The organism is Streptomyces sp. 35G-GA-8 (genome assembly GCF_023534745.1).
Lineage (GTDB): Bacteria > Actinomycetota > Actinomycetes > Streptomycetales > Streptomycetaceae > Streptomyces.
Window position 1 is genome coordinate 300,836 of record NZ_JAMHJQ010000002.1, and the last position, 110,984, is coordinate 411,819.

A 110,984-nucleotide genomic window follows, 5' to 3' on the forward strand; every position below is an offset into this window, starting at 1 on the left:
CTCCTGGACGATCTGGCCGTCACCTACGGCCTGCACGCCACGGACCAGCTCTCGGTCCGCGTCCAGGTCTTGTCCCTGATCACCGACGCGATGCGCCAACTGCGCGAGAATCCGCCGACGGAGCTGGCGGGCCTGACCGTCGCCTCCGTCGAGGACCTGACGCAGGGTACGGACGCCCTCCCGCCGACGGACGGCCTGCGCTACCACCTGGAGGGCACGTACCGCGCCCGCGTCATCGTCAGGCCGAGCGGCACCGAGCCCAAGCTCAAGTGCTATCTGGAGGTCGTGATCCCGGTGGAGGACGCGACGGCGCTGACCACCGCGCGCGCGGCCGGTACGGACGTACTGGCGGCGCTGAAGCGGGACTTGGCTGTGGCGGCGGGTATCTGAGCCCCCGCCGCGCCCACGCGCGTACCGCAGTAGGGTGTCGGACTCCGCAGGGATCCGACAGCGACGGTGGGCCGCGAGGTGCGGCGGGGGTACGTGGTGGAAGCGTTGAAGGCGTTGCGTCCCGGAGACCCCGATCGGGTGGGGCCCTACCGCATCGTGGGCCGGCTCGGCTCGGGCGGTATGGGCAGCGTGTTTCTGGGGCGCTCGCGCGGCGGGCGGACGGTGGCCGTCAAGGTCGTACGCCCGGATCTGGCCGAGGACCCGCAGTTCCGCCGCAGGTTCGTCCGGGAGGTCACCGCGATCCGGCGCGTGAACGGCGCCTTCACCGCGGGTGTGGTCGACGCCGATCCTGCGGCCGCCTCACCCTGGCTGGCCACGGTCTATGTACCGGGGATGGCGCTGAGCGACGCCGTCGCCGCGCACGGACCGTGGCCGCCGGGACCGGTCCTGACGCTCGCCTCGGGGCTGGCCGAGGCGCTGGGCGCGATCCACGCGGCGGGGGTGGTCCACCGCGATCTGAAGCCCTCGAACATCCTGCTCGCGCATGACGGCCCGCGCGTGATCGACTTCGGCATCTCGGTCGTCGGCGACGCCAGCGCGCTGACCCAGACCGGGATGATGGTGGGCACCCCGGGCTTCATGTCCCCCGAGCAGCTGACGGGCGATCCGATCAGCCCGGCGAGCGATGTGTTCTCCCTCGGCGCGGTCCTCGCGTACGCCGCCACGGGGGCGGGCCCGTTCGGTACGGGGGCGCCGCACGCACTGCACTACCGGACGGTGCACGAGACGCCCCGCCTCGACCGACTGCCCCCCGAATTGGGCCCCTTGGTGGACCACTGCCTCGCCAAGGAACCCGGCCGACGCCCCACCGTGACCGCTCTCCTGCACCACCTGTCCGGGACCGGCGAGTACGCCGCCCCGGCACCGGCCCGCGGCTGGCTGCCGGAACCGCTCGCCCGGACCGTGGAACTCCACGCCGTCCAGGAGCCGCCGCCAACGCCCCTGACCCGCCGCCGGGCGCTGTTCGGCCTCGCGGGGGTCTCCGCCGCGGCGGGCATCGGTTACGGCGCCTGGCGGCTCACCCGCACCGACGGCAGCGATCCCGACGACGCCTCGTCCGCCCCCCAGCAGAGCCCGACGGTCCCCCGGCGGCCCGGCGCCGAGCGCTGGAGGTCCGCGGTCGCCACCGGCGACGGCCGCGACGACGCCGACGGGGCGCTGGCCGTGGCCAACGGCATGGTCTACTTCCCCGGCCGGAAGGGCCTGTACGCGGTATCGGCCGCCAACGGCACGGAACGATGGACCCACACCACCAGCGCCACGGACGGCACGCTGGTGCCCACCCCCGCCGTGACCGCCGACACCGTCTGCGTCGTCGTCGGCGACATCCTGCGCGCGCTGGACGCGGACACCGGCGAGCGGAGGTGGGCGACCTCCGAACTGAACGTCGCCGACGCCGGCCCGTCGGCGGCCGGCGACACGGTCTCCTTCCTCGGCAGCAGCGGCACCTCGACCGTCCTGTACGCGGTGTCCACGGCGACCGAGAAGATCCAGCTGGAGACCTCCGCCGACCTCGAATACGCCGAATCCGCGCGCATGGCCGACGGCACGGTCTACACCAGCAGCGGAGGCGCCCTGTACGCGTACGACCCGGCCACCGGACAACGGAAATGGCGCCATCTGACCCCGGCGGTCCGGCTCTCGGACGTGGCCGTGTCCGGCGACACCGTGTACGTCACCGTATTCGGCGAGAACGGCACCTCCCTCGCGGCGGTATCCACGAACGGGACGGAGAAATGGCTCGCCACCCCGGAGGACGGCGGCTCGTTCCGGGGCCCCCCGGTCGTGGCCGACGACACGGTCTACGTCTGCGGCGGGACCACCCTGTACGCCCTGCACACGAAAACCGGCGCCCCGAAGTGGCGAACCCCCTTCACCACGGCGCTCCACCCGACCCCGAGCGCCGAGAACGGCACGGTCTGCGTGGCGGCCGACACCACCCTGCACGCGCTGCACGCGGACACGGGCAAGAAGAAATGGACCTACCCGGCCGACGAACCCCTCCGCACGGGCCCACTGCTGTCCGGCCCCGCGGCCTACGTGACCGGCGCGTCGGGCACCCTGTACGCGATAACGGCGTAGGGCCCGCGCCCCGGACGGACTCCTGTCGTCGCCCACAGGAGCGCGGGCGCCGGAGCGATCAGGCTGTCCGGTCGCGCCAGGTGTCGAGAACGGCCTGCACAGCGTCGGAGACCTGGCCTTGCTGGTCCCGGTCGGCCCACAAGTGAGCGTCGTGCTCAGTCAGTGTCACCGTCTGGCCGGCCGAGGTAGCTGTGGCGGTGAAGTTGAACTGGCGCGTGACCCGGCCGCTGCCGGAGCGGTAGTCGAAGTGGCCGAGGTAGGCACCGACAGCGGCGACGGTCAGCCCCGTCTCCTCGGCAACCTCTCGATGCAGGGCCTCGATCAACGTCTCACCGTCGTCGACGCCTCCCGAGGGAAGCTCCCACAACCCCCCGAGGTAGTCGTCGGCGGTGCGCCGCAGCAGCAGGACCTGCCCCTCCGGGTTGGCGATGACGGCGCCGACGACGGTCTTCTCGATGCCCTCATGCTGAGCGGCGCGGGTGAGGTCTTCGACGAGCGCGATGTCGACGGGGGGCGGAGACGGACTCATAGAAGGTCCTTCACGTGGGAAGCGACTTTGGTGATGGCCGCGGTGTAGGCGTCGGCGAGAGGCACGTCGTCCTCGCGATGCCACACAGGCAGCTTGAGGCTGGTGGCGTGCACGTGCTCGGCAACCGGGAAATCCCCGGCGGCCGGGCCCTCGTAGTCAGCGTATCCAGGCAGCAGAGCACTGGGGCGCTGGAAGAGGGGATGGATGCCCAGCGGGCAGGTCGCGCCCGGCAGATCCACCTCGATGGCGCCCTCGGCGTGTACGGCTTCGACGAACCGCCGGATCGGCAACCCGCCGAGCGCTGCCGTCTCGTACCGCAGCGGCAGCGTGTACCAGGACGGCCGGGCGGAGGCGGGCACACGCGGCACGCGGATGCCGGGCACTCCGTCCAGGGCCGCACACATCCGGGCCGCCACGGCCCGCCGCCCGGCCAGGGAGGTGTCCAGGCGAGGGAGTTGCGCGTGGGCAAGAGCGGCGGCGAGCGGATGGATGCGGAGTTTCAGGCCCATGCCGGTGACCGCGAAACGCGCCAGCGGGTGAGTGCCTGGGATCTCGCTGCGACACCGCTTGTTGAACTGGCCGTGCAGCAGCACCCGGTAGTACAACTCGCTGTCGTCGGTCGCCACGAACCCGCCCTCGCCGGCGGACAGCGGCTTCGGGCCGTTGAGGCTGAACGCCGCGGCGGTGCCGAACGAACCGGTGCGTCGGCCGTTCCAGGAGGCGCCGTGAGCGTGGGAGCCGTCTTCGAGCAGCATCAGGCCATGCGCATCGGCGAACGCGACCAAGACATCCATGTTCTCGGGCAGGCCCCACAGATGCACGGCCACCACGGCTTTCGTACGGGCCGTGAGCCGCCGGGCGGCGTCATCGACGTCGAGCTGCCCGTGGTCGTCGACGTCGACGAGGACAGGGTGGGCGCCGAGGTGGAAGAGCGGTGTGGCGGTGGCGTGGAAAGTGAGCGCGGGCACCATCACCTCGTCGCCCGGACCGACCCCTGCGGCCGCGTACATCGAGTGCAGCGCGGCGGTACCCGTGCAGGTGGTCACGGTATGCCGGACGCCGAGGTAGGCGGCGAGCGCGTCTTCCAGGTCGGCGACGATGCCGGAGCGGTCCGGGATCGAGACGGCTGCCTCCAACTGGTGGGCTACGGCCTCACGGTCGGACCCGGCGATGGGCGGCCACGCGAAGTGCGGGCCCGGCAGAGTAATGGCCGGTTCGCCGCCCAACAGGGCGAGAGGGGAGTGATTCATGCCAGGAACTCCTTCGGGTCCACAGGCAGGTTGGTAGCCAGCGAGGCGTAGGCGGCGGCCAGAAAGGCGACGTGCGGCAGGTGTACGGACGGGCCCGACGGGTTGGGGCTGGAGCGATCCAGGACGCGGCAGAAGCGGTCGATCTGCGCTGCGGGCACACAGTGCGCGGCGGATTCCCGTCGCAGCGACTCGATCTCCCGGCCTGCCGGGTCCAAGCGCCGCACCGCGTCGCGCTCGATGACCACAGTGCCGTACGGACCGGTGACGGCCAGGCGCTCGCCGGCCGGCCCGGCTGAGCGGGAGACCAGCAGCGAGCCGTACAGGCCGGACTGGTAGGCAAGGTGGACCAGGGCGGTGTCCTCGGCGTCGTAATCCGCGCCGGGTACAGCGGCGGCCGAGGTATCGGCCAGCACGCGATCGGGCAAGCCGAAGTACCAGATCAGCAGGTCAATGAAGTGGTATCCCATGTCGGCCAGGCATCCGCCGCCCGCGAGCGCGGCCCGGCCGCGCCAGCCCGCGGCCGGGTCGGGGCAGCGGAGGGTGTAGCGGCCCTCGACCAGATACGGGGTGCCGATCCGCTCCAGCTGATCGACGGCCGCAACGTAGAGGGGGTGGAAGCGCCGCTGGACGGTGACCATCAGCTCGATCCCCGTCTTCTCACACAGGGCGGCCAGTTCGGCGGCCTCGTGCGGGTCGGTGGCGAACGGCTTCTCCTTCATCAGGTGCACCCCCGCCTTGGCACATGCCTCGATGACGCCCTGCCCGGCGTGATGCGGCACTGCGGCGATGACGAAGTCCGGCCGCGTCTCCTGTAGCAGGTGGGTCAGGTCGGTGAACCCGGGCACCTGCCACTGCTCAGCCTGCGCGGCCGTACGCTGCGGGTCCACATCGCATACGGCGACGAGTTCGGCGCGTCGGCAGGCGGCCAGAGCGGGAAGGTGGTCTTTCCGGGCTTGGCCGCCGAGTCCCACCACTGCGGCCCTCTTGGTCGTGTTCATCACTCACACCTCTTCGAAGACGACGACGGTGCCCCGCCGTCTGCGGGCCACCTGCGCTTGGAGGAGACCGCGCCCGCGGCCGTCGGCGGCAGGGACGTTGGCGGGGCACGCAAAGCCGTTTGCATCTGATGCAAAGCCCCTTCTCGCCCCGGCGGGCACCGCTACGGTGAGGAGCGGCACGCCTCAGGGCTACGAGCGGGGACTGAATGGATACGGTCGGAGCTCGGGCAGTGTCCGCGACGGGCATCGATCCTGGTGAGCTGGTCCGCCGCACCCGCAAGGATCTGCGTCTGACCCTGGCTCAGCTCGGTGAGCTGACCGGATACTCCGCGGCCCAGGTGTCCCGGTACGAGCGGGGCGTCTCGCCCCTGACGGACATGGTGGTGATGCGGCGCTTCGCCGACGCGCTCAACATCGCGCCCCAGGTGCTCGGCCTCACCCCTCAGCCTCGCCTACGACATGGTCACGCGATCGGGCCAACCACCGCCTACCCCCGTCTTCCGGCCCCTAGGGTTGCCGGTACGACTCGGCAGGACGGGGAGGATCCGGTGCGGCGACGGCAGTTGCTGGCGAACCTGGCGGTCACGGCCGCTGCGGCAACCGGCGCTCCCATGGTGTCCGGTGGCAGCACCCCGGTGAACGACGCCACGATCGGAGGACTGCTCGTCGACCGTCTCCGGGACGCCATGCTCGGTCTGCACACCGGCATGGCCGTCCCGCCCTCAGCAGCTCTGCACACCGATCTGTCCCGTGCCCTGACCGACTTCCACACCTGCCGTTACGGCAGTCTCGCCGTACGCCTGCCCCGGCTCATCTGCGCAGGTCACGCACGTACCGCGAGCGGCGACCGCACGGATCACGCCGCGCTGCTGGCACAGAGCTATCTGCTCGCCACCCGCATGCTGATCAAGCTGGACGAGCAGCAACTCGGCTGGATGGCCGCGGACCGCGCACGCCAGATCGCAGAGGCGGCCGGTGACGCGCTCCTGGTCGCCGAATCCGCGAGGAACCTCGCGGTCCTGGCCCGCAAGGCCGGCTGGCACGACCAGGCGATGTCCATCGCCTTGACCGCCTCCGACCACCCGAGCCTGCGCGGCCCGGGGCCAGAACATGCCGCCGAACGCGGCCTGCTGATCCAGTCAGCCGCCTACACTGCCGCCCGCCGCGGCGACACAGTCGGGATGCGCGAGCTGACCGACGAAGCCGCGGCCATCGCCGCCGAACGTGGCGGCGCCACACTGCTGCGCGACCACGGCGGCGGCTTCAGTCCCACCACTGTCCAGCTCCACCGCGTCTCCGCCGAGAACTGGGCCGGGGATCCCTCAGCGGCACTCGCCGCCGCCCAGGCCGTGGCACCGCAGAGCCTGCCGAGCACCGAGCGCCGGGCCCGCTACTACACCGACATCGCCGCCGCGTTCGGCCGCTGGGGCCGCCGCGACGAATGCATCCGCGCTCTCATGGCCGCCGAACACCACGCGCCCGAGGAAACCCACGCCCGACCCGCGGTCAAATCCCTGGTCTCCGGACTGCTGGTCTCAGGACGCACCACCGCCGAACTCCGCGGACTCGCAGCCCGCGTCGGAGTCCTCACCTGAGTGGAGGTGGCCGATCGGGTTGCCCACGGGGTCTCCTGCGGTCCGCCGACGACGGCGCGCAGCGCGGACTCCAGACACAGCGCATCCACCATAAGTGGATTCCTGCGAGTGAGGACTTCCTGCCGCCTCAGCCTCGCCTCGACGAAGGTCTCACGGCGCGACCGTATCCACTCCGCCCACGAGGCGTGGCTCACCGGCCGTACCGCTTATCTCATCTGGGGCGAACGCGTCATCGCACCGCGCTCCTGACCGTCCGCCCGGTCAGGAGCCGGGTCGCGACGTCACAGCCAGGTCGTCGCGAGCCAGGTCGTCAGGGCCGCCGCGAGCATCAGGGGGATGTTGATGCCGACCTGCCGGTCGGTCCTCAGGTGGACCGCGATCGCGCCCGTCTGGAGAACCACGAGGCCGGCGGCGGCGGCCAGGGCCAGTGCGGGTGCGATGCCGGTCAGCGGTGGCAGGATCAGGCCGATCGTGCCGAGTACTTCGGCCGCGCCGATGCCCCTGACGGCCGGCATCGGTACGCGGTCCACCCAGGCCATCATCGGCCGCAGTCGCTCACGGGTCCGGAACACCTTCATCGCGCCCGCGTAGAGGTAGAAGAGGGCGAGCAGGCCCGCGAGGATCCAATAGGCGATGTTCATGGGTCCTCAGGCGAAGTCTGCGAAGTCGGTGGCGGGCTCGGTGGCGTAGCGGCTCATCACCTGGATGTTGGCCCCCGGGGTCAGCTTCCGGCCGTCGGCGGTCATGTCCTGGAGGTCCCGGAAGTACTGCACGTACAGGTCGGGCGTGAAGATGCTGAGCATGACGGCCGGGTGGTCGGTGACGTTGGCGAAGGTGTGCGGGGCTCCGGGCGGGACCATGACGAGCGTGCCCGCGCTCGCGTCGTGGACCCGGTCCCCCACCGTGAACCGCAGCGTGCCGGAGATGATGTAGAAGCCCTCGTCGTGCTGGGCGTGGCGGTGCTGGGGCGGTCCTGGGGTGCCCGGGGCGAGGACGAACTCGGCCAGGCCCAGGCGGTGCCCGGTGGTGGTGCCGTCTTCGAGGATGCGCCCGCGCGTGGTGCCCAGGGTGATCGTCTCGCCGTCGTCCGGGCCCACCACCGATACGGCGGGGTCGGAGGCCCGTTCGCTCTTGGGCGCTTCGTTCGTCGTCGGTTCGTTGATCGTCGGTTCGTCAGCCATGCTCCGATTCCACTCCCGGGCCCGGCGGCTGTCCAAGACCCGTTCGGCGACCCCGATACCGGATCGGTATCGTCGCAGTATGGAGCTACGTACGCTGCGCTATTTCGTGGCGGTGGCCGAGGAGCTGCACTTCGGCCGCGCCGCCGTCCGGCTGCATATGAGCCAGCCGCCGCTGAGCCGGGCCATCAAGCGGCTGGAGAGCGAGATCGGCGCCCCGCTGCTCCACCGTTCCCCGGCCGGCGTCACGCTCACCGCCGTGGGGTCGGCGCTGCTGGTGGAGGCGCGTTCCCTGCTCGATCATGCCGACCGGCTCCGCGTGCGGGTGGCGGTCGCGGCCGGCTCGGCGACTCTCACCGTCGGCCTGCTGGGTGACGGCACCGACCCGGGCGCGCGGCGGTTGGCCGCCGCGTACCGCCGGCGTCACCCGGATGTCGAGGTCCGCGTCCGTGAGACCGATCTGACCGATCCGACCTGCGGCCTGCGCGCCGGACTGGTCGATGTCGCCCTGACCCGCGCCCCGTTCGACGACACCGGCCTGACGGTGCACGAGCTGCGCACCGACCCCGTCGGCGCGGTGCTGCGCGCGGACGACCCACTGGCCGGCCGGGACCGCGTGAGCCTCACCGACCTGGCCGGGCGGCGCTGGTTCCGGTTCCCCGACGGCACGGACCCGCTGTGGCAGTCGTACTGGAGCGGCGGCGAGTCCCGCGAGGGCCCGGTGGTACGCGCGGTCCAGGAGTGCGTGCAGGCCGTGCTCTGGAACGGCACGGTCGGGATGACCCCGCTCGGGCACGATCTGTCCCCGGAGTTGGCCGTGGTTCCCCTGACCGACATGGCACCGAGCCGCGTGGTGGCGGTGTGGAACGAGGGCGACGCGAACCCGCTGGTCCGGTCCTTCGTCCGGATCGCGACAACCGCCTACCGTGAGCGAACCTAGACACTCGCACTGGCTACTGATACCCACCGCGACCACCCGGTTCAGCCGCATGGTGGTGTCACCGCCACCCCCCAACTCACCGCCTGGAGCCAGTGATCGAGGCTCCGGCCCGCACCAGAGTGGTGCCATGCCCACTCGACGCGAAGCACTCGCCGCCTCGGCCGCCCTGACCGGCGGCGCTCTCCTCTCCACCGCCCCGCCCGCCACGGCCGTCCCGCGCGTGGCCCCGGGCCGCGCGACGGCCGTATCCGGTCAGCGCCCCGGCGGCGCCATCGCCCTCACCCACGCCACCGTCCTCGGCGCGGGCCCCGACCACACCGTCCTCATCCGCGACGGCCGTATCACCCGTACCGGCCGCTCGGCCGAGGTCCCGATCCCGCGCGGGACGACGACGTACGACCTGACCGGCAAGTACATCGTCCCGGGCGGCCTCGTCGAGGCCCATGTCCACAACGACGGGCCCGAGAGCGTGCTACCGCCCCTCTTCCCGCTCAACGGTGTGACCACGGTCCGCGAGATGTGGGGCGGCCCCGTCCACCACGCATGGCGCGACAAGGTCCGCGCGGGCACGCTCCTCGGCCCCCGCTGGGTGATCGCCAGCTCGGTCCTCGACGGAGGCCCCTCGATATGGGCCAACGACACCGGTCAGCGCGTCGTCGAGGTCACCGACGCCACATCCGCACGTCGCGCGGTGCGCGAGGCGAAGGCGAGCGGTGCCGACTTCGTCAAGGTGTACTCACGGCTCACACCCGAGGCGTACGAGGCGATCGCCGACGAGTCCGCCCGCCAGGGCCTGCGCCACGCGGGCCACTGCCCCGACACTCTGCCCATCGCCCGCGCGAGCGACGCCGGGCAGCAGTCCATCGAGCACCTGCACGCCCTGCTTCTCGCCACCTCCGCCCGGGAGCCGGAGATCAGGCGGGCCATGGCGAAGGTCCGTATCGACCCCGCCCTCGGCTCCAGCTTCGAGCGCTACGCGAGCTGGTTCCGGCAGGTGCACGCGGTGGAGTGGCAGGCGATGCGGACGTACGACATCGGCCGCACCCGCGCCCTCTTCGACCGGCTCGCCGCCAACGGCACCCGCGTCGTACCGACCCTCACCGTCCACCATTCCCTGGAGCGCACCGACGAACTCCCCACTGAATCACCGGAGTTCACCTACCTACCCTCCTGGATGACCGCATACTGGCCCACCATCTGGGCCGGCCTGACCACCGGCCGCACCGCGCGGGACACCGCCCGCATCCACCGGATCTACGAGCACCGGCTGCGCCTCGTCGCCGAACTGCACCGGGCCGGCGTGCAGTTGCTCGCGGGCACCGACACCGGCACCGGCTACGCGGTCCCCGGCTTCTCCCTCCACCACGAGCTGGAGCTGCTGTCCGAGGCCGGACTGCCCACCCGGGACGTCCTGCGCGCCGCGACCACCGCGCCCGCCCGGATGCTCGGCCTGCCCGCCGACCGCGCCGACCTGCTGGTCCTGGACGCGGACCCGCGCACCGACATCCGCCATACGCGACGGATCGACTCCGTCCTGGTCGCGGGCCGCTATCTGGACCGCGCGGAACGCCTGCGCCTGCTGGCCGACGTGGCCCAGGCCGCCGCCGCGAGCGAACCCCCGGCGACGGGCGCCGCGACCCCCCACGTCTGCGCCCACTGACCACGGCCCGCCGCGGGACCACCGGCGGGAGGGGGCCGGGGTCGGAGGAGGTGCGTGTCCGGACACTAAAGCGTGATTTGTGGCGCGCGAACGCCCGCATCCCAACTGTGGCCCGGTCCGCGCCGTAAATCATGCCGTCCGGACATGTACCTCCGGAGGCCCCGGCCCCCGGCACCACAACGCACGCACCCGCACCCCGCAGCACGCAGCACGCCGGGGGACGCACCGCCGCACAAGCGCACCACTGAATCAGTCCACAAGGATCCGCTAGATCAGCAGCAGAACGATCAGCACGATCAGGCCCGCGACCGCCGGGCCCATCACCTCGTACGCCCACCGCACCGTCGGCTCCCCCTGCGCCGACGGCCGCGACGCCGACCTTTCCGCCAGCTCTCGCAGCTCGGCGACCGTACGGTCCGCCTGGGCCATGGCGAGCTGGTCGGCAGCGCTCGCGTGTACGGCGGATGCGGATGCGGAGGCAGACGCAGAGGCAGAGGCGGAGCGGCGGCCGGGAAGGCCCGCGCCCGACCGCGCCTGGCGGCGGTCCGCGCGCTTGCGCTGGCGCAGCGAGACCGGGACCGCCCACAGCTGGTACTTCGTGCCGTCCTCCGTCAGCGCCTCACAGGAGAACCTGGCCCGTACGGTCGAGACCGAGGACCACGGCAGCGTGATCGTCCGGAAGGGGTTCCTGATCCGCAGCCGGTCGGCGTTCGCGTAGACCGCCGGGCGCAGGGTGAACGCGATCACGAGCGGTACGACGAACAGCAGGGAGGCGAGCGCCAGCCAGGGCGTGCGGCCCGCCCCCCGGAAGAGCGCGTCGCCGCCGAGCCAGAGGGTGATCACGAGCAGCAGGCCGCCGCCGACGATCCCGCCGGCCGACCGGAAGACGCGGTCGGCGTAGGTCGGCTCGGTGGGCTGCTCGGGGGTCGTCATACGTCCGATTCTGCCGTATGGCCCGAACATGCCTCCACACCCCCGGCAGGGACCCCCTCTCCTCTCCGCCCCCGACCCCGCCCCCGACCCCGCCCCCGACCCCGCCCCTGGCCCCACCCCGGCCCCGCCCCCGACCTCGCCACTAGCCCCACCCCCGGCCCCACCCCCAGCCCTGCCCCGGGTCACATCTCGGGAACGGCTCCCCCGCGTACCCCTCACCCCCTGTACAGGCTGCTACGCGCGTAGATATGCTCATCTGGTGACCATGCCCACCATCACCCCCGCATTCGCTGACGTGACCGCGTCCGACAGCTCACTGCGCCGATTCCTCCACGGGCTCCCCGGCGTCGACGCCGTCGGCCTGGAGGCACGCGCGGCGTCGCTCGGTACGCGCTCGATCAAGACCACGGCCAAGGCGTACGCCATCGATCTGGCCATCTCCATGATCGACCTGACCACGCTTGAGGGCGCGGACACCCCGGGCAAGGTCCGGGCGCTCGCCGCCAAGGCCCTCCGGCCCGACCCGACCGACCGTACGACGCCCGCCACCGCCGCCGTCTGCGTCTATCCGGACATGGCGGAGACGGCGGTCGCCGCGCTGGCCGGTTCGGACGTCAAGGTCGCCTCCGTCGCCACCGCCTTCCCGGCCGGCCGCGCCTCGCTGGCCGTCAAGCTCGCGGACACCCGCGACGCCGTGGCCGCGGGCGCCGACGAGATCGACATGGTCATCGATCGCGGCGCGTTCCTCGCGGGTCACTACCTCAAGGTGTACGAGGAGATCCGCGCCGTGAAGGAGGCCGCGGGGGCGGCCCGGCTCAAGGTGATCTTCGAGACCGGTGAGCTGTCCACGTACGACAACATCCGCCGCGCCTCCTGGCTCGGCATGATCGGCGGCGCGGACTTCATCAAGACGTCGACGGGCAAGGTCGGCGTCAACGCCACCCCCGCCAACACCCTGCTTCTCCTGGAGGCCGTACGCGACTTCCGCGCGCAGACCGGGGTGCAGATCGGCGTGAAGCCGGCCGGGGGCATCCGTACCAGCAAGGACGCGGTCAAGTTCCTGGTGCTGGTGAATGAGACCGCGGGCGCGGACTGGCTGGACAACCACTGGTTCCGGTTCGGCGCCTCAAGCCTGCTGAACGATCTGCTGATGCAGCGTCAGAAGCTCAGCACAGGCCGCTACTCCGGCCCCGACTACGTGACGGTGGACTGATCACCATGACATCCGTATCCGCGTCCACATCGGCGTTCGAGTACGCTCCGGCGCCCGAGTCCCGCGCGATCGTCGACATCGCGCCCTCCTACGGGCTCTTCATCGACGGCGAGTTCACCGAGGCGTCCGACGGCAAGGTCTTCAAGACCGTCAGTCCGTCCACCGAGGAAGTCCTCTCCGAGGTCGCGCAGGCCGGCGCCGAGGACATCGACCGTGCGGTCAAGGCCGCCCGCAAGGCGTTCGAGAAGTGGTCCGCGCTGCCCGGCGCCGAGCGGGCCAAGTATCTGTTCCGTATCGCGCGGATCATCCAGGAGCGTTCGCGCGAGCTGGCCGTCCTGGAGACGCTCGACAACGGCAAGCCGATCAGGGAGACCCGCGACGCGGACCTCCCGCTGGTCGCCGCGCACTTCTTCTACTACGCGGGCTGGGCCGACAAGCTCGACCACGCGGGCTATGGTGCGAACCCGCGCCCGCTCGGTGTGGCCGGCCAGGTCATCCCCTGGAACTTCCCGCTGCTGATGCTCGCGTGGAAGATCGCCCCGGCGCTGGCGACCGGCAATACGGTCGTCCTGAAGCCCGCCGAGACGACCCCGCTCTCCGCGCTCTTCTTCGCGGACATCTGCCGTCAGGCGGGGCTGCCCAAGGGCGTCGTCAACATCGTGACCGGTGACGGGAGCACGGGCGCCGCGCTCGTCTCGCACCCGGGCGTCGACAAGGTCGCCTTCACCGGCTCGACCGCCGTCGGCAAGGCCATCGCGCGCGAGATCGCCGGTACGGGAAAGAAGGCCACGCTCGAACTGGGCGGCAAGGGCGCCAATATCGTCTTCGACGACGCCCCCATCGACCAGGCCGTCGAGGGCATCGTCACCGGCATCTTCTTCAACCAGGGCCAGGTCTGCTGCGCGGGCTCGCGACTGCTCGTACAGGAGTCCGTCCAGGACGAGCTGCTGGACTCGCTCAAGCGCCGGCTGGCCACGCTGCGTGTCGGCGATCCGCTGGACAAGAACACCGATCTCGGCGCGATCAACTCCGCCGAGCAGCTGGCCCGTATCACGGCGCTGGCCGACGCGGGCGAGGCGGAGGGCGCCGAGCGCTGGTCGCCCGCGTGCGAACTGCCCTCCTCCGGCTACTGGTTCGCCCCGACGCTCTTCACGAACGTCACCCAGGCGCACACCATCGCCCGCGACGAGATCTTCGGCCCGGTGCTGTCCGTGCTGACGTTCCGTACGCCCGAGGAGGCCGTGGCCAAGGCCAACAACACCCAGTACGGGCTGTCGGCCGGCATCTGGACCGAGAAGGGCTCCCGCATCCTCGCGGTCGCGGGCAAGCTCCGGGCGGGTGTCGTCTGGGCCAATACGTTCAACAAGTTCGACCCGACCTCGCCGTTCGGCGGCTACAAGGAGTCGGGGTACGGCCGCGAGGGCGGTCGCCACGGCCTGGAGGCGTATCTCGATGTCTGAAGCGAACCGTCTGAGCGTCCTCAAGACCTACAAGCTGTACGTCGGGGGCAAGTTCCCCCGCAGCGAGAGCGGCCGGGTGTACGAAGTGACGACAGCGACCTCAGGGGCTGACGGGGCGGGGGCCGACAGGGCGGCCGGGCAGGGCACCTGGCTGGCCAACGCCCCGCTGTCCTCCCGCAAGGACGCCCGTGACGCGGTCGTCGCGGCGCGCAAGGCGTTCGGCGGCTGGTCGGGCGCGACGGCGTACAACCGGGGCCAGGTCCTCTACCGCGTCGCCGAGATGCTGGAGGGCCGCAGGGGCCAGTTCGTACGGGAGGTCGCCGACGCCGAGGGCCTGTCGAAGTCGAAGGCGGCCGTGGCCGTCGACGCGGCGATCGACCGGTGGGTCTGGTACGCGGGCTGGACCGACAAGATCGCCCAAGTGGTGGGCGGCGCGAACCCGGTGGCGGGGCCGTTCTTCAACCTCTCCACCCCCGAGCCGGCCGGGGTCGTGACCGTACTGGCGCCGCAGGAGTCGTCGTTCCTGGGCCTGGTCTCGGTCATCGCGCCGGTGATCGCCACGGGCAACACCGCGGTCGTCGTCGCGAGCGAGAGGTCCCCGCTCCCGGCGCTCTCCCTCGGCGAGGTGCTGGCCACCTCCGACCTCCCGGGCGGCGTGGTCAACATCCTCTCCGGAAGGACCGCCGAGATCGCGGCCCCGCTCGCCGCGCACCAGGACGTCAACGGGATCGACCTGACCGGCGCGGACGATGTTCTCGCCAAGGATCTGGAGATCGCGGCGGCGGACAACCTGAAGCGGGTACTGCGCCCGGAGCGCGAGGGACGCGCGGACTGGACGAAGGACCCCGGCACCCACCGGCTGACGGCCTTCCTGGAGACGAAGACGGTCTGGCACCCCACGGGCAGCCTGGGCGCGTCGGGCTCGGCGTACTGAGTCCGTCACACCGAAGCCCCGTTTTCCCTCGTTCGAGGGGAAACGGGGCTTTTCCAGTGCACTGCACTTAGCAGAACTGTACAGTCCTGTACATGACTGACACCTATGGCATGACCGAGGCCCGCGCCAACTTCGGCACGCTGGTGCGCCGGACAGCCCATTCCCACGAACGGATCGCCATCACGGACCACGGGCATGTGGCGGCCATACTGATCAACCCGCAGGATCTGGCAGATCTGGAGGACGCGCTCGCGCTGGCCGAGTACCAGCTGGAGAAGGAGCGCGGAACGCTGAAGCCGGGTATTCCGCACGCCGAAGTCGGCCGGATGCTGGGGCTGCGGTAAGTGACGTACGAGATCATCTGGGAGCCGCGCGCTACGGACGCGGCCCTTCGTTTCCTCAAGGACGACCCGGTCGGGCTGTCCGCCGTATACGAAGCCGTGGACGCGCTCGCGACGCAGCCTTACCCCGACGATTCGCTCGCGTACGGGTCGGCCGATGTGCGACGCCTGCACATCGGCGACTACCGCGTCTTCCATGTGATCGATGACGACGTCATCCGGATCCTCGTCACCCATCTCGGCCGTACGCCCTGACCTACCTCACCCGAGCAGCAGCTTCACCGCCGGGCCGAGCACCGGCAGGTCGCTGATCGCCGCGCCCTCCGTGAGCGGGGCGGTCACCTGCGCGGTGGAGACCGGCTTGAAGTCGGCGATCTGCGTGCCCACCGCGTTGTCCAGGGGATCCACGCCCGTCTTCGCCAGCGGGTTGAGCTTCAGATCCGTGAGCGGGCCGAGCGCGTATCCGACGGAGCCGACCAGAGCCTGGCCCGCCGCCGAGGAGGACTCGGAGAGCCGCTGGCCCGAGTCCGTCGCGGGCGCGGGGGCTTCGGGCTCCGCCGCCTGGGCCGCCGGGCCGCCGAGACCGAGGGCCACTCCCGCCGCGGTGACGGTCAGACCGGCGCGGAGCAGAGTGCGCCGGGGAGAGGGGGAAGCTGCGTGACGTGCCATGGATTTTCCTGCCTGGCCTGATCGATGAGTAATCGGACTGACACGCAGAGTAGTTGAGGTGGGGGCACCGATACCAATAAACCCGCCAAACCGGCCGAACCGACCCGCCCGTCCCGCCCGATCGGTCCCCGGGATCGGTCCCCGGGGGTTCCCTGGGCAGGTACATGCCTCACACTGGTGTCCCGTGAGTTCACCTACTGTTCCGACCCGGGTCGTTCTGCTCGCGGGCCCCTCCGGCTCGGGGAAGTCGTCCCTCGCCGCGCGCACCGGCCTGCCCGTACTGCGCCTCGACGACTTCTACAAAGAGGGCGACGACCCCACGCTGCCGCGGGTGGTGGGGGGTTCGGACATCGACTGGGACTCGGTGCGGTCCTGGGACGCGGACGCCGCGGTCGCGGCGGTCGAGGAGCTGTGCCGTACGGGACGTACCACCGTGCCCGTCTACTCCATCGCGACCAGCTCGCGCGTGGACGCCGAAGCCCTCGACATCCGGCGGGCGCCGCTGTTCCTCGCGGAGGGCATCTTCGCCGCCGATATCGTCGCGCGCTGCCAGGAGCTGGGGGTGCTCGCGGACGCGCTCTGTCTGCGCGGACGTCCGTCGACCACGTTCCGGCGCCGGCTGGTGCGGGATCTGCGCGAGGGGCGGAAGTCGGTGGCGTTCCTGCTGCGGCGCGGCTGGCGGCTGATGCGGTCCGAGCGCGCGATCGTGGGCCGGCAGACGGCGCTGGGCGCGTATCCGTGCGCGAAGTCGGAGGCGCTGGGCCGGATCGAGGCGGCGGCGGCCGGGCGCCGCGTCACGCCGCGCACCACCCGCACCACCCGCACCACCCGTACCGCGAGCGGCGCGGGCCCCGCGAGTACGGCTCGCGCCGAAGCGTCCCCGGCGGCGACCAGCCACCCATAGAAGCCACCCGTAGACGAGCAAGCCCGAAGTCCCGAGCCGACGGCACGCGCGCGGACGCGCGGAAGCGGGATCGCACAAGCCCCCCAGACCTGTGCGATCCCGCTACCTGCCCCGTATTCCCCCGTGATCCCCCGAGGACCCCCGGTCCCCCGGTCTTTCAGGTGCTCCCGGCGTCTCCCCCGAGACGACGGGTCCCGCTTCCCCCGTATATCCCCCGTGCTTCCCCCAACGCCCTTCAGGCGACAAGCTCGCCGAAGGACTCTTCCTCGTCACGGCCGAAGCTGAGGACCTCGTCCTCGCGCAGCCGGCGGAGCGACCGCCAGATGCTCGACTTCACCGTGCCGACACTGATGTCGAGGATCTCCGCGATCTCCGGGTCGGTGCGGCCCTCGTAGTAGCGCAGCACGAGCATCGTGCGCTGGAGCTCCGGCAGGCGGGAGAGCGCCTGCCAGAGCACCGCGCGCAGTTCCGTACCGCGCATCGCGTCGGTGTCGCCCGCCGTCTCCGGCAGCTCCTCCGTCGGGTACTCATTGAGCTTGCGCCTGCGCCAGGCGCTGATGTGCAGATTGGTCATGGTGCGGCGCAGATAGCCGCCGACCGCGGCCTTGTCGCTGATCCTGTCCCACGCCCGGTAGGTCGAGAAGAGGGCGCTCTGCAGCAGATCCTCCGCCTCGAACCGGTCGCCGGTCAGGTGGTAGGCCGTCGCGTACAGGGAGGCGCGACGCTCCTGGACGTACGCGGTGAACGCCGCTTCGGCGTCCGCCCGCCCCGCCAGGACCGTCCGTTCCCCCGGAACCTCCCCGTACGCGGCCGCCTTGGCGCCCCCGTTCCCCCCGTTGCCCCCGCTGCCGCTGCCCGCCCTGTCCGTGCGGTCCGCGTCGACCACCGTCATGTACGACGGCGGGTGCTGACGCCCGGCGCCGCGAACGCACCCCCGCCCGTTCACGGCGCCGGACTTCTCGCTGCTCCTCGTGACGTCATGAAGACGCGTGACCACTGCGCTTGAGGTCATGCCGTGCAGTGCGTTCATCCCGCGCCCCCCGTCGGTGGAGTCTGGTTTCGTTCCGTGTGCCAATGAGCTTGCCGGGGCAGTTTCATGGCCCTGTCCGCCGTCTGTCACAGCCCTGTCACAGGGGACTTCGGGACTTGCGAAACGCACGGGGAAAAGGTGGGAGCGCTCCAACGGTCGAACTCCGGTCCCCCCATGGGACACAATGACCGACGTGCCTTTCCTGTTGCTGATCGAGGACGACGACGCCATCCGCACGGCCCTCGAACTCTCGCTGTCACGCCAGGGCCACCGAGTGGCCACCGCGGCGACGGGAGAGGACGGCCTGAAACTGCTCCGGGAGCAGCGGCCGGATCTGATCGTGCTGGATGTGATGCTGCCCGGGATCGACGGCTTCGAGGTGTGCCGACGTATCAGACGCACCGACCAGCTGCCGATCATCCTGCTGACGGCGCGCAACGACGACATCGATGTCGTGGTCGGGCTGGAGTCCGGGGCCGACGACTATGTGGTGAAGCCTGTCCAGGGGCGGGTGCTGGACGCGAGGATCCGCGCGGTGCTGCGCCGCGGCGAGCGTGAGTCCACGGACTCCGCCACATTCGGCAGTCTGGTGATCGACCGTTCCGCGATGACCGTCACCAAGAACGGGGAAGACCTCCAGCTCACCCCGACCGAGCTGCGGCTGCTCCTTGAGCTGAGCCGCCGGCCGGGCCAGGCGCTGTCCCGGCAGCAGCTGCTGCGGCTGGTCTGGGAGCACGACTACCTCGGTGACTCACGGCTGGTGGACGCGTGTGTGCAGCGGCTGCGCGCGAAGGTGGAGGACGTGCCGTCCTCGCCGACCCTGATCCGTACGGTGCGCGGTGTGGGCTACCGGCTGGACACGCCTTCGTGAGTGCCGTGCCCGGCGGCGACGGGCCGGACGCCGACCCGTCGCGGAACGACCCGTACGGCGCGCACCCCGCGGACGGCATCGACCCGTACCGGAACCCCCGCAGGAGCCCGCGCCGCGGCGTGGCCGGTGAGGCGAGTGCGGGCGCCGCGAAGAGGGCGGTTCTCGCGGGGCTCCGCTGGACCAGTCTGCGGCTGCGGCTCGTGGTCGTCTTCGCGGCCGTCGCGCTGACCGCCGCCGTCTCCGCCTCGGGCATCGCGTACTGGCTCAACCGCGAGGCCGTGCTGACCCGTACCCAGGACTCGGCGCTGGAGGACTTCCGGCAGGAGATGCAGAACCGCGCCGCGGAGCTGCCGCTGCGGCCGAGCCAGTTCGAGCTGAAGAGCGCGGCCGAGCTGATGGCGGGCGAGAGCCCCGGGTACAGCGTCCTGCTCATAGGCACGCGCGACGGCGGCAAGCCGATCGTGGGCGTCTCCGATCCGGACGCCTTCACCATGGACGACGTACCGAAGTCCCTCCAGGACGCGGTGAACGACAAGCAGAAGGTCACATCCGGGAACAAGTACCCGTACCACGTCTTCTGGCAGCGTGTGGAGCGCGGCGGCACGCCCTATCTCGTGGGCGGTACGCGGATCATCGGCGGCGGGCCGACCGGGTATCTGTTCAAGTCGCTCCAGCAGGAACGTACCGATCTCAACTCGCTGGCCTGGTCGCTGGGGATCGCCACGGCGCTCGCGCTCGTCGGCTCCGCCCTGCTGGCGCACGCCGCGGCGACGACCGTGCTCAAGCCCGTGCAGCGGCTGGGCGAGGCGGCGCGGCAGCTCGGCGAGGGCAGGTTCGGCACCCGGCTGCGGGTGTCGGGCGGGGACGAACTGGCCGATCTCTCCCGTACGTTCAACAAGGCGGCGGAGTCGCTGCAGAAGAAGGTCGCGGACATGAGCGCGCGGGAGGAGTCCAGCCGCCGCTTCGTCGCCGACATGTCCCATGAGCTGCGTACTCCGCTGACCGCCCTGACCGCGGTGACGGAGGTGCTGGAGGAAGAGGCCGACAGTCTCGACCCGATGATCGCGCCCGCCGTGACGCTGGTGGTGAGCGAGACCCGCCGGCTCAATGTGCTGGTCGAGAATCTGATGGAGGTCACCCGCTTCGACGCGGGTACGGCCCGGCTCGTCCTGGACGATGTCGATGTCGCCGACCAGGTCACGGCCTGTATCGACGCACGGGCCTGGCTGGACGCGGTCGATCTGGACGCCGAGCGCGGCATCATGGCGCGGCTCGATCCCCGCCGGCTCGATGTGATCATGGCGAATCTGATCGGCAACGCGCTCAAGCACGGTGGCTCGCCGGTGCGGGTGGCGGTGCGCACGGAGGACGACTGGCTGGTCATCGAGGTGCGGGACCACGGCCCCGGTATCCCCGAGGACGTCCTGCCGCATGTCTTCGACCGCTTCTACAAGGCGAGCGCGTCCCGGCCGCGCTCCGAGGGCAGCGGGCTCGGGCTCTCGATCGCGGTGGAGAACGCGCATATCCACGGCGGTGACATCACCGCGGCCAATGTGCCGGACGGCGGCGCCATGTTCGTCCTGCGGCTGCCCCGGGACGGCGCGGAGGCCGCGGGGCGTGACGGCGATCAGGATTCGGCAGAGGAGGGCGACGCCCGGTGACGCGCTGGAGGGTGACGACGGGGAGCGGCACGAGGCGCCCGCGGCGGCCCGGTGCGGCCGCGTCGGGGCGGCTCGCGGGCGTGCTCGTACTCACCGCGCTCGCCGCGGGGTGCGGCATCAGGACCACGTCGGTACCGGTGGACGCCGGACCCGCGCCTTCCCGCAAACCGTGCGAGGTCTCCGGGAAGGACGTCATCACCCAGGCGCGGCCCGGCGTTCCGGTGCGGATCTATCTGGCCTGCTCCTCCGGGCTCGCGTCGGTGGAGCGCGCGGCACAGATCCAGCAGGGCAAGGGGCCCGACGACCGGGTCCGGATCGCCCAGGGGCTGCTCGACGAGTTGCAGGCACAGCCGTCCGCCGACGAGCGGGAGGCGGGGTTCGCCACGGCCGTACGGGGGCCGCTGGTCATCTCGGCCTCACGGGACGGCGACCCCGTCGGCACTCTGCGGCTCAGCCGCCAGCCGGAGGATCTGCCCGCGACGGCGCTGGCGCAGATCGTCTGTACGTTCGCGGAGAGCGAGGCGACGGACGGACAGGTCGTCCTCGGCGGGCCCGGTGACTATCCGCCGCACGTCTACGGCTGCACCCCGGCGACGAAGGCCAAGCCGGACGGACCGGTGCCGACGCTCGGCCCGGTCCCGGCGTCGTCCGGCTCCGCCTCCCCGTCCGGTTCGTAGTTCCGGGGGCCCGGCGGGCCGGACGGGTGATACCCGTCTCATGAACCCCCTCTTCCACGGCCGGCGGAACCGATCCCGCCGGCCGCCGCGTCTTGGGAAACGTGCGTCAAGGTCCGGGCGGCAGTGCCGTCATCCGCTTCCGTATGGCGGGGTTCGTTCTCCTCCTGCTGCATCTGTTGCTGGTGGGATGGGTAACGCTCCGCCCGTTGGACGTCATGTGGGTGAACGCGGCCAATCTGACGCCCTTCGCGGGTATCAAGGCCGATCTGGCGCTGGGGCCCGTCCAGGCCGCCCGGCGCATCGGCGAGGGGCTTCTGCTGCTGGCCCCGCTCGGTGTGCTGCTCCCGATGGTCGACGGCCGGCTCTTCGTCGCCGGGTGGGCCTCCATGGCCCGTACGGTCACGGCCGGCGCGATGATCTCGCTCGGGATCGAACTGCTCCAGACCGGGGTGCCTGGCCGGGTGGTCGATGTGGACTCGCTGCTGCTCAATACGGCCGGGGTGGCGCTGGCGCATCTGGCGGTGGTTCCGGCCGGCCGGGCCAGGCTGCGCCGCGCGCGCCGTTCCCGTACGGTCCCCCGCCGGGTCCCCCGGAGGTCGCACCCGGGCAGCCCGGAGAATGAGACCGACACCGTCGCGCGGGATGAGGCGCTTCAGGGAACGACCCCGACGATTCCCAGGGTCGGCATCGCTCCGTAGAGCGACGCTGGGCCCCCGGCTCCCGGCGCACCATGGAGACATCGGGGAGCACGACGAGAGAGGCTCCCGGACGGTCTCACGAAGGAGCCCATCATGGCTGGTCTGGTCCGCCCTCGACACGGACGGGTGCTCGGTGGAGTGTGCGCGGCGCTGGCCCGGCGCTTCGGTACCTCCACGAACACGATGCGGGTGTTCTTCGTCGTCTCGTGTCTGCTGCCGGGCCCGCAGTTCCTGCTCTATCTGGCGCTGTGGCTGCTGCTGCCGAGCGAGAAGACCGCCACGGCCGCCTGGTAGCCGAGGGGCCGACGGATACCCCGTACGCGCAGCGGTGGGGCGTACACCCAGGTCCGGGTGTACGCCCCACCGCTGTGTGTGCTAGGGCGTGTTGCGAAAGTAGCGCCGTCCGCCCTCAGGGCGGGGCTCGCGGCGTCCGGTGCGTGCGATCGCAAGGCGGAGGATCGTCCTCGTAGCGGAGCTACTTGGACGACTCCGACAACGCGGCGAGCGTGCGTGCCGGGCGTCGCGAGCCAGGCGGGACTTTCGCAACACGCCCTAGCCGCCGAGCGGGATTCCGTTGACGGGGAGCCCCTTGCTCAGGCCGTTCACCGGCAGCCCGCCGACCAGCTGCCCGACGGGACTGGCCGTCTTCACCGCGTCGGCCGCGTACGGCATGGTCTGCTGGACGGTGCCGAGCGCCAGCCCGGTCGCCGCCAGCGCGCTGGGAAGGGGCTGGGGGAGCTGGCCGACAAGGTCGCCCACCGGCAGCGTCTTGGTGACCAGGTCCGTCGGGGCGGCGGCCCCGGGCACGACGGACGCGGCGGAGGCGCTGCCCGCGGCGGTGGCGGCGAAGGCGGCTCCGAGGGCGACGGTGCCGAGCGTCTTGATGGCGGACTGCTTCATCTGGGATTTCGTCCTTGAGGGTGGGGAGGGGGAAGGGATGGGGAAGGGATTCGGGAAACCGAAAGCGGGGGAATGCGAGCGGTTTTCCAACCTAGCCAGCCGCGCGCATGGCCCGCAAACACCCGAAAGCGGCCGGGATTCCGTGTTCCCGGCCGCTTCCCCATTCCGGCGATCACCCCGCCGCCGTCAAGAACTAGCTGGTCACAGCCGTCTGCCTGAACAGCCATTCGGATTTCAGCTCGGCATATCCCGGCTTGATCACGTCATTGATCATGGCCAGTCGTTCATCGAAAGGAATGAATGCTGATTTCATCGCATTGACCGTGAACCACTGCATGTCATCGAGTGTGTAGTCGAAGGCGTCGACCAGCAGCTCGAATTCCCGGCTCATGCTCGTGCCGCTCATCAGTCTGTTGTCGGTGTTCACCGTGGCCCTGAAGTGCAGCTTGCGGAGCAGCCCGATGGGGTGCTCGGCGATCGAGGCGGCGGCGCCCGTCTGGAGGTTGGAGCTGGGGCACAGCTCCAGCGGAACGCGCTTGTCGCGTACGTACGCCGCGAGCCGGCCCAGCTGCACCGAGCCGTCCTCGGCGACCTCGATGTCGTCGATGATGCGCACGCCGTGGCCGAGCCGGTCGGCGCCGCACCACTGGAGCGCCTGCCAGATCGAGGGCAGCCCGAAGGCCTCGCCCGCGTGGATGGTGAAGTGGTTGTTCTCGCGCTTCAGATACTCGAAGGCGTCGAGGTGGCGGGTGGGCGGGAAGCCCGCCTCCGCGCCCGCGATGTCGAAGCCGACGACGCCCGAGTCGCGGTAGCGGTTGGCGAGTTCGGCGATCTCCAGGGCGCGGGCCGCGTGCCGCATGGCGGTCAGCAGGGCGCCGACGCGGATGCGGTGGCCGGCGGCCTGGGCGCGCCGTTCGCCTTCGCGGAAGCCGTCGTTGACGGCCTCCACGACCTCTTCGAGGGTGAGTCCGCGCTCCAGGTGCTGCTCGGGCGCGTACCGCACCTCGGCGTAGACGACGCCGTCCTGCGCCAGGTCCTCCGCGCACTCCGCGGCGACCCGGAAGAGCGCGTCACGGGTCTGCATGACGGCGCAGGTGTGGGCGAAGGTCTCCAGGTAGCGTTCCAGCGAGCCGGAGTCGGCGGCCTCGCGGAACCAGAGACCGAGTTTGTCCGACTCCTGCTCGGGCAGGTTCTCGTAGCCGGTCTCACGGGCGAGATCGATGATCGTGCCGGGACGGAGTCCGCCGTCCAGGTGGTCATGGAGAAGGGCCTTGGGGGCGCGGCGGATCTGGTCGGCACTGGGCGGACGGTAGGTCTGGCTCGTCATCTCCGCACTCTAACGCCTACGCGCGTAGAGCAAGGGGTGTCGATATGTAACAGTGACCGGGCGGACGGGTGGAGTACACCTCTCCTTCTGAGACTGTTCTGCTATGGGACAGCAAGCGGTTCCCGGGCCGGGGGGACGTACGGCAGGCCGGGACGGTTCGGCACGCGGTCGCGCGGAGCCGCGGGCACGGTTGGGGCGGGCGTTCGGCGCATCCGCCGCGGGGACCGCGGTGGGGGGCGTGATCCTGGTGCTTCCCGAGGGCGAGACCGTCTCCGCGCGCCGCCCCTCCCCCGTCGCGTACGCGCGCATGGTGCCGCTGCTGCGCCACCTCGCCAGGGCGGGGGCCGCCGAGGGGCTGGTCGCGCATGTGGTGCACTACGGCGAACGCGGCTGGAACGGCGCGCGGGCACGGCTGGCGGCGGACGCCGAGTGGGCGGCGGACGAGGTCGTACGGCGCTACGGCGATGTGCCGGTGTGTCTGGCGGGACACGGGATGGGCGGCCGGGCCGCGCTGCACGCGGCGGGTCACCGCGCCGTCAACTCCGTGCTGGCGATGGCCCCTTGGCTGCCGGAGGACGACCGGGCCGCCGAACCGGAGCCGGTACGGCAGCTGACGGGGCGCCATGTCCTGATCATGCACGGCACCACCGACGCGCGCACCGACCCCGAACTCTCCTACCGGCTGGCCGAGCGCGCCAAGAAGGTCAACCGGGACACCTGCCGCTTCGAGATCCACTCCGACGGCCACGCGCTGCGCCAGCACCACGATGAAGTCCTGGCGCTGGCCGCGGACTTCGTCCTGGGCGCGCTGCTGCCGCGTACGTACTCCCGGCCGGTCGCGGACGCGCTGGCGGCGCCGCCGCCGCTGGGGCTGCGGATGCCGCTGGCGGCGGGGTTCGGACGGTCGCTGCGGCAGTGAGCCGCGCCGTTTCCTGTCCGGGCCCGACTCCCGTCAGTCCGGGAGCAGTTGACCGCGGCGGGAGAGCAGGAAGCGCTTGAAGGCCGCCACGGGCGGGGTGTCCGGGTGTCCGTCGAGCCAGGCGACGCCGATCTCACGGGCCGCGCGGGGCGCCGTGACGGTCAGCTCGACCACCCCGGGACGGGCCACGGCGGGCGGCGGCAGCAGGGCGACGCCCAGGCCCGCGGCCACCAGTCCGCGCAGCGTCTCCGCTTCCTCGCCCTCGAACGCGACGCGCGGCCGGAAGCCCGCCTCGGCGCACAGATCGTCGGTGATCCGGCGCAGCCCGTACCCCGGTTCGAGGGTGACGAACGTTTCGTCGGCGGCCTCGGCGAGGCGTACGCGCCGGCGTCCGGCCAGCCGGTGGTCGTCGGGCACGACCAGCCGCAGCCGCTGTTCGTCCAGCCTGCGGGCGACCAGATCGGGGGCGTCCGGCACGGGTGAGGTGAGACAGAGGTCCAGCTCGCCCGCGCGCAGCCGCTCCAGCATCGCCTCGCCGTAGTTCTGGACGAGCTGGAACCGTACCCGCGGATGGTCGGCGCGGAAGGCCCTGATGAGCGCGGGTACGGTCTCCGAGCCCATGGTGTGCAGAAAGCCGAAGGCGACCTTGCCGGACGCCGGGTCGGCGTCGGCGCGTACGGACTCGGCGGCCCGCTCGACCTCCGCGAGGGCCCGTTCGACCGAGGTGAGGAACGTACGGCCCGCGGGCGTGAGGGAGACCGTACGGCCCTTGCGGGCGAACAGGGCGACGCCCAGGTCCCGTTCGAGCCTGACCATCGCCCGGGAGAGCGTGGACTGCGGGACGGCCATGTCCTGGGCCGCGCGGGTCACATGCTCGTGGCGTGCCACTCCCGCGAAGTGCGCGAGCCGGGGCGCGAGAACCGCCGACCAGGAGTCGGGGTCCAGGCCGGCCACGGGTGCCGTGTGATCCACGGGACCGGTGTGATCCATGTCGTGTTCGTAACTGCTCCGTGACAGCCGCCGCCGTGAGCTGGGTTCATGCACCATGGGAACGATTATCGCCTTTCCATGCATTGGACGCATGAAGATGCGGTGCCTACCTTCGAAGCATGCCTTCTGTCAGTACCGAGGCACCCGCCACCCCGGGTGCCTCCGCCGCGCCGTCCGTCGCCACCACCGATTCGCTGCTCTCCCCCGGCCGCCCCGGCTACCGCCGGATGAGCTTCGCGCTCTTCGCCGCCGGAGTCGCGACCTTCGCACTCCTCTACTCCACCCAGGCCCTGCTGCCCGCCATCTCCGCCGGACTCGGTGTGACGGCGAGCCAGGCCAGTTGGACGGTCTCGGCCGCGACGGGCGCGCTCGCGCTGTTCGTACTGCCGCTGAGCGCGCTGTCCGAGCGGTTCGGCCGGCGGGCGCTGATGACGGTCTCGCTGGCGGTCGCGGTGATCGTGGGGCTGCTGGTGCCGTTCGCGCCGAACGTGGAGTGGCTGGTGGCGCTGCGCGCCGTGCAGGGCGCGGCGCTGGCCGGTCTGCCCGCCTCGGCGATGGCGTTCCTGGCGGAGGAGGTACGGCCGAAGGCGCTGGTCGCCGCGATCGGCCTGTTCGTCGCGGGCAACAGCGTCGGCGGGATGAGCGGCCGCATCCTCACCGGCTGGGTCGCCCAGTTGTGGGGCTGGCGGGCGGCGCTCGGCGCGGTCGGGCTGCTCGCGGTGGTGTGCGCGGTGGTGTTCCGCGCCCTGCTCCCGAAGGCGCGGAACTTCACGTCGCGGTCGCTGAGTCCGCGCGCGCTGGCGAAGACCGTGGGCGGGCATCTGGCCGATCCGCTGCTGCGCCGGCTGTACGCGATAGGCGCGCTCTTCATGACGGTGTTCGGCGCGGTCTACACCGTGATCGGCTACCGGCTGGTGGAAGCGCCGTTCCATCTCCCGCAGGGCATCATCGGCTCGATCTTCCTGGTCTATCTGGTCGGTACGGTCTCCTCGGCGGCGGCGGGCCGGCTGGTCGAGCGGCTGGGCCGGCGCGGCGCGCTCTATCTGGCGGTGGGCACGACGGCGGCGGGTCTGCTGCTGTCGCTGGCGGACTCGCTGACCGCCGTCCTGCTCGGACTGGTCCTGATCACGGCGGGCTTCTTCGCGGGGCACGCGGTCGCCTCTTCGTCGGTGAGCCGTACGGCGAAGACGGGCCGCGCGCAGGCCTCGGCGCTCTATCAGTCCGCGTACTACCTGGGCAGCAGCGCGGGCGGCACGCTGGGCGCGATCGCGTTCCACGCGGGCGGCTGGGCGGCGGCGGTGGCGCTGGGTCTGCTGGCGGTGCTCGGTGTCGTCTCGATCACGCTGTACGGATCGCACGCGGCGCGCGTGGAGCGGCGACGGTCGCTCGCGGGGACACGGGCCCGGACACTCGCCACCGACTGAGTCGCGCCATTCTGTCCCCTCCGCGCAACTAAGCCCTCGTTTCACCCGTCTAGCCCACAGAACGCGCCTGCCGAGTGGCGCGGCCGAGGGACAGAGGGGGACGGAACGGGATGAGACGCGCGGACATAACCCGTAACGGGGCCGTGGCGGCGGGGGTCGCCGCACTGGTGGTCCCACTGACCGTCGTGCTGGGCGGGGCCACGCCCGCGCAGGCGGCGTCGTGCACCACCAGCACGGGCCCGTACCAGAAGCAGGTCGAGAAGTTCCTGGGCCGGCCGGTGGACGGAAAGCAGTCGGGCACGGACTGCAAGGCCACCCGCGCCTTCCAGTCGAAGCACGGCATCACGCCGACCATCGGCTACGCCGGGCCCATCACCTGGGGCGTGATGGATCTGATGAACAAGCAGAAGGCCGCGGGCAAGACACCCAACAAGGCGGGCAAGTGCCCGACCAACAAGGGCCGTATCGCCTGCGTCGACCTCACACGCCAGCTGAGCTGGATCCAGGACGGCAAGAAGCTGGTGTACGGACCGGTGCCGGTGCGTACCGGGCGGGACGGCTACGAGACCAGGACCGGGCTCAAGAAGGTCTACTGGCGGAACAAGGACCACGTCTCCACGATCTACGACGTGCCCATGCCCTACGCCCAGTTCTTCGACGGCGGACAGGCCTTCCACCAGGCGAACCTGAGCATGTGGAACCCGCCCGGCTCGCACGGCTGCGTGAACATGACCAAGACGGACGCGGCGAAGTACTGGTCGCTGCTGAAGAACGGCGACGATGTCTACGTTTACGGCCGTAAGCCCGGAACCTGAGCGGATTGTCAGTGCGCTGCGGTAGCTTCCGTGAGACCGGTCTCAGCGACCGGTCTCAAGGGGGCGACTGGGGTGACACGATGAGTGATCTCGCAACTGCACAGGACCTGGATTCCCGGCTGGAGAAGCACCGTACGGAGCTGACCGGCTACTGCTACCGGATGCTGGGATCGGCCTTCGAGGCCGAGGACGCCGTACAGGACACGATGGTGCGCGCGTGGAAGAGCTACGAGAAGTTCGAGGGGCGCTCCTCGCTGCGGTCGTGGCTCTACCGCATCGCGACGAACGTATGCCTGGACATGCTCAACGCGGGCAACCGCCGGGCCCGGCCGATGGATCTGTCGGGCCCGACGCCGGTGGCCCAGGCGCAGCTCACCTCGCTTCCGGAGAACGTCTGGCTGGAGCCGGTGCCGGACGGCCGGGTGCTGCCCTCGGTGGCCGACCCGGCCGAGACGGCGGTGTCGCGGGAGACGATCCGGCTGGCGTTCGTGGCCGCGCTCCAGCATCTGCCGCCGAAGCAGCGGGCCGTGCTGATCCTGCGCGAGGTGCTGGCGTGGAAGGCGAGCGAGGTCGCCGAGCTGCTGGAGACGACGGTCGCCTCCGTCAACAGCGCGCTCCAGCGGGCGCGGGCGACGATCGCCGAGTCGGAGCCGGCCGCGACGGATGCGGCGGATCCGCTCGACGAGGAGCAGAAGGTGCTGCTCGAACGGTATGTGGCGGCCTTCGAGGGCTACGACATGGAGGCGCTGACGGCGCTGCTCCATGACGACGCGAAGTTCACCATGCCGCCGTACGACCTGTGGCTCCAGGGCCACGACGACATCACCGGCTTCATGCTCACGATCGGCGCGGGCTGCCGGGGCTCGCGGCTCCTGCCGACGCTGGCCAACGGCACACCGGCCTTCGCGCACTACAAGCCGGCGGAGTCGGGGGACGGCTTCACCCCGTGGGCGCTCCAGGTCATCGAGATCGAGCACGGCAAGATCGCCACGATGCACTGCTTCCTGGACACGGAGCGGTGGTTCCCGCTGTTCGGTCTGCCGGCGGCGCTGGAGAAGGCGTAGGTCCGGTTCTGCCGGGGTCCTGGCGTCCGCCCTCCGGCGCGAGCGGACCGCGTCGGAGGGCCGGGAAGGACGGCGTCAGCCTCGGGCGCCCTCTTCCCTCTTCTCACGCGGGTCGGCCTTCTCACGTGCGTCGGACCACCAACCGTTCTGGCAGGTCCGGCCCTGGGGGTCGGTGGCTCCCTCGGCGTAGTCCCCGAATCCGGTGGTCTCGCCGTTCGGCCCCTGGCCCCAGTTGGTGTAGAAGTAACGACATTTCTGCGCCGCCGCGTTGGGTGCGGCCTGGGCCGTGGGAACGACGGCGAGGGCGGCACCGACCGCACAGACGGCGACCAGCGCGGCACGCGTGAACGCTCGCATGTCGAGCACCTTTCCATCATGGGGCACGCGACCCGCGCCCCGGAATGATCCCCTTCCCGCCGCCGGGCACCGCTCCACGGACCACACCGCGAACCACCTGATCGCTGGATGCGCCGCGTACCTAGGGCCCGTCCGGGGACGTGTCTCGCGCCATGTCCCCGAGACCGACGAGATCCAGCAGCAGCCGCAACTCCCGCCCGGCGTCCCGCAACCGGACCCGGCAGCCGCGTCTGCGGGCGTCGAGCTGGAGCCTGGCGAGCACTTCGACGGCCGCCAGATTCGGCCGGACGAGACCGCCGACCTCACAGATCACCTCGGTCACGACGAACCCGTCCGGCCGCGCGGCCAGTTCCCCGTGCAGCCGCTCGTACAACTCCTCGGAGAACCGGGGCACCTCGGCCGGTGTGAGGTGGCCGGCGATGACGAGAACGATCGGTTTCGTGACATCCACACTGGGGAGACCGGCCCGGCGGCCGGAACTCATCGCAGCGCGCCGGGCACAGCCCGTAGGGCGTGGGGCGGCCGGTCAGCCGAACGGGACCGGCGGCCGTCCACCGATCCCGTTCACCGTACGAGGCGTGCACATCAGCGGCCTCCGGCCGTCGGCGCAGGTCAGGCGATGCGTTCCCGCACCACCGGCGTCGCCTTGAACGCCGTGTCGGGCGCCTCGATGTCGTACGCGCCCGCCAGCGCGTCCAGCGCGTAGTCGAACTTCTCCGGGGTGTCCGTGTGCAGCGTCAGCAGGGGCCGGCCCGCCGTGACCGGGTCGCCCGGCTTGGCGTGGAGTTCGATGCCCGCGCCCGCCTGGACCGGGTCCTCCTTGCGGGCGCGGCCCGCGCCCAGGCGCCAGGCGGCGACGCCCACTCCGTACGCGTCCAGGCGGGTCAGGACGCCCGTGGCGGGGGCCACCACCGTGTGGGTCTCGCGGGCGACCGGGAGCGCCGCGTCCGGGTCGCCGCCCTGCGCGGCGATCATGCGGCGCCAGACGTCCATCGCCGAGCCGTCGGCCAGTGCCTTCGCCGGGTCCGTGTCCTTCAGGCCCGCCGCGTCGAGCATCTCGCGCGCCAGGGCGAGGGTCAGTTCGACGACATCGGCCGGGCCGCCGCCCGCCAGGACCTCGACGGACTCGCGTACTTCGAGGGCGTTGCCCGCGGTGAGGCCGAGCGGGGTGTCCATGTCGGTGAGCAGCGCGACGGTCCGTACGCCGTGGTCGGTGCCCAGGCCCACCATGGTGGAGGCCAGTTCGCGGGCGTCCTCGATCGTCTTCATGAAGGCGCCGGAGCCGACCTTGACGTCCAGGACCAGCGAACCGGTGCCCTCGGCGATCTTCTTGGACATGATCGAGGAGGCGATCAGCGGGATGGCCTCGACGGTGCCGGTCACATCGCGCAGCGCGTACAGCTTCTTGTCGGCCGGGGCCAGTCCGTCGCCCGCCGCGCAGATGACGGCGCCGGTGGTGTCCAGGACGTCCAGCATCTCGGCGTTGGAGAGCAGCGCCCGCCAGCCGGGGATGGACTCCAGCTTGTCGAGCGTGCCGCCGGTGTGGCCGAGGCCCCGGCCGCTGAGCTGCGGTACGGCGGCGCCGCACGCGGCGACCAGCGGAGCCAGCGGCAGCGTGATCTTGTCGCCCACGCCGCCCGTGGAGTGCTTGTCGGCCGTGGGGCGCGACAGCGCGGAGAAGTCCATGCGCTCGCCCGAGGCGATCATGGCCGCGGTCCAGCGCGCGATCTCCGTACGGTTCATGCCGTTGAGCAGGATCGCCATCGCCAGCGCCGACATCTGTTCGTCGGCGACCTCGCCGCGCGTGTAGGCGTCGATCACCCAGTCGATCTGCTCCGGGCTCAGCTCGCCCCGGTCCCGCTTGGTGCGGATGACGGAGATGACGTCCATGGTGATCCTTTCGATGACTGCCGTACGTGGGCGAGAGTATCCCGGAGGTCTCTACGCGCATAGATCCGAGGGGGCCGGGGAGGTGGTACGGCCCCCTCCACCGCCGGGTCGGTCGCGGCGGCGGAGGGGCCGGTTCAGGAAGGGGCGTACGCCCCGAGGGCCGCGGTCAGTTCAGGTGCCCGGGGCCGAACGCCTGCGGCAGCATCTCGGCCATCGTGCGGAAGCCGTCCGGAGTCTCCAGGACCAGCTCCGGGCCACCGAACTCGTACAGCAGCTGGCGGCAGCGCCCGCACGGCACCAGCACCTCGCCCGCGCCGTCGACGCAGGTGAAGTGGGTGAGCCGGCCGCCGCCGCTCAGCTGGAGCGCCGAGACCAGACCGCACTCGGCGCACAGCCCGATGCCGTACGAGGCGTTCTCGACATTGCAGCCGGTGATCGTGCGGCCGTCGTCCACCAGGGCCGCGACCCCGACCGGATACTTCGAGTACGGGGCGTACGCGTGGGTCATGGCGGCACGCGCGGAGGCCCGCAGCGCCTCCCAGTCCACCGCCGGTCCGGCCGGTGCGGTCATTTTCCTTGCCCCTTCCGGTACGGCATCCCGTCCGCCTTGGGCATCCTGAGCCGTTGCGCCGAGAGCGCGAGGACCAGCAGCGTCGTGACGTACGGAGCGGCGTCCACGAACTGGCTCGGCACCTGGTCGGTCAGCCCGTACCAGGCGAAGAGCAGCGCCGAGACGGCCGCCGAGATCACCGCGGAGACGTACTTCTTCTTGTACAGCTGCCACGCTACGACCAGGACGAGCAGGATCGCGAGAAGCAGCAGCATGGCGTGGACGTTCTCGGCGCCGCCGCGCAGCTTGAGGCTGTCGGTGAAGCCGAAGAGCCCGGCGCCCAAGGCCATGCCGCCCGGCATCCAGTTGCCGAAGATCATCGCGGCGAGACCGATATAGCCGCGGCCACCGGTCTGGCCCTCCTGGTAGATGCCCGTGGCGACGATCGCGAGGAAGGCGCCGGCGAGTCCGGCGAGCCCGCCGGAGACGGTGACGGCGATGTACTTGTACTTGTAGACGTTGACGCCCAGCGACTCGGCGGCGACCGGGTTCTCGCCGCAGGAGCGCAGCCGCAGGCCGAACGCCGTACGCCACAGCACCCACCAGGTGCCGGGGATCAGCAGCAGCGCGACCACGGTGAGCAGCGACAGATTGGTCACCAGACCGCCGACGACGCCCGCGACGTCCGAGATCAGGAACCAGTGTCTGGCCTGGAGGTCCTGCATCCAGTCGGCGAGCCCGGGGATCGTGATCTCGGTGATGGAGTCGATGCGCGGGGACTGCTTGGAGGAGCCGCCGTCGACCCCGTCGAAGGCGAAGTTGGAGAGATAGCGGGTGGCGCCGACGGCGAGGATGTTGATGGCCACACCGGAGACGATGTGGTTCACGCCGAAGGTGACGGTGACGACGGCGTGCAGCAGACCGCCGAGGCAGCCGCCGAGTATGCCGAACAGGACGCCGACCCACGGCCCCCACTGGAAACCGGCCCAGGCGCCGAACCAGGTGCCGAGGATCATCATGCCTTCGAGGCCGATGTTGACGACGCCCGCGCGCTCGGCCCACAGTCCGCCGAGTCCGGCGAGCCCGATGGGGATGGCGAGTTCGAGGGCGCCGGCGACCTGGCCGACGGAGGTGATGTCCTCGGCGCCGCTGATCAGCCGTACGAGCGAGACGAGGGCCAGCGCCCCCGCGACGATCAGCAGGATGACGGGCAGCGAGAGCGCCCGGCGGCCACCGCCCTTCTTGGGGGCGGCGCTGGTGGCTGAGACGGTGCTCGTGCTCGTACTCACAGCGCGGCCCCCTCCTTCTCGGTCTCGGACGTGTCGTTCTTGGGGTGGGCCTCGGTCGTGAGGGATCCACCGGCGGCGAGTTCCGCGCCGACCTTCTGCTGCTGGCGGCGGATTCCGTAGCGGCGGACCAGCTCGTAGCTGACGACGACCGAGATCACGATCAGGCCCTGCATGATCGTGGCGATCTCCTTCTCGTACCCGTACTGGTCGAGAGAGGCGGACGCCTTGTCCAGGAAGGCGATGAGCAGGGCGCTGAAGGCGATGCCGAGCGGGTTGTTCCGGCCGAGCAGGGCGATGGTGATGCCCGTGAAGCCGATGCCGGTCGGGAAGTCGAGGCTGTAGGTGTGGGTGTCGCCGAGGAGCGTCGGCATCCCGGCGAGGCCGGCGACCGCGCCCGAGATCAGCATCGAGGTGAGGATCATCTTCTTGGCGTCGACGCCGGAGGCCTGCGCGGCGGTCTCGCTGGCGCCGGTGGCGCGCAGGTCGAAGCCGAAGCGGGTACGGCCGAGGACGAACCAGTAGATGAGGCCGCAGGCGGCGGCGACGAAGGTGAAGCCGTAGATCTCGCCGGCCTCGGCGCCCATGGACAGGCCGGGGAACCAGCCGGACTCCGGGATGTCACCGGTGGTCAGATTGTTGGAGCCGGCCGGCTGGACGCCGAAGTTCTTGGGCAGGATCAGCCAGGCGACGAGGCTGGTGGCGATCGAGTTGAGCATGATCGTGGAGACGACCTCGCTCACCCCGCGGGTGGTCTTGAGGATGCCGGCGATACCGGACCAGAAGGCGCCGACCAGCATCGCGACGATCACGATCAGGGCGATCTGGAGCGGGCCGGGCAGATCGACGCTGGCGCCGACGAGCGCCGCCATCATCGCGGCGAGCCGGTACTGCCCGTCGACACCGATGTTGAAGAGGTTCATCCGGAAGCCGACGGCGACCGCGAGCGCGGCCAGATAGTACGTGCCGGCCTGGTTGACGATCAGCACCTGGACATCGACGTACGAGGCGGACTCGAACATGATGCGGTACGGCTCGAAGGGGTCGCTGCCCGAGACGAGCAGCACCACGGTGGTGAGGACGATGGCGACGACCAGCGCGAGCACCGGGCCCGCGAAGCCCAGGATCAGCCGGTCCTTGTCGAACTTCTTCATCGGGCTTCGTCCTCCGGGGGTGCCGCTGCGGCCTGTGGTGCCTGTGCCGTCGACGCGGACGCGGACTCCGCCGCCGGCTCGGGCTCTGCCTCCAGATGACCGGTGGCGGCGCCGGTCATGGCCGAACCCAGTTCCTCCGGAGTGATGGTGGCGGGATCCGCGTCGGCGACGAGCCGGCCGCGGTACATCACCCGCAGGGTGTCGGAGAGCCCGATCAGCTCGTCCAGGTCCGCGGAGACCAGCAGGACGGCCAGCCCCTCCCGGCGGGCGTCCCGGATCTGGTCCCAGATCTGCGCCTGCGCGCCGACGTCCACACCACGGGTCGGGTGGGCGGCGATCAGCAGCTTGGGGTGGTGGCTCATCTCGCGGCCGACGATCAGCTTCTGCTGGTTGCCGCCGGAGAGCGAGGCCGCGGTGACCTCGATACCGGGCGTACGGACGTCGTACTCGCGCACGATCCGGGTGGTGTCGGCGCGGGCTGCCTTCGGATCGAGCAGTCCGCCGCGGCTGTTGGGCCGCTCGGTGACATGGCCGAGGATGCGGTTCTCCCAGAGCGGGGCCTCCAGCAGCAGCCCGTGGCGGTGCCGGTCCTCGGGGATGTAGCCGATACCGTCCTCGCGGCGCTTGCGGGTGGGCGCGTGCGAGATGTCGGCGTTGTCGAGGGTAATCACCCCGCCGTCGGGGTCGCGCAGCCCCATCAGCGCCTCGATCAGCTCGGTCTGGCCGTTGCCCTCGACGCCCGCGATGCCGAGGATCTCGCCCCGGTGGATGGTGAAGGTGATGCCGTCGAGCACCTCGCGTACCGCGCCGTCGGGGTCGGTCGCGGTCAGCCGCAGCCCGTCCACCGTGAGCGTCGGTATGTCCGTCACCGTCGACTCGCGGGTCTCCGGCGAGGGCAGCTCACTGCCGACCATCAGCTCGGCGAGTTGCTTGGTGGTGGTGTGCGCGGGGTCGGCGGTGCCCACGGTCGTACCGCGGCGTATGACGGTGATGTCGTCGGCGACCGACAGCACCTCGCCCAGCTTGTGCGAGATGAAGATGACGGTCAGGCCCTCGGCCTTGAGCTCGCGCAGATTGTCGAAGAGCGCCTCGACCTCCTGCGGCACCAGCACGGCGGTGGGCTCGTCCAGGATCAGGATGCGGGCGCCGCGGTAGAGGACCTTGAGGATCTCCACGCGCTGGCGGTCGGCGACCCCGAGGTCCTCGACGAGCGCGTCGGGGCGTACGCCGAGGCCGTACGCGTCCGAGATCTCCTTGATCTTCTTGCGCGCCTTCGCGCCGATGCCGTACAGGCTCTCGCCGCCCAGGACGACGTTCTCCAGGACGGTGAAGTTGTCGGCGAGCATGAAGTGCTGGTGCACCATGCCGATGCCGCGCGCGATGGCGTCGGCGGGGCTGGTGAACGCGGCCTCCGCGCCGTCGACGGTGATGGTGCCCTCGTCCGGCTTCTGCATGCCGTAGAGGATCTTCATCAGGGTCGACTTGCCCGCGCCGTTCTCACCGACCAGGGCGTGGACCGTGCCCTTGCGGATGGTGATGTCGATGTCGTGGTTGGCGACAACGCCGGGGAATCTCTTGGTGATGCCGCGCAGTTCGACTGCGGGGGGACTGCTGGTGGGACCGCTGGGCGGGCTGCTGGACGCGTTGATGACGCACTCTCCTTGGCGGGAAAGGAGTAAAGGCGGGGGTGACAGTGGCAGGCGGGGGTGAAGTTATCGCGCCGGAGGGTCGTCTACACGCGTAGCGCTGCCGAATCGTAAGACGGGGGATGCCGGGCCGATCGGGGGGTGACCGGGCGGTGACCGGGGGTTCGTACCTCGGCCGGTGCGCCGGGGCGGGTGCGCCCGGGGCCCGGGACGACGGCGCACACCGTCGCCCCGGGCCCGCGGGAGGTACCACCGCGCGACCCGACAGAGCCGTTACGGCGTGGTCTTGACGGTGATCTTGCCGTCCACGATGTCCTTCTTCGCCTTCTCCACCGCGGCGACCACATCGGTCAGCTTGGTGTAGGCCGGGTTGGAGTCGGCCAGGCCGACGCCGTCCTTGTCCAGGCCGTAGCGGATCTCACCGGTCTGCGGCGTCCCGTCCTGGACGGACTTGATCAGGTTGTAGACCGAGTCGGCGACATCCTTGGTGACCGAGGTCAGGATCTGGTCCTTGTAGGCGGCCAGGCCCTTCTGGCTGTACTGGTCGGAGTCGACGCCGATGGCCCACTTACCGGCCTGAGCGGTGGCCTCGATCGAGCCGGAGCCGGCCAGACCGGCGGCGGCGTAGACCACGTCGGCCTTCTTGTCGAGCTGCCCCTGCGCGGCGGCCTTGCCCAGGTCGGGCTTGGAGAAGCCGTCGAAGTTCGGGGGCTGGGTCAGGTACTGCGACAGGACGTTGACCGCCGGGTCGGTGTCCTTGACGCCCTGCGCGAAGCCGGCCTCGAACTTCTTGATCAGCGGGGTCTCGACACCGCCGATGAAGCCGACCGTCTTGGACTTGGTGACCTTGGCGGCGGCGACGCCGGCGAGGTACGAGCCCTGCTCCTCGTTGAAGACCATGTTGGCGATGTTCTTGCCGGTCACCGAGGAGTCGTCGATGATGCCGAAGGTGGTCTTCGGGAACTTCGGCGCGACCTTCTTGATGGCGGGCGCGTACGCGAAGCCGACACCGATCACGGGGTTGTTGCCGGAGCGGGCCAGCTCGGTCAGGCGCTGGACCTTGTCGGCGTCCGACTCGCCCTCGGAGGGCTCGGCGGCGCTGCCCTTTATCTTCAGATCGGTCTCGGCCTTGGACAGGCCCGCGTAGGCGGCGTCGTTGAACGACTGGTCGCCGCGGCCACCGATGTCGTACGCGATGGCGGCGCCGGCTTCCTTGGAGTCGGAAGAGGCGTCCGACGACGACTTGTTGCCACACGCGGTGGCGGTGAGCGCGAGTGCCGCTGACGCGACACCCACGGTGGCGATCCTGGTGATCCGGCGCAAGGGAGGCTCCTTCAACCTGACCGAAGCGCCTCGGCTGGCGCTGGTTTCGCCCCGGATCGTAACGCGCGTAGATGTCAGATAAAGACCTGTACGGAAGCTGTTATCGGATCGTCGCGAACGGAGTGCGAGCCGGAAGTGTCATGGCCGCCTACAAACGGTTTCCGTCGATCAACGCGGCGGCCGTGAAAAGCTCCACGCCGACCTGGATCGCCTGCTCGTCGACGTCGAAATCGCCACGATGCAGGTCGTACCTGGCCTGGCTGCCGGGGGTCCGTACGCCGAGCCGCGCCATCGCGCCCGGCACCTGCTCCAGATACCAGGAGAAGTCCTCCCCGCCGAGGCTCTGCTCGGTGTCCTCGATCGCATACGAACCGCGGCGGGCGGTCTGCGCCGCGCGCAGCAGCTCCGTGACGACCGGGTCGTTGACGACCGGCGGCACGCCCCGGATGTACTCGATCTGCGATTTGGCGTGATGCAGCGCGGCGATCTCGTCGATCGCGGCGTGCACCAGGTCCGGGGCGTCGCGCCAGGCGGGCAGGTCCAGGCAGCGGACGGTGCCGGAGAGTTCGGCGTGCTGCGGGATGACATTACAGGCGTGGCCCGACGCGATACGTCCCCAGGTGACGGAGAGCCCGGAGCGGGCGTCGACCCGGCGGGCGAGCAGCGCGGGGACCTCGGTCGCCACCTTGGCGGCGGCGGTCACCATGTCGGTGGTGAGGTGCGGGCGCGCGGTGTGGCCGCCGGGACCGTCGAGGCTGATCTCCAGCCGGTCGCAGGCGGAGGTGATCGGTCCTGGCCGCAGTCCGATCAGCCCGGCGTCGACCTTGGGGTCGCAGTGCACGGCGACGATGCCGCCGACGCCGTCGAGCACCCCGGACTCGATGGCGTCGGCGGCGCCGCCGGGCAGCACTTCCTCGGCGGGCTGGAAGATCAGCCGTACGGCGTTGGGCAGTTGCCCCTGCCGGTCGAGCTCGGCGAGAACCAGCCCCGCACCGAGCACGGCGGTGGTATGGACGTCATGCCCGCAGGCGTGCGCCCGGTCGGGCACGGTGGAGCGGTACGGGACGCCCGTCTTGGTGTCCGGGATGGGCAGCGCGTCGATGTCGGCGCGCAGGGCCAGCATGGGCCGGGCGGGGTCCGGCGTCCCGATGTCGCACACGAGCCCGGTACCGGTCTTCAGCACCCGCGTCACGAGCCCCGCCCGCTCCAGCCGGTGCTTGAGCGCGGCGGTGGTACGGAATTCCTGGTTGCCCAGCTCGGGATGCATATGCATGTCCCGGCGGAAGGCGATCAGCTCGGCACGGAGGGTTTCGGGCAACGTGCCGGGGAGTGCGGCTTCCGCTGGCGCGGGCAGGTCTGGCTCGGACTCGCAGGACATCAACTGGCTCACCTGTTGAAGAGTAGGCCCCTTCACTGATCAACCAGCCCCCGATCAAGAAAATTTCAGCCACACAGGCCAAGAAACCGGGTTCCGGCGTGCATGAGGTACGGACCAAGCGGGTATACCGCGCGATCCGCGCGGTCCTCACCTCGCGTGCCCGCCCAGGTCGGACGTCTCCTCATCGGTGACGAACGGCTCGTCCCACACGCGGTGGGCCGACGCGATGCGGTGAATGCCCTCACGGATGATTTCGGCCTGCGATGTGCCGAGGCGGCCGGCGGCCTCTTTGATCAGTGTGAGATCGCTGTCGTCGACGTCGACGTCGATGCGCTTCAGGGTCATATCTCAGACCTTGATCACGCGGACACCGGAGCCGCAGAGCATCAGGAGATCCTCGGGGTCCGAGGTCAGGACGGTGACCGGGGCGGGCGAGGCCAGTGCGGTGGCCGCCACGATGGAGTCGAGCGCGTACTTGTGGCCGTGCAGACCGGCCGCCGCGAGGAGTCTGCTCGCGTGGCGGGCGATGGCTTCCGTGGGCGGGATGATGTTCAGGCGGGAGACGGCGTAGTCGAACCGGGCCTGGTTGACCTTGGGGTCACGCGCTTCGACGAGCGTGACGGAGCTGACGACCACGCGCATGTCTTCGGATTCGGCCGCGGCCAGCCACTCTGTGAGCTCGGGGGTGCCTCGTACGAGCTTGGACAGCCCCTCGCAGTCCAGGACGAGCGTCCCGCTCACGCGGCGTTCGCCGAGCCGCCGGTGTCACCGCGCAGGAGGGCCCGCTTGGCCTCGACCGCTGCCGGATCGACCGGGCCGTGCTGGGCCTCCGCGTCCTCGATCAGCTCCCGCAGCCGCTCCCGTTCCAGCTGCCGCTGGATGAGGGCTTCGACGTACGCGGACATGCCACGCCTGCCGGTGCGCTCCTTGAGGGCCGCGATCGTGCCTTCGTGGAGAGAGACGGACACCGGCCGCGTGGGACCTTCACCAGGAACAGGAGGAGTGGCCATACGCCCAGTCTAACAAATTGATTGTTATTGGGGCGCGACTCCCGTTCCCGGCTCAGTGCCTCAGGCCGGCGAAGGCAGTCTCGGGAGGCGGTGGATGTCGCGGGCCGTGCCCGTTACGCCCGACAGGAAGCCCTGGGCGCGTGGGCTCGCCGTCTCCTTCAGCCATTCCGGGGCGATGTCGCAGACCGCGACGCGTACGCCCGTGCCCGCCAGGGCCAGGGGGAGGGTGTGGACCACCGTGGAGGGGAAGCTCAGGATCGTCTTGCCGATCGGCCCCCGGCGCGCGATCACTTCCAGGGGGAGGTCCGGGCGGACGATCTCCAGGCCCGTGACCGTGTGGAGGCGGTGCAGCTTGTCCACGTCCTCGCGGCGGTGCGCGAAGTAGCGGGTGGCGCCGTGTGTGCGGGCGAGCGCCGTGACCGCCTCGATGTACTGGTCCGCGTCGATCACGCCCGTCTCGACCAGCGACGTACCGACCATGTCCGCGCCCGCGGCTATCCGGGGCGGCCCGAATGTGGCCCGCGTCCACTCGAAGCGGTTGGCGGTGACGGTGATGCCGGCCGGGATCTCCTCGACGGGCATCGAGGTGAAGACCTCGACCGTACGGCCGTCCGACGGGGAGAGCCGGCGGCGCGCGGCCGCGGTGACGGGCGCGAGGACCAGTTCCCGCGGCCCGCGGCTGCCGCCGCGCCGGTGCCAGCGCACCAGCCGTTCGCCGCGGGCGATCTGCCCGATGAACTCCAGCGTGGCGGTGCCGTCGTCCACCACCGTCAGTTCCTTGCCGCTGACCAGGGTCAGCAGCAGCTGTACATACCGGGAGAACGGGTCCCCGATGACTATCCGGCCGGCCTTGCGGAGCAGCGGGGTCAGTTCCCGCAGCGTCCGCAGGGGCGCCCCCGCACCACCGCGCGCCTCTTGCCAGCGCACGGTGAAACCCTCGTCACGGGCCAGCTCCGCCATTCTGCGGAGCTGGCCGCGCGACATGGGATCGGTGGGTGACAGCACGACGACGGTGAGGGCGTCACCGGTCGCGCTGGCTCGCGTCCACTCCAGCACATTGAGCAGCTGGACCGGGCTCTCCACGAATGCGATCGCGTCGGCGTTCCCGCCGGCGTCTCCGCCCGCGGTCGCACGAGGGTGCGGGGAGCCCCCGCCGGCACCGGTCATGGCGTCAGACCGCCACCGGCTCGGTGGACTCGGCGACGACGCCCGCGACACGGCGGAGCTTCTTCATCGGGCCGAGCTCCGACTCGTAGACCTTCTTGACGCCGTCACCGAGGGACGCCTCGATGGTGCGGATGTCGCGCACGAGGCGCTGGAGGCCCTGCGGCTCGACGGAGGCGGCCTGGTCCGAGCCCCACATGGCGCGGTCGAGGGTGATGTGACGCTCGACGAACGTGGCGCCGAGGGCGACGGCGGCGAGGGTGGTCTGGAGACCGGTCTCGTGGCCGCTGTAGCCGATCGGGACGTTCGGGAACTCGGCCTGGAGCGTGTTGATCACGCGCAGGTTCAGCTCCTCGGCCTTGGCCGGGTACGTGGACGTGGCGTGGCAGAGCAGGATGTTGTCGCTGCCCAGGACCTCGACCGCGTGCCGGATCTGCTTCGGCGTCGACATGCCGGTGGAGAGGATGACGGTACGGCCGGTGGCACGCAGGGCGCGCAGCAGCTCGTCGTCGGTGAGGGAGGCGGAGGCCACCTTGTGGGCGGGCAGGTCGAACTTCTCCAGGAAGGCGACGGCCTCGGTGTCCCACGGGGAGGCGAACCAGTCGATGCCGCGCTTCTTGCAGTGCTCGTCGATGGCGCGGTACTCGTCCTCGCCGAACTCGACGCGGTGACGGTAGTCGATGTACGTCATCCGGCCCCAGGGGGTGTCCCGCTCGATGTCCCACTGGTCGCGCGGGGTGCAGATCTCCGGGGTGCGCTTCTGGAACTTGACCGCGTCGCAGCCGGCGTCGGCGGCGACGTCGATCAGGGCCAGGGCGTTGTCCAGCTCGCCGTTGTGGTTGATGCCGATCTCACCCGTGACGTAGACCGGCTGGCCGGGTCCGGCGGTCCGCGTGCCGAAGGTGCGCAGGCGCGAGGTGGAGTTGGTGCTCATGGAGCGTCCTTACTTGTTGAGGGTGGGGGTGTGGGGGGTCTGGAGACCCGGCCCGAGGATCCAGGCGGCGATCTCGCGGATCGCTCCCTCGCCTCCGGGGGTCGTGGTGACGGCACGCGCGGCGGCGCGTACGGCGTCATGGGCGCTCGCGACGGCCACCGGCCAGCCGACGAGTCCGAAGCACGGGAGGTCGTTGACGTCGTTCCCGACGTAGAGCACTCGCTCGGGCGCGATCCCGTGCTCGTCGCACCACTGCTTGAGCGCGACATCCTTGCGGTCGATGCCGTGCAGCACCGGCACCTGGAGCTTGCGGGCGCGGGCGGCGACGACCGGGTTCTGCTCGGTGGAGAGGATGAGCAGCTTCAGTTCGCTGCGGCGCAGCGCGGCGATCCCCAGCCCGTCGCCGCGGTGCACGGCGACCATCTCGCGGCCGTCGGAGTCGACGAAGACCTTGTCGTCGGTCTGGGTGCCGTCGAAGTCGAGTACGACCGCGTCGATGTCGTCGTACGTCGGCAGGACGGCCGGGTCGAGGAGCGGGGCCAGCGCGCGGGCGCGGGCCAGATCGTGCGGGTCGTCGATCTCCAGGACCCGGGCGGGGTCGGTGGAGACGAGCGCGGTGCGGCCGAAGAAGCGGTGCTTGGCCGCGCGGAAGCCTTCGGCGCGCATCGCGTAGGCGGCGCCGGTCTCCAGATACTCCTGGGGGCGGTCCTGGCGGCGCGGCCGGTTGGCCTTGTCGTGGTTGACGCCGTAGCCGCCCGATACCCCGGCGTCCGCGCTGCCCGCGCTGTCCTGGCGCCAGATGAAGCCGTGGGTCGGCGCGACGGTCAGCGCGCTGTCCGCGCCGTCCTCGGTGACGGCGCCCGCGACGCCGTCGAGGTCGTCGGCGGTGATGAACGGGCTGGTGCACTGCACCAGCAGGACGACCTCGGCGGTCTTGCCGCGCATCGCGCCGTAGGCGTCCATCGCGTGCAGCACGGCCGCCTCGCTGGTCGCCGTGTCCCCCGCGATGGCGGCGGGGCGCAGGACGACCTCGGCGCCGGCGCCGCGGGCCGCGTCGGCGATGGCCGCGTCGTCGGTCGAGACGACGACATCGGTCACGCGCCGGGCGGCCAGACAGGCGCGGACGGCGCGCACGACGAGCGGTACGCCACCGACGGGGGCGAGGTTCTTGGCGGGTACGCCCTTGGATCCGCCGCGTGCGGGGATCACCGCGAGGACGGTCATCTGTACTCCTTGGTCCGCGGACAGGTCGTCCGCGGGTCGTTCAGCTGCGGCTCGGTCATCTGGGGTGGCTCGGTTCGCGGCCGGGTCGTCCACCGCGGGGGCATCGGCCCGGTCGTCCGCCGCCCGTCCCTGGGTGGCGGGCCGGACGGGGGTCGGTTCCTGTGCCGGCGCCGTCGGCCCGGTCACAGGTCGCCCATGCGGCGGATGACGGGCGCCACGCGCTGCACTCCGTGGCGGTAGGCGCCGCGCGCGGCGCCCCGTACGGCCTCGCGCACCACGCGTCTGACCCCTCGGGCATCGCCGTCGGAGGCCCGGGACGGCAGTGGAGTCCCGTCCACTGCCAGGTGGTAGCGGGCCAGCAGCGGCGGCAGATACCCGGGGGCGGTGGTGGCCGTGTAGTACGGGTCGATGTCGGGCAGCTCGGGCCCGTCCAGCAGCTCCGCCACCCGCCGCCGGGCGGTGTCGAAGGCCGACGCGTACGATCCGTCGGCGGCGACGCCCTGCCGGTCCGCCCAGACGGCGTCGGGGCGCGGGCGCCCGCCGCCGTCCAGCTGGTCCCAGGACGCCAGACAGCCCGAGCCGATGAAGTGGTGGTTGCCGAGCGGTTCCCGCACCCCGAAGTCGGTGAGGATCGCGGTCGGGATGCGCCGGTGCAGGGATTCGAGGGCGGCCGTCGAGGAGACGGTGACCAGCAGATCCGTACGGTCCAGGACCTCGCCCATGTTCCCGTACACGAGCCGGAAGTTGGGCGGCAGACCGCCGGGCACCTTCTCGGCGAGGCGCTGGTAGGGGAACTCCTCCACATGCGTGGTGTGCTCGCCGGGCTTGCTGCGGAGCTTCAGCAGCACCTCGCGGCGCGGGTGGAGCCTGGCGTGCTCGACGAGACGCCGCAGCAGATACGTACGGTCGGCGCGGCTCGCCGGTACGGAGGGCTGGGCGGCGAAGACGACGGTGTCGCGGCCCTCCTCGGGCACGTACCGCTCACCGCCGAGGAAGGGCAGCGCGGCCTCGGTGACGGAGGAGGCGTCGGCGCCGACTCCCTCATATACGGTGCGGAACCGCTGCGCGTCGTAGCGCGAGTTGGCGAGGACGACATCCGCGCCGTGCCGCAGCAGCAGCCCGTCGGAGAGCTTCTCGTAGACGACCCCGACATAGCCGGTGACGATCACGGGCCGGTCGGTCAGCTTCAGGGCGGCTATCCCGTGCAGCATCGCCTGTACGGCGCCGCCGACGAGGGCCAGGACGACCAGGTCGTACGACCCCTCGCGCAGCGTCCGCAGGAAGTCGGTGCCGGTGAGCTCACGCAGGGCGTCCGCCTCCGCGCCGACCTCGGCGAGCTGTCTCGCGGTGGGCGTGGCCCGTCCGCGCAGGAGAAAACCGCTGAGCTCTATGGAGCGATCGTCCGGCGTGATGCGGCGCGCGGTGAGCGCGCCCCACTTCCACCGGGTGTCGGAGTCGGCGAGCACGGCGACCCGGACCGCTTGACCGCTGGTACGTGATGGCACGACGAGGACGTTAGAAAGCCATTCCGTTTGTCGCCCCAACTCAATGGCAATAAAGGGTTAACAGCACGTCTACGAATGGCGACGCGAGCCCGGAACGGCCGGAAAGCGGCCGGGATCCGGACCGCTTCACCATTCCGCCATTCTTCGTTCACCTTCCATGCGCCCGGATGTCAGGCTGCATGACGTGCCGCCGCCTAGCGTCTCGCGGGTGGCCAAGCTCTCTGTTGTCGTGCCGTTCTACAACGTGCAGACGTACGCCCTAGAAACCCTTAGAAGCCTGCGCGCGAACAGCCGCGAGGACTTCCAGTTCGTTCTTGTCGACGACTGTTCGACGGACGGTACGCCGGCGATCCTCGAACAGGCGGCGCGTGACCTTCCGGGGGCGGTGCTCCTCAGACATGAGAAGAACGGGGGGCTGGCCACCGCGCGCAATACGGGTCTGGACGCCGCGGACGGGGAGTATGTCACCTTCCTCGACGGAGACGACTGGGTGGCGCCGGGATATTTCGAGCGATTGCTCGCCTCCATAGAGCGGCTGGGTTGCGACTTCGTCCGTACTGACCACGTCCAGTTCACGGGCAAGGCACGGACGATCCACCGCGTCCCCGTCGGCCGGCGGGACAAGGTGCTGTCGCCCCGGGACGCGATCCTGCCCGCCGACCGCTCCACTTCGGTCGATTACGCGTACGCCTGGGCCGGCATCTACCACCGCCGCCTCGTCGACCGCGGTCTGGTTCACTTCAGGGACGGCCTGCGGACCGCCGAGGACCGGCCCTGGATCTGGCGCCTGCACCGCGAGGCGGAGTCCTTCGCCGCGGTCGGACTGCTCGGGGTCTTCTACCGGCGCGGGGTCGCTTCGTCCCTCACTCAGATCGGTGACGTACGGCAGCTCGACTTCATCCGTGCCTTCGACCAGGTGCTGGCGGAGACGGCCGAGGACGCGGACGCCGACCGACTACTCCCCAAGGCCGTACGGACCTACTGCGCGGTCATGGCCCATCACCTGGACTCCATCGAGAGGATGGAACCGTCAGTGGCACGGAAACTGCGCTCGATGAGCGCGGCCGCACTGAAGCGCATGCCGTCCGACATCCTGGCGGAGACGCTTGACGCGCTCGGCACCCGCCGTGCCGGGCACCTCCGCCGCGTACGCCGCCGTCCCGTCTCCCGCTCCTTGGAGGTCCAGGTCTGATGGCGGGCACATCCACCACTCAGCTGTTCTTCGCGGCCACGCAGTACGCCGCGGCCACCGTGACCGCGGCGCTCAGGGCCGGACAGTTCGGGGCACGGGACGATCACCGGCGCATCCTCGTCGTCAGTGATGTCTCCGCCTCGCCGGAACTGGGCAAGCCGTTCAACGAGCTGCCCGGATTCGGCTGTCTGCGGCCGGAGTTCGACGAGGTCCGCTCGTGGAACGAGTTCATCCGGCCGTTCCATCCGGCGGGCTGGGCCCCGCGTGAGCAGGACGCGCCACTGTGGCAGCGAGCCGTCCGCGAGGCGTGGAACCTGGGCGACGAGCCGGTGGAGATCGCCTGCGAGTCGATCCAGGCCAACCCGTCCCAGGCGGTCGCCATGATCTTCGGCGAGAGCCCGATCCATGTCTACGCGGACGGGCTGATGAGTTACGGTCCGACCCGCTCCAAGCTCGACCCGCTGATCGGGGGCCGGGTCGAGCGGCTGCTCCACCTGGATCTGGTGCCGGGGCTGAAGCCTCTGCTGCTGACCGAGTTCGGCGTCGAGCCCGAGATCGTGCCCACCGACACCTTCGTCAAGGTGCTCGCGGAGCTGGCGGACGCGACGGTGGACCCGGTGACGGATGTCTTGGCAGATTCCGAACCGCCTGCCCTGCTGCTGGGCCAGTATCTGTCCATGCTCGACATCCTCACGGCGCGGGAAGAGGAGGAGCTGCACGTCCTGATGCTCCGTGGCGCCGTGGCACGCGGTCACAAGAACATTGTGTTCAAGCCGCACCCCTCGGCCCCCGCCCACTGGTCGCGGCGGCTTGAGGAGGAGGCCGACCGGCTCGGCGCCCAACTGACCGTGCGGTCGGGGCCGGTGCTCGCCGAAGTGCTCTACCAGCGGCTGAACCCGGCCCTGGTGGTCGCCTGCTTCTCCACAGCCCTGTTCACCGCGGCCACCTTCTACGATCTTCCGGTCGCCCGTGCCGGTACGGAAATGCTGCTGGAACGGCTCACTCCGTACCAGAACAGCAACCGCGTTCCGGTCACGATCGTGGACGCGCTGCTGGCGCCGCTGGAGGAAACGGACCCCAAGCACCAGCCGGACGAGCAACTCGGGGACCTTGTCGCCACCGTGGGCTTCGCGATGCAACCGCAGATCTACCCCGGTCTTCGTCCGCGGGCGGAGCGCTATCTCTCCAAGCATCTGACGTCGCGCACGCTGAAGTACTTCAAGCGCCGACGGCTCACGGCACTGGCGCTACCGGGTGGCGTGCCCGCGCAACTCGCGTTCATTCCGCGCAATGCGACGGTCCGGAGAGTCGTCAGGCGCGCGCGCTCGTTCAAGAAGACAGCCCTGGGCTGAGTCCGGGCGCCCTTTGTCCCGCGCCGTAGGGCGCGGGGCGCCGTGGCGAATTCCTGGCCTCAGAAAGGAGCGGAGTTCCGCGTCGCAGCACGGAACTCCGCTCCAGAACTCAATGCGAGATTTCGGGCCTGGAGTCCCCTACCCGCCGCTGATTACCAGACCCAGTACTGCTCGGGGCCTCGGTTGCAGTCCCAGATAATGGCCGCGGCTCCATTCGCGTCGCTACCGCCGCCCTCGATGGAGAGGCATTTATTGGACTTCGCGTTCCGCAGTTCACCGTTGGAGTAGAGCGTCCAGCCCTGCTCGGGGGCCCCGTTGCAGGTGTACTGGATAGCGGCTGCACCGTTGGCCGTGGAGCCGCCTGCGGAAACCGAGAGGCACTTACCGCTCTTGTAGTTGAGCAGCCCCTCAGGGGTGAACGCCCACTTCTGCTCGTCGCCACCGTTACACGTGTACTGAATGGCCGCAACGCCGTTCGCGGTGGATCCGCCCGCCGCTATGGAAAGACACTTGTTCTTGCCGTTCACAAGCTGAGCATAAACGGCTCTCTCACCGCTCTCCGCCGCGTTCGCGATTCCCGTGCCACTTGCGACAAGCGCTACCGCCGCCAGGCCGGCCATGAAGGTCCCACGAATTGCACCCACGCGCACGATAAATCAGCTCCCAGTTTTCGAGTTTCCTACGAAAAGGACCTCGAAGATCTTGACACATAGCCGCCGCCAACAGTGAGCATTTTCCGGACGCGGCAATGAGCGAACGGGAGGGAAAGCGCACGTGAACTCACGATTTCCCACGATCAATTCGTGCAGCCCGAATCCGGAAGATCTCCGCGAATCGGTCGGCTGTCCGCCCCACAACACGGAGCCGGAACGGCGAGTGATGACTGAATCACGCTCCGCGCCCGGATAGCGATCGCGTCGCGCTGCTCAAGCTCCAGCGGCTGCTGCGCTCGGCCCCGGCCGGCCGAGCCGGACGCCCTCGGCATCGCCGACATCTTCGATGGCTGAACTCAGGGTTCGTTCAGCGGGTGCAGCTGGGCGAACTCGTCGGCGAGCATGCCCATCATGACGAGATCGTGGTGCCGGCCGGCGAAGAACACCTGATCACGGAGGCGGCCCTCCTCGACGAATCCGAGCCGACGCTGGAGCGCCAGGGACGCCTCGTTGTGTGCGAAGACCCGCGCTCCGCACTTGTGGAAGCGCCGCTCGGCGAACATGAACCGCAGCAGCAGTACGACGGCCTCCGCCGCATAGCCTTCGCGCCGGTGATCGGCGCCGATCGTGACGCCGTACTCGAACCAGCCCGCGCGCGGGTCGGCGTGGTACGAGCCGACAGCGCCGACGATCTCCCCCGTTGCGACGGCTTCGATCGCCAGTTGGAAGCAATCGCCGTCGGACGCGGCCGCCGCCTGCTCCTTCGTCCACGCGCGGAAACTCTCGGCGGACCGGGGCGGGCGCAGCAGATCCCCCAACCGCTCCTCGTCCGTGGCGAAGCGCATGAACGCGGTCCAGTCGTCGGGCTCGATACCGCGCAGCCGTATCCGCTCGCCCGTCCAGAACGAAGTCATCCCCTATTCGACCACGCGGTCACCGCGTGGCCGCCCTCAGGCGCTGCTCAGTGACAGCTTCACCGCGAAGCCGAGGAACAGCGCGCCCGCCGCCGATGTCATCCCCGCCGACAGACGCCTGCGGCGGCGGAAGGCGGCGGCGAGGCGTGTGCCGCCGAAGATCAGGGCCGACAGATAGAGGGCGCTGGCCACGTTGGCGAGCAGTCCCAGCAGCACGAACGACAGCGCGGGGTGCGCGTAGCCCGGGTCGACGAACTGCACGAAGAAGGAGATGAAGAACAGGATCGCCTTCGGGTTGAACAGGCTGATCACCAGCGCCCTGCGATACGGCCGCTCCGTCGCCTTCGCCGTCGGCGGGGCGGCGGACGCGGACGCCGCCTCCGTGCGCTCGTGCCGGGTGCGCCACATCGACCAGGCCGCGCGCATCATCCCGATCGCGAGCCAGGTCAGATAGCCGGCGCCGGCGAACTTGACGACGCCGAAAGCCAGCTCATTGGCCTGGAGCAACGACGCGACACCGGCGGCGGAGAGCACCATCAGTACGGTGTCGCCGCACCAGACGCCCGCCGCCGCGGAGTAGCCCGCGCGTATCCCGCGCCGGGCCGCGACGGAGAGCACATAGAGCGAGTTCGGTCCCGGCAGCAGAACGATCAGTACGAGGCCCACCAGATAGGTCGGCAGATCAGTCACACCCAGCATGGCCGGAGTGTCGCACACGCGGACCAACACCCGCATGTGTGTTCAGGGACAGCGAAGGGTGGGCGGAAAGTCGGCGGGGAGTCGGCGGAGAGTCAGCGCGCGTCCGTCGGTACGTACCTCCCCCACACCTCCCGCAACGCGTCGCACACCTCCCCCACCGTGGCCCGCGCCGCCAGCGCCGTCTTCATCGGCGGCAGCACATTCGCCGTCCCCTCCGCCGCCGCCCGCACCCCCGCGAGCGCGCGGTCCACCGCGGGCCGGTCCCGCTCCGCGCGCAGCCGCGCCAGCCGGGCGGCCTGCTGGGCCTCGATCGCCGGGTCGACGCGCAGCGGCTCGTACGGTTCCTCCTCGTCGAGGGTGAAGCGGTTGACGCCGACGACCACCCGCTCACCGCTCTCCGTCTCCCGGGTGACGGCGTACGCGCTGCGCTCGATCTCGCTCTTCTGGAAGCCGAGCTCGATCGCGTCGACCGCGCCGCCCAGGTCCTCGACCCGCGCCATCAGCGCGACCGCCGCCTCCTCGACGTCGTCCGTCATGCGCTCGACGGCGTACGAGCCGGCGAAGGGGTCGACGGTGGCGGTGACATCCGTCTCGTACGCCAGCACCTGCTGGGTACGCAGCGCGAGCCGGGCCGAGGTGGCCGTCGGCAGGGCGATGGCCTCGTCGAAGGAGTTGGTGTGCAGCGACTGCGTACCGCCGAGCACCGCCGCCAGCCCCTGGACCGTCACCCGTACGAGATTGACCTCGGGCTGCTGCGCGGTCAGCTGGACGCCGGCGGTCTGGGTGTGAAACCGCAGCATCAGGGACTTGGGGTCCCGGGCGCCGAACTCCTCGCGCATCACCCGGGCCCAGATACGGCGCGCGGCACGGAACTTGGCGACCTCTTCGAGCAGTGTCGTACGGGAGACGAAGAAGAAGGAGAGCCGGGGCGCGAAGTCGTCGACGTCCATGCCCGCGGCGACGGCCGTCCGTACGTACTCGACGCCATTGGCCAGCGTGAACGCGATCTCCTGCACGGGTGAGGCCCCGGCCTCCGCCATGTGGTAACCGGAGATCGAGATGGTGTTCCACTTGGGCAGCTCGGCGCGGCAGTACTGGAAGATGTCCGCGGTCAGCCGGAGCGACGGCTTCGGCGGGAAGATGTACGTGCCGCGCGCGATGTACTCCTTGAGCACATCGTTCTGGACGGTGCCGGTCAGCGCGGCGCCCGGTACGCCCTGCTCCTCGGCCACCAGTTGGTAGAGGAGGAGCAGCAGCGCGGCGGGTGCGTTGATCGTCATCGACGTGGAGACCCGGCCGAGCGGGATGCCGTCGAACAGCACCCGCATGTCGTCGACCGAGTCGATCGCGACCCCGACCTTGCCGACCTCGCCGCCCGCGAGCGGCGCGTCGCTGTCGTACCCCATCTGGGTCGGCAGGTCGAAGGCGACGGACAGACCCGTCGTACCGTGCGCGATCAACTGCCGGTAGCGGGCGTTGGACTCGGCGGCGGTGCCGAAGCCCGCGTACTGGCGCATCGTCCACGGCCGGCCCGTGTACATCGTCGGGTAGACGCCACGGGTGAAGGGGTACGAACCGGGCTCGCCGAGCTTCTCGGCGGGGTCCCATCCCGCCAGCGCGTCGGGGCCGTAGACCGGTTCGACGGGCAGACCGCTCTCGGTGAACCGTTCGCCGCCGGGTTCGTGTGCCATCTGCTCCGCTCCCTGCCTCCGCTGACGGACCGTCATGACCGGTCGATCATGACGGACTGTAGTGGCGCGCGTACGGCACGGCGCGTACGGCACGTACGGGGCACACGCGGGGCGGACACGGACGCCGACGCGCGGCCATGCGCGGGATCGTGGGGGCCCGAACGGGCAGCATGGCCGGAAGTACTTTCACTCCGGGGAATCACCCACTGGAATTCGTCTCCCGGCAAGGGAAGATGACTCCCGGGCAGGATTCCTCGCCCGCTTGGGCAACCTTGCCCTGCGGGGGACTGTCTGAGGGAACACTGAGGAACGCATGCCATGGATCACGGGAGAAACCGGGGGACGCCGAAGATGCTCAGGACATCCGCCCTACGCAGAGGGCTCGCCACAGCCGCCGTGCTGGCCGCGGGTGTCGGCTGTACGGTGCAGCCGCTCCCCGGGTCGGCCGATGCCAAGCAGGGCGGTGTTCCCGTAACGACGAACGGCTCCTCCCCGGAGCCGTCACAGCCGCCGTCGCCGTCGTCGCCGTCGTCGAAGCCGCCGACGAGCCCCGCCGCCCGCACCACGGCGGCCCCGACGCCCACTCCCGAGCCGCCCAGGACCGCCACGCCTCCCCCACCGCCGGCGCCGACGCCGAGCCGGACCGCGTACCGCCCCAGGACGCTGATGGCGAACGGCTCGGAGAGCGACCGGGTAAGGGAACTCCAGGCGAGGCTCCAGCAGACCGGTCACTTCGATCTCAACCCGACCGGCTACTACGGCTCCATCACGGTCTCGGCCGTCTCCACCTTCCAGAAGGACCGCGGGCTGCCCGCCACCGGCGCGACGGACACCGTCACCTGGCAGCGGCTGGTCGGGCTGACCAGGAAGCCGACCCGTGACGAACTGCGCCCGCCGACCACCAGGCCGGTCGCCAAGCCCGATCCGCGGTGCATGGAGGGGCGGGTGATGTGCATCAGCAAGAGCAGCCGCACCCTCACCTGGATGATCGACGGCAAGGTCAAGTCGGCGATGGACGTGCGCTTCGGCTCGCAGTACACCCCGACCCGTGAGGGCACGTTCACGGTGGGCTGGAAGTCACGGGACCATGTCTCGACGCTGTACGACACCCCGATGCCGTACGCGATGTTCTTCAGCGGCGGCCAAGCGGTCCACTACTCCGCCGACTTCGCGGCCAGTGGGTACGAGGGGGCCTCGCACGGCTGCGTCAATGTCAGGGACGAGAAGAAGGTCGCCTCGCTCTTCGGCCAGGTCCGCACGGGCGACAAAGTGGTCATCTACTGGTAGGTCCTGGCCCTGGGTCCTGGGCCTTGGGCCCTGGACCCCTGGAAGAGGATGGCGCGGGCGGGACCGGGGGAACGTGTCCCGCCCGCGCCGAGTGCGCCGAGCCGTAGGTACGGGGGGAACCCCGGCTCTGTGCGCGGCCGATGACCAGTCGGCTCACTCTGTACTGCGCCGTGGCCCGAAAAAACGTCACACCCGATCTCCCAGAACCGTAAAGCTCCAGTTCAGGAGGGCGTGGGGAACTATTCGACAGATCCCGTGTGCGCGCCCGAACGGGCCGCGACGACAGCCGGATCGGGCTCTCAGTCCGTGCCGGTCGTGCTCGGCGACGGCGACGGCGACGGACCGGCGGTCACGCCCGGCGTCGGGACGGGCGTAGGAACCGGGGTGGGGACCGGCGTGGGATCCGGCGTGGGATTCGGGGCCGGCGGCTCGTACGGCGCGGGCGTCCAGTACGGGGGCGGCGTGGGCGCTTGCTTCGTGGGCACGCCCGGCGACCCCACGAACCCGCCGCCGCCCCCTGCGTCGCCGTCGTCCTCGCCTTCGTCGCCGCCGTCGCCGCCGTAGTCCTCGCCCTTGTCGTTCTTGATGCTGTGGCGCCGGTCGTCGCCGAGCAGCGAGTCGCAGAATCGCGCGGCCCCTTCAGGACCGTCGGTCGCCGACTCCAGGGCTTCCTTGCGCTTCGGGTCGAGCACACCGTCGCGGTAGGCGCGGCAGGCGTTGGCCGTCTTGTTGAACCACTCTCCGGACATGGAGCCCGAGGGGGGACCTGGCCGGTTGTCCTTGTCCTTCCCGTTCGCACCGTGGTCCCCGCCTTCGCCCTCACCGTCGTTCTCGCCGGCGTGGTCACCCTCGCGCGAACCTCCGTCGCCGGGCGTGGGCGAGGGAGGTGGCGAGGGCTGTCCCGTACCGGTCCCGCTCGGGGAGTCCGCGGGGTCGGCCGGGTCCCGGCTCCCTTCGGGCGATCCGGACCCGGAGGCGAGCGGCCTCGGAGAGGCCACCGCCGAGACGGAGTTGACGGGGGTCGGGTTGTGCTCGCCGCCGAAGATCGGCGGCAGTACGCCGGCGCCCGCCGCGACCGCGATGCCGCCGAGCGCACACCCCGCCACCGCCGCGGCGAGTCCCCTGCGCATGGGGCGGGCGAACCGCGGGGCGCGTACGGCGCGGGGGTCCAGCGCGATACGTACCGTACCGAGCAGATTCCCGGCGCCCGCGCCCATGGCGCCGCGGTCCCGGACGGCCCCGCGCGCGTCACCGCCCTCGGCCACGGCCTTGCGGAAGGCGGCCAAGGCGGCGGCTTCGCCGGGAAGTTCCTCTTCGTGCGCGTATGTTTCGTTCGCGTATGTGACGGCGGTCATGTCCCGCAGGGCCTCGGAGAGCTGTTCCGACCGGGCCCGGACGTGTTCGTCCGCCGTCTCGACAGGCTCACCGCGCAGCATTCTCTCCGCCGCGTCCCTGTCGAGCCACGGGTCACGCTCCTCGGCCATCACATGTCCTTCTGCGTCCGCAGGCGCGAATCCGTCACACCCGCGGAGGCCGCGGCTCCGGGCCGCATGGTGCGTTGTGGGGGTACGCCACCGAATCCGCCGTCCTGACCCGGAGCGCCGAGGGACGCCTCGGGGGATGCGCCGGGGAGCGCGTGGGGCGGCGCGGCGGGGTGCCCGGGGTCGTCGGTGTGCTCGGGGTGGCCGGGATGCTCGGGCCCCTCGTCGGAGTCGAGCAGTTCGGCGAGGCGTTTGAGGCCGCGGTGCGCGGCCGTCCGTACCGCGCCGGGCCGTTTGCCCAGCGTCTTGGCCGCGCTCTTCGCGTCGAGTCCGACCACCACCCGCAGGACGACGGCCTCGGCCTGGTCCTGCGGCAACTGCGCGATCAGCGCCATCGTCCGGCCGGTGGCGAGCGCCTCCATCGCCTCGTCCGCCGTGTCCGAATCGGCCGCTTTCCCGGTCAGCTCGGTCTCATCGGCACCGATCGCGGGGCGTCTGCCGCGCATCCGTATGTGGTCGAGGGCGCGGTTACGTGCGATACGGGCGGCCCAGCCGCGGAAGCGGTCGGCGTCTCCGGAGAAGCGGCCGAGGTCGCGGGCAATCTGCAACCAGGCCTCGGAGGCCACGTCCTCGGCGTCCGGCTCGCCGACGAGAGTCCGTAGGTAGCCCAACAACCGCGGGTGCACGGCGCGGTACACAGTACGGAAGGCGTCCTCGTCCCCGTCCTGTGCCGCGAGCACCGCGGCGGTCAGCTCCGCGTCGTCCCCCAGCACTCCCACAACCTGTCCTGAAATCGCGGCTGGTCACTGGCCGCGCCGCCCCACGCGACTCTGCACGCTACGGCGTTCCAGGGCCCGCGTCCATGTCTTGTACAACCTGCAACAACGCGCTGACATTCTGCGGTGTGACAGAAAACGCATCGGTGGCGCTGATATGAGTACGGGGCCGTAACGCGGCTCCGCCGGACGGCGACCGGGGCCTCTCCTGTGGGGGGTGGCGGCCCCGGTCGTCCTCCCCTTGCCCGGTGCGAAATCCACGCACAGACGGGCGAACGGATCCGGTCACCGACGCGAACAGGTCCGGCGCGTGACCAACCGGCCAGACGCCTCATGCGATCCTCCCCCAGCCGATGCGCTGAGCCGTCCCGGGCGCCAACCTGCCCTGCTCTCCTCATGCCAGGCCCGTATGCCGTCTCGGCTATCGAGGCTGCCACGCCCGTACGAGGTCCTCCGGCCCCCAATGCGCGGTGAGCGGCAGATCATCGGTCACCCCACAGCGGGAGACCGCGACCAGTGGAGTGTCCAGGGCGGTACCGGGGACGGCAAGCATGTCGCGCACCAAGGCGTCGTACTCATGACGGCCGAAGGGCTGGGTCTCCAGCCACTTGACCGACCCGACGAAGGACACCTGCCGGGCCACCGGCTCGCGGTCTGCACCGATGAGGTCGATCTCGGGGTTGTTCTGACGGTTCCACCAACCGCCGATGGCCTCGGTCTCGGGCCACTCGTCATTGGGCATCAGACGCAGCAAGGACTCGCGGATCAGTGGCTCGACCGCTCGCCCGCGCCATGTGGTCCATGACCGCTCGATGCGTTCCAGTGCCACGTCACCGCGGCCTCGCTCGATGAGTGGGATCGCGCGTGCCAGGAACGCCAGCCAGAACCGCAGATACGGGTCGGCGATCCGGTAGCGCTTGTTCTTGCTGTCCGGCTTGACCGACAGGGGGAGATCGGCAGCCACGACTCGCTTGGCCTGCAGCATGGCCAGCAACGGGGAGAGCGTGCCGGACGGCAGAGCGCTGGCGCCGCCGGCCTGGGCCGCGATTGCACTGAACGTGCGCTCACCACTGCCAATCGCTTCCAGTACGGCCCGTGAATGCGAAGCCTCGGGGAATTCGCCCAGCAGGGACAGCTCGCCGGCCACCAACAGGGGCGAGAGGGAATTGGCGACCGACGCCCGCAAGAAGTCCGTACGCCCCATCCCCGGCCGCCATGACTGCACGATCTCGGGGAATCCGCCAGTGATCAACTGGGCGTCGACGGCCCCTGCGGCGTCGAGTTCGGTCATGGCCTGCACGTCGGCGAGGTTCAAGGGGTGGACGGTCATTTTCGCCGCCCGGCCGAAAAACGGGCGTCCGTACGACTGCAGCGCCTCCATCACTGATGTATCGCTGCCGACCAGCAGCAGAAGCACGGGCTTGGAGGACAAGTGACGGTCCCAGACAGTCTGGAGCGCGCCCTCGAATTCCTGATCCTGCTCGACCAGCCAGGGCACCTCGTCGATCACCGCGATGCTGGGTGAGTCATCGGGTACCGCGAGCGCCAGCGCGCGCAGGGCCTGGTTCCAGTCCTGTGCCTGAAGGCCGGCGACCAGCTCCGCCCCCGGCAGCAGCGACTGCGCGAGCGTCGCGGCAAAGTCGGCGCGCTCCGTCACCGGGTTGCGCCCCCGGGTGGCCTGGAACACCACGTACGGCGTTCCCGAGCGGTCGCAGAACTCCTGGACCAGTCGCGACTTCCCTACTCGGCGCCGACCCGTCATGATCACAGCCCGCCCCCGAGTGGCCCCAACACCCTCTGCCACGGTCCGGTACTGCTCAGCCAGCAGCTCAAGATCTCCGGCCCGGCCTTGGAACTCCACGACGCACCCCTGAGCGATTAACGCAGATAGATTCTTACGTAGATTGAATCTTACTTTACCCGGGTCAGCACCAATCCACCGTGCCCTGCCACGGGCGAGGCGGCAAGCCGTCCATACGCGCCGTGCAGGGCCGGAACCGTAGGCCGAGCGGAGGAGGCCCGAAGAGCGACTGATTCCGCGAGTAGACCGACCCATTCGAATTCGCCGAAGGAAAGGCCGCACTCGATTTCACTTCCAAGTGCGACGATTTCCCTATAGTGCGGAATTTGCGGACGCCGGCGGGTCATCATTTTCTACCGCACTTTAACGCCACTGGGACGGAATGTTCGCCATTTGCTCGGTCCTGTTCCAGCCGTGGGGCTTCGACAACGGATCGTTCCAGGTGAAACCCGAACCGGCCCAGTAGGTCCGGAAAGATCTGACTCCGGCCGGCAGGTTGTCTTCGTAGCCGAACGTGACACCACAACAGACACAGATGTCGTGGCTACCGGCCCCACCCTCTCGAATAGGGTATCCGCCGTAATCGTACCCACACACACGGCAGATGTATTCGATCTCAGACATCTGTGAGTGGCTCCCCTTCTTCGAATCACGCCTCAAGGGAGATCGATTCCCTGAGTCTTAATGCCTGTTCAGGGGCCCTTGATGGCTCAGTCGGGCCAGGGGGTGGCGGCCCCGGTCGTCCTCCCCTTGCCGGGTGCGAAATCCACGCACAGGCGGGCGAACGGATCCGGTCACCGACGCGAACGGGTCCGGCGCAACCGCCGCCTCCGCCCTCAGGCGCTTCCGCCCCAGCGCCGCGTCCGCCCCTGGTGCTTCCCCCCTCGGTCAGCCGCCCGCCCGCGCGCGGCGCGATACCACCGCGCGCAGCACCCGCTGTCCCTCGCTCGACAGGTCCAGGGCCCGGCGCACGCCGGCGGCCCCCGGTGTCTCGGCGAGGACCTCCAGGATCGCGATCTGGCGCCGCAGTTCGCCGGCGGTCAGCGGTCCGATCCCGTCCGTGCTCTCCGCGCCGTCCGCCGCGTCCGCCACCGCGCCGCTGTCCTCGCGGCACCGCGCGAGCCGTTCCGCCGCGGCGTCGGGTCCGTCCTCGGCCGCGGCGTCGAACTGCTGGTGGATCTCCAGCGCAACGACGGAGCAGGTGTCGGCCCAGGTCCGCAGCGAGTCGGCCGCCCACTCCGAGGGCGCGGCACCGAGCATGGTCCGTACGAGCGCGGTGGTGACATCGGGCGCGGGGCCGGCGATGGCGTCCAGGGCCTCCCTCGACGCCGACAGCCGCGCCGACCAGTCCCGTTCGCCGCTCACGACCCCCGCCCACAGCGGTCGCAGGACCTCGGTCTCCTCGGCGAGCAGCGGCAGACAGCGGTCGAGGCAGGCGAGCCCGCTCGCGGCGAGGCCGCGCTCATCCGCTTCTGTGATCAGCTTCACCAGGCTCATTCACGTCTCCCGTCACGGACGCAGTACTGCCCCCTTGCCCCCTACTGCGTCGAACGGCTGAAATACGTCACTCGTTGATCGTCCGGAGCGCACCCTCGGCTCGCTCAGGGTGGCTATACGCCGGGTTTCTCCGGTACGCCCGGGATTCCGAGTCCATCCAGAAGCCGGAAGAATAAGTCCTCGCCGAAAGATTCCGGCCGCTTCAGGCGCAGCAGTTCGAGGAGCGTCCCGGGCTCCACGGCGGCGCTCACCGCGCTGCCCGCCTCGGTGGCCCAGGCGACGGCCCGTCGTGTCGCGTCCTCGGCCGACAGGAAGAGTTCTTCGAGAACCATGTCGTTCGCGGCGAGATGGCGGGCCATCGGCTCCCGCGCCAGACAGGCGTACCAGGACCCGCTCTCGGGGGCCGCCGCCTCCACCGCCACGCACTCGCTGCCCATCACGAAGCCGAAGAGCACCGGCGATCCCATGGCCCTGGCCAGCGCGCCCATGTCACCGATGTCGGGCTCGCTCGGATGCCGCCACACCTGCCAGCCGTCGGACCGCTCCTGATGGAGCGTCAGATCGTTGCGTACGGCCGCGAGCGCCGGCTGCTCGGCGAGCGGGCGCTCGCTCCTGCCCACGACGAAATAGCCCCAGAAACCCATATCCCGCTCCCCCGTACCCACGCATATGTGGGCTACAGCGTCACCCGGCCCGTAAGACCGCGACCCGGACGGCACGGATCCATCACAAGGCCGCCACCTCGCATCCACAACCGCGCGGGCGCGGCCCCGCTCCCTCCCGTATCGACCGGTCAGCCGGCGCTGGTCACCTTCGTCGCGAGCGACTGGAACGCGCTCCAACTCAGGGTCGGTTCGGCCGGGTTCCACACCTTCTGGGAGAGCGCCGCCAGCGGCATCCTGATCCCGTTCGCCACCTGGTCCTGGGTCTGCGCGTTCGGGAAGTCGCCCCAGACCGCGAACAGACCGCCCTGGATCTGCTTCGAGTACCGCTCGGGCACCGGTGTCGTACCGCGCAGCACCAGCGGGGTCCACTGCTCGTAGATGCGCTTCCCGGTCGGGTAGATGAAGTTGTTGGGCTGGCCGAGCACGTAGTACAGGTACTCGTCGTTGAAGTTCACGACCTTGCGCCCCTCGTTCAGATACTCCACGGGGGGCCGGGCCCCGATCTCCCTGCCCGTCCAGTACTGGACCTCCAGGTCGGGATCGGCCTTCACGACACCGCCCCTGAAGAGCCCGTCGTTCCAGACCTTGAACTTCTTCTTGTACGGGGCGAGGGCCGCGGCGCGGTCGTTCGTCCAGGCGGTCGTCAGATCCTGGACCGTGCCGTTCGGTCCATACTTCTGGACCGCGAGCTTCGCCAGCTTCGGGTACGACGCCTCCGGATTGGGCACCACCAGCGCCTGGTACTCGTCCGCGCCGAGGTTCCAGTACGGCCCCTTGAACAGCTGGGCGAACTCACGGTCCAGTTCGTCGATGAGCTTCGCGGCGGCGGGCTGCGAGATGTCGATCGCGCCCTTCGTGGCCACCCCGCTCACATTGCGCAGCTGGAGCGAGGGGTAGGCGCGCAGGACCGCTCCCAGATGTCCCGGGGAGTCGATCTCCGGGACGACGGTGATGTGCAGCTGGTCGCCGAGCGCCAGGATCTTCCTGACGTCGGCCTTGGAGAGATGCTGCGGGGAGACGATCTCCGGGTGGGTCGTGGACTCTATGCGGAAGCCCTGGTCGTCCGAGAAGTGCAGACCGAGCTGGTTGAGCTTGAGGTCGGCCATCTCGCGCATCCGGGCCTCGATCCAGCCCGGTGTGTAGTACTTGCGGGCGATGTCGAGGTTCAGCCCGCGCTGCGGGCGGGCGGGACTGTCCTGTACGACGCCCTCCGGCAGCACGCCGTCGGCGCGTATGGACTGCTTGAGCGTGCGGGTGCCGTAGAAGACCCCGGCCTGGTCGGGCCCGGTGATCCGGACCCGGCCGCCGCTCGTGGTGAGCGTGTACGACTCGGGGGAGCCGCTGCCGCTCTTCAGCGCCAGCTCGACATCGCCGGCCCGGGCCGCGACCGCGCCCCGGTAGGCGATCTTCAGCTCCTTGGCGAGCAGCTTCCCCTCGTCGGCGAGGCCATCACTGCCCTTGGCTATGACGACCCCGCTGTTCGAGGCGGGTTTCCAGCCGGGACCGCGAGCCGCCTCGTGCTTCCGTACGGAGGGTATGCCGCGCGGAGGAGTCGAGAGCGGATACGACCGTGTGGGTGACGGCGAGGTGGCGGGAGTCGCGGCGGAACGGTCCCCCTGGCCGGAGGTGGACCCCTGCTGCGACCGCGCGTCCCCCGGTGAACCGGAGCCCGTGCCCGTGGAGCCACATGCCGACACCGAGACAGCGGCGGCCAGCGCGAGGACCGCCCCGGCGGCTCGGGCACCCTTCGATGGCGATATCACTCGTAAACCTCCTATATGCGGCTATCCAGCGAAAGTGCGACACGATTACGGCGAAGGTCGCACGGCGGCGTCCATCTCGCGCGCCGAAACTCTCCCATCCGGGTGAAAATCGCGCATCCGTCGGATGTCTCCAGCAGTGCGTCGATAACGTTTACGAAGCAATCCCCACTCCGAGCTCAACCGGATCACGCGCAATCTCGTCTTTCCGTACGCATGTCCCCTCACGCACGTCCCCTCACGCACGTCCCCTCACGCATGTCCCCTCGTCCGCCCAGGGCGTCCGTCCACCGCTGTCCGTCGCATCGCGACCGCCCTTCGCGTCCCTCACGCACAGCGCATGCCGCACTACTTCTGTCACACCGCAGCCGTCCCGCCGCGTTCGAGGAGCCCACGCTGTCCCGCGCGTCCCACACCGGCCACCCGACCCACCACACCAACGGGCCCGCCGACGCCGACCTCGCCCTCGGCGCCGACCTCACCCCCGGCGCCGACCTCGCCCTCGGCCTCCGACGTTTCAACGCTCTCCCGCCGGGCGTCGCCGAGGCCGCGCTGCTCGCCTGCTGCGGCAGCCGCCGCTGGGCGCAGCGGATGGCCGCGCACCGCCCGTACCACGATGCCGACTCACTGCTCGCGGGCGCCGACGAGGCCGGCTACGACCTCGCCCCCACCGACCTCGCGGAAGCGCTCGCCGCCGAGGCGTCCTCGGGCCCGCCCCTCAGCGCGCCCGCCGCGGCCAGGACCGCGCTGCGCGCCGCGCACGCCGCGTACGAGAGCAGCTTCGGCCACGCCTTCGTGATCAGCCTCGACGGTCACCGCCCGGAGGAATACCTCGACCAGGTGCTGGCGGGGATCCGCGCCCGGCTCTCCCACGACCCGGACCACGAGAGATCCGTCTCCGCCGAGGAGCTGCGAAGACTCGCCCGCGGCCGGCTGACCCGTCTGCTCGCCTCCGGCCTCCGCATGGAAACGGAAGCGGACGCCAGTACCCCGGTCGCGGCGGACTGTATAGCCGGAAGCGGGCATTCAGGCTGATGGATAGCCCGTCCGTGGCTGTTTGATTGCCTGTTTGATCACACCTATGGGCCCCCGGGCGAACGAACCGACAAGTCGTCGCTACGATGGCCGGGGCCGGTGGACCGTACCCGGCCGGGCGCGACCGACACCACTGTGCTTGATTGAGTAGAAGATGGCGGCCGGCCCCGATCCCCGCTCCCGGAGGGTTTTTCCGTGCCGGCTGGAACGCTGTACCGCGGCCGGGAAGGAATGTGGTCGTGGGTGGCTCATCGAGTCACCGGCGTGCTCATCTTCTTCTTCCTGTTCGTACACGTGCTGGACACCGCTCTCGTCCGTGTCTCGCCCGAGGCATACGACGACACCGTCGCCATCTACAAGACGCCGGTCGTGGCGCTGCTTGAGTACGGCCTTGTGGCCGCCGTTCTCTTCCACGCACTCAACGGCCTGCGCGTCATCGCCGTGGACTTCTGGTCCAAGGGCCCGCGCTACCAGAAGCAGATGCTGTGGACCGCCGTGGGCATCTGGTTCATCCTGATGGTCGGCGCCCTCTACCCCGTGCTCGGCCACGCCGTGCGCGAAGTCTTCGGGAGCTGAGAGTCCACCGATGTCTTCCAACAACGCAGTCACTGAGACCTCTTCCGCGATCGGTTTCGTCGAGGGCGAGAGCCTCTACGACGTCGATCATCCGGCGCCCGTCATCGAGGCGCCGCGCCAGCGGACCAACAAGACCCCGAAGGCGACCCGCGGCAACTTCGAGATGGCCGCGTGGCTCTTCATGCGGCTGTCCGGCGTCGTGCTGGTCGTGCTGGTCATCGGTCATCTGCTGATCCAGCTGGTGCTCGACGGCGGTGTGTCCAAGATCGGCTTCGCCTTTGTGGCCGGCCGCTGGGCCTCCCCGTTCTGGCAGGTCTGGGACCTGCTGATGCTGTGGCTGGCGATGCTTCACGGGGCGAATGGCCTCCGTACGATCATCAACGACTACGCGGAGCGCGCCAATACGCGCCTGTGGCTCAAGGGCCTGCTGTACACCGCCACGGTGTTCACCATCCTTCTGGGCTCGCTGGTGATCTTCACCTTCGACCCGAACATCCGCTAAAGCCGGGGCTGACGAGACAATGAAGATCCATAAGTACGACACCGTCATCGTCGGCGCCGGTGGCGCCGGTATGCGCGCGGCCATCGAGTCGACCAAGCGCAGCCGTACCGCCGTGCTGACGAAGCTGTACCCGACCCGGTCCCACACGGGCGCCGCGCAGGGCGGCATGGCCGCCGCGCTCGCCAATGTGGAGGAGGACAACTGGGAGTGGCACACCTTCGACACGATCAAGGGCGGCGACTACCTGGTCGACCAGGACGCCGCCGAGATCCTGGCGAAGGAGGCCATCGACGCCGTCCTCGACCTGGAGAAGATGGGCCTGCCGTTCAACCGGACCCCGGACGGCACCATCGACCAGCGCCGCTTCGGCGGTCACTCCCGTAACCACGGCGAGGCGCCGGTCCGCAGGTCCTGCTACGCCGCGGACCGTACGGGCCACATGATCCTCCAGACGCTGTACCAGAACTGCGTCAAGGAAGGCGTGGAGTTCTTCAACGAGTTCTACGTCCTGGACCAGCTGCTGACCGAGGTCGACGGCGTCAAGGTGTCCGCCGGGGTCGTGGCGTACGAGCTGGCCACCGGCGAGATCCATGTCTTCCAGGCGAAGTCGGTCATCTACGCGTCCGGCGGCACCGGCAAGTTCTTCAAGGTGACCTCCAACGCGCACACCCTGACCGGTGACGGCCAGGCCGCCTGCTACCGGCGCGGACTGCCGCTGGAGGACATGGAGTTCTTCCAGTTCCACCCGACGGGCATCTGGCGCATGGGCATCCTGCTCACGGAGGGCGCCCGCGGTGAGGGCGGCATCCTGCGCAACAAGGACGGCGAGCGCTTCATGGAGAAGTACGCGCCCGTCATGAAGGACCTCGCCTCGCGCGATGTCGTCTCGCGCTCCATCTACACGGAGATCCGCGAGGGCCGCGGCTGCGGTCCCGAGGGCGACCACGTCTATCTGGACCTGACGCACCTGCCGCCGGAGCAGCTGGACGCCAAGCTGCCCGACATCACCGAGTTCGCCCGTACGTACCTGGGCATCGAGCCGTACACGGACCCGATCCCGATCCAGCCGACCGCGCACTACGCCATGGGCGGCATCCCCACCAACGTCCAGGGCGAGGTCCTCGCGGACAACACGACGGTCGTTCCCGGGCTGTACGCGGCCGGCGAGGTCGCCTGCGTGTCCGTGCACGGCGCCAACCGGCTGGGCACCAACTCGCTGCTGGACATCAACGTCTTCGGGCGCCGTTCGGGCATCGCCGCCGCCGAGTACGCGGCGAAGAGCGACTACGTCGAGCTTCCCGAGAACCCGGCGGCGCTGGTCGAGGCCCAGGTCGAGCGGCTGCGGAACTCCACGGGCAAGGAGCGGGTCGCCACGCTGCGCCTGGAGCTCCAGGAGTGCATGGACGCCAATGTCATGGTGTTCCGCACCGAGCAGACGATCAAGACGGCGGTCGCGAAGATCGCCGAGCTGCGCGAGCGCTATCTGAACGTGTCCGTCCAGGACAAGGGCAAGCGGTTCAACACGGACCTGCTGGAGGCCATCGAGCTGGGCAACCTGCTCGACCTGGCCGAGGTGATGGCGACCTCGGCCCTGGCGCGCAAGGAATCGCGCGGTGGTCACTACCGCGAGGACTACCCGAACCGCGACGACGTCAACTTCATGCGCCACACCATGGCGTACCGCGAGGTGGGCGACGACGGCACCGAGTCGATCCGGCTCGACTACAAGCCGGTCGTCCAGACCCGCTACCAGCCGATGGAGCGTAAGTACTGATGGCTACCCCGACCATGGACAAGCTGGAGGCGCTGGAGGCGGACTCCACCTCCTCGCATCTCATCGCGGTCACCTTCCGGATCCGCCGCTTCAACCCGGAGGTCTCCGCCGACGCCGAGTGGGAGGACTTCCGGATCGACATCGATCCGAAGGAGCGGGTACTCGACGCCCTCCACAAGATCAAGTGGGACATCGACGGCACGCTCACCTTCCGGCGCTCCTGCGCGCACGGCATCTGCGGCTCCGACGCGATGCGGATCAACGGCCGTAACCGGCTGGCATGCAAGACGCTGATCAAGGACATCATCTCCACGGACAAGACCGGGGCCGTCAGCAAGCCGGTCACGATCGAGGCCATAAAGGGCCTCACGGTCCTCAAGGACCTGATCGTGGACATGGACCCGTTCTTCCAGGCGTACCGCGATGTGATGCCCTTCCTCGTCACCAGCGGCAACGAGCCGACGCGTGAGCGGCTCCAGTCCGCCGAGGACCGCGAGCGCTTCGACGACACCACCAAGTGCATCCTGTGCGCGGCGTGCACATCGTCCTGCCCGGTCTTCTGGAACGACGGGCAGTACTTCGGCCCCGCCGCGATCGTGAACGCGCACCGCTTCATCTTCGACTCGCGTGACGAGGCCGGGGAGCAGCGCCTGGAGATCCTCAACGACAAGGACGGCGTGTGGCGTTGCCGTACGACGTTCAACTGCACGGACGCCTGCCCGCGCGGTATCGAGGTCACGAAGGCGATCCAGGAAGTCAAGCGCGCGCTGATCACGCGCCGCTTCTGAGCGCCGCTTCCGAGCGCCGGGCCGGCGCTGGTTCGGTGCTGGTTCGATGCTGGGTCCCGGCCGGGGCCCGAGGGGCTCGTTTCTGTGGGCACGTCATACAGAAACGGGCCCTTCCTGTGTCAGGATCGAGGCTGCCGACAAGCCCAGGGGAACGGGGAGATGACGAGATGACTGAGCCCAATCCGTACGCGGACGGCGAGTACAAGTGGGGGCCGACGCCCGGCACTCCGCCGGGCAATCCGCCGACCGGCGCGCCGGGGGTACCGGAGTACGACTTCCCCAACCCGACGCTCGCCGACGGAGTGGCGGGCGCCCCCACCGCCGGCTACGGCTACCCCGGCGCCACCCCCGCCCCGGGCTACGGCTATCCGCAGTCCGGCGCGATGTCCCCGGTACCGACGGGCGCCACCGGAACGCCGCTGGTGTCGATCGGTGACATCACGGTCGTGGGCGACTCGATCATCACCCCGTCGGGCACGCTCCCCCTGAGGGGTGCGGTCTGGAACGCGACGGACATGTCCCGCACGGAGGAGAAGATCCCGACGCACGCCATCATCCTGGCCATCGTCTTCTTCATCTTCTGTCTGCTGGGGCTGCTCTTCCTCCTGATGAAGGAGAAGACGACGACGGGCTTCATCCAGGTCACGGTGACCAGCGGCGGCAGGCACCACTCGACGATGATCCCGGCCACCAACGCGGGCACGTTCCAGATGGTGATGGGCCAGATCAGCTACGCGCGGTCGATCAGCGCGATGTGATCTCCCGTCCCTGGGACCACCGGGACCGGGGGGGGCGGCCGGGACCCCGAGCCGGCTGCCGACCTCGGGCGGGTGAGCCCTGCGGGGCGCGCGGGAGTGGAGTGGGGCGGCCCGGCACCGGCTCAGCGAGCTGGCGTGGGTGGGTAGTTGGGACTCATGCCCCGTGTCTGAGCGAGGACTTCAGCTGCGGATCAGGACCAAGAGGTATCCGGGATGGGCCGGGGTCGGTCATGGCGGGTGGGGGCCGCCCCTTGGGTTTCAGTTTCGCGGTTGCGGGTCGGGCGTCAAGGGCGCTCCTTCGTCGCGTCGGCAAGCCGATGGGCTGCGCCCACCCTTGACACCCAACCCTCCACCGCAAGTGCAGCTTTGAGGGGGGCGGCCCGGGGGGAGGGGTCCCCGGGGGGCTGAGTTTGTGGGGCCGGTCCTTTCCCGGCCTGCGGCCCGGTGGGCGGTCTGCGCAGCAGTCGAATGGGGCGGCCCGACACCGGCAAAGCGACTGACGGTCGGGGAGTGGCCGGGACTCATGCCCCGCTGTGAGGGCCCGTTGTCGGATGACACCTGTCAGCCGAGGCGGACGGACCTGCCACCTGCACCCAATGTCCCAGTTTGGAAGGGGCTTTGGGGAGGGCTCCGGCGGGTCTTGCGTCCTGAGTTCGGTTAACCAGGCCCCATGACACATCACTCCCTCCGACCGGCCCAATCAGCACCTCACCAGCCACACCCGCCCCACCGCCCCAGGGCGCGTGAGCAGAGGGACAGGTGTGACCCATGGGGCGGCCAATGGGCCAGTCAGAGCCGGTGATGCGTCATGGGAACGACTTAACTGCACTCAGGACGCATGACCGGCCGGGGAGCCCCCAGAACAGCCCGCCAAACTGGGACATAGGGGGTGGCTTGCGGGTCCGTCCGCCTCCGTCGACAGGTGCAGGCGACAACGAGTCCGCACAGCGGGGCATGAGTCTCAACCACCCACTCACGCCTGCTCGCTGAGCCGGTGCCGGGCCGCCCCACTCCACTGCCGCGCGCCCCGCAGGGCCCACCAACCTGCGGTCGGGAACCGGCCCCTGGCACATGGGTGCTTCCCCGGGGACCCCTCCCCCGGGCCGCCCCCCTCAAAGCAGCACTTGCGGTGGAGGGGCGGGAGTCAAGGGTGAAGCGAAGCGGAATCGGCGAAGCCGACGCGACGAAGGAGCGCCCTTGACGCCCGACCCGCAACCGCGAAACTGAAACCCAGGGGCGGCCCCCACCCGCATCCACACGTCCCGGCCCACCCCGACTACCCCTCGGCACGAACCCGCACCCGACCTCACCGCATGCGCCTCTCCTCCGGCGGCGGGTGGCCGAAGATCCTCTCGAACAGAACAGCCGCCCGGGAAGTCCGCCGATCTGATCGCTACGCATCTGAAAGGGCTGAAGTAATGGCCAGTGCGAACATGCTGTCCGTCGAGTGGCGGCGCAGCAGCTACAGCACCAACGGTGGGAACTGCGTGGAAATAGGCGACGGCATCGCCGACACCGTCCCCGTCCGCGACTCCAAGAACCCCACCGGCCCTATCCTCCTCGCGTCCCACACCTCCTGGACCGCCTTCCTCGCCCTCGCCAAGGCCACCACCGTCTGACCCTGCCGTCGCGCGCCGAATGTCAGCCGTCCGCCCTCCACACGGGAACGCCAGGTGAACCCCGCGAGTTCGCCTGACATGACGAGCACCCTGTTACAGATCGCAGGAGGCGCGGTCGCGCTGGGCGTGGCTGTGTTCCTCGCGGATCGCGTGCTGCTGTGGATGGAAAGGCGAGGCTGGGTCTACTGGCGCAAGCGCAAGGGCCTGTCCTCCATCGGCATGGACTTCGCCCAGGAGATCACTCCCGGGGCACAGGCCGCCAAGCACGCCATGGAGCAGGAGCGGGTGCGCAAGAACGTCAGGCCGGCGGACGAGCCGCCCTTCCGGATCGACCTGGACGAGGGCGTGGTGCGCGTTCGTCGTACGGATCACGGCGGGCAGGGCCGGTAGAGCCCGCGCCGAATCCGTGGAGCGCGCGCTACGCGTACGGCGACGCCATGCGAAGGGGCGTGCGAAGCACTCCCTCCTCCGCATTAGGCTCGGTCGGTGTGACGGACAAGCTCAAGGCAGCGAAGACGGCGGCCAAGGCCCCGAGATCCCCGCTCCCCAAGAGCGAGCAGACCCGCACGCTCATCCTCGAAACCGCGCTCCGGCTCTTCCAGGAGCGCGGTTTCGACAGGACGACCATGCGGGCCATCGCCACGGAGGCCGGGGTCTCGGTCGGGAACGCGTACTACTACTTCTCGTCCAAGGAACATCTGGTCCAGGGCTTCTACGACCGGCTCGGCGCCGAACACCGGCTGGCCGCGCGGGCCGTGCTCGACCGGGAGACCGATCTGGAGGCACGGATGGCGGGCGTGCTGACGGTCTGGATCGATGTCGCGACGCCGTACCACGAGTTCGCCGCGCAGTTCTTCAAGAACGCCGCCGACCCCGAGAGCCCGCTGAGCCCCTTCTCCCCCGAGTCGGAACACGCGCGCGACGCTGCCGTCGCCGTCCACCGCGAGGTGCTGGCCGGTTCCAAGGCGAAGGTCGCGGACGAACTGGCGGACCTGCTGCCGGAGTTGATGTGGCTGGCCCAGATGGGACTGGTCCTGTACTGGGTCTTCGACCGCTCCGAGGGCAGCGAGCGCTCACGCCGGCTCGCGGAGCGCGGCGCCCGGCTGACCAGCAGGGGCATCGCGCTCTCGCGGTTCCGGGCGCTGCGGCCGCTCGTACGGGAAGTGCATGAGCTGTTCGAGGACTTCCTGCCGGGGATGGCCGAGGTGGCCGCGACGCGCGCCTCCCGGAAGCCGACGACCGGCCCGAGCTGACCGCCACGTCAGCAGCGTAAGCCCCCGCCCGTCGTCAGCCCCCGCCCGCCGTCAGCCCCAGCCGGCCGTCAGCCCAAGCCCGCCGTCTCGGTCCGGATCGCCCCGCACCGGGCCCAGCCCGCCCTCACAGCCAGCCCAGCTGCCACAGCCGCCAGATCCCGGTCCCGTCCGACAGATACTGCGCACCCGTGACATCACCGCTGCTCAGTACGTAGTCCTTCTTCTGCCACAGCGGCACCACCGGCACATCCTCGGCCACCACCTTCTGGATGGACCTGAAGTCCTGCGAGGCCCGGGCGCGTTCGCCGTACTGCTGCGTGGACTCGATCAGCCGGTCGACACGGTCGCTCACGTACCCCGTGCGCAGCGTGGAGTCCCGGCCGACCAGCGGCTGGATGAAGTTGTCCGGGTCCGGGAAGTCCGGGAGCCAGCCGACGGTGTACGCGTCGTACTGCCCGCTGGTGTAGCCCTTCTGGAAGGCCGTCCACTCCCGCTCCACGATCTTCACCTTGAACAGCCCGGTGGCCTCCAGCTGCTTGCGCAGCTCTGTCGCCTCCGGCGCGGCCGAGCCGCCGTCCGCGTGCGCGAGCGTGAAGGTCACCGGGGTCTCCACGCCCGCGTCCGACAGCAGTTCCCTGGCCCGCTTCACGTCCGGCTCCGGGTAGGTGTCGAAGAACGGCGTGGTGTGCGAGGTGATGCCCTGCGGGATGAGCGAGTAGAGCGGATCGACCGTCGAGGCATAGACATTGAAGGCGATCTTGGACCGGTCGACGATCGCGGCGACCGCCCGGCGTACCGCCTTGTCGGCCATCGCCGATCCCTCGCGCACATTGAAGACGAGGTTGCGGATCTCCGCGCTGTCGGCCTCGTTCATCCGGATGTCGTCCTTGCTCGCGTCCAGCCCGGCGATCAGCGACGGCGGCAGCTGGCGGTGTGTGACATCGACCGTACGGGCCTTCCAGGCGGCGGCCAGCTCGGTGGACTTCTTGAAGTAGGTGATGTCCACCGGCCCGCCGAGCGCCGCGATCGCGCCCCGATACCGCGGGTTGGGCTCCAGCCGCGCCGAGGAGCCCGGCGCGTACGACTTCAGGACGTACGGCCCCGAGCCGTCGGTCACCGGGTCCGTGCGCAGCCCGTTCGCCGGGTAGCGGGTGTGGTCGACGATCGCGCCCGCTCCGGTGGCGACCTTCAGCGGGAACGTCGCGTCACGGGAGTCGAGGTGGAAGGTGACGGTCAGACCGTCCGCCTCGACCGACTTGAGCGTGGCGAAGAGGGACCCCGGACCGACGTCCGACTTGATGGCGAGCACACGGTCGAAGGAGTACTTGACGTCCTCTGCCGTGATCTTGTTGCCATTGGAGAACTGGAGATCGTCCCGCAACTCGCAGCGATAGGTCTGGAGTTCGGTCCCGACGAAACCGCAGGTGCGGGCGGCGTCCGGAACCGGCGTGACCGAACTGGGTTTGAACGTCAGCAGTGATTGGTAAATGTTGCTGAACAGCGCCCAGGATCCGGCGTCGTACGCGCCGGCCGGATCGAGCGAGGTGACCACGTCGGTCGTACCGACGGTGATCGCTTTCTGCTCGGTGTCGCGGGAGGGAAGCAGCTGCCAGCCGCCCACCCCCGCAATCACCAGCACAAGAGATGTGATGAGTATCCGAAGACGGATCGGCCGCATGTGCAGTGCCCCTCTATCACGCCCACCCCTGACCGTGATGGCGCTCACCCAACCACACGGCATCCGCCGGCGGAAGAGAAACCACGGGCCTCACAGGCAACGGTCGTGTTAAGTGTGCCGGGACAGGCGCGGGACAGGCCCCAGGGCCTGTCCCGGCCGGGCTTCAGGCGCTCCGCGAGGCCAGTTGCACGATGGTGATGTCGGAGGGGGCACCGACCCTGACCGGCGGGCCCCAGGCGCCCGCGCCGCGCGACACATACAGCTGGGTGTCGCCGTACCGCTCCAGACCGGCCACGGTCGGATTGGCCAGACCCGCGAGAAGGTTGCCCGGCCACAGCTGGCCGCCGTGGGTGTGTCCGGAGAGCTGGAGGTCGACGCCGTAGCGCACGGCGTCGTCGATGACGACGGGCTGGTGGGCGAGGAGTACGGACGCCCTGGCCCGGTCGCGGTCGTCGAGCGCCTTCGCGAAGTCGGGGCCCGCGCCCTCGCTCTCGCCCGCGACGTCGTTGACCCCGGCGAGATCGAAGCCGGGGATCTCCACCCGCTCGTTCTCCAGCGGCCGGAGGCCCAGTTCACGGACGTGGTCGACCCAGGCGTCCGCGCCCGAGAAGTACTCGTGGTTGCCGGTCACGAAGAACGAGCCGTGCCGGGCCTTCAGACCGGCCAGGGGCTCGGCCGCCGGGCCCAGGTCCTGGACGCTGCCGTCCACCAGGTCACCGACGACGGCGATCAGATCGGGCTGGGCGGAGTTGATGGTGTCCACGATGCGCTGGGTGTGGCCGCGGCCCAGGATCGGTCCGAGGTGGATGTCGCTGACGACGGCGATACGGAAGCCATGGGCGCCGCGCGGCAGCTTGGCGAGCGGGACGGTGACGCGCTTGACGCGGGGGCCGCGCAGGACGCCGTACGTGCCGTATCCGACGGTCGCGAGCGCGGCGGTGGCGGCCGCGCCGCCGACGACACGGGAGACGAACAGGCGGCGGGAGGGCGCGAGGTCGGGCGCGGGGTCGGGCGCGGTGGATGCGGTGGATGCGGTGGATGCGGTGGCCGGCGGTTCCGACGGATCCGAACCGCCGTCGGATATGCCCGTACCAGGACCCGCCGCAGGACTCGTGCCGGAACCCGCAGCAGGACTCGTACCGGCTCCCGGGCCCGAACCCGGGCCCGTGTCCGCACCGGCGCCCACCGGCGTACGTGCGACGGCCTGCGCCCCTGCCTGCGCCTGCGTCTCCGCCCCCGCCGGGACCTCAGCCCCGGCCGACGCGTCCCGGCGCTCCAGCAGCCGCCGCAGCAGCGGCCGTACGGCCTCGCCCACCAGCAGCGCGAGCAGCAGGTAGAGCAGCGCCGCCAGCCACAGAAAGCCCGGCCAGGCCAGCATCTGCTGCGCCAGGAACGGCATCCCCGAGCGCCCCGAGACCACGGCGCCGACCGACAGTAACGGCAGCACGACCACGGCGACGGTGCCCAGCCGCCGGGCGAGGCCGCCTGGGCTGGTCGTGTCGCGCACCAGGCGCCGCCAGAGGTACCAGTGCGCCCCTGCCACCAGCGATACGGCGGCGAGCGCCCCCAGAACGATCACGACGACCACGAACAGGCCCCTTATCCCAGTTTTTCACGGTGTTCGCGCTGTTCGCTCCGGAGCGCGCGCACACTACGGAACCCGATGACGCCAACGGCCGTCCCCAGAAGAAAGGACACGATGGCGAGCGTCAGGTGCACCCAGAAGTACCCCGTCGGATCACCGGCGTCGTCGAACGCGAGTCCGCTGCCGTCCTGCCACAGGTTCTTGACGAAAGTGATCCAGATGAACCAGCTCCACACCCCGAACGCGAGCAGGAACCAGGACACGGGGCGGTTGAGCTTCATGGATTCAGTATCACCGGCGCGTTCCAGGCGGCAGCAGCCGGGTCCGGAGGGCGGACGGCCGGGCCTGCACACGATGCGGTCATCCGCTACGCACACGCCGGTAATGGGTCCGATCAGCCCACCCGGGTCGGCACCGGGGTCCGCGCCATGTACGTTTTCGATCGTGTCCGCTTTGAAAAAGACCGCCTTGACGGTCATCGCCGCCGCATTGCTTCCCGTGATGACCGCCGCCCCCGCGTCGGCCGACGGCAAGGTCGACGGGCCCGACAACAACAACCAGCCGAAGCCGCCCGTCTCCATGTCCACGGTCGGCGGGGCCAAGCTCGGCCGGGCGGGTACGCAGGTGAACCTCGGCGCCGGCGCGCCCGTTCTGCCCAAGCAGCTGAGCGGCCGGTCCTGGATCGTCGCGGACGCCGAGTCGGGCGCGGTACTGGCGTCGCACAACGCCCACTGGCGGCTCCCGCCGGCCTCCACCCTCAAGATGCTCTTCGCGGACACGGTGCTGCCCAAGCTGCCCAAGGACCAGGTGTACAAGGTCGCGCCCACCGATCTCGCGGGGGTGGGCGCGGGCAGCAGCCTGGTCGGCGTCAAGGAGAACCTCAAGTACTCCGTCCACGATCTGTGGCTGGGGGTCTTCCTGCGCTCCGGCAATGACGCCGTCCATGTGCTCTCCGAGATGAACGGCGGGGTGCCCAAGACCGTCAAGGACATGCAGAAGCACGCCGAAGAGCTCCAGGCACTGGACACGCAGGTCGTCACCCCCGACGGCTACGACGAGAAGAACCAGGTCTCCAGCGCCTACGACCTCACCCTGATCGCCCGCTCCGGACTCCAGAAGAAGGACTTCCGGGAGTACTGCGCGACCGTGACGGCCAAGTTCCCCGGCGACGTGAAGCAGACGAAGGAGGGCGAGAAGGTCGAGAAGGACAAGAACGGCGACCCCAAGCGCGACTCCTTCGAGATCCAGAACACCAACCGGCTGCTGACCGGCGCCCCCGGCGTCGCCACGTACAAGGGCATCGCCGGTGTGAAGAACGGCAACACCACCCACGCCGGCGCGACCTTCACCGGGGTCGCCGAGCGCGACGGCCGGGTGCTGCTGGTCACCGTCATGAACCCGTCCTCCACGGAGGGCCAGGCGGTCTACCAGGAGGCGGCGCGGCTGCTGGACTGGGGCTTCTCGGCGGCCGGGAAGGTGACTCCGGTCGGTGAGCTGGTGCCGCCCAAGTCCGCCCGTCTGAAGGCCTCTCCGAACCCCACCGCCGTGGGAGCGGACTCGGCCGGGGTCGGCGTGGCCACCGAGCCCGCCAAGTTCGCGGCCACCAACGGCGAGGGCACGGGTGGCGTCGGGACGGCTCTCGCCGTCGTGGGCGGGGTGCTGGTCGTACTGGGAGGCGCGGTGTTCCTGGTCAACCGGCGCTGGCCGCTGCCCGACCTGGTCCGTCGCCGCCCGCGCGAGTAGAACCGGCGGCGCGGTTGCCGCTGCCGTCGCCGTCGCCGCTGCCGTTGTCCCGCAGCGGCTCGATCTCCGGCCCGGCATCGGCCTCGTCCTCGTCCGTTTTGCTACGGGTCGCCGTCCAGGCGGCGCAGAACAGCAGCAGCTTCGCCGTGAAGTTGATCCACAGCAGCAGCGCGACGGGCACCCCGAACGCGCCGTACATGCTCTTCGCCGCCACGCCCCGCATATAGCCGCCGAGCAGCAGCTTGAGCAGTTCGAAGCCGACGGCGCCGATGAGAGCGGCGACGACGAGCCGGCGGCGCGGGGGATGGACGCGGGGCAGCAGCGTCAGTACGTACAGCAGCAACAGGAAGTCGGCGAGGATCGCCACGGCGAGGGCGGCCACCTGGAGCAGGACGCCGCCCGCGCCGTTCTCGGGGATGCCCAGCCGCTCGGCGGTCCAGCCGACGGCGGTCGAGCCGAAGCCCGAGGCCCCGAGCGAGGCCAGCCCGACCGCCCCCAGACCGACGAGCGCCACCGCGTCCTTGCCCTTGAGCAGGAACGGATTGCCCTCTTTCGTGTCGTCCAGCTCCCAGACGGCGCGCAGACACTCCCGCATGGAGCCGACCCAGCCGATCCCGGTGAGGAGCAGCACCGCACCGGCCACCACCCCGACCGTGCCCGCGTTGGCCACCAGACCGCTGATGTCCAGCTGTTGGGAGATACCGGGGACCTGCTGCGCGATGCTGTTCTGGAGCCGGTCCAACTGGCCCCGGCTGAGCAGCGCGGCGCCGATCGCGGCGCCCACGGTGATCAGCGGGAAGAGCGCGATAAAGCTGATGAACGTGATGGCGGCGGCCAGCCGTGTCCAGTGGACGCGGTCGAGCGTTTCGTACGAACGCCAGGCGTGCGTCCGCATCAGCCTGGCCACGAACGGGCCGACGAGGGGCAGTTTCTTCAGCCAGTCCATGAACGACGTGTACCCCCTGATCGGAAAACAAGCGCCAGCTTCGCGACAAAGCCCGCAAAGAATGCAGTATGGGGCGATACGGTCATTTCACCTCGGACCTGTCGCGCCGCCTGTCGCCGCACCCGCAAGCGGCAACTGCCTGTTCGCACTGCTGCTCTGCTGCCCCCTCCCCCTCCCCCCTCCCCCCACCCCCTGAGGAGCGATTCACGATGAAGGACGCCTTCGGCACCCCTCGGTCCCTGCTCATCCTCGGCGGTACGTCGGAGATCGGACTCGCCACCGCGCGCCGGCTGATCGCCCGCCGTGCCCGTACGGTCTGGCTGGCGGGCCGCCCCTCCCCCGCCCTGGACACCGCCGCCGACGGGCTGCGGGCCCTGGGCGCGGACGTCCGTACCGTCGCCTTCGACGCCCTGGACCCGGGCTCGCACCTGGAAGTGCTCGGCAAGGTCTTCGCGGAGGGCGCCATCGACATGGTGCTGCTCGCCTTCGGGGTCCTCGGCGACCAGGCGCACGACGAGGCGGACCCGCTCGCGGCGGTACGGGTGGCGCAGACCAACTACACCGGCGCGGTCTCGGCGGGGCTGGTGTGCGCGGGCGCGATGCAGACGCAGGGGCACGGTTCGCTGGTGGTGCTGTCGTCGGTGGCCGGCGAGCGGGCCCGGCGCGCGGACTTCATCTATGGGTCGAGCAAGGCGGGCCTGGACGCGTTCGCGCAGGGGCTGGGGGACGCCATGTGCGGCACGGGGGTGCGGATCATGGTCGTACGGCCCGGCCTCGTTCGGCCGAGGACGGCGGCCGCCCGGCCGGAAACGCCGCTGGCCACCACCCCGGAGGCGGTCGCGACGGCCATCGAGCTGGGTCTGCGACGGCACTCGGAGACCGTGTGGGTGCCGGGGGCGCTACGGGTGGTGATGGCGGCGGTGCGCCATCTGCCGCGCCCGCTGTTCCGCAGGCTGCCCGTCTGAGCCGACGGGCGGCGGGAGGGGAAGGCGATGGGCCGGGGGCGGCCGGGCAGCGGGAGAGCGAGGCCGGGAGGGCGGGGCTCAGCGCAGGGAGGTCGGCCGGTCGACCGGGGTGGTCTGCGGGGGCAACCCCGAGATCTCCGCGCCACCGCCGAACGCGTACTCCTGGAGCTTGCGCCATACGGCGTCCGCGCCCTGCTCGTACAGCGCGAAGGAGGTGCAGCTCCAGGCCGCGCCGTACTCGGACAGCTCCTCGTAGGCCCGGTCCATCGCCTCCTCGGCGATGCCGTGCGCCACCGTCACATGGGGGTGGTACGGAAACTGCAGCTCGCGGACGAGCGGGCCCGAGGAGTCCCTGACGCGCTTCTGGAGCCAGGTGCAGGCCGACGCGCCCTCGACCACCTGGATGTAGACCACCGGCGAGAGCGGGCGGAACGTACCGGTGCCGGACAGCCTCATCGGGAACGGCCTGCCGGCCGACGCGACGGCGGCGAGATGCGCCTCGATCGCGGGCAGCGCCGACGCGTCGACCTCGGTGGGCGGCAGCAGCGTGACATGCGTGGGAATGCCGTGCGCGGCGGGATCACCGAAGCCCGCACGCCGGTCCTGGATCAGGCTGCCGTACGGCTCCGGGACCGCGATCGAAACGCCGAGCGTTACGGTCCCCACATCGATCTCCTCAGTCCCGTGGTCCATGTGTCGATGGTCTGTGTCTTCGCCGCCGCTCGCCAGTGTGACGGTCGCACCGCCCGGCCCGCCAGCGGCGACCCGAGCGGTGCGACGCGGTGGCGTTCCGGGCCGGCGCACCCCACTGACCTCCGGTGTCTTCGCTCCGGGCCGCCCTCTGCGCCGGTGCGCCGCCGGTGCGCCACCGATGCTCCTCGGTACCGCGCCAGTACTCCGTCGGTGCGTGGCCCGTACTCCGTCAGTGCTTGGCGGGGAGGAAGCCGACTCTGTCGTAGGTCTGGGCGAGCGTCTCGGCCGCGACCGCGCGGGCCTTCTCCGCGCCCTCGGCCAGGATCGAGTCCAGCGTCTCCGGATCGTCCAGATACTCCTGCGTGCGGGACCTGAACGGGGTGACGAACTCGACCATCGCGTCCGCCAGATCCGTCTTCAGCGCACCGTAGCCCTTACCAGTGTATTTCTCCTCCAGCTCCGCGACGGTGGTGTCCGTGAGCGTGGAGTAGATCGTGAGCAGATTGCTCACCCCGGGCTTGGTCACGGTGTCGAACCGGATCTCCGTGCCGGTGTCGGTGACCGCGCTCTTGATCTTCTTCGCGGTGGCCTTCGGCTCGTCGAGCAGATTGATCAGGCCCTTGGGGGTGGACGCCGACTTGCTCATCTTGATCGTCGGGTCCTGGAGGTCGTAGATCTTCGCGACCTCCTTGACGATGTGCGGCGCCGGGACCGTGAACGTCTGTCCGAAGCGGCTGTTGAAGCGCTCGGCGAGATCGCGGGTCAGCTCGACATGCTGCCGCTGGTCCTCACCGACCGGGACGGCGTTCGCCTGGTACAGCAGGATGTCGGCGACCTGGAGGATCGGGTACGTGAAGAGCCCGACCGTGGCGCGGTCCGCGCCCTGTTTCGCGGACTTGTCCTTGAACTGCGTCATCCGGGAGGCCTCACCGAAGCCGGTGATGCAGTTCATGACCCAGGCGAGCTGCGCGTGCTCGGGCACATGACTCTGGATGAAGAGTGTGCAGCGTCGCGGGTCCAGACCGGCGGCGAGCAGCTGGGCAGCGGCGAGACGGGTATTGGCGCGCAGCTCGGCGGGGTCCTGGGGAACGGTGATCGCGTGCAGGTCGACGACCATGTAGAAGGCGTCGTGCGTTTCTTGCAGCGCGACGTACTGGCGCACCGCGCCGAGGTAGTTCCCGAGGTGGAAAGAGCCTGCGGTGGGCTGGATTCCGGAGAGCGCGCGGGGACGATCAGAGGCCATGTTCACCATTCTCTCAGGTATGACCGACAGGTCGGGAACGGAGAGGGAACGGAGAGGGGGCGAGGACCTGCGGGAGGCGGCGCGGAGGCGGTGCGGGAGACCGTGCGGGGAGGAGACGGACGACGGGGCCTACGGTCTCCCGGCGTCCGGACTCTGTTCAGCCAGGGCATGCCGAGGGCAAGGTTTCCTCGTCCACACTGCGAGCGACGATAGAAAGTGGGGCCGCGCCCCGCCCGTACCGCACAGCTTGTCCCGTACACCCCGCACAGCTCGTCCCGTACACCCGCACAGCTTGTCCTGACCGATCGGAGAAACCCGTGTCGACAACGGAGAGCGCCATCGCCTCGGCGGAGGCCCACAGCGCGCACAACTACCACCCGCTGCCCATCGTGGTCGCCTCGGCGGACGGCGCCTGGATGACCGATGTCGAGGGGCGGCGCTTCCTCGACATGCTCGCCGGGTACTCGGCGCTCAATTTCGGCCATGGCAACAGAAGGCTCATCGACGCCGCGAAGGCGCAGCTGGAGAGGGTGACGCTCACCTCTCGCGCGTTCCACCACGACCGGTTCGCCGACTTCTGTACACAGCTGGCCGAGCTGTGCGGCATGGAGATGGTGCTGCCCATGAACACCGGCGCCGAGGCGGTGGAGACCGCCGTGAAGACCGCCAGGAAGTGGGGCTACCGGGTCAAGGGCGTGCCGGACGGCATGGCGAAGATCGTCGTGGCGGCCAATAACTTCCACGGCCGTACGACCACGATCATCAGCTTCTCGACGGACGCGGAGGCGCGGGCGGACTTCGGCCCGTACACGCCCGGCTTCGAGATCGTTCCGTACGGGGATCTCACCGCGATGGACGCGGCGATGACCGAGAACACCGTGGCCGTGCTCGTGGAGCCGATCCAGGGCGAGGCCGGGGTCCTGGTGCCGCCTGCGGGCTATCTCGCCGGGGTGCGGGAGCTGACCCGGCAGCGGAACGTGCTCTTCATCGCGGACGAGATCCAGTCGGGCCTGGGCCGGACGGGGAAGACCTTCGCCTGTGAGCACGAGGGCGTGGTGCCCGACATGTATGTCCTCGGCAAGGCGCTGGGCGGCGGGGTGGTGCCGGTGTCGGCGGTGGTGTCCTCGGCCGACGTGCTGGGCGTGTACCGGCCAGGCGAGCACGGCTCGACCTTCGGCGGCAATCCGCTCGCCTGCGCGGTGGCGCTGGAGGTCATCGCGATGCTGCGGTCGGGCGAGTTCCAGCAGCGCGCGGCGGAGCTGGGTGACCATCTCCACCACGAACTGGGCCTGCTGACGGGCGGCGGAGCGGTGGAGGCGGTACGGGGCCGGGGCCTGTGGGCTGGGGTGGACATCGTGCCGTCCCACGGGACGGGCCGGGAGATCTCGGAGCGGCTGATGGACCGGGGCGTACTGGTGAAGGACACGCACGGCTCCACGATCCGGATCGCCCCGCCGCTGGTGATCAGCAAGGAGGACCTGGACTGGGGCCTGGACCAGCTCAGGGCGGTCCTGGCCGACTAGGGCCTGTCCGGTCCCCGGGGCCTGTCCGGTTCCCAGGGTCTTTCCGGCCCTTGTGTCCGCTCGGGGCGTACCCCGGGCGGACGGGCCTGCCGGACAGGGCGCCTAGAGGATCACATGCGGCAGGAAGCGGGCGTACTCGTCGGTGATCAGCCCTGCGGACTCGCGGATGCCGAGGCCCGCCGCCTCGTCCTCGACCACCCACGCGCCGAGCACCACCCGGTTGCCGTCGAAGTCGGGCAGCGGCGCCAACTCCTGGTAGCAGCAGGGCTCGTCGCGCAGCACCGGGGGCGCCCCCGGCTCGTGGATCGTGACGCCGGCGCCCTCCCTGCCGAGGAGGGGCTTGGCCACATAGCCGCGGGAGACGGCCAGTTCGCGGGGGCCGTCGAGGTGCGAGGGCAGCAGGTTGGGGTGGCCGGGGTGGAGCTCCCAGAGGATCGCCAGGAGCGCCTTGTTGGAGAGGAGCATCTTCCAGGCGGGCTCGATCCAGCAGGTGGTGCCCGTACCGCCGCCGTTGTCCAGGGTGTCCTGGACGTACGGGCCGAAGCGGTCGGTGGCCAGCCACTCCCAGGGGTAGAGCTTGAAGCAGCTGCGGATGAAGCGCAGCCGGTCGTCCACGAAACGGCCCGACAGCCGGTCCCAGCCGATCTGTTCGACGGAGAGCGCCTCCGTCTCCAGGCCGGCCTGCTCGGCGGTCTCGCGCAGATACGCGACCGTCATCAGGTCCTCGCCCAGTTCGTCGCCGTCGGAGTGCGCGAAGTGCACAGGGCCGGGCGGGAGGAGGCCGGACTGCCGTTTCCAGGCGGCGACCAGCCGTTCGTGCAGGGAGTTCCACTGGTCGGCGTGGGGGAACCGGTCCTCCATCCAGAACCACTGGGCGCTCGCGGCCTCGACCAGTGAGGTGGGGGTGTCGGCGTTGTACTCCAGCATCTTGGCCGGACCCGTGCCGTCGTAGTGCAGATCGAACCGACCGTAGATGGAGGGCAGTTCGGCGCGACGCCGCCAGGACTCGGCTATCAGGGCGGCGAGCCGGGGGTCGGTGATGCCGAGATCGGCGAAGCGGTCGTGCTCGACGATATGCGCGGCGGCGCCCAGACACATCGCGTGGAGCTCTTCGACGACCTCTTCGAGCGCCTCGACCTCGGGCAGCGTGAAGGAGTAGTAGGCGCTCTCGTCCCAGTACGGCCGCAGCGAGTCGTCCGGATAGCGGGTGAGCGGATAGATGACGCCCTGCTCCTCGACTATGCGCTGCCAGTCGGGGCGGGGGCGTATGGCGTGACGTTTCATCAGCGGATCAGCGGTCGGCCGGCCAGGACCACTCAGCCCCCGCCGGAGCCGGACGAACAGCCGAAACCGCCCCGGTCGACGGCGGACTTGTCGAAGCTGCCGCCGTCGACCTTGCCCTTGCTGCTCGATCCCCCGTAGTAGTACGAGCCGCTGCCGCCGCTCTTGCACTCGGAGCTGGGCAGGGTCTGCCGCGTCGTCCGGTCGGCGCACCGCTTGTCCGGATCCGAGCCGCAGGACGTGATCGTGACGGCGAGGACCCCCATGCTCCCGAGCACGACCGTGCTCGACCTCAGTCTCCGTGGACGCGCAGCGGCCATGTCCCCGCCCTTTCCCCCGTTGTTGTGAACACAATAAGCGGCCTTACCGCCCTGCCGTAAAGGCGTTACGTGGCGTTTCCTCGGATCCTCGGCCAATGCCCCACTGGAGCGCGTACGTACGTCTTGGGACGATCCGCGCGCTCGGGCCAGGGCCGTGCTCGGGCCGTCGGCGTACCGCCGGGGCTCAGCGGCCGGCCGCGCGGCGGATCTCGCCTTCCGCCGGGAGCAGGTCCGTGATCATCTCCCAGATCCGCTTCGCGTCCGTCCTCGTCAGCCGCACCGCGCTCGCCGGGCCGACCTGCCCCGGGGCGACCGGCTCTGCGGGGAGTTCGCGGTGCCAGTAGCCCAGGGGGCCGCAGTCCCAGACGCCGAAGCCGCGGACCGCTACGCCGTCCTGGCCGCCGTCGCGGCCGCGCCAGGCCGCGGTCATGCGCCAGCTCGACCGCAGTTCGCCGATCATGTCGGCGAAGAGCGCGAGCGCCGGTTCTGACAGGGTGCCGGTCGACTCCAGGGCGGCGCGGACACGCTCACGCTCCGCTCCGCCGGACGCGGTGGCGGGGACGTCGGCCATGCTCCCGACGCCCGCTTCGAGCGTTGCCACGGTCGTCTCGACGACGGCGAGCCCGGCGTCGCGCACGGCGGCGGACTGCTGGAGGTTCACCAGATTCGCCATCGCCCAGACCAGCGTCTTCGGCTCGACCGTCGTGTACTCGGCCTCACGCTCTCCGGGCCAGGACTGGTGGGCGACCACATGGTCCTCCCCGATGATCAGCCCGTGGTTCAGGGTGCCCTGACGGCCCGTGGCCTCCAGGGAGATGACCACGACCGGGTTGACGAGCGTCTTCATCATGGGCAGCAGCAGAACGGACAGCTCACCGTCCCGGCCGAGCAGACCGCACTGCCGCAGTTCGTCCCCTGCCGCGGCGTACTCGTCGGGCACGGGCCGGCCGGTCGCCAGTTCGGTGAGGACGATGACGTGCTCGTCGGTCAGCCGGAATCGGGGCCGGGTGATGTCGTACGAAGGCATGGGCAGAACACTCGCTTTGCTACGGGTCGGATGGGGTCGTCGGGTGCCGTGTTCCGGCCGGAACCGCTCAGGACTGGCTCTCCGCGAAGAGCCGGGTGGACCGCGAGAAGGCGGCCCGTACGGCGCCGCCCCTGGTCAGTGGGGCCCGGTCCACACCCGCGAAGAGCGCGACGAGCGCGATGTCCGCGGCCACGGCCCGGCCCGTCACCCGCACCACCAGCTTCTTGCTCGCGCCGATACCGGACTGCTTGGCCGTGAGGGAGACGCCCGGGTCCTCGTTGTCGGCCTCCCTCAGCAGTACGTACTGCTTCCGGTTGACCGCCCACAGCCGGTAGTTGTCCCCGCCGTACTTGAAGTGCAGGGCACGGGCCTTGTGCGTCAGCCCGAAGCGGTTGCGCCGCAGATACACCATCGCGTCGCCGACCCTGAGGGTGGACCGGTTGAGCGTCGGGAGGTCCGCCGCCTCGGTGTGGATGCCGCGGGTCTCGAACGTGGCGGTGGGGATGAGGGTGCCGCGTACCTCGGAGACCACGCTGCCCGGGGTGGTCTTCCTGGGCAGCGGGCAGGTCAGCACGATCTCGCCGAACTCCGGTGAGGTGCCCCGGTATCCGGCGCGCCGCTCGTGTGTGCGGCCCTCCTTCCAGAACTCCAGCGTGATCGGGGCGGTGGCGGTATGCATCGGTCTCCTTCAGTCGAACGGGTTGAGGGCGCTGCCCAGCTTCTTCGCCCCGTTGGCGATACCGTCTCCGATGTCCGACGCCTTGTCGCCGACCCAGTCCCCGGCCTTGTCGAGGCCCTTGCCGATGGCCTCGTGGTTGTCCCAGATCAGGGCGCCCGCGTAGGCGACACCGGTGCCGACGGCCAGGCCGAGCGTAACCGGGTTGGGCGCCACGGTCAGAGCCGTCATCGAGGCGCTGAACGCGGTCCCGGTGAGGTCGGTCGCGAACTTCGACGGATTCGCCTTGATCATGTCGGCGTCGTACGTCGCGAGGTTGGCGACGCCGTACGCCGTCGACGCGACACCGCCCACCACGCCGGCTCCGCGCAGCCAGCCGGCCGCCTTCGCGGCGTTCGCGAGACCGCCCTGCGACGCCACCCTGGCCAGGTTGGCTTCGGAGGCCGTCGGCATGAAGAAGGCGCCGTTGCGCATATAGCCGCCGAACATGGCGGCCTCGTCCGATCCGGTCAGCGCCGAGACCGCGCCGGCCGGGACACGGCTGAGCAGGCTGCCCGGGGGCGCCCCCGCGAGACGGGTGTTGATCGTGCGGCTGAGGAAAGTGCCCGGGGCGTGCGGGATGTCGCCCTTCAACACCTTGACCAGCTTGTAGGAGTACAGGCCGGCCGCGGTGAGGGAGCCGGCGAACGCACCGACCGTGATCGCGCCGTTCGACACCTGCGACACCAGCTTCGCCAGCTCCGGGTTGCCGGTGAGGCGGGTCATGCCGTCGCGTTGCAGGCGCTTGATGTAGTCGTCGAGGGTCTCGTTGTCCCGCATTTCGAGCCACGCGAGATCGAGGCGGTCCTGCTTCTGCTTGTCGTCGGACTTCGCCACCGCGCCGGCGTCGCCGTTGAAGCCGGTACCGGGCGTCCCGTCGTTCTTGTTGCCCTGGCCGTCCTTGACCACGGCCTCCAGGTCCTTCTTCAGATCCGCGTCGGCGTCGTCGACCGCCTTGACGCAGGACTTGATGTAGTCCGTCCAGGACTGCACGCTCTCCCGGATGCTCTTGGCGTAGTCGGGGTCATGACGGGTCGCGGCGCGCTCGGCCTCGGTGAGCGCGGCGTAGTCGAACTCGACGTTGCCCTGCTCCGAGACCTTCATACCGGCCTTGATCGCGTCGGTGCGGGCGTTCTCCAACTGCTTCTTCAGGTCGGTGAACTGCTGGTGCGCGTTGCGCAGCAGGGTGGCGGTCGCCTTCGCCTGGGTCTGCGCGGCCGTGTACTCGTAACGGGTCGCGGTGAAGTTGGTGTGCGCGCGGACGGAGCTGTCGCCGAGCCAGGTGCCGTCCATGGTGATCTTCTGCACGCTGTCGCGGTAGCGCTTCTCGACCTTGTGGAACTCGTCGGCCATTTCCTGCCACTTGTCGGCGGCGGTGTTCAGCCCACCGAAGTCGGTGGTCATGACCTCGTGATACGTCAGCATGCTGGTTGTTCCCCCGGGAGACGACGTGGGTGCGTGCGTTACGCGGTCCTGGCATCGGGACGCGGCGCGACGGAGCGGCGGAGCGGGGCCGCGGTTCGGTACGTCGGTAGGTCGCTACGTCGCTACGTCCGCGCGCCGGTACGGCCCGGCGTCCGTCAGTACTTGTCAGTACTTGTCGAAGTTCGACGGAATGCCGCTGAGGGTGCTGCGTCGGTCGACATCGGTCCCCGTCAGGATGGTGACCGTCGCGCGCAGGGCGCCCTTCTCCGTGTTCAGCCGTCCCACGAGAGTCTTCACCTGGCTCTCCCAGGTGGTCTGCACCGTCTTCAGCCCGGTGGCGGTGGCCCAACCGGAGAAAGCGCTGATCGCGGTGGTCATCGACGCGTCGGCCCAGTCGCCGGCCTTCCGGGTGTTCGGCTGGAGTTCCGTCTCGATGGTGTTCGCCGCCGCGCGCTTCTGGGCCGGCGTCGACGCGAGATTGGGGGCGCTGCCGCCCGGCAGCGGTGCGGTCGGGCGGTCCTCGTCAGGAACTCTGTTGAGCTGCATGGAAGTGGTCGGCCCGCCCTGCGAAGGAGCCAAGCCCTGTTCGAATCCCATGTCCGTAAACCCCCGTTTTCGGCACCACGATCGCGATTTCGCAGTGGGATTGTATAACTACAATCGGCCGCTATGGACGGCTGGTTGGCCGGTACGGCACGGACCGACCAACGCCGTCCTCCCGGGGGGGGCGGGCCCCTGGCTCAGCTCGCGCCTGATCCGTAGGGACGGGTGATCGCTTCCAGCGCGTGGCCGGCGGGATCCAGGAAGTACACGCCGCGCCCGCCGTCGTTGTGGTTGATCTCGCCGGGACGCTCGCGGTGCGGATCGGCGTAGTACGTGAGCCCGGCGTCCTGGATCCGCTGGAAGATCCCGTCGAACTCCGCCTCGGTGACCAGGAAGGCGTAGTGCTGTGAGGCGATCGACTCCTCCGGAGCGGTCGCGAAGTCGAGAGTGACGCCGTTGCTCAGTTCCACGGGGATGAACGGGCCCCACTCGTCCCCGGCCTCAAGGCCGAGGATCCGCGCGACGAACTCCGCGGACTCCCGCTTGTTCTTGGCATGGACGATGGTGTGATTCAGCTGGACTGGCACTGTGGGATGCCTCCGTAAGGGCCAACTCACGGACACCTCCATGCCCCACCGGGACGGTGACCGACACGCGATGCCGTGCTATCAGCGTAGGCCGGGCCCCGGGGGCTGTCTCGCCCGTTACTCCCTACGGACCCGGTGCGGCGGTACGGCATGACGCCCGACCCCGGCACGGATCACGGCGCGACGGCTCACGGAACTACGGCTCACGGCAGCACGCGGCACAGCGCGTCCAGCGCGCCCGTCCACGCGCTGTCCGGCGGGGTGGCGTAACCGACCACCAGGGCGTCGCGCCCCGACGTGGCCTCGGGGTGGACGAAGCGGGACAGGCCCTCCACCGCGAGCCCCTGCCAGGCCGCCGCCTCGATGACCGAGCGTTCGCTGCCGGGCGGCAGTTCGAGGACGGCGTGCAGGCCGGCCGCGATCCCGCTCACGCTGATGCCGGGCGCCCGGTCCGCCAGCGCCCGCACGAGCTGGTCGCGGCGGCGCCGGTAGCGCAGCCGCGAGGAACGGACATGACGGTCGTACGCGCCCGAGGCGATGAACTCCGCGAGCGTGAGCTGATCCAGCGCGCTCGACGCCCACTCCGCCTCCCCCTTCGCCGCCACCACCTCCGCGGCCAACTCCCCGGGCAGCACGAGCCATCCGAGCCGTAGCCCCGGCGCCAGGGACTTGCTCGCCGTGCCGAGGTACACGACCCGCTCGGGGTCGAGCCCTTGAAGGGCGCCGACGGGCTGGCGGTCGTACCGGAACTCCCCGTCGTAGTCGTCCTCCAGGATCAGCCCGCCCGTACCGCGCGCCCAGTCCACGGCCGCCGCGCGCCGGTCGGGGTGGAGCGCGACGCCCGTCGGGAACTGGTGCGCCGGGGTCAGCAGGACCGCGCCGACGCCGCGGGCGCCCGCCGGGTGGGACAGCTCGGCCAGGTCCTCGGTGCGCGTACCGCGCGCGTCCAGTGCGAGCGCGGGGGTCCGCAGCCCGGCCACGGTGAGCAGGTTCCGGTGCTGGTCGAGGCCGTACGACTCGGTCGCCACCGCACGCACCCGGCGCGCGGCCAGGACCTTCCCGAGCAGCGACAGCCCGTGGACGAAGCCCGAGCAGACGACGATCCGCCCGGGGTCGGCGTACACGCCGCGCGCCCGCGCCAGATAGTCGGCGAGGACGGTACGCAGCTCGATCCGGCCCCGGGGATCGCCGTACCCGAACGCCTCGTGCGGCGCGGCCGTCAGCGCCCGGCGGGCGGCCGTGAGCCACTGGGCCCGGGGGAACGCGGCGAGGTCGGGGGTGCCCGGCATCAGGCTGTACGCGGGCCCGCGGCGGACCGGCCGCGTTCTGGGCGCGGCGGGCGCGGCTCTGCGGGGCGCGGCACGCCGGGCCACCCGGGTCCCCGAGCCCTGCCGCGCGGTGAGCCAGCCCTCGGCGACCAGCTCGGCGTACGCGTCGGCGACGGTGTTACGGGCGATGCCCAGATCGGCGGCGAGCGAACGGGAGGACGGCAGCCGGGTGCCGGGCGCGAGACGGCCCGTGCGGACGGCGTCGCGCAGGGCGTCCATGAGCCCGGAGCGCAGCCCGGAACCCGGCCCCGGGCCCGGACCGGAGCGCGGCCCCGAGCGCGGCCCGGGACCGCGCAGATCCAGATGCAGATCGACACCGGCGATCGACGCATTGGCCCAGGAATCCGTCATGGAAGTGGACCATACAGGGGTGCCACTGGGCGCGTAGCGTCGTACTCATGACGACGAACACGACGGCAGACGCGGCGACGGCGAACACGGCGACGGACACGGCGGGCGCCAAGGGGTACGCCCCGGAGCACACCCCTCGACTGAACATGGCCAAGCTCGCCCCCGAGGTGTACAAGGCCATGGTCCGGCTGGACGCGGCGGCCCGGCAGGGCGTCGATCCGACCCTGCTCGAACTGGTCAAGATCCGTGCTTCCCAGATCAACCACTGCGCGTTCTGCCTCGACATGCACAGCAAGGACGCGCTGGCGGGCGGCGAGTCGGTGGAGCGGATCATTCAGCTCAGCGCGTGGGAGGAGTCGCGGCACTTCTACACGCCGAAGGAGATCGCGGCGATCGAGCTGACCGAGGCGGTCACCGTACTCACGGACGGTTTCGTGCCGGACGAGGTGTACGAGAAGGCCGCGGCCCACTTCGACGAGACCGAGCTGGCCCAGCTGATCGCCGCGATCACGGTGATCAACGCCTGGAACCGGTTCGGGGTGACCACCCGGACGACCCCGGGCCACTACACCCCCGGTCAGTTCAAGCACTGAGGACGGCCACGGCGTTCCGCGCCCCGCACCAGGGCCGCGCCGCCGCCGACCCGCTGGTCCTGCCGACCCCGCCCGACGAGATGCTCGAAGCGGTCGGACGCGCGGGCCCCGGCGGCGAGCGGTGCTGTCCTCGTCGGGCTGTCGCCCGCGGCTTCACTTCTGCGTGAGCCACCTCTTCCAGGCCGGCTCATTCGCCTCGACCCACTTCCCGGCCGCCTCCTCCGGGGAGAGCTTCTGTTCCGCGATCATCAGGGCGACCTCGTTCTGCTGCTCGGTCGTCCAGGTGAAGTTCTCCAGGAACCGGGCCGCGCTCCCGCCCGTCCTCGCGAAGTCCGCATTGAGGAACTTCTGGAGCGGGGTGTGCGGATAGGCGCAGGCCACTTTCTCGGGGTCGGCGTCGCAGCCCTCCTTGTACGCCGGGAGCCTCACCTCCGTCATCGGCACCTTCTGGAACAGCCACTGCGGCGTGTACCAGTAGGTGAGGAAGGGCTTCTTCTCCTTGGCGAACTGCTTGATCTGGGTGATCTGTGCCGCCTCCGAGCCCGCGAAGACGACCTGGTAGTCCAGCTCCAGGTTGTTCACCAGCGCCTTGTCATGGGTGACGTACGACGGCGAGCCGTCCAGCAGTTGGCCCTTGCCGCCGCTCTCCGCGGTGCGGAGCTGGGCGGCGTACTTGTCGAGGTTGCGCCAGTCCGTGACGTCCGGGTGGCGCTCGGCGAAGTACGTCGGTACGAACCAGCCGATATGGCCGGTGACGCCGAGGCCCCCGCCCGGCGTGATCGTCTTCTTCTCGTCGACGTACCGCGCTTCCTGCTCCGGGTGGCCCCAGTCCTCCAGGATGGCGTCGACCCGGCCCTGGCTGAGGGCGTCCCAGGCGGGGACCTCGTCGACCTGGACGGTGTCCACGCGGTAGCCCAGTTCGTGTTCGAGCAGATACGCGGCCACGGCCACATTGGCCTGCGCGCCGACCCAGGACTGCACGGAGAGGGTGACGGTCTTCGCGCCCCGCGCGTTCGCGTACGGGGACGCCTGCTTGGTCATGTCGGCCGCGCCGCAGCCGGTGACCGCGAGCAGGGCGCCCGCCGAGGCGAGGACGGCCCTGATCCTGTGCGTACGGGCCATGTCAGGCCGCCTTCCTGGTCCGGGCGGTACGGCGTTCCGTACGGCGTTCCGCACCGCGTTCCGTGGGCTGGGTCACCCGGTCCAGCATCAGACCGAGACAGACGATGGCCGCGCCCGCGACGAGGCCGGTCGCCACGTCGCCCTGGGCAAGCCCGAACACGACGTCGTACCCGAGCGCCCCGCCGCCCACCAGACCGCCGATGATGACGACGGCGAGCACCAGCACCACGCCCTGGTTGAGCGCGAGACGCAGCGCGGGCCTCGCGAGCGGCAGTTGGACCTGGCGCAGTTGCTGAACCCCGCTCGCGCCGAGCGAGCGCGCCGACTCCAGGGCGGCCGGATCGACCTGGCGCAGGCCCTGGGTGGTGATACGGACGACCGCGGGCAGCGCGTACACGACGGCGGCGGCGACCGCCGGAGCGCGCCCGACGCCGAACAGCGCGACCACCGGGATCAGATAGACGAACTGCGGCAGCGTCTGGAAAACGTCCAGGACCGGCCTGAGCAGCGCTTCCACCCGGGAGCTCCGGGCCGCCGCGATGCCCGCGGCGAAGCCGATGACGAGCGTGACGGCGACCGCCGCCAGCACCTGCGACAACGTGTCCAGCGACGGCTTCCACACCCCGAGGACACCGATCGCGGCCAGGGCGAGTACGGCGGTCGACGCGGTCCGCCAGGTGCCGATCAGCAGCGCCAGGGCGGCGACGAGCAGCAGGACGGCCCACCAGGGCAGGGCCTGAAGGCCGCCGCGCAGCGGGTCGAGCACCCATGTGGTGAAACGGCCCGCCCAGTCGGCGGTGCCGCCGATGACGGGCACTCCGGAGTAGAGGTGGGCGGTCATCCAGTCGACGGCCCGGTTGACGGGCTCGGCGATGTTCACGGTCCAGGTCTCGGGCCAGTCGAGCCGGTCCGTGAGACGTCCCGCGATCGCCACGAGGACGGTCGCCAGGGCCGCGACGGCCCAGCCGAGCCCCCGGCGGGCGCCCGGACGCGTACCCGAACCGGCCGCCGTCGTCGTACGGTCCAGGACCACCGCCAGCAGGACGATCGGCAGCCCGGCCGCCAGCGCCGCGCCGACATCGACCGAGGCCAGCGCCTGGTACACCCGGTCGCCGAGTCCTCCGGCGCCGATCACGGACGCGATCACGGCCATCGAGAGCGCCATCATGATCGTCTGGTTGAGACCGAGCAGCAGTCGCTCACGGGCGAGCGGCAGCCGCGCGGTCAGCAGCCGCTGCCGCCCGGTCGCGCCGAGCGAGGAGACGGCCTCCATCACACCGCGGTCGGCCTCGCGCAGCCCGAGCGCGGTCAGCCTGGCCATCGGCGGAGCCGCGTAGACGACGGTCGCGAGGACCGCCGCCGGGACGCCGATGCCGAAGACCAGCACCACGGGCAGCAGATACGCGAAGGCGGGCAGGACCTGCATGGTGTCGAGCACCGGCCGCAGCGCCCGGTACAGCCGGTCGGAGAGCCCGGCGGCGAGGCCGAGCAGAGCGCCCAGCACCACGGACGCGGTGACCGCGACCACCATGAGCGCAAGCGTCTGCATGGTGGGCACCCACATACCGAGCACCCCGCAGGCGGCGAACGACACGACGGCGGTGAGGGCAAGGCGCATGCCCGCGACGCGCCCGCCCGCGACGCGCCACGCGATCAGCCCGGCCGCCGCGGTGACCCCGGCCCAGCCGGCCGCGAGCAGCAGCAGGTACACCCCGCGCACGGCGAGCACCACGGCGTTGCTGATGTGTCCGAGGAAGTGGAGGAAGAGCGGGTGGCTGTCGCGGTTGTCGATGATCCAGTCGCCGGCGCGGCCGAGCGGGGCGGACAGATCGACGGTCAGGGCGGCGGGCCAGTCGGTGCCCGGCCAGCGGATGAGGGCCAGGGGTACGAGGACCGCCGCGAACACGGCGAACGGCAGCAGTTTGCCGAGCGCGCGCCCGCGGGGCGAGGGGAGCACCCCGGGTGGGCCCCCGCGTTCGACGGGCTTGGGGGGCGCGGGAGGCGCGGGAGGCGCGGTGGTCGCGCCGGTCGCGGCGGTCATCCGAGCGCCGCCTTTCCGGCCTCCGCCCTCGTTCCGGGAACTCCGGGGACTCCAGGGACTCCCGGGACTCCCGGGACTCCCGGCGGCTCCCCAGGACCCGCGGTTCCCTTCGTCTCCGGCATACCCGCCGTCCCCGCCACCACGTTCAGCAGACGCTCGCGGTCCACGACCCCGAGCAGCCTGCCCCCCTCGACCACCCGCGCCGCCGCGTCCCCGGAGCGCGCGACGGCCTCGATCGCCTCGGAGACGGTCGCCGTCGGCGCCAGCGCGGGCCCGGAGTCGGCGTCGCCCGCCAGCGGGCGACGCATGGCGGCCCCGACGGTGATGACCTGCTCGCGCGGTACGTCACGGACGAAGTCCCGTACGTACGCGTCGGCGGGCCGGCCCACGATCTCCTCCGCCGTGCCCAGCTGTACGACACGGCCGTCGCGCATCAGCGCGATCCGGTCGCCGAGGCGCAACGCCTCGGTCAGATCGTGCGTGATGAAGACCATCGTGCGGTGCTCCTCGTGGTGCAGCCTGATGACCTCTTCCTGCATGTCCCGGCGGATCAGCGGATCGAGGGCGCTGAACGGCTCGTCGAAGAGCAGCACGTGAGGGTCGACCGCGAGCGCGCGGGCCAGCCCGACGCGCTGCTGCTGACCGCCGGAGAGCCGGCCGGGACGGCGGTCCTCCAGCCCTTCGAGGCCGACCTTGGCGATGACCTCGGCGGCCTTCTCGCGGCGCTGGGCCCTGCCCATGCCCTGGATCTCCAGGCCGTAGGCGACATTGTCGAGGACCGAGCGATGCGGCAGCAGACCGAAGTGCTGGAAGACCATGGCGGCGCGGTGGCGGCGCAGTTCGCGCAGCCGGGCCCGGTCCATCGACAGCACGTCCTCGCCGTCGATGGCGATGGTGCCGGCGGTCGGCTCGATGAGCCGCGTCAGACAGCGGACGAGCGTGGACTTGCCGGAGCCCGACAGACCCATGACGACGAAGACCTCGCCCTTGCGGACGTCGAAGGAGACATCGCGTACGGCGGCGGTGCAGCCGGTACGGTCACGCAGCGCGGCGGCGTCGAGCGCGGCGAGTTCCGGGTCGCCGGGGACGCGGTCGGCCTTGGGGCCGAAGACCTTCCAGAGGTCGCATACGGCGAAGACCGGCGACCGTTCCGGTACCTCGCTCCCCGTGCCGGGCGGGGTGAGGTCCTTGCCCGTCGGGTCGTCCCCCTGTGCCGTGTCCGCGTCGGTCATCGCTTCGGGCCCTTCTCGTCGTCATGGGCCTCGGTCAGCAGCTGGGCGCACTTCTCGCCGACCATCAGGACCCCGATCATGGGATTCACCGCGGGCATCGTCGGGAAGACGGACGCGTCGGCGATACGGATGGCTTCGAGCCCCCGGATTCTCAGGTCCGGCGCCACCACGGCCCCTTCGTCGGTGGCCGCGCCCATCCGGCAGGTGCCCGCCGGGTGGTACACGGTGTGCGCGCACTTACGGGCGTACTCGCTCAGCTCCTCGTCGGAGGTGAGCTCGGGCCCCGGGCAGACCTCCCGTTTCAGCCATGCCGCCAGCGGCTCGGCGGCGGCGACCCGGCGCGCGATCCTGATGCCGTCGACGAGGGTCCGGCCGTCGTGGTCGTCCTCGTCGGTGAAGTAGCGGAAGTCCAGGGCCGGTTTGACCTCCGGGTCCGCGCTCGTCAGATGGAGCCGGCCGCGGCTGCGCGGCTTGGGGATGTTCGGGGTCATCGACACGCCGTGCGCGGGGCGCTCGTACCCCAGCCGTTCCGGATGGTCGGTGAACGGGATCTGGTAGAAGTGGAACATCAGGTCGGGGCCCTCGGCCGCCGGATCACGCCGGACGAACAGCCCCGCGTCGGAGTCCATCGCCGAGTTCTCCGGGATCGGCCCGTCCGTCTCCCAGACGATCACGGACTCGGGGTGGTCGAGCAGATTCTCCCCGACACCCGGCAGATCGTGGACGACGGGTATGCCGAGCTTCTCCAGGTCGGCGCGCGGCCCGATGCCGGAGTGCAGCAGCAGCCGGGGCGTGTCCACGGCCCCCGCACAGACGAGGACTTCGCGCCGGGCCTCGATCAGCCGCTCCTCGCCGTCCGCCGTCCGTACGCGTACGCCGGTGGCGCGCGTGCCCGTCAGCTCCAGCCGGAACGCCCAGGTCTCCAGGAGCAGTCGGAGGTTCGGCCGGTCCAGGAACGGATGGAGATACGCGACGGACGCGGACGACCGCTTGTTGTCCTCCGGGTGGTAGGCGAGGTCGAAGAAGCCGGCGCCCTCGTGGAAGGGCTTCTTGTTGAAGCCCTCGACGCGCGGGACTCCCAGCGCCCGCCGCGCCGCGTCCACGAAGTCACGGGCGATGGGGTTACGGTCCCGCTCGTCCACCGGCACGATGTTGTTCCGCAGCCGGCCGAAGTACGGGTCCATCGCGGCGGCGTCCCAGCCCTCGGCCCCGGCCGCCGCCCACTCGTCCCAGTCGGACGGCAGCGGCTTGAAGGCGATCAGCGTGTTGTGCGAGGAGCAGCCGCCGAGCACCCGGGCTCTGCTGTGCCGGATGTGCGAGTTCCCGCGCGGCTGCTCGGTCGTCGGATAGTCGTAGTCCAGCTCACCGCCCAGCAGACCCATCCAGCGCCGCAGCGTCAGTACGTCGGGGCGGTCGACATCGGAGGGGCCGCCCTCGATGACGGCGACGGTGATGTCCGGATCCTCGGTGAGGCGGGAGGCGATCACCGAACCGGCGGTGCCGCCACCGACGACGACATAGTCGTACACGTGCTCGGTCTCGGGCGTGGACGCGGGTTCCGGCTCGGGCGCGACGGAGGTTGCCATGGCTGGATCTGCTCCTCTGCTGCTGCTTGCGGTGGTGCGGGGTGCGGAGTGCGCGATGGTCCGGCTGTCGGGTTGTCGGGCTGTCGGGTTGTCAGCCCGTGAACCAGCGGACCGGGCGCGGTGCGAGGTTCTGGTAGATGTGCTTGGCCTCGCGGTACTCGGCGAGCCCCGCGGGCCCCAGCTCCCGGCCGATACCGGACTTGCCGAAGCCGCCCCACTCCGCCTGCGGCAGATACGGGTGGAAGTCATTGATCCAGACGGTGCCGTGCCGCAGCCGTCCCGCCACGCGCCGCGCGCGCCCCGGGTCCGCGCTCCAGACGCCGCCCGCGAGCCCGTACTCGGTGTCGTTTGCGAGGGCCACGGCCTCGTCCTCCGTACGGAAGGTCTCCACCGTCAGCACGGGTCCGAAGACCTCTTCCCGTACGACCCGCATCTCGCGGTGGCACTGGTCGAGCACGGTCGGCTCGTAGAAGTAGCCCTCGGCGGGCCGGGCGGCCGAGGGTTCGGGCCGCTTGCCGCCGGAGCGCAGCACGGCGCCCTCGGCCAGGGCGGAGGCGACATACTCCTCCGTCTTCGCCAACTGCCCCGCGGAGACGAGCGGTCCGCACTCCACGCCGCGCTCCGTGCCGCGTCCGAGGCGGATCCGGGCGGCGCGGCGGGCGAGTTCACCGACGAAGCGCTCCCGTACGGACTCCTCGATGATCAGCCGCGCACCGGCGGAGCAGACCTGGCCGCTGTGGATGAACGCGGCGTTCAGCGCCTGGTCGACGGCGGTGTCGAACCCCTCGTCGGTGGCACAGGCGTCCGCGAACACGACGTTCGGGTTCTTGCCGCCGAGTTCGAGGGCGACCTTCTTCACGCCGGACGCGGCGGCGCGCATCACCCGCGTACCGCTGCTGAGCCCTCCGGTGAACGAGACGAGGTCCACGTCCGGGTGCTCGGACATCCGGGCGCCCACCGGGTCGCCCGCGCCGGTCACCAGATTGGCGACGCCGGGCGGCAGGCCCGCCTCGGCGAGCAGATCGATGAGGTCGACCGTGGAGAGCGGGGTGAGTTCGCTCGGCTTGACGACAAAGGTGTTGCCCGCGGCGAGCGCCGGGGCGATCTTCCAACTCGCTTGCAGCAGTGGGTAGTTCCAGGGCGTGATCAGCGCGCAGACACCAACTGGCTCATAAACGACCACGCTGTGGACGGTGTCGGATCCTGCGTCGACGACCCGGCCGCCGCTCTCGTTCATCACGAGATCCGCGAAGTAGCGGAAGGCATCGGCGACGCAGTCGACGTCGACGCGCCCCTCCTCCAGGGTCTTGCCCGAGTCCCTGCTCTCCAGCAGCGCTGTCTTCTCGCGGTTGCGGATCAGCAGATCGGCGGTCGTCCGCAGCAGCCGGGCCCGCTCGGCGACCGGGGTACGCGGCCAGGGGCCCTCGTCGAAGGCCGTACGCGCGGCGGCGATCGCGGCGTCGGCATCCTCGGCGCCGCCCTCGGACACGACGGCGAGGACCGTGGCGTCGGCGGGGTCGAGGATGTCCCGTGTGGCGCCGGAGACGGCTTCCCGCCACTTTCCGTCCACATGAATCGTGTGTTGGGCCGACACGTCGCGTATCGCCTTCCCTTCCCGGATCGCTCACCACCAGCGAGAACTGGCGATCCGGGCGCCTGCCCCGAGTCACGGAAAGCATGCGTGCCGGGTGACCGGAAGTGCCTCGGGTCACCCGGCGGGGCCATGTTCCGCCCGATCACTCCTCGTCGGGCTCGTCCTGTACGGTCAGCCCGGCCACCCACATGGGCATCAGCCAGTGCGGAACCAGGACCGCGATCAGTACGGAAGCGATCAGCGCCTCCATCCGTACGTCCGCGAGCGTGCCGAGGAGGCCGAAGCCGACGGCGGCGGCCAGCAGCAGGAGCGAGGTCAACCGGTGGGCGCGCGCGAGGACGCGGTCGCGCTCCGTGAGCTGACGTTCGTCCAGCGCGCGGGCCCGCAGTTGCAGCAGCCCGCGCGTGGCGCCATTGATCGCGCCGGTCGCCAGGCACCACGGCAGCAGCGCCACGAGGAGAACGACAAGGGGCCACCACCGTTTGTGCTCGGCGAAGACCACGGCGATCCACGCCGCTTCGAAGATGACGGTCAGCACGATATGCGCGCAGACGACCGCACGCCTGCGGGCGGCCGTCGCGTAGAGCGGGCGCCCCTCGCGCGCGTTCATCAGCGTGTACATCCGCCGGTCGTAGTTGGTCAGTCCTGTGGTCATCGCCGTTTCCTCCCGTAGACCTCGTCCGTGAGCGGGCTGAAGGGTTCGAGGGAGAACAGCGCCTCCACGGGGAGGTCGAAGAACTCCGCGATCCTCAGCGCCAGGTCGAGGCTGGGGTTGTACTGACCCCGCTCGATATAGCCGACGGTCTGGTAGTGGGCTCCGACGGCCTCGGCCAACTGCTGCCGGGACACCTTCCGTTCGGCTCTGACGACTGCCAGCCTATTGTGAACCTGCTCGCTCATGTATAAGAAGTACTACATTCGAGTGGAGGTGAGCAACACGAAAACGCCCCCGGCGAGAACCGGGGGCGTTCGGGGGAAGTACGGGGGAAGCGGTGAGTGGGGTCAGATCAGACCGAGTTCGCGCACCGCGTCGCGCTCCTCGGCCAGCTCCCGCACCGAGGCGTCGATCCGCGTCCGCGAGAAGTCGTTGATCTCCAGGCCCTGGACGATCTCGTACGCGCCGTTCCTGGTGGTGACGGGGAAGGACGAGATCAGCCCCTCCTCCACACCGTAGGAGCCGTCCGACGGGATGCCCATGGAGGTCCAGTCGCCCTCGGCCGTGCCGTTGACCCAGGTGTGGATGTGGTCGATGGCTGCGTTGGCGGCGGAGGCGGCCGAGGAGGCGCCGCGGGCCTCGATGATCGCCGCGCCGCGCTTGGCGACGGTCGGGATGAAGGTGTCGGCCAGCCACGCCTCGTCGTTGACGGTCTCCGCGGCGTTCTTGCCGGCGATCTCCGCGTGGAAGATGTCCGGGTACTGCGTAGCGGAGTGGTTGCCCCAGATCGTCAGCCGCTTGATGTCGGAGACGGCGGAGCCGGTCTTCGCCGCGAGCTGCGAGATGGCGCGGTTGTGGTCGAGGCGGGTCATCGCGGTGAAGCGCTCGGCCGGTACGTCGGGCGCGGCGGCGCGCGCGATCAGCGCGTTGGTGTTGGCCGGGTTGCCGACGACGAGGACCTTGATGTCGTCCGCGGCGTGGTCGTTGATGGCCTTGCCCTGCGGCTTGAAGATGCCGCCGTTGGCGGCGAGCAGATCGCCGCGCTCCATGCCCTTGGTACGGGGGCGGGCGCCGACCAGCAGCGCCACGTTGGCGCCGTCGAAGGCGACGTTCGGGTCGTCCGTGATCTCGATGCCGCCGAGCAGCGGGAAGGCGCAGTCGTCCAGCTCCATCGCGGTGCCCTCGGCGGCCTTGAGGCCCTGGGGGATTTCGAGGAGACGCAGCTTGACCGGCACATCCGAGCCGAGCAGATGGCCGGACGCGATGCGGAAGAGCAGCGCGTAGCCGATCTGGCCGGCCGCGCCGGTGACGGTGACATTCACGGGAGTGCGGGTCATGGCGATCTCCGTAAGACAGCTGGCGGTGGGGGTCCCTGCCCCTGGTGCGGGGACATCTCCCCGTCGCTGAACTGAATCTTGACGTGAAGAGATATCCAGCGGTCAGGCTATCCGACCCGGGACACCCCGAACCCACGCACCCTTGTGGCGCGGCTCACGACACGGGCGGGACGGCGTGGCGGCCTCGTGGTGCGGGGGCCTGACGGCCTGGCGGTGCGGGCGTGGCGCGGGCTCGGGGGGCGAGGGCTCGGGGTGGTGCGGGCTCGGGGTGGTGCGGTGCGGCGCTGGGACCGGATCACCGCACCGGCGTACAGCCCGTCTCGCCCGAGGCGAGCGTCGCGCATGCCTTGGCGCCCGCGGAGTCCGGTGAGGCGACCATCGGGGTGTAGGCGTTCGTGGCCGTCTCCACCTCGCCGGTCTGCCCGCTCGTCTCCCCGCCCGCGGTGATCCGTACCTCGTCGCCCACCGCCGCCTGGGTGATCCGGGCCCAGGCCGCCGAGCAGGTCTTGCTGTAGCGGACCTCGATCAGGGCCGTACCGACGGTCGCGCTGGAGACGGTCTCGACGAACTCGCCGCCGCATCCCATCTCTTCGGGATCCTTCCCGGTGCAGGCGTCGCCGCCGCACTTCACCCCGGCGGGCAGTACGGGGGCGCTGCTGGACGGCGAGGGCGACGGGGACTGGGCGACGGTCTGCTCGCCGCCGTCACCGCCGAGATCGGTCAGCAGGACCGCGGCGGCCACCACCAGCGCCGCGCCCACGACACCCGCCACGAAGATCGTCAGCTTGCGCCGTCCGCGCTTCGGGCCACCCGCCGGAGACGGCCCGGCGGAAGACGGGCCACCCGGCCGCGGCGGACCACCGGGACCCCGCTGCTGCGGTACGGAGGGCGCCCCGGGCACGCGCGCGGCGCCGAAGTCGACGGTCGTACCGGCCGGCCGGTCCCCGAATCCGCCGGGCCCGCCCGTGCCGACGGATCCGCCCCGCCTGCCGGAACCGCTGCCCGGCCTGCCGGAACCGCTGCCCGGCCTGCCGGAGCCACCGGCCGGGTTCTGGCTGAACTCCCCGAGCGCCGAACGCGCCTGGGAGATCCGTATCGCTTCCATCGTCATGTCGTGGCGCATCTCGGACCGGCTCCAGGCGCGCTCCGCCAGCTCCCACATCGTGGTCAGATGTCCCTGATGCGTGCCCGTCACCTCGGCCAGCGCGACGATCGCGCCCTTGGGCGCGAGCAGCCGCCCGTTCAGATAGCGCTCCCACGACGTCTTGCTGTAGCCGGTCCTGTCCGACAGGGCGGCGATGCTCAGTCCACTGCGGTCGACAAGCCCGCGCAACTGGCTCGTGAACTCGCTGACCTCCGGATCGAGCCCGTCCGGCAGCGCCTTCCAACGAGGCATTGTTTGCCTCCCCCTTGTCCCCCCGCACGTGGTGGATGTGCCCCGCGCTGTCATCCCCCGCCGCCCGCCGCCCTCCCCGGCGATGGGCGGTGTCCTCCCCCGGCCGCTTCCCGCCGTGGGCCACCCGTCTCGGGCTACCCACAGGGATGCACCGGGCAAGGATGTCAGTTCCTCGATCGACAGCGCACAGGAGCATTCTGGACGGTCTTCACGCCCCGTTGCGCGCCCCCCGTACCGAACCCCGCACAGTCTCGCATCCGTTGCCCGTTGATCACACCACGGCGGAATGGTCACTTCCACGCACAGGCACCGGGCGGGCCTTGAATGATCTTGGCTGGCCCTCGGCGCTTGTCCACGGTGTCGGCGCCCTCACTTACGACCGCTCACGACCCTTCACGACGCGGACGCCCGGGGCGCGTGGCCCAGGCACTCCTGTTCGCCGCCGCCCCCGGGCAGGAGACAGGCCCGCGCCTCGGACGGATCGGCGGCGGCCACCATCGGCGTCACGAGATAGCGGCCGGTGTCCCGCGGGGCGACCGCCGCGATCTGCTGCTCCCGGCGACCGGGTACGGTCAGCACCACCCGGTCCCCCACCCGAAGCCCGGTCGCCCGCACCCACACGGTGCGGCACGTTTCGCCGTACCGCAGTTGCAGCCGTTGGCCGCCTGTCGCGGTGAGCGAGCCGAGAGTGGTCATCACGTCCTCGCCGCCGCAGCCCATGAGGGACGGCGCCTCGCCTTCGCACGCCGGGCCGGTGCAACTGGGCCGCAGCGGGCCGACCGTGCTCCACGCCGCGTCTTCGGGCGTCTCCCGCCGCGCTCCGCCGTCGCCCGACAGCCAGGCCCCGAGAACGGTCACCGCGGTGACGGCGGCCACCCCGGCCGTCGCGGCGAGCACCGCGGTACGACGTCTGCCGCGAGGGCCGTTTCCTGGCGTGTTTCCCGGCGTGTTTCCCGGCGCGCTGCCGGGCGTGCGGCCCGGCGCCTCTCCTCCCGCCGGTCCCAACGGTCCCGCCGGTGCGGGTACGGGCGACGGCGGGGAAGGACCTTGAACCGCCCCGGGCTCGGCCCCGACTCCGGCTCCAACTCCGGCGCCGGCCCCGGCCATGGGCCCGGTTCCGATGGCCGCGGCCGCCCGGCCGCTCCACGCGGCGTCCGCCAGCTCCCAGAGCGCGAGCAGCCGCCCCGGGGGCTCGCCCGCCAGCGCGCACAGGGCCACCACCGCCTGCCGCGGCAAGGGCTTCGTACCGTTGAGATAGCGCTGCCAGGACGACTTGCTGTACGGCGTACGCCCGGCGAGCGCGACGAGGCTCAGCCCCGTGCGGGCCCGGAGCGCGCTCAACTCGCCCGCGAGCCGGTCGCACTCCGCCGCCCGCTTCTCCACCGCGCTCTTCATCGCGCTCTCCGGCGCGTTCCCCCGCGCTTTTCCCCGCGCGTTCTCCGGCGCGTTCTCCGGCGCGTTTCCCAGCGCGCCGCTCACCGGCGTAACTCCGCCCAGGTGTCGGGCCCCACGATGCCGTCGCTGACCAGCTTCCGCGCCTTCTGGAAGTCCCGCACCGCGGACTTCGCGCTCGGGCCGTACAGCCCGTCGACCTCGCCCGGGTCGAAGCCGTGGCGCTTCAACTGGCACTGCGCCTCGACCACATCGGGTCCACTGCCGTTGATGTCGATCAGCGCCTCGGCGGTGGTGCTGTGTCCTGCGTAGGCCGCGCCGTCCTTGCGGCCCTGGTCATCGCAGTCGTACGTACGCCCGGGACCGTACGTCACCGGCTTCGTACCCCCGTCGTCGCCGCCCCCGTCGTCGCCCCCCGCCACCAGCAGCCCCGCCCCGAAGGCGACGGCGGCGGAAACGAGCACGCCGGCGAGGGCGGCCCGTAACGGCACCCGCCGCGGACCGACCGGATCGGTACCGGGCTCCGGGGACCCCGACGTCGGTGTCCCGAGCGGCTCGTCCGCCACCGTGCCCGACGCGGCCGTGTCCCCCGCACCCGTCCCAGCGGCGGCGGGCTCGGGCGGCTTCCGCTCGGCCATTTCGTGCAGGACGAGCAGCCTCGTCGCATCCGCCCCGCAGACCCTGGCCAGTTCCTCGACGGCCTTCCGGGGCACCGGCTGTTTTCCATTGAGATAGCGCTCCCAGGAGGAGCGGCTGTACCCCGTCTTCGCCGCGAGCGCGGCGAGCCCGAGGCCGGAGTGATCCTTCAACCGTCGCAACTGAATGACGAGTTGACGGTCCTTCTCGGGCAATTCTGACGGGAGCGATTTCCAACGCGGCATGTCCACCTCATGCGTGATCGGACCCCTCCGGGGTTCCTCGTCCCCTTTCCTCCCCCGAACGGCGGTCGCGCAACACCCGGTTCCGCGTGCGGCCCGCCACCGGACAGACCACCGGGCCGCGACAACCGGCCCCCGGCGTCCCACGACATCCCATGGGATGCGGCGTCCCCACAGGTCAGGGGCGCGCGCGTCCCACAGATGCCCGGTTGGGCGGGCCGGTCTGGCGGCGATGCGAGGTGACGCGGAACAGTCTGTGGTGCACACCGGGCGGCGCGGTCCACCCCGCGCCACCCGGTGCGCACCCGCACCACAGACCGCACTCCGCACACGTACGGCGGCCCGTCCTCCCCGGGGGAGAGGACGGGCCGCCGTCACACGCCGTGGCACGCGCCGCCGTGGCACGCGCCAGGGACTAGGGAACCGACGAGTGGACGACGTCCTCCAGGAACGGGATCTCCAGCCACGGCTTGGGCTGTGTCATCAGGCTGAGCAGCACGATCGCGAGGCCCAGCAGGCCGTACGTCAGCATGTCGGTGTAGCGCGACCGTACGGCCAGCATGCCGACGGAGGGCAGTACGCGCCGCAGGACGGCGCCGCCGATCAGGGCGATGCCGATCAGGATCGTGCCGACCCGGAACGCCTCCGGGAAGGGGTGCGTGCCGACGATCAGCAGCCCGAGCCCGGTCGTCCCGAGGACGCTGAGCAGGGGCCACTGCCGGACGGGCGCCGAGGCGTCCGAGGGCGCGGCCCGGCCACCGCCCTCGGGCCGTGCGGTGTCCTTGGTGAGCGAGAAGCGCCGGCCGCGCTGCTCCGCGGCGTCGGCCGTGTCCGAGGCAGCGGCCGTGTCCGTGACGCCAAGGGCGTCGGTCGTGTCCGAGGCACCGGCCGTGTCCGTGACACCAAGGGCATCGGTCGTGTCCGGGTCCGAGGGGGCCGTACGCCCCGTGCTCTCCGTTCCCGCCACAGCGCCGGTGACCTCCGTACCCGCCGTACGCTCCACCGCCACCACGCTCTCCCTGCCGGCGCCCGCGGTGGCACCCGCGGCGGCACCGGCAACGGGCTCCGTGACCGCCTGCCCGTCGGCCTCCGACGCCTGCCGTGTCCCGCGCCCCGACCGCGCCGCGTCGCCCGCGCTCGTACCAGCACCCATCAGTGGCGCCCCTTTCCGGTTCCGGTTCGGCTCGCCGTTCAGCCCGCGTCCGCGACGGCGCGTTCGGCCGCCTCGACCACATTGACGAGCAGCTGGGCTCGGGTCATCGGACCGACGCCGCCCGGGTTCGGCGAGATCCAGCCTGCCACCTCGGCGACGTCCGGGTGGACATCGCCGACGATCTTGCCGTCCCCGTCCCGGCTGACCCCGACGTCGAGGACGGCCGCGCCCGGCTTCACATCCTCGGGCTTGATGATGTGCGGCACCCCGGCGGCGGCCACGATGATGTCGGCCTGCCTGAGCTGCGCCGACAGGTCACGGGTGCCGGTGTGGCACTGCGTGACCGTCGCGTTCTCCGACTTACGGGTCAGCAGGAGCGGGATCGACCGGCCGACGGTGATCCCGCGGCCCACGACCACCACATGCGCGCCCTTGATCTCGACGCCATGGTGGCGCAGCAGCTGGATGATGCCGTACGGGGTGCAGGGCAGCGGCCCCGTCTCGTTGAGCACCAGCCGGCCGAGGCTCATCGGGTGCAGCCCGTCGGCGTCCTTGGCCGGATCCATCAGCTCAAGCACCTGGTTGGTGTTGATGCCCTTGGGCAGCGGCAGTTGCACGATGTAGCCGGTGCACTCGGGGTTGGCGTTCAGCTCCGCGACCACGGCCTCGATCTCCGCCTGGGAGGCGGTGTCGGGCAGTTCGCGCTGGATCGAGGCGATACCGACCTGGGCGCAGTCGCGGTGCTTGCCGTTCACATACCAGCGGCTGCCCGGGTCGTCACCGACCAGCAGGGTGCCGAGCCCGGGTGTGACGCCCCGAGCCTTGAGGGCCGCCACGCGGGCGGTCAGATCGGACTTGATCGCGGCTGCGGTGGCCTTGCCATCGAGAATCTGGGCGCTCATACCCCCATCCTCGCGGATGACCCCTCCACTCTTCCAATTCGTGTCCGGTCCTGAGACGACCTGGGCATTCACCGGCCCCGTCACGGGCGTCGCGGGAGGTTGCGCTTGCACAACGCCCGTCAATAGCGACTGGACAAAATAAGAGGTAGATAACACGATTACGGGCGCAGTACGCGGCCATCGACGGGGGGAAGACCGCTCGCTTGTGAGAAGTTCCTCCTCCCCGTTGGATCGCACCGTCCCCGCATTACCCAACGGAGGAACCCCGCCATGAGCTTCGGCGACCCCAACAACCCGTACGGCCAGCAGCCCCCGCCCGGTTCCGGTCAGCCCCAGGGCCAGCCGGGCTACGGCTACCCGCAGGGTCAGCCGCAGCAGCCCGGCTACGGCTACCCGCAGGCGCCGCCGGTCCAGCCGTACGGCGGCGGTGGCTTCCCGGGCGGCCCGACGGAGATGCCGGGCGGGGTGAAGGCCGCGCGCGTGATGCTGTGGGTCATCTCCGGTCTCTGCCTGATCGGAACGCTGATCTTCTTCGGCGCCGCGGTGTCGCTCAACGCGGCGAAGGACAACGAGACGCTCCAGAGCGATTCGCAGTTCCAGGACCTCGTGGATCAGTCGAGCGGCGTTCTCTACGCCCTCGGCGCGCTGGCCCTCGTGTGGCTGGTTCTGTCGGCCGTCCTCGCCACGAAGGTCAAGAACGGCGGGAGCGGCGTCCGTGTCACTCTCATCGTCTTCGGCATCGTGACCGCCGTCCTCGCCGTCTACCCGTTCACGGTGTTCGGCATCGTGCACCTCGTTCTCGCCATCCTGATCGCCGTCTTCGCCGGCAAGTCGGACGGCGCCGCCTGGTTCCAGCGTCCGCGCCACTGACGGTCCGCCGCCGCGCTCCTCGGCGCGATCCGGATGACATGAAGGCCGTAATCCTCGCTGTTCGGCGGGAGATTACGGCCTTCCGGCGTTTCCTCGTGCGGGCGGGGCTCAGTGGAAGAAGTGCCGCGTCCCCGTGAAGTACATCGTCACGCCCGCCTTGCGCGCCGCCTCGACGACCGACTCGTCACGGACCGAACCGCCCGGCTGCACCACCGCCTTGACGCCCGCGTTCAGCAGGATCTCCAGCCCGTCGGGGAACGGGAAGAACGCGTCGGACGCGGCGTAGGCGCCACGCGCCCGCTCCTCACCGGCCCGCTCCACCGCGAGCTTCGCGGAGTCGACGCGATTGACCTGGCCCATGCCGACGCCCACCGACGCCCCGCCCTTGGCGAGCAGGATCGCGTTGGACTTGACCGCGCGCGACGCCTTCCACGCGAAGGCCAGTTCGCGCAGCTCGGCCTCGGAAAGCGGCTCGCCGGCCGCGAGGGTCCAGTTGGCCGGGTCGTCACCGTCGGCCTGGAGCCGGTCGGTGACCTGGAGCAGCGCGCCCCCGTCGATCGGCTTGACCTCCACGGTCCCGGACGGAGCCTCGGGACAGCGCAGCACGCGGATGTTCTTCTTGCGGGCCAGCATCTCGACCGCGCCGTCCTCGTAACCGGGCGCCACGATGACCTCGGTGAAGATCTCGGCGACCTGCTCGGCCATCGCCACGGAGACCGGACGGTTGACGGCGATCACCCCGCCGAACGCGGACAGGGGGTCGCAGGCGTGCGCCTTGCGGTGCGCCTCGGCCACATCGTCACCGATCGCGATACCGCACGGATTGGCGTGCTTGATGATCGCGACACAGGGCTCGGCGTGGTCGTACGCGGCACGGCGCGCGGCGTCCGTATCGGTGTAGTTGTTGTACGACATCTCCTTGCCGTGCAGTTGCTCGGCCTCGGCGAGGCCGCCCCCGGCGCCGGTGTAGAGCGCGGCGGGCTGGTGCGGGTTCTCGCCGTACCGGAGCACGTTCTTCCGCGTGTACGTGGCGCCCAGGAAGTCCGGGAACCCCGAATCGTCGGGTGCCGCGCCCTGTTCATCAGCGGCTCCGCCGCGGGCGTCCGTGAACCAGGAGGCCACGGCCACGTCGTACGCGGCCGTGTGCTGGAACGCCTCGGCGGCCAGCCGCTTGCGGGTCGCCAGGTCGAACCCGCCCTCCCGTACGGCGCCGAGGACATCCCCGTACCGCCCGGGGCTGGTGACGACCGCGACCGAGGGGTGGTTCTTGGCGGCGGCGCGGACCATCGAGGGCCCGCCGATGTCGATCTGCTCCACGCACTCGTCGGGGGTGGCGCCGGAGGCGACCGTCTCGCGGAACGGGTAGAGGTTCACCACGACCAGGTCGAACGGCTCGATGCCCAGCTCGGCGAGCTGCTCGCGGTGCGAGTCGAGCCGGAGGTCGGCGAGGATGCCTGCGTGGACGCGCGGATGCAGCGTCTTGACCCGGCCGTCCAGGCACTCGGGGAAGCCGGTCAGCTCCTCGACCTTGGTGACCGGCACCCCGGCGGCGGCGATCCGCCCCGCGGTGGAGCCGGTCGAGACCAGGGTGACGCCCGCCTCGTGCAGCCCGCGGGCCAGCTCTTCCAGGCCCGTCTTGTCGTAGACGCTGACCAGCGCTCTGCGAATGGGGCGCTTCGTACCTTCGGCGGTCACTGGATCGTTACCTTTCGTCCCTCAATGCGATAGCCGTGCCGGGCCAGACGCCCCACGACCTCGACGAGCAGGCGTCGCTCGACTTCCTTGATGCGCTCATGGAGAGCGTCTTCATCGTCCTCGTCCCGCACCTCGACCACGCCCTGCGCGATGATCGGGCCGGTGTCGACACCGTCGTCGACGAAGTGGACTGTGCAGCCGGTGACCTTCGCTCCGTAGGCGAGCGCATCGCGCACGCCGTGGGCACCGGGAAAGCTGGGGAGCAGCGCGGGATGGGTGTTGACGCACCGCCCGCCGAAGCGCGCGAGGAACTCCTTCCCCACGATCTTCATGAAACCGGCCGAGATCACCAGATCCGGCTCGTACGCCGCCGTCGCCTCGGCGAGCGCCGCGTCCCAGTCGTCACGGCTCGGGTAGTCCTTCACCCGGCACACGAACGTGGGCAGCCCGGCGCGCTCGGCGCGCTCAAGACCCGCGATGGAGCCGCGGTCCGCGCCGACGGCCACGATCCGCGCGCCGAAGGCCACCGGATCGTCACCGATCGCGTCGAGCAGAGCCTGCAGATTCGTACCGGATCCGGAGACCAGGACCACGAGCCGGGCCGGGCGGGCGGAGGAGGGCGGGGAGGCCACGGCGGGCGCCTTTCTGGGACAGCGTTGTGCGAGCGGCTGCTTGGCTTGACTCTGCTTGAGTCGTCGTACGGTTTGTGTGGTCGTACGAACGAATCACGTCCCCCCATACGGGGAACTCTACGAAGAAGCCGACCGTCAGCAACGATACCGGCACACCAAGCGGCCCCCACGGGACGGGGGCTTGGCCGGGAGGTAGCGTCTGGGGACAGGGTTCGTCTCCAGGGCGGGCCACACGAGACAAGACCCCCGCGCACTGGGTCTGAGGGGAAGACGTTCACCTGATGTCGGACCGACGCCGCCGCACGGCGCTCCACCTCCCGCCGCCTTCTGGGCCGGTGCTGCTGCCGCGGGAACGCCAGTCCTCTTCCACCGGTTCCAGCGGGCCTTCGGGGACCTCCGGGGCATCGGGCTCCGGGGCACCGGGCTCCTCCGGGGCAGCGGGCACCTCCGGGGCACCGGGTCCGCAGTCCGCGGGCTCCGGCTCGCCGGACTCGTCCTCGTCGGGCTCCGCCGAGGACAATCCGTTCGCGCCGCCGCCCGAGGGCAGGCCCGACCAGCCGTGGCAGCCGCGCCACCCCGAACACGGCGGGAACTCGTCGAGCGACGGATCCGGCCAGTCGCGGGGTGGCTGGGGCAGCCAGTGGAGCAGCAGCCAGCCCGGCCGCTCCCCGGGCGGCTTCGGCAGCCGTCCCGGCGGTCAGAACGGCCAGAACGGTCAGGGCTCCGGCAAGGACGGCCCCGACGGAGGCCGCGGCGGACTGCGCTGGGACCCGACGGACCCGGCCCAGCGCCGCGCCCGCTACGCCCTGCTCTCCGGGATGTGGGCCTTCTTCTTCGCGCTCTTCGACTTCCCGGAGATCGCGCTGCTGCTCGGCGCCCTGGCGCTGTACTGGGGCATCAGCTCGCTGCGCAACAAGTCCAAGGCGCCGTCGTCGGACACCGACGGCGCGGCCGACGGCACGTCCCCGGCGGCTGTGCGGTCGGCAGGGACCCCGGCAGGGACCGCACAGCCGGGACAGGCGGGCGAGACGGGGCGGGCAGCGGCGTTCGGCGGGCCCGGCCAGTCCGGAGCCGCGCTCCCGGCGTCGAGCAGGCCGCAGACCACCGCGGCGGTGAGCGGGCTGGTGACAGCCGTCATCGCGCTGGCGATCGTGGCCACGACCTTCACGGTGCAGCTGGTGTACCGCGACTACTACACGTGTCTGAACGATGCCCTGACGACCACGGGCCAGCTCTCCTGCAACGATCTGCTGCCCGACTCGCTGGTGCCGGTCTTCGGCGTCAAGGAGTAGCCGGTCCAGGTCCTTCGTCCGCATCGGAGCCGCCTTTCCTGAGGGAGGGCGGCTCCGGCGCGAGCGGCCCCGGCCCTGGGGTGGGACGCTCGCCGGGCGGCGGTGACGTGGCCGGGAAGTCGGCCATCAGACCCCCCGACACCTCCTTGAACGCGGCCCAGCGCGCCTCCCGGGCACCGCGTTCATGCCAGGCCTCCGCCGGCAGGAAGTCATACGGCTCGAAGTCGGGATCCAACGCTTCCCGCCCGCCGGCTCCCGCGCCGCCCGTACCCCCGGCGCCCCCACCCGCGCCGGCGCCGGTCCTCGCCCCGGCCTCCGCCACCTCCCGCACGTCCAGGATGTCCAGGCCGCCGATCGCCTCGCCGGCCTCCGCCGCGGCGAAGGGTGCCGGCGTCGCCGCTTCCGTGGCTCTCCGCCCCCTCAGTCGCCGCCAGGGAGCCCGCCGCCGCGCCCCCTCCTGAGCACCGGTCTCCGCACCCCCGCTCCTGGCCCCTGCCCCTGCCGCTGCCCCGCTCCTGGCCGCTGCCCCGGTCCCGGCGCCGGTCACAGTGCCGGTCCTGGGCTCGGCCGGGGCGCCGGCCCTGGGCTCGGCCGACGCGCCGGTCCCCGCCGGGGCCCTCGTCGCGGGGAGCGGTTCGGCCGCCGGTACGTCCTTCAGGCGCCGCTCCCGGAGCCGCCAGAGCCGGAGCAGCAGCGCTGTCGGCACGCCGAGCGCCAGCGTCCACGCCAGCGCGGCGGCGCCCGTCAGCCACCAGACCGGGCCGAACTCCGCCAGTCTGCCGTTCCCCAGCGGGCCGCCCGCGAGCCCCGCGAACACCGCCGTCAGCCCCGCGCACACGACACCCCCGAGCGCCGCCGTCAACGCCGTCACGCGCGCGCTCCACGCCTCTTCCCGCACGGCGAACGGGGGCGCGGCCACCCGTACGGTGAACCAGGCGACCGCCGGCCCCGCGACGGCCGGCACCCCGGCCGCGGCCCAGTTCGCCGCCGTGCCGGGACCTTCCGGTACGGCGGCGAGCAGCGGGAAGGACGACAGCGCGGGGGTGCCGATGACCCCGAGCGGGGTGGCCACCGCTGTCGTACCGAGCGCGAAGCCGGGCCCCAGGCCGTAAGCGGCTCCCCAGACCGCCGCGTTCGGCACCAGCGCCAGCCCCAGCAGCAGCACGGCGACCCGCCCCGACCAGTCGCCCGCGAGCTGGACGAAGGAGGTGTGTGCCGGATCTCCGTGCCATACGAGCGAGGCCCCGACCAGGAGCGCGCCGCCGCCCACCAGCAGCAGGAAGGCCGCCACCCCCGAGCGCCCCGCGACGACGACCCCCCGGCGCCCCGCGGGCGCCCAGACCGTACGGGCCAGCGGCCTCCTCACCGCCCCGGGCAGCCGCTCGGGCAGCGGCACGCGCGGACAGCCATGCGCCGTCCACGCCCCGGCCGCCGCCGAGAGCACCGTCAGCACGGGCAGCGTGAGCGCCGCGCGCAGCGGATGCGCGGTGAGCGCGCCGCCCCCCGCGTAGAGCACGGCGGCCCCGCCGACCAGCAGATATCCCCCGGACACGGTGCATACGGCGCCGAGCCCGGTGAGCTGGGGCCGTCCTTCCTCGGGTTCGAGGGCGTCGCGGGCGGCGCGGTAGGCCAGCCAGGCCGGCAGACCCATTAGGAGCAGCGGTACGACTCCGATGGGCGCGGGGGTCCCGGAGAGGGTGTCCGGGCGCACCAGCTCGACGCCATGGCCCAGCAGCCAGAGCCCGGCCGCGATGTGCAGAGCACCGTCCGCACCGCTGTCGGGGAACGGTGAAGTGATCCACATCGCCATCACCAGCACGGCGATGGCGCCGAGCCCGAGGCACGCGGCGACGGCCCCACGGAGAACGGCGGAGGTCAGTGCCGCGGCCCTACCACGCTCAAGGGCCCCGGCCGAGGACAACGGCGCACTGTGTTCGGTCAATTGGGTCACGAACTCATGCTGCCCAGGACACCCGTCCAATTCGCGCAACAGGCGAATAGTCGCCGTGTCGCCCAATATACGTTTATGTGCTTTTTCGCCCAGAACCGTGCTGCGGGGAGTCCCACATGACGCAGAAGGCCACGCAGAGCACCGCCCGAGGCAACCAGGCCGGCGCCCCGTCGCTGCCCACCCCCGAACAGCGGCGAAGACTGCGCGAGTCGAAGCCGATGACCGAGAAACAGGCCGCCGCCGCGGTGGGCGTCACACGGTCGACGCTCAGGTCCTGGGAGACCGGGCGTACGACTCCGCGCGGTCGCAAGGGGGAGTTGTACGCGAAGCTGCTGGCCGGGATCGCCGCGGAACTCCGGGAGAAGGCCGCACTGGAGGAACGGACCAGGCGGGAGGCGGCGAAGGCCGCCGCGCAGCGGTCCGAGGCGCGGAACCGGAGCACATCCGCGCCCACGAGAGCCGTGCGTACGACGAGGACCGCCGCGGCGCCCACGGCCGGCGCCGCACCACCGGCCACACCCACCGCCGCCGGACGCGGCCGTAGGGCGAACGCGGCGCCCACGAACGGGGCTTCGGCGAGTACACCCGCCAGGGGCCGGGCCGGAAAACGCACCACCGGAAAGGGCACGACCGGAGCAAGCACGACGGGAGCGAGGAAGACGGGGGCGAGCAAGACCGCGGCCGGCACGACAGGAGCGGGCGCGGCAGGAGCGGGCACGGCAGGGGCGGCCAAGACCGGAGCGGGCACGACCGGAGCCCGTGCGCCCGCCGTTGACGTGCGCAACACCGACTGGCCCGACCCGCCCGCCCCCGGGTTCGAGGCACGCACACCCGACGAGGCCTTCGACGCCCTGTACGCGTTCACCGCGCCCGCCCTCGTACGCCAGGCGTATCTGCTCACCGGGCAACGGGTGCTCTCCCAGCAGTCCGTCGAGCGCGCCTTCCATCTCGCGTGGGCGCGCTGGCCCGAAGTCGCGGTCGACCGGGACCCGGCGGGCTGGCTGCGGGCCGCCGCGTACGAGTACGCGATGTCGCCGTGGCACCGGCTGCGGGGCCCCCGGATGCGCCCCGACGCGGTCCCCCGCGACCAGGAGCGGCCGGAGGAGCGGGAGTTGCGCGAGGTACTGCTGCGACTTCCCGCGTCGTACCGCCGCACGCTGCTGCTCTACGACGGACTCGGCCTCGATCTGCCGGAGACGGCGGCCGAGACCGAGGCGAGCACCCCGGCCACCGCCAACCGGCTGCTGAACGCGCGCAAGGCGGTCGCCGCGCAGATGCCCGAGCTGACCGACACACAGGTGCTTCAGGAGCGGCTCGGCGCGCTCGTACGGGAGGTGACACCACCCCCGATCACACCGGCGCCGGCGCTACGGGCCGGCTGTGAGCGGCGGGTCCGGTTCTGGACGCGGGCGGCCATCGCCTTCACCGTGCTGATCATCGGGGCGACGGGGTTCACCCTGGCCACCGCTCCGACGCACTATCAGCCACGGTTGTCGCCGGGCGAGCAGGTCGGCGGTGTTCCGGTGCCGAACGGTCCGCAGCGGCTGAGCAAGCAGGACCAGGTACTGCGCGACAAGCTCCGCCACGAGTCGGTGACCGGTCCTCCCCGGCTCGTGCCGCGACCGCGCTGAGCGGTCGCCGGCCGCTCAGGAACGCGCGTGGGCCCGCACCCGGGGGGGGGTTCCGGCCCCCGCGCGTGGGGCC

Annotated in this window: 106 protein-coding genes and 1 pseudogene (1 of these 107 cut by a window edge); 40 read left to right on the top strand and 67 right to left on the bottom strand. The window is 70.7% G+C overall.

Annotated elements, in window-relative coordinates; genetic code table 11:
* A protein-coding gene (locus M1203_RS04465; RefSeq protein ID WP_249948166.1) for a phospho-sugar mutase crosses the window boundary here: on the top strand, positions 1-390 show its 3' end. Its footprint begins 1,275 nt before the window's first position; the window shows 390 of its 1,665 coding nt (coding positions 1,276-1,665); the start codon falls outside the window, past its left edge; the stop codon is at positions 388-390.
* Between the two features lie 93 nt (positions 391-483).
* The gene (locus M1203_RS04470; RefSeq protein ID WP_249948167.1) at positions 484-2,532 is read left to right on the top strand and encodes a serine/threonine-protein kinase; all 2,049 of its coding nucleotides are present in this window, start codon (positions 484-486) and stop codon (positions 2,530-2,532) included.
* A gap of 58 nt (positions 2,533-2,590) precedes the next feature.
* On the opposite strand, the gene M1203_RS04475 is transcribed toward M1203_RS04470, so the two are convergent.
* From M1203_RS04475 to M1203_RS04485, 3 genes are read right to left on the bottom strand one after another with little or no spacing between them, the layout of a single operon-like run.
* The gene (locus M1203_RS04475; RefSeq protein WP_249948168.1) at positions 2,591-3,061 is read right to left on the bottom strand and encodes an NUDIX hydrolase; all 471 of its coding nucleotides are present in this window, start codon (positions 3,059-3,061) and stop codon (positions 2,591-2,593) included.
* Positions 3,058-4,311: a DegT/DnrJ/EryC1/StrS aminotransferase family protein gene (locus M1203_RS04480; protein ID WP_249948169.1), complete on the bottom strand. Its 1,254-nt coding sequence runs from the start codon at positions 4,309-4,311 to the stop codon at positions 3,058-3,060. The genes M1203_RS04475 and M1203_RS04480 overlap by 4 nt, the downstream gene beginning before the upstream one ends.
* Positions 4,308-5,309: a Gfo/Idh/MocA family protein gene (locus M1203_RS04485; protein WP_249948170.1), complete on the bottom strand. Its 1,002-nt coding sequence runs from the start codon at positions 5,307-5,309 to the stop codon at positions 4,308-4,310. Before M1203_RS04485 ends, M1203_RS04480 begins: the two co-directional genes overlap by 4 nt.
* A 230-nt stretch (positions 5,310-5,539) precedes the next feature.
* On the opposite strand from M1203_RS04485, the gene M1203_RS04490 reads away from it, so the two are divergent.
* Complete coding sequence (locus tag M1203_RS04490; RefSeq protein WP_249948171.1) at positions 5,540-6,904, top strand: helix-turn-helix transcriptional regulator; 1,365 nt, start codon at positions 5,540-5,542, stop codon at positions 6,902-6,904.
* Positions 6,905-7,012: 108 nt separating this feature from the next.
* The gene (locus M1203_RS04495) at positions 7,013-7,153 is read left to right on the top strand and encodes a hypothetical protein (RefSeq protein WP_249948172.1); all 141 of its coding nucleotides are present in this window, start codon (positions 7,013-7,015) and stop codon (positions 7,151-7,153) included.
* A 32-nt stretch (positions 7,154-7,185) separates the two neighbouring features.
* Here the strand turns inward: M1203_RS04495 and M1203_RS04500 are convergent, their stop codons facing one another.
* Positions 7,186-7,545, bottom strand: coding sequence for a DoxX family protein (locus M1203_RS04500; protein ID WP_249948173.1), 360 nt, complete (start codon positions 7,543-7,545; stop codon positions 7,186-7,188).
* A 6-nt stretch (positions 7,546-7,551) separates the two neighbouring features.
* Positions 7,552-8,085, bottom strand: coding sequence for a cupin domain-containing protein (locus M1203_RS04505; RefSeq protein WP_249948174.1), 534 nt, complete (start codon positions 8,083-8,085; stop codon positions 7,552-7,554).
* A 79-nt stretch (positions 8,086-8,164) separates the two neighbouring features.
* Between M1203_RS04505 and M1203_RS04510 the strand changes: the two genes are divergently transcribed.
* Positions 8,165-9,022, top strand: coding sequence for a LysR family transcriptional regulator (locus M1203_RS04510; protein ID WP_249948175.1), 858 nt, complete (start codon positions 8,165-8,167; stop codon positions 9,020-9,022).
* Between the two features lie 127 nt (positions 9,023-9,149).
* Positions 9,150-10,682 carry a hypothetical protein gene (locus tag M1203_RS04515; RefSeq protein WP_249948176.1) on the top strand — a complete coding sequence of 511 codons (1,533 nt, stop codon included), beginning with the start codon at positions 9,150-9,152 and terminating at the stop codon, positions 10,680-10,682.
* Positions 10,683-10,949: 267 nt separating this feature from the next.
* Here M1203_RS04515 and M1203_RS04520 read toward each other — a convergent pair whose 3' ends face one another.
* A complete protein-coding gene (locus tag M1203_RS04520) occupies positions 10,950-11,615 on the bottom strand; it encodes a PH domain-containing protein (RefSeq protein ID WP_249948177.1) in 666 nt (221 codons plus the stop codon).
* A 265-nt stretch (positions 11,616-11,880) separates the two neighbouring features.
* On the opposite strand from M1203_RS04520, the gene deoC reads away from it, so the two are divergent.
* From deoC to M1203_RS04545, 5 genes are all read left to right on the top strand, one after another.
* A complete protein-coding gene (gene deoC / locus M1203_RS04525; RefSeq protein ID WP_249948514.1) occupies positions 11,881-12,828 on the top strand; it encodes a deoxyribose-phosphate aldolase in 948 nt (315 codons plus the stop codon).
* A 5-nt stretch (positions 12,829-12,833) separates the two neighbouring features.
* Positions 12,834-14,288, top strand: a complete 1,455-nt coding sequence (locus tag M1203_RS04530) for an aldehyde dehydrogenase family protein (RefSeq protein WP_249948178.1) — start codon at positions 12,834-12,836, stop codon at positions 14,286-14,288.
* The gene (locus M1203_RS04535; protein WP_249948179.1) at positions 14,281-15,222 is read left to right on the top strand and encodes an aldehyde dehydrogenase family protein; all 942 of its coding nucleotides are present in this window, start codon (positions 14,281-14,283) and stop codon (positions 15,220-15,222) included. Before M1203_RS04530 ends, M1203_RS04535 begins: the two co-directional genes overlap by 8 nt.
* Before the next feature lie 92 nt (positions 15,223-15,314).
* Positions 15,315-15,566 carry a type II toxin-antitoxin system Phd/YefM family antitoxin gene (locus M1203_RS04540; protein WP_249948180.1) on the top strand — a complete coding sequence of 84 codons (252 nt, stop codon included), beginning with the start codon at positions 15,315-15,317 and terminating at the stop codon, positions 15,564-15,566.
* Positions 15,567-15,818, top strand: coding sequence for a type II toxin-antitoxin system RelE/ParE family toxin (locus tag M1203_RS04545; protein ID WP_249948181.1), 252 nt, complete (start codon positions 15,567-15,569; stop codon positions 15,816-15,818).
* A 6-nt stretch (positions 15,819-15,824) separates the two neighbouring features.
* Here the strand turns inward: M1203_RS04545 and M1203_RS04550 are convergent, their stop codons facing one another.
* Entirely contained in the window at positions 15,825-16,232 is a 408-nt protein-coding gene (locus tag M1203_RS04550; RefSeq protein ID WP_249948182.1) for a hypothetical protein, read from the bottom strand.
* A gap of 184 nt (positions 16,233-16,416) precedes the next feature.
* Between M1203_RS04550 and M1203_RS04555 the strand changes: the two genes are divergently transcribed.
* On the top strand, positions 16,417-17,136 hold the full coding sequence (locus M1203_RS04555; protein WP_249948183.1) for a hypothetical protein: 720 nt from the start codon (positions 16,417-16,419) through the stop codon (positions 17,134-17,136).
* A gap of 235 nt (positions 17,137-17,371) precedes the next feature.
* Here the strand turns inward: M1203_RS04555 and M1203_RS04560 are convergent, their stop codons facing one another.
* Positions 17,372-18,166 (bottom strand): SigE family RNA polymerase sigma factor, encoded by a 795-nt coding sequence (locus M1203_RS04560; RefSeq protein WP_249948184.1) that lies wholly within the window; start codon positions 18,164-18,166, stop codon positions 17,372-17,374.
* A gap of 193 nt (positions 18,167-18,359) precedes the next feature.
* Here M1203_RS04560 and afsQ1 point away from each other — a divergent pair, with 193 nt between their 5' ends.
* From afsQ1 to M1203_RS04585, 5 genes are all read left to right on the top strand, one after another.
* Positions 18,360-19,037 carry a two-component system response regulator AfsQ1 gene (gene afsQ1, locus M1203_RS04565; RefSeq protein ID WP_249948185.1) on the top strand — a complete coding sequence of 226 codons (678 nt, stop codon included), beginning with the start codon at positions 18,360-18,362 and terminating at the stop codon, positions 19,035-19,037.
* Positions 18,935-20,698: an ATP-binding protein gene (locus M1203_RS04570; protein ID WP_374401861.1), complete on the top strand. Its 1,764-nt coding sequence runs from the start codon at positions 18,935-18,937 to the stop codon at positions 20,696-20,698. Before afsQ1 ends, M1203_RS04570 begins: the two co-directional genes overlap by 103 nt.
* Entirely contained in the window at positions 20,695-21,375 is a 681-nt protein-coding gene (locus M1203_RS04575; protein ID WP_249948186.1) for a hypothetical protein, read from the top strand. Before M1203_RS04570 ends, M1203_RS04575 begins: the two co-directional genes overlap by 4 nt.
* A 143-nt stretch (positions 21,376-21,518) precedes the next feature.
* On the top strand, positions 21,519-22,073 hold the full coding sequence (locus M1203_RS04580) for a VanZ family protein (protein ID WP_249948187.1): 555 nt from the start codon (positions 21,519-21,521) through the stop codon (positions 22,071-22,073).
* A 93-nt stretch (positions 22,074-22,166) separates the two neighbouring features.
* The gene (locus tag M1203_RS04585) at positions 22,167-22,367 is read left to right on the top strand and encodes a PspC domain-containing protein (protein ID WP_249948188.1); all 201 of its coding nucleotides are present in this window, start codon (positions 22,167-22,169) and stop codon (positions 22,365-22,367) included.
* A 258-nt stretch (positions 22,368-22,625) separates the two neighbouring features.
* Here the strand turns inward: M1203_RS04585 and M1203_RS04590 are convergent, their stop codons facing one another.
* Positions 22,626-22,973 carry an ATP-binding protein gene (locus M1203_RS04590; RefSeq protein ID WP_249948189.1) on the bottom strand — a complete coding sequence of 116 codons (348 nt, stop codon included), beginning with the start codon at positions 22,971-22,973 and terminating at the stop codon, positions 22,626-22,628.
* Between the two features lie 193 nt (positions 22,974-23,166).
* Entirely contained in the window at positions 23,167-24,300 is a 1,134-nt protein-coding gene (locus M1203_RS04595) for an adenosine deaminase (protein WP_249948190.1), read from the bottom strand.
* Between the two features lie 238 nt (positions 24,301-24,538).
* Between M1203_RS04595 and M1203_RS04600 the strand changes: the two genes are divergently transcribed.
* Complete coding sequence (locus M1203_RS04600; protein WP_249948191.1) at positions 24,539-25,219, top strand: alpha/beta hydrolase; 681 nt, start codon at positions 24,539-24,541, stop codon at positions 25,217-25,219.
* 33 nt (positions 25,220-25,252) lie between these two features.
* Here the strand turns inward: M1203_RS04600 and M1203_RS04605 are convergent, their stop codons facing one another.
* The gene (locus M1203_RS04605; protein ID WP_249948192.1) at positions 25,253-26,266 is read right to left on the bottom strand and encodes a LysR family transcriptional regulator; all 1,014 of its coding nucleotides are present in this window, start codon (positions 26,264-26,266) and stop codon (positions 25,253-25,255) included.
* 62 nt (positions 26,267-26,328) lie between these two features.
* On the opposite strand from M1203_RS04605, the gene M1203_RS04610 reads away from it, so the two are divergent.
* From M1203_RS04610 to M1203_RS04620, 3 genes are all read left to right on the top strand, one after another.
* Entirely contained in the window at positions 26,329-27,633 is a 1,305-nt protein-coding gene (locus tag M1203_RS04610) for an MFS transporter (protein ID WP_249948193.1), read from the top strand.
* Between the two features lie 110 nt (positions 27,634-27,743).
* Positions 27,744-28,448 (top strand): L,D-transpeptidase, encoded by a 705-nt coding sequence (locus M1203_RS04615; protein WP_249948194.1) that lies wholly within the window; start codon positions 27,744-27,746, stop codon positions 28,446-28,448.
* 80 nt (positions 28,449-28,528) lie between these two features.
* Entirely contained in the window at positions 28,529-29,512 is a 984-nt protein-coding gene (locus tag M1203_RS04620; RefSeq protein ID WP_249948195.1) for a sigma-70 family RNA polymerase sigma factor, read from the top strand.
* A gap of 75 nt (positions 29,513-29,587) precedes the next feature.
* Here the strand turns inward: M1203_RS04620 and M1203_RS04625 are convergent, their stop codons facing one another.
* The 16 genes and pseudogenes from M1203_RS04625 to M1203_RS04700 form a co-directional block, all read right to left on the bottom strand.
* Positions 29,588-29,869 (bottom strand): hypothetical protein, encoded by a 282-nt coding sequence (locus M1203_RS04625; RefSeq protein WP_249948196.1) that lies wholly within the window; start codon positions 29,867-29,869, stop codon positions 29,588-29,590.
* Positions 29,870-29,990: 121 nt separating this feature from the next.
* Positions 29,991-30,353 (bottom strand): STAS domain-containing protein, encoded by a 363-nt coding sequence (locus tag M1203_RS04630; RefSeq protein ID WP_249948197.1) that lies wholly within the window; start codon positions 30,351-30,353, stop codon positions 29,991-29,993.
* 128 nt (positions 30,354-30,481) lie between these two features.
* Positions 30,482-31,759: a thymidine phosphorylase gene (locus M1203_RS04635; RefSeq protein ID WP_249948198.1), complete on the bottom strand. Its 1,278-nt coding sequence runs from the start codon at positions 31,757-31,759 to the stop codon at positions 30,482-30,484.
* A gap of 166 nt (positions 31,760-31,925) precedes the next feature.
* A complete protein-coding gene (locus M1203_RS04640) occupies positions 31,926-32,330 on the bottom strand; it encodes a cytidine deaminase (protein WP_249948199.1) in 405 nt (134 codons plus the stop codon).
* Positions 32,327-33,598, bottom strand: coding sequence for an ABC transporter permease (locus M1203_RS04645; RefSeq protein WP_249948200.1), 1,272 nt, complete (start codon positions 33,596-33,598; stop codon positions 32,327-32,329). Before M1203_RS04645 ends, M1203_RS04640 begins: the two co-directional genes overlap by 4 nt.
* Positions 33,595-34,749: an ABC transporter permease gene (locus M1203_RS04650; RefSeq protein WP_249948201.1), complete on the bottom strand. Its 1,155-nt coding sequence runs from the start codon at positions 34,747-34,749 to the stop codon at positions 33,595-33,597. The genes M1203_RS04645 and M1203_RS04650 overlap by 4 nt, the downstream gene beginning before the upstream one ends.
* The gene (locus M1203_RS04655; RefSeq protein ID WP_249948516.1) at positions 34,746-36,398 is read right to left on the bottom strand and encodes an ABC transporter ATP-binding protein; all 1,653 of its coding nucleotides are present in this window, start codon (positions 36,396-36,398) and stop codon (positions 34,746-34,748) included. The genes M1203_RS04650 and M1203_RS04655 overlap by 4 nt, the downstream gene beginning before the upstream one ends.
* Before the next feature lie 270 nt (positions 36,399-36,668).
* Positions 36,669-37,718 carry a BMP family protein gene (locus M1203_RS04660; protein ID WP_249948202.1) on the bottom strand — a complete coding sequence of 350 codons (1,050 nt, stop codon included), beginning with the start codon at positions 37,716-37,718 and terminating at the stop codon, positions 36,669-36,671.
* Positions 37,719-37,866: 148 nt separating this feature from the next.
* Positions 37,867-39,096, bottom strand: coding sequence for an amidohydrolase (locus tag M1203_RS04665; protein WP_249948517.1), 1,230 nt, complete (start codon positions 39,094-39,096; stop codon positions 37,867-37,869).
* 195 nt (positions 39,097-39,291) lie between these two features.
* Positions 39,292-39,441: pseudogene (locus M1203_RS04670) on the bottom strand (ribbon-helix-helix protein, CopG family); the annotation flags it as partial.
* Positions 39,442-39,444: 3 nt separating this feature from the next.
* Positions 39,445-39,837 (bottom strand): PIN domain-containing protein, encoded by a 393-nt coding sequence (locus tag M1203_RS04675; RefSeq protein WP_249948203.1) that lies wholly within the window; start codon positions 39,835-39,837, stop codon positions 39,445-39,447.
* On the bottom strand, positions 39,834-40,106 hold the full coding sequence (locus M1203_RS04680; protein WP_249948204.1) for a hypothetical protein: 273 nt from the start codon (positions 40,104-40,106) through the stop codon (positions 39,834-39,836). The genes M1203_RS04675 and M1203_RS04680 overlap by 4 nt, the downstream gene beginning before the upstream one ends.
* A gap of 60 nt (positions 40,107-40,166) precedes the next feature.
* On the bottom strand, positions 40,167-41,273 hold the full coding sequence (locus M1203_RS04685; RefSeq protein WP_249948205.1) for a hypothetical protein: 1,107 nt from the start codon (positions 41,271-41,273) through the stop codon (positions 40,167-40,169).
* A gap of 4 nt (positions 41,274-41,277) precedes the next feature.
* A complete protein-coding gene (locus tag M1203_RS04690; RefSeq protein ID WP_249948206.1) occupies positions 41,278-42,204 on the bottom strand; it encodes an N-acetylneuraminate synthase family protein in 927 nt (308 codons plus the stop codon).
* Between the two features lie 9 nt (positions 42,205-42,213).
* The gene (locus M1203_RS04695; RefSeq protein ID WP_249948207.1) at positions 42,214-43,428 is read right to left on the bottom strand and encodes an acylneuraminate cytidylyltransferase; all 1,215 of its coding nucleotides are present in this window, start codon (positions 43,426-43,428) and stop codon (positions 42,214-42,216) included.
* 182 nt (positions 43,429-43,610) lie between these two features.
* Positions 43,611-44,933, bottom strand: a complete 1,323-nt coding sequence (locus tag M1203_RS04700) for a DUF6716 putative glycosyltransferase (RefSeq protein ID WP_249948208.1) — start codon at positions 44,931-44,933, stop codon at positions 43,611-43,613.
* Between the two features lie 208 nt (positions 44,934-45,141).
* Between M1203_RS04700 and M1203_RS04705 the strand changes: the two genes are divergently transcribed.
* Together M1203_RS04705 and M1203_RS04710 are read left to right on the top strand one after the other, a co-directional pair.
* Positions 45,142-46,125: a glycosyltransferase family 2 protein gene (locus tag M1203_RS04705; RefSeq protein ID WP_249948209.1), complete on the top strand. Its 984-nt coding sequence runs from the start codon at positions 45,142-45,144 to the stop codon at positions 46,123-46,125.
* Complete coding sequence (locus M1203_RS04710) at positions 46,125-47,477, top strand: alpha-2,8-polysialyltransferase family protein (protein WP_249948210.1); 1,353 nt, start codon at positions 46,125-46,127, stop codon at positions 47,475-47,477. The genes M1203_RS04705 and M1203_RS04710 overlap by 1 nt, the downstream gene beginning before the upstream one ends.
* Before the next feature lie 152 nt (positions 47,478-47,629).
* Here the strand turns inward: M1203_RS04710 and M1203_RS04715 are convergent, their stop codons facing one another.
* The 4 genes from M1203_RS04715 to M1203_RS04730 form a co-directional block, all read right to left on the bottom strand.
* The gene (locus tag M1203_RS04715) at positions 47,630-48,004 is read right to left on the bottom strand and encodes an RICIN domain-containing protein (RefSeq protein WP_249948211.1); all 375 of its coding nucleotides are present in this window, start codon (positions 48,002-48,004) and stop codon (positions 47,630-47,632) included.
* Between the two features lie 482 nt (positions 48,005-48,486).
* The gene (locus M1203_RS04720; RefSeq protein WP_249948212.1) at positions 48,487-49,044 is read right to left on the bottom strand and encodes a GNAT family N-acetyltransferase; all 558 of its coding nucleotides are present in this window, start codon (positions 49,042-49,044) and stop codon (positions 48,487-48,489) included.
* A 36-nt stretch (positions 49,045-49,080) separates the two neighbouring features.
* Entirely contained in the window at positions 49,081-49,743 is a 663-nt protein-coding gene (gene leuE / locus M1203_RS04725) for a leucine efflux protein LeuE (RefSeq protein WP_249948213.1), read from the bottom strand.
* A 92-nt stretch (positions 49,744-49,835) separates the two neighbouring features.
* Complete coding sequence (locus tag M1203_RS04730) at positions 49,836-51,434, bottom strand: methylmalonyl-CoA mutase (protein ID WP_249948214.1); 1,599 nt, start codon at positions 51,432-51,434, stop codon at positions 49,836-49,838.
* A 318-nt stretch (positions 51,435-51,752) separates the two neighbouring features.
* On the opposite strand from M1203_RS04730, the gene M1203_RS04735 reads away from it, so the two are divergent.
* Entirely contained in the window at positions 51,753-52,721 is a 969-nt protein-coding gene (locus M1203_RS04735) for a L,D-transpeptidase family protein (RefSeq protein WP_249948215.1), read from the top strand.
* Between the two features lie 299 nt (positions 52,722-53,020).
* Here the strand turns inward: M1203_RS04735 and M1203_RS04740 are convergent, their stop codons facing one another.
* The 6 genes from M1203_RS04740 to M1203_RS04765 all read right to left on the bottom strand — a co-directional run bounded on the left by M1203_RS04740 (position 53,021) and on the right by M1203_RS04765 (position 60,701).
* Complete coding sequence (locus tag M1203_RS04740; RefSeq protein WP_249948216.1) at positions 53,021-54,205, bottom strand: hypothetical protein; 1,185 nt, start codon at positions 54,203-54,205, stop codon at positions 53,021-53,023.
* Positions 54,205-54,975 carry an RNA polymerase sigma factor gene (locus M1203_RS04745; RefSeq protein ID WP_249948518.1) on the bottom strand — a complete coding sequence of 257 codons (771 nt, stop codon included), beginning with the start codon at positions 54,973-54,975 and terminating at the stop codon, positions 54,205-54,207. Before M1203_RS04745 ends, M1203_RS04740 begins: the two co-directional genes overlap by 1 nt.
* 424 nt (positions 54,976-55,399) lie before the next feature.
* Positions 55,400-56,839, bottom strand: coding sequence for an ATP-binding protein (locus M1203_RS04750; protein ID WP_249948217.1), 1,440 nt, complete (start codon positions 56,837-56,839; stop codon positions 55,400-55,402).
* A gap of 828 nt (positions 56,840-57,667) precedes the next feature.
* Positions 57,668-58,276, bottom strand: coding sequence for a hypothetical protein (locus M1203_RS04755; protein WP_249948218.1), 609 nt, complete (start codon positions 58,274-58,276; stop codon positions 57,668-57,670).
* Positions 58,277-58,389: 113 nt separating this feature from the next.
* Positions 58,390-58,920, bottom strand: coding sequence for a hypothetical protein (locus tag M1203_RS04760; protein ID WP_249948219.1), 531 nt, complete (start codon positions 58,918-58,920; stop codon positions 58,390-58,392).
* A gap of 149 nt (positions 58,921-59,069) precedes the next feature.
* Complete coding sequence (locus M1203_RS04765; RefSeq protein ID WP_249948519.1) at positions 59,070-60,701, bottom strand: glycoside hydrolase family 20 protein; 1,632 nt, start codon at positions 60,699-60,701, stop codon at positions 59,070-59,072.
* A gap of 258 nt (positions 60,702-60,959) precedes the next feature.
* Here M1203_RS04765 and M1203_RS04770 point away from each other — a divergent pair, with 258 nt between their 5' ends.
* The 9 genes from M1203_RS04770 (at position 60,960) to M1203_RS04810 (ending at position 69,006) form a co-directional block, all read left to right on the top strand.
* Entirely contained in the window at positions 60,960-61,736 is a 777-nt protein-coding gene (locus M1203_RS04770; protein WP_374401884.1) for a 2-oxo-4-hydroxy-4-carboxy-5-ureidoimidazoline decarboxylase, read from the top strand.
* A 195-nt stretch (positions 61,737-61,931) separates the two neighbouring features.
* Positions 61,932-62,312, top strand: coding sequence for a succinate dehydrogenase, cytochrome b556 subunit (gene sdhC / locus M1203_RS04775; RefSeq protein WP_308404834.1), 381 nt, complete (start codon positions 61,932-61,934; stop codon positions 62,310-62,312).
* A 10-nt stretch (positions 62,313-62,322) separates the two neighbouring features.
* A complete protein-coding gene (locus tag M1203_RS04780) occupies positions 62,323-62,814 on the top strand; it encodes a succinate dehydrogenase hydrophobic membrane anchor subunit (protein ID WP_249948220.1) in 492 nt (163 codons plus the stop codon).
* A gap of 19 nt (positions 62,815-62,833) precedes the next feature.
* A complete protein-coding gene (gene sdhA / locus M1203_RS04785; RefSeq protein WP_249948221.1) occupies positions 62,834-64,588 on the top strand; it encodes a succinate dehydrogenase flavoprotein subunit in 1,755 nt (584 codons plus the stop codon).
* A complete protein-coding gene (locus M1203_RS04790; RefSeq protein WP_249948222.1) occupies positions 64,588-65,376 on the top strand; it encodes a succinate dehydrogenase iron-sulfur subunit in 789 nt (262 codons plus the stop codon). Before sdhA ends, M1203_RS04790 begins: the two co-directional genes overlap by 1 nt.
* 167 nt (positions 65,377-65,543) lie before the next feature.
* Complete coding sequence (locus M1203_RS04795; RefSeq protein WP_249948223.1) at positions 65,544-66,134, top strand: hypothetical protein; 591 nt, start codon at positions 65,544-65,546, stop codon at positions 66,132-66,134.
* A 1,418-nt stretch (positions 66,135-67,552) separates the two neighbouring features.
* Positions 67,553-67,753, top strand: a complete 201-nt coding sequence (locus M1203_RS04800) for a DUF397 domain-containing protein (RefSeq protein ID WP_249948224.1) — start codon at positions 67,553-67,555, stop codon at positions 67,751-67,753.
* A 78-nt stretch (positions 67,754-67,831) separates the two neighbouring features.
* Positions 67,832-68,143: a hypothetical protein gene (locus tag M1203_RS04805; RefSeq protein WP_249948225.1), complete on the top strand. Its 312-nt coding sequence runs from the start codon at positions 67,832-67,834 to the stop codon at positions 68,141-68,143.
* 47 nt (positions 68,144-68,190) lie between these two features.
* Positions 68,191-69,006, top strand: coding sequence for a TetR family transcriptional regulator (locus tag M1203_RS04810; protein WP_374401890.1), 816 nt, complete (start codon positions 68,191-68,193; stop codon positions 69,004-69,006).
* A gap of 124 nt (positions 69,007-69,130) precedes the next feature.
* Here M1203_RS04810 and M1203_RS04815 read toward each other — a convergent pair whose 3' ends face one another.
* From M1203_RS04815 to M1203_RS04825, 3 genes are all read right to left on the bottom strand, one after another.
* The gene (locus tag M1203_RS04815; RefSeq protein WP_249948227.1) at positions 69,131-70,684 is read right to left on the bottom strand and encodes an ABC transporter substrate-binding protein; all 1,554 of its coding nucleotides are present in this window, start codon (positions 70,682-70,684) and stop codon (positions 69,131-69,133) included.
* 163 nt (positions 70,685-70,847) lie between these two features.
* Positions 70,848-72,272 carry a metallophosphoesterase gene (locus tag M1203_RS04820; RefSeq protein ID WP_249948228.1) on the bottom strand — a complete coding sequence of 475 codons (1,425 nt, stop codon included), beginning with the start codon at positions 72,270-72,272 and terminating at the stop codon, positions 70,848-70,850.
* Between the two features lie 11 nt (positions 72,273-72,283).
* Positions 72,284-72,550 carry an SCO4848 family membrane protein gene (locus tag M1203_RS04825; RefSeq protein WP_249948229.1) on the bottom strand — a complete coding sequence of 89 codons (267 nt, stop codon included), beginning with the start codon at positions 72,548-72,550 and terminating at the stop codon, positions 72,284-72,286.
* A 163-nt stretch (positions 72,551-72,713) separates the two neighbouring features.
* Between M1203_RS04825 and M1203_RS04830 the strand changes: the two genes are divergently transcribed.
* Positions 72,714-74,012, top strand: a complete 1,299-nt coding sequence (locus M1203_RS04830) for a D-alanyl-D-alanine carboxypeptidase family protein (RefSeq protein WP_374401894.1) — start codon at positions 72,714-72,716, stop codon at positions 74,010-74,012.
* On the opposite strand, the gene M1203_RS04835 is transcribed toward M1203_RS04830, so the two are convergent.
* Positions 73,960-74,958, bottom strand: coding sequence for a YihY/virulence factor BrkB family protein (locus M1203_RS04835; protein WP_249948231.1), 999 nt, complete (start codon positions 74,956-74,958; stop codon positions 73,960-73,962). The genes M1203_RS04830 and M1203_RS04835 overlap by 53 nt on opposite strands.
* Positions 74,959-75,167: 209 nt before the next feature.
* Between M1203_RS04835 and M1203_RS04840 the strand changes: the two genes are divergently transcribed.
* Positions 75,168-75,923: a decaprenylphospho-beta-D-erythro-pentofuranosid-2-ulose 2-reductase gene (locus M1203_RS04840; RefSeq protein ID WP_249948232.1), complete on the top strand. Its 756-nt coding sequence runs from the start codon at positions 75,168-75,170 to the stop codon at positions 75,921-75,923.
* Positions 75,924-76,001: 78 nt separating this feature from the next.
* On the opposite strand, the gene M1203_RS04845 is transcribed toward M1203_RS04840, so the two are convergent.
* Positions 76,002-76,589 carry a 2'-5' RNA ligase family protein gene (locus M1203_RS04845; protein ID WP_249948522.1) on the bottom strand — a complete coding sequence of 196 codons (588 nt, stop codon included), beginning with the start codon at positions 76,587-76,589 and terminating at the stop codon, positions 76,002-76,004.
* A gap of 256 nt (positions 76,590-76,845) precedes the next feature.
* A complete protein-coding gene (gene trpS, locus M1203_RS04850; protein ID WP_249948233.1) occupies positions 76,846-77,859 on the bottom strand; it encodes a tryptophan--tRNA ligase in 1,014 nt (337 codons plus the stop codon).
* Between the two features lie 317 nt (positions 77,860-78,176).
* On the opposite strand from trpS, the gene rocD reads away from it, so the two are divergent.
* Complete coding sequence (gene rocD, locus M1203_RS04855; RefSeq protein ID WP_249948234.1) at positions 78,177-79,382, top strand: ornithine--oxo-acid transaminase; 1,206 nt, start codon at positions 78,177-78,179, stop codon at positions 79,380-79,382.
* Between the two features lie 102 nt (positions 79,383-79,484).
* On the opposite strand, the gene M1203_RS04860 is transcribed toward rocD, so the two are convergent.
* From M1203_RS04860 to M1203_RS04895, 8 genes are all read right to left on the bottom strand, one after another.
* Complete coding sequence (locus M1203_RS04860; protein ID WP_249948235.1) at positions 79,485-80,666, bottom strand: glutathionylspermidine synthase family protein; 1,182 nt, start codon at positions 80,664-80,666, stop codon at positions 79,485-79,487.
* 32 nt (positions 80,667-80,698) lie between these two features.
* Positions 80,699-80,983, bottom strand: a complete 285-nt coding sequence (locus tag M1203_RS04865) for a hypothetical protein (protein WP_249948236.1) — start codon at positions 80,981-80,983, stop codon at positions 80,699-80,701.
* 184 nt (positions 80,984-81,167) lie between these two features.
* Positions 81,168-82,010 carry a histidine kinase gene (locus M1203_RS04870; protein ID WP_249948237.1) on the bottom strand — a complete coding sequence of 281 codons (843 nt, stop codon included), beginning with the start codon at positions 82,008-82,010 and terminating at the stop codon, positions 81,168-81,170.
* A 67-nt stretch (positions 82,011-82,077) separates the two neighbouring features.
* Entirely contained in the window at positions 82,078-82,689 is a 612-nt protein-coding gene (locus tag M1203_RS04875) for a hypothetical protein (RefSeq protein ID WP_249948238.1), read from the bottom strand.
* Positions 82,690-82,698: 9 nt separating this feature from the next.
* Positions 82,699-84,150 (bottom strand): hypothetical protein, encoded by a 1,452-nt coding sequence (locus tag M1203_RS04880; RefSeq protein ID WP_249948239.1) that lies wholly within the window; start codon positions 84,148-84,150, stop codon positions 82,699-82,701.
* 165 nt (positions 84,151-84,315) lie between these two features.
* Entirely contained in the window at positions 84,316-84,696 is a 381-nt protein-coding gene (locus M1203_RS04885) for a hypothetical protein (protein WP_249948240.1), read from the bottom strand.
* A 194-nt stretch (positions 84,697-84,890) separates the two neighbouring features.
* Positions 84,891-85,280 (bottom strand): VOC family protein, encoded by a 390-nt coding sequence (locus M1203_RS04890; protein WP_249948241.1) that lies wholly within the window; start codon positions 85,278-85,280, stop codon positions 84,891-84,893.
* Between the two features lie 203 nt (positions 85,281-85,483).
* Positions 85,484-86,959 carry a PLP-dependent aminotransferase family protein gene (locus tag M1203_RS04895; protein WP_249948242.1) on the bottom strand — a complete coding sequence of 492 codons (1,476 nt, stop codon included), beginning with the start codon at positions 86,957-86,959 and terminating at the stop codon, positions 85,484-85,486.
* A 47-nt stretch (positions 86,960-87,006) separates the two neighbouring features.
* On the opposite strand from M1203_RS04895, the gene M1203_RS04900 reads away from it, so the two are divergent.
* The gene (locus tag M1203_RS04900; protein WP_374401903.1) at positions 87,007-87,552 is read left to right on the top strand and encodes a carboxymuconolactone decarboxylase family protein; all 546 of its coding nucleotides are present in this window, start codon (positions 87,007-87,009) and stop codon (positions 87,550-87,552) included.
* Positions 87,553-87,705: 153 nt separating this feature from the next.
* Here M1203_RS04900 and M1203_RS04905 read toward each other — a convergent pair whose 3' ends face one another.
* The 13 genes from M1203_RS04905 to M1203_RS04965 all read right to left on the bottom strand — a co-directional run bounded on the left by M1203_RS04905 (position 87,706) and on the right by M1203_RS04965 (position 102,840).
* Entirely contained in the window at positions 87,706-88,674 is a 969-nt protein-coding gene (locus M1203_RS04905) for an ABC transporter substrate-binding protein (RefSeq protein ID WP_249948243.1), read from the bottom strand.
* Between the two features lies 1 nt (position 88,675).
* Positions 88,676-90,715 carry an ABC transporter permease subunit gene (locus M1203_RS04910; protein WP_249948244.1) on the bottom strand — a complete coding sequence of 680 codons (2,040 nt, stop codon included), beginning with the start codon at positions 90,713-90,715 and terminating at the stop codon, positions 88,676-88,678.
* Positions 90,712-91,947, bottom strand: coding sequence for a glycine betaine/L-proline ABC transporter ATP-binding protein (locus tag M1203_RS04915; protein ID WP_249948245.1), 1,236 nt, complete (start codon positions 91,945-91,947; stop codon positions 90,712-90,714). The genes M1203_RS04910 and M1203_RS04915 overlap by 4 nt, the downstream gene beginning before the upstream one ends.
* A complete protein-coding gene (locus M1203_RS04920) occupies positions 91,944-93,533 on the bottom strand; it encodes a GMC family oxidoreductase (protein WP_249948246.1) in 1,590 nt (529 codons plus the stop codon). The genes M1203_RS04915 and M1203_RS04920 overlap by 4 nt, the downstream gene beginning before the upstream one ends.
* A gap of 91 nt (positions 93,534-93,624) precedes the next feature.
* The gene (locus tag M1203_RS04925; RefSeq protein ID WP_249948247.1) at positions 93,625-95,127 is read right to left on the bottom strand and encodes an aldehyde dehydrogenase family protein; all 1,503 of its coding nucleotides are present in this window, start codon (positions 95,125-95,127) and stop codon (positions 93,625-93,627) included.
* Between the two features lie 142 nt (positions 95,128-95,269).
* The gene (locus M1203_RS04930) at positions 95,270-95,782 is read right to left on the bottom strand and encodes a hypothetical protein (RefSeq protein ID WP_249948248.1); all 513 of its coding nucleotides are present in this window, start codon (positions 95,780-95,782) and stop codon (positions 95,270-95,272) included.
* Positions 95,779-96,027: a helix-turn-helix transcriptional regulator gene (locus M1203_RS04935; protein ID WP_249948249.1), complete on the bottom strand. Its 249-nt coding sequence runs from the start codon at positions 96,025-96,027 to the stop codon at positions 95,779-95,781. Before M1203_RS04935 ends, M1203_RS04930 begins: the two co-directional genes overlap by 4 nt.
* A gap of 102 nt (positions 96,028-96,129) precedes the next feature.
* Positions 96,130-97,119, bottom strand: a complete 990-nt coding sequence (locus M1203_RS04940) for a malate dehydrogenase (protein ID WP_249948250.1) — start codon at positions 97,117-97,119, stop codon at positions 96,130-96,132.
* A gap of 295 nt (positions 97,120-97,414) precedes the next feature.
* Positions 97,415-98,515: an XRE family transcriptional regulator gene (locus M1203_RS04945; protein ID WP_249948251.1), complete on the bottom strand. Its 1,101-nt coding sequence runs from the start codon at positions 98,513-98,515 to the stop codon at positions 97,415-97,417.
* 393 nt (positions 98,516-98,908) lie between these two features.
* The gene (locus M1203_RS04950) at positions 98,909-99,994 is read right to left on the bottom strand and encodes an XRE family transcriptional regulator (RefSeq protein ID WP_249948252.1); all 1,086 of its coding nucleotides are present in this window, start codon (positions 99,992-99,994) and stop codon (positions 98,909-98,911) included.
* On the bottom strand, positions 99,991-100,788 hold the full coding sequence (locus tag M1203_RS04955; protein WP_249948253.1) for a peptidoglycan-binding protein: 798 nt from the start codon (positions 100,786-100,788) through the stop codon (positions 99,991-99,993). The genes M1203_RS04950 and M1203_RS04955 overlap by 4 nt, the downstream gene beginning before the upstream one ends.
* Positions 100,789-101,200: 412 nt before the next feature.
* Positions 101,201-101,938, bottom strand: coding sequence for a DUF3017 domain-containing protein (locus M1203_RS04960; RefSeq protein ID WP_249948254.1), 738 nt, complete (start codon positions 101,936-101,938; stop codon positions 101,201-101,203).
* A 38-nt stretch (positions 101,939-101,976) separates the two neighbouring features.
* Complete coding sequence (locus M1203_RS04965) at positions 101,977-102,840, bottom strand: bifunctional methylenetetrahydrofolate dehydrogenase/methenyltetrahydrofolate cyclohydrolase (protein ID WP_249948255.1); 864 nt, start codon at positions 102,838-102,840, stop codon at positions 101,977-101,979.
* Positions 102,841-103,110: 270 nt separating this feature from the next.
* Between M1203_RS04965 and M1203_RS04970 the strand changes: the two genes are divergently transcribed.
* On the top strand, positions 103,111-103,710 hold the full coding sequence (locus M1203_RS04970) for a proline-rich domain-containing protein (protein ID WP_249948256.1): 600 nt from the start codon (positions 103,111-103,113) through the stop codon (positions 103,708-103,710).
* 108 nt (positions 103,711-103,818) lie between these two features.
* Here M1203_RS04970 and purH read toward each other — a convergent pair whose 3' ends face one another.
* Both purH and purN read right to left on the bottom strand, forming a co-directional pair.
* Complete coding sequence (gene purH, locus M1203_RS04975) at positions 103,819-105,405, bottom strand: bifunctional phosphoribosylaminoimidazolecarboxamide formyltransferase/IMP cyclohydrolase (protein ID WP_249948257.1); 1,587 nt, start codon at positions 105,403-105,405, stop codon at positions 103,819-103,821.
* Entirely contained in the window at positions 105,402-106,037 is a 636-nt protein-coding gene (gene purN / locus M1203_RS04980) for a phosphoribosylglycinamide formyltransferase (RefSeq protein ID WP_249948258.1), read from the bottom strand. The genes purH and purN overlap by 4 nt, the downstream gene beginning before the upstream one ends.
* Before the next feature lie 281 nt (positions 106,038-106,318).
* Here purN and M1203_RS04985 point away from each other — a divergent pair, with 281 nt between their 5' ends.
* Positions 106,319-107,329 carry a hypothetical protein gene (locus M1203_RS04985; RefSeq protein WP_249948259.1) on the top strand — a complete coding sequence of 337 codons (1,011 nt, stop codon included), beginning with the start codon at positions 106,319-106,321 and terminating at the stop codon, positions 107,327-107,329.
* On the opposite strand, the gene M1203_RS04990 is transcribed toward M1203_RS04985, so the two are convergent.
* Entirely contained in the window at positions 107,319-109,280 is a 1,962-nt protein-coding gene (locus M1203_RS04990) for a DUF6350 family protein (protein WP_249948260.1), read from the bottom strand. The two genes, M1203_RS04985 and M1203_RS04990, sit on opposite strands and share 11 nt — an antisense overlap.
* 116 nt (positions 109,281-109,396) lie before the next feature.
* Here M1203_RS04990 and M1203_RS04995 point away from each other — a divergent pair, with 116 nt between their 5' ends.
* Complete coding sequence (locus tag M1203_RS04995) at positions 109,397-110,911, top strand: helix-turn-helix domain-containing protein (protein WP_249948261.1); 1,515 nt, start codon at positions 109,397-109,399, stop codon at positions 110,909-110,911.
* The last annotated feature ends 73 nt before the right edge of the window (positions 110,912-110,984 follow it).

Coding starts and splice junctions, on each gene's coding strand:
- M1203_RS04475 (WP_249948168.1), bottom strand. CDS start 3,061: ATGAGTCCGTCTCCGCCCCCCGTCGACATCGCGCTCGTCGAAGACCTC.
- M1203_RS04480 (WP_249948169.1), bottom strand. CDS start 4,311: ATGAATCACTCCCCTCTCGCCCTGTTGGGCGGCGAACCGGCCATTACT.
- M1203_RS04485 (WP_249948170.1), bottom strand. CDS start 5,309: ATGAACACGACCAAGAGGGCCGCAGTGGTGGGACTCGGCGGCCAAGCC.
- M1203_RS04500 (WP_249948173.1), bottom strand. CDS start 7,545: ATGAACATCGCCTATTGGATCCTCGCGGGCCTGCTCGCCCTCTTCTAC.
- M1203_RS04505 (WP_249948174.1), bottom strand. CDS start 8,085: ATGGCTGACGAACCGACGATCAACGAACCGACGACGAACGAAGCGCCC.
- M1203_RS04510 (WP_249948175.1), top strand. CDS start 8,165: ATGGAGCTACGTACGCTGCGCTATTTCGTGGCGGTGGCCGAGGAGCTG.
- M1203_RS04515 (WP_249948176.1), top strand. CDS start 9,150: ATGCCCACTCGACGCGAAGCACTCGCCGCCTCGGCCGCCCTGACCGGC.
- M1203_RS04520 (WP_249948177.1), bottom strand. CDS start 11,615: ATGACGACCCCCGAGCAGCCCACCGAGCCGACCTACGCCGACCGCGTC.
- deoC (WP_249948514.1), top strand. CDS start 11,881: ATGCCCACCATCACCCCCGCATTCGCTGACGTGACCGCGTCCGACAGC.
- M1203_RS04530 (WP_249948178.1), top strand. CDS start 12,834: ATGACATCCGTATCCGCGTCCACATCGGCGTTCGAGTACGCTCCGGCG.
- M1203_RS04535 (WP_249948179.1), top strand. CDS start 14,281: ATGTCTGAAGCGAACCGTCTGAGCGTCCTCAAGACCTACAAGCTGTAC.
- M1203_RS04540 (WP_249948180.1), top strand. CDS start 15,315: ATGACTGACACCTATGGCATGACCGAGGCCCGCGCCAACTTCGGCACG.
- M1203_RS04550 (WP_249948182.1), bottom strand. CDS start 16,232: ATGGCACGTCACGCAGCTTCCCCCTCTCCCCGGCGCACTCTGCTCCGC.
- M1203_RS04560 (WP_249948184.1), bottom strand. CDS start 18,166: ATGAACGCACTGCACGGCATGACCTCAAGCGCAGTGGTCACGCGTCTT.
- M1203_RS04580 (WP_249948187.1), top strand. CDS start 21,519: ATGGCGGGGTTCGTTCTCCTCCTGCTGCATCTGTTGCTGGTGGGATGG.
- M1203_RS04585 (WP_249948188.1), top strand. CDS start 22,167: ATGGCTGGTCTGGTCCGCCCTCGACACGGACGGGTGCTCGGTGGAGTG.
- M1203_RS04590 (WP_249948189.1), bottom strand. CDS start 22,973: ATGAAGCAGTCCGCCATCAAGACGCTCGGCACCGTCGCCCTCGGAGCC.
- M1203_RS04595 (WP_249948190.1), bottom strand. CDS start 24,300: ATGACGAGCCAGACCTACCGTCCGCCCAGTGCCGACCAGATCCGCCGC.
- M1203_RS04605 (WP_249948192.1), bottom strand. CDS start 26,266: ATGGTGCATGAACCCAGCTCACGGCGGCGGCTGTCACGGAGCAGTTAC.
- M1203_RS04610 (WP_249948193.1), top strand. CDS start 26,329: ATGCCTTCTGTCAGTACCGAGGCACCCGCCACCCCGGGTGCCTCCGCC.
- M1203_RS04615 (WP_249948194.1), top strand. CDS start 27,744: ATGAGACGCGCGGACATAACCCGTAACGGGGCCGTGGCGGCGGGGGTC.
- M1203_RS04620 (WP_249948195.1), top strand. CDS start 28,529: ATGAGTGATCTCGCAACTGCACAGGACCTGGATTCCCGGCTGGAGAAG.
- M1203_RS04625 (WP_249948196.1), bottom strand. CDS start 29,869: ATGCGAGCGTTCACGCGTGCCGCGCTGGTCGCCGTCTGTGCGGTCGGT.
- M1203_RS04630 (WP_249948197.1), bottom strand. CDS start 30,353: ATGAGTTCCGGCCGCCGGGCCGGTCTCCCCAGTGTGGATGTCACGAAA.
- M1203_RS04635 (WP_249948198.1), bottom strand. CDS start 31,759: ATGGACGTCATCTCCGTCATCCGCACCAAGCGGGACCGGGGCGAGCTG.
- M1203_RS04640 (WP_249948199.1), bottom strand. CDS start 32,330: ATGACCGCACCGGCCGGACCGGCGGTGGACTGGGAGGCGCTGCGGGCC.
- M1203_RS04650 (WP_249948201.1), bottom strand. CDS start 34,749: ATGAAGAAGTTCGACAAGGACCGGCTGATCCTGGGCTTCGCGGGCCCG.
- M1203_RS04665 (WP_249948517.1), bottom strand. CDS start 39,096: ATGTCCTGCGAGTCCGAGCCAGACCTGCCCGCGCCAGCGGAAGCCGCA.
- M1203_RS04680 (WP_249948204.1), bottom strand. CDS start 40,106: ATGGCCACTCCTCCTGTTCCTGGTGAAGGTCCCACGCGGCCGGTGTCC.
- M1203_RS04685 (WP_249948205.1), bottom strand. CDS start 41,273: ATGACCGGTGCCGGCGGGGGCTCCCCGCACCCTCGTGCGACCGCGGGC.
- M1203_RS04690 (WP_249948206.1), bottom strand. CDS start 42,204: ATGAGCACCAACTCCACCTCGCGCCTGCGCACCTTCGGCACGCGGACC.
- M1203_RS04695 (WP_249948207.1), bottom strand. CDS start 43,428: ATGACCGTCCTCGCGGTGATCCCCGCACGCGGCGGATCCAAGGGCGTA.
- M1203_RS04710 (WP_249948210.1), top strand. CDS start 46,125: ATGGCGGGCACATCCACCACTCAGCTGTTCTTCGCGGCCACGCAGTAC.
- M1203_RS04720 (WP_249948212.1), bottom strand. CDS start 49,044: ATGACTTCGTTCTGGACGGGCGAGCGGATACGGCTGCGCGGTATCGAG.
- leuE (WP_249948213.1), bottom strand. CDS start 49,743: ATGCTGGGTGTGACTGATCTGCCGACCTATCTGGTGGGCCTCGTACTG.
- M1203_RS04730 (WP_249948214.1), bottom strand. CDS start 51,434: ATGGCACACGAACCCGGCGGCGAACGGTTCACCGAGAGCGGTCTGCCC.
- M1203_RS04735 (WP_249948215.1), top strand. CDS start 51,753: ATGGATCACGGGAGAAACCGGGGGACGCCGAAGATGCTCAGGACATCC.
- M1203_RS04740 (WP_249948216.1), bottom strand. CDS start 54,205: ATGGCCGAGGAGCGTGACCCGTGGCTCGACAGGGACGCGGCGGAGAGA.
- M1203_RS04755 (WP_249948218.1), bottom strand. CDS start 58,276: ATGAGCCTGGTGAAGCTGATCACAGAAGCGGATGAGCGCGGCCTCGCC.
- M1203_RS04760 (WP_249948219.1), bottom strand. CDS start 58,920: ATGGGTTTCTGGGGCTATTTCGTCGTGGGCAGGAGCGAGCGCCCGCTC.
- M1203_RS04770 (WP_374401884.1), top strand. CDS start 60,960: ATGTCCCCTCGTCCGCCCAGGGCGTCCGTCCACCGCTGTCCGTCGCAT.
- M1203_RS04780 (WP_249948220.1), top strand. CDS start 62,323: ATGTCTTCCAACAACGCAGTCACTGAGACCTCTTCCGCGATCGGTTTC.
- sdhA (WP_249948221.1), top strand. CDS start 62,834: ATGAAGATCCATAAGTACGACACCGTCATCGTCGGCGCCGGTGGCGCC.
- M1203_RS04790 (WP_249948222.1), top strand. CDS start 64,588: ATGGCTACCCCGACCATGGACAAGCTGGAGGCGCTGGAGGCGGACTCC.
- M1203_RS04795 (WP_249948223.1), top strand. CDS start 65,544: ATGACTGAGCCCAATCCGTACGCGGACGGCGAGTACAAGTGGGGGCCG.
- M1203_RS04800 (WP_249948224.1), top strand. CDS start 67,553: ATGGCCAGTGCGAACATGCTGTCCGTCGAGTGGCGGCGCAGCAGCTAC.
- M1203_RS04805 (WP_249948225.1), top strand. CDS start 67,832: ATGACGAGCACCCTGTTACAGATCGCAGGAGGCGCGGTCGCGCTGGGC.
- M1203_RS04810 (WP_374401890.1), top strand. CDS start 68,191: ATGCGAAGGGGCGTGCGAAGCACTCCCTCCTCCGCATTAGGCTCGGTC.
- M1203_RS04815 (WP_249948227.1), bottom strand. CDS start 70,684: ATGCGGCCGATCCGTCTTCGGATACTCATCACATCTCTTGTGCTGGTG.
- M1203_RS04825 (WP_249948229.1), bottom strand. CDS start 72,550: ATGAAGCTCAACCGCCCCGTGTCCTGGTTCCTGCTCGCGTTCGGGGTG.
- M1203_RS04835 (WP_249948231.1), bottom strand. CDS start 74,958: ATGGACTGGCTGAAGAAACTGCCCCTCGTCGGCCCGTTCGTGGCCAGG.
- M1203_RS04840 (WP_249948232.1), top strand. CDS start 75,168: ATGAAGGACGCCTTCGGCACCCCTCGGTCCCTGCTCATCCTCGGCGGT.
- trpS (WP_249948233.1), bottom strand. CDS start 77,859: ATGGCCTCTGATCGTCCCCGCGCGCTCTCCGGAATCCAGCCCACCGCA.
- M1203_RS04860 (WP_249948235.1), bottom strand. CDS start 80,666: ATGAAACGTCACGCCATACGCCCCCGCCCCGACTGGCAGCGCATAGTC.
- M1203_RS04865 (WP_249948236.1), bottom strand. CDS start 80,983: ATGGCCGCTGCGCGTCCACGGAGACTGAGGTCGAGCACGGTCGTGCTC.
- M1203_RS04870 (WP_249948237.1), bottom strand. CDS start 82,010: ATGCCTTCGTACGACATCACCCGGCCCCGATTCCGGCTGACCGACGAG.
- M1203_RS04875 (WP_249948238.1), bottom strand. CDS start 82,689: ATGCATACCGCCACCGCCCCGATCACGCTGGAGTTCTGGAAGGAGGGC.
- M1203_RS04880 (WP_249948239.1), bottom strand. CDS start 84,150: ATGCTGACGTATCACGAGGTCATGACCACCGACTTCGGTGGGCTGAAC.
- M1203_RS04885 (WP_249948240.1), bottom strand. CDS start 84,696: ATGCAGCTCAACAGAGTTCCTGACGAGGACCGCCCGACCGCACCGCTG.
- M1203_RS04895 (WP_249948242.1), bottom strand. CDS start 86,959: ATGACGGATTCCTGGGCCAATGCGTCGATCGCCGGTGTCGATCTGCAT.
- M1203_RS04900 (WP_374401903.1), top strand. CDS start 87,007: ATGACGACGAACACGACGGCAGACGCGGCGACGGCGAACACGGCGACG.
- M1203_RS04905 (WP_249948243.1), bottom strand. CDS start 88,674: ATGGCCCGTACGCACAGGATCAGGGCCGTCCTCGCCTCGGCGGGCGCC.
- M1203_RS04910 (WP_249948244.1), bottom strand. CDS start 90,715: ATGACCGCCGCGACCGGCGCGACCACCGCGCCTCCCGCGCCTCCCGCG.
- M1203_RS04915 (WP_249948245.1), bottom strand. CDS start 91,947: ATGACCGACGCGGACACGGCACAGGGGGACGACCCGACGGGCAAGGAC.
- M1203_RS04920 (WP_249948246.1), bottom strand. CDS start 93,533: ATGGCAACCTCCGTCGCGCCCGAGCCGGAACCCGCGTCCACGCCCGAG.
- M1203_RS04930 (WP_249948248.1), bottom strand. CDS start 95,782: ATGACCACAGGACTGACCAACTACGACCGGCGGATGTACACGCTGATG.
- M1203_RS04935 (WP_249948249.1), bottom strand. CDS start 96,027: ATGAGCGAGCAGGTTCACAATAGGCTGGCAGTCGTCAGAGCCGAACGG.
- M1203_RS04940 (WP_249948250.1), bottom strand. CDS start 97,119: ATGACCCGCACTCCCGTGAATGTCACCGTCACCGGCGCGGCCGGCCAG.
- M1203_RS04945 (WP_249948251.1), bottom strand. CDS start 98,515: ATGCCTCGTTGGAAGGCGCTGCCGGACGGGCTCGATCCGGAGGTCAGC.
- M1203_RS04955 (WP_249948253.1), bottom strand. CDS start 100,788: ATGCCGCGTTGGAAATCGCTCCCGTCAGAATTGCCCGAGAAGGACCGT.
- M1203_RS04960 (WP_249948254.1), bottom strand. CDS start 101,938: ATGGGTGCTGGTACGAGCGCGGGCGACGCGGCGCGGTCGGGGCGCGGG.
- M1203_RS04965 (WP_249948255.1), bottom strand. CDS start 102,840: ATGAGCGCCCAGATTCTCGATGGCAAGGCCACCGCAGCCGCGATCAAG.
- M1203_RS04970 (WP_249948256.1), top strand. CDS start 103,111: ATGAGCTTCGGCGACCCCAACAACCCGTACGGCCAGCAGCCCCCGCCC.
- M1203_RS04985 (WP_249948259.1), top strand. CDS start 106,319: ATGTCGGACCGACGCCGCCGCACGGCGCTCCACCTCCCGCCGCCTTCT.
- M1203_RS04995 (WP_249948261.1), top strand. CDS start 109,397: ATGACGCAGAAGGCCACGCAGAGCACCGCCCGAGGCAACCAGGCCGGC.